This window comes from Brevundimonas sp. (assembly GCF_030704825.1).
Classification (GTDB): Bacteria; Pseudomonadota; Alphaproteobacteria; order Caulobacterales; family Caulobacteraceae; genus Brevundimonas.
The window spans coordinates 105,390-220,732 of the sequence record NZ_JAUYNX010000014.1 but is presented as its reverse complement, the minus strand read 5'-3'; the positions used below and the strand labels follow the sequence as shown (position 1 = coordinate 220,732).

Annotated in this window: 92 protein-coding genes and 1 pseudogene (2 of these 93 cut by a window edge); 37 read left to right on the top strand and 56 right to left on the bottom strand. The window is 69.0% G+C overall.

Annotated elements, in window-relative coordinates:
* The 4 genes in view from Q8Q71_RS06570 to Q8Q71_RS06555 are tightly spaced (each overlapping or abutting the next) and all read left to right on the top strand, a layout consistent with a single transcriptional unit that may run on beyond the window.
* Positions 1 to 998: the 3' portion of an exopolysaccharide biosynthesis polyprenyl glycosylphosphotransferase gene (locus tag Q8Q71_RS06570; protein ID WP_305758828.1), read on the top strand. The gene continues 577 nt to the left of window position 1, outside the view; the window shows 998 of its 1,575 coding nt (coding positions 578-1,575); its start codon lies beyond the left edge, outside the window; it ends in the stop codon at positions 996 to 998.
* A complete protein-coding gene (locus Q8Q71_RS06565) occupies positions 998 to 2,446 on the top strand; it encodes a lipopolysaccharide biosynthesis protein (RefSeq protein ID WP_305758827.1) in 1,449 nt (482 codons plus the stop codon). Before Q8Q71_RS06570 ends, Q8Q71_RS06565 begins: the two co-directional genes overlap by 1 nt.
* Positions 2,443 to 3,381, top strand: a complete 939-nt coding sequence (locus Q8Q71_RS06560; protein ID WP_305758826.1) for a glycosyltransferase family 2 protein — start codon at positions 2,443 to 2,445, stop codon at positions 3,379 to 3,381. The genes Q8Q71_RS06565 and Q8Q71_RS06560 overlap by 4 nt, the downstream gene beginning before the upstream one ends.
* Positions 3,381 to 4,322, top strand: coding sequence for a glycosyltransferase (locus tag Q8Q71_RS06555; RefSeq protein WP_305758825.1), 942 nt, complete (start codon positions 3,381 to 3,383; stop codon positions 4,320 to 4,322). Before Q8Q71_RS06560 ends, Q8Q71_RS06555 begins: the two co-directional genes overlap by 1 nt.
* Here the strand turns inward: Q8Q71_RS06555 and Q8Q71_RS06550 are convergent.
* Together Q8Q71_RS06550 and Q8Q71_RS06545 are read right to left on the bottom strand one after the other, a co-directional pair.
* Positions 4,319 to 4,999 (bottom strand): hfsB, encoded by a 681-nt coding sequence (locus tag Q8Q71_RS06550; RefSeq protein ID WP_305758824.1) that lies wholly within the window; start codon positions 4,997 to 4,999, stop codon positions 4,319 to 4,321. The genes Q8Q71_RS06555 and Q8Q71_RS06550 overlap by 4 nt on opposite strands.
* 85 nt (positions 5,000 to 5,084) lie before the next feature.
* The gene (locus Q8Q71_RS06545) at positions 5,085 to 6,527 is read right to left on the bottom strand and encodes a chain-length determining protein (RefSeq protein ID WP_305758823.1); all 1,443 of its coding nucleotides are present in this window, start codon (positions 6,525 to 6,527) and stop codon (positions 5,085 to 5,087) included.
* A 229-nt stretch (positions 6,528 to 6,756) separates the two neighbouring features.
* On the opposite strand from Q8Q71_RS06545, the gene Q8Q71_RS06540 reads away from it, so the two are divergent.
* The gene (locus Q8Q71_RS06540; protein ID WP_305758822.1) at positions 6,757 to 7,596 is read left to right on the top strand and encodes a hypothetical protein; all 840 of its coding nucleotides are present in this window, start codon (positions 6,757 to 6,759) and stop codon (positions 7,594 to 7,596) included.
* Between the two features lie 16 nt (positions 7,597 to 7,612).
* On the opposite strand, the gene Q8Q71_RS06535 is transcribed toward Q8Q71_RS06540, so the two are convergent.
* The 9 genes from Q8Q71_RS06535 to Q8Q71_RS06495 all read right to left on the bottom strand — a co-directional run bounded on the left by Q8Q71_RS06535 (position 7,613) and on the right by Q8Q71_RS06495 (position 22,086).
* The gene (locus tag Q8Q71_RS06535) at positions 7,613 to 9,085 is read right to left on the bottom strand and encodes a tryptophan halogenase family protein (protein WP_305758821.1); all 1,473 of its coding nucleotides are present in this window, start codon (positions 9,083 to 9,085) and stop codon (positions 7,613 to 7,615) included.
* A 61-nt stretch (positions 9,086 to 9,146) separates the two neighbouring features.
* The gene (locus Q8Q71_RS06530; protein WP_305758820.1) at positions 9,147 to 12,083 is read right to left on the bottom strand and encodes a TonB-dependent receptor; all 2,937 of its coding nucleotides are present in this window, start codon (positions 12,081 to 12,083) and stop codon (positions 9,147 to 9,149) included.
* 369 nt (positions 12,084 to 12,452) lie between these two features.
* Positions 12,453 to 14,972 (bottom strand): exo 1,3/1,4-beta-D-glucan glucohydrolase, encoded by a 2,520-nt coding sequence (locus Q8Q71_RS06525; protein ID WP_305758819.1) that lies wholly within the window; start codon positions 14,970 to 14,972, stop codon positions 12,453 to 12,455.
* A gap of 245 nt (positions 14,973 to 15,217) precedes the next feature.
* Complete coding sequence (locus Q8Q71_RS06520) at positions 15,218 to 16,276, bottom strand: LacI family DNA-binding transcriptional regulator (RefSeq protein ID WP_305758818.1); 1,059 nt, start codon at positions 16,274 to 16,276, stop codon at positions 15,218 to 15,220.
* A 286-nt stretch (positions 16,277 to 16,562) separates the two neighbouring features.
* On the bottom strand, positions 16,563 to 16,820 hold the full coding sequence (locus Q8Q71_RS06515; protein WP_305758817.1) for a hypothetical protein: 258 nt from the start codon (positions 16,818 to 16,820) through the stop codon (positions 16,563 to 16,565).
* A 283-nt stretch (positions 16,821 to 17,103) separates the two neighbouring features.
* Entirely contained in the window at positions 17,104 to 17,487 is a 384-nt protein-coding gene (locus Q8Q71_RS06510) for a DUF302 domain-containing protein (RefSeq protein ID WP_305758816.1), read from the bottom strand.
* A complete protein-coding gene (locus tag Q8Q71_RS06505) occupies positions 17,484 to 17,828 on the bottom strand; it encodes a helix-turn-helix transcriptional regulator (protein ID WP_305758815.1) in 345 nt (114 codons plus the stop codon). The genes Q8Q71_RS06510 and Q8Q71_RS06505 overlap by 4 nt, the downstream gene beginning before the upstream one ends.
* Positions 17,825 to 21,055 (bottom strand): efflux RND transporter permease subunit, encoded by a 3,231-nt coding sequence (locus tag Q8Q71_RS06500; protein WP_305758814.1) that lies wholly within the window; start codon positions 21,053 to 21,055, stop codon positions 17,825 to 17,827. Before Q8Q71_RS06500 ends, Q8Q71_RS06505 begins: the two co-directional genes overlap by 4 nt.
* Positions 21,052 to 22,086: an efflux RND transporter periplasmic adaptor subunit gene (locus Q8Q71_RS06495; RefSeq protein ID WP_305758813.1), complete on the bottom strand. Its 1,035-nt coding sequence runs from the start codon at positions 22,084 to 22,086 to the stop codon at positions 21,052 to 21,054. Before Q8Q71_RS06495 ends, Q8Q71_RS06500 begins: the two co-directional genes overlap by 4 nt.
* A gap of 173 nt (positions 22,087 to 22,259) precedes the next feature.
* Here Q8Q71_RS06495 and Q8Q71_RS06490 point away from each other — a divergent pair, with 173 nt between their 5' ends.
* Complete coding sequence (locus Q8Q71_RS06490; protein WP_305758812.1) at positions 22,260 to 23,573, top strand: NAD(P)/FAD-dependent oxidoreductase; 1,314 nt, start codon at positions 22,260 to 22,262, stop codon at positions 23,571 to 23,573.
* Positions 23,570 to 23,773 carry a DUF2892 domain-containing protein gene (locus Q8Q71_RS06485; RefSeq protein ID WP_305758811.1) on the top strand — a complete coding sequence of 68 codons (204 nt, stop codon included), beginning with the start codon at positions 23,570 to 23,572 and terminating at the stop codon, positions 23,771 to 23,773. Before Q8Q71_RS06490 ends, Q8Q71_RS06485 begins: the two co-directional genes overlap by 4 nt.
* A gap of 590 nt (positions 23,774 to 24,363) precedes the next feature.
* Here the strand turns inward: Q8Q71_RS06485 and Q8Q71_RS06480 are convergent.
* From Q8Q71_RS06480 to Q8Q71_RS06455, 6 genes are all read right to left on the bottom strand, one after another.
* Positions 24,364 to 25,590, bottom strand: coding sequence for an efflux RND transporter periplasmic adaptor subunit (locus tag Q8Q71_RS06480; RefSeq protein WP_305758810.1), 1,227 nt, complete (start codon positions 25,588 to 25,590; stop codon positions 24,364 to 24,366).
* 4 nt (positions 25,591 to 25,594) lie between these two features.
* Complete coding sequence (locus Q8Q71_RS06475) at positions 25,595 to 27,979, bottom strand: FtsX-like permease family protein (protein ID WP_305758809.1); 2,385 nt, start codon at positions 27,977 to 27,979, stop codon at positions 25,595 to 25,597.
* The gene (locus Q8Q71_RS06470; protein WP_371315939.1) at positions 27,976 to 28,695 is read right to left on the bottom strand and encodes an ABC transporter ATP-binding protein; all 720 of its coding nucleotides are present in this window, start codon (positions 28,693 to 28,695) and stop codon (positions 27,976 to 27,978) included. Before Q8Q71_RS06470 ends, Q8Q71_RS06475 begins: the two co-directional genes overlap by 4 nt.
* 166 nt (positions 28,696 to 28,861) lie before the next feature.
* Complete coding sequence (gene ppsA / locus Q8Q71_RS06465) at positions 28,862 to 31,306, bottom strand: phosphoenolpyruvate synthase (protein ID WP_305758807.1); 2,445 nt, start codon at positions 31,304 to 31,306, stop codon at positions 28,862 to 28,864.
* A gap of 3 nt (positions 31,307 to 31,309) precedes the next feature.
* On the bottom strand, positions 31,310 to 31,963 hold the full coding sequence (locus tag Q8Q71_RS06460; RefSeq protein WP_305758806.1) for a phosphoribosyltransferase: 654 nt from the start codon (positions 31,961 to 31,963) through the stop codon (positions 31,310 to 31,312).
* 57 nt (positions 31,964 to 32,020) lie between these two features.
* Positions 32,021 to 32,869 (bottom strand): universal stress protein, encoded by an 849-nt coding sequence (locus Q8Q71_RS06455; protein ID WP_305758805.1) that lies wholly within the window; start codon positions 32,867 to 32,869, stop codon positions 32,021 to 32,023.
* 324 nt (positions 32,870 to 33,193) lie between these two features.
* On the opposite strand from Q8Q71_RS06455, the gene Q8Q71_RS06450 reads away from it, so the two are divergent.
* Positions 33,194 to 34,195, top strand: a complete 1,002-nt coding sequence (locus Q8Q71_RS06450) for a zinc-dependent alcohol dehydrogenase family protein (protein ID WP_305758804.1) — start codon at positions 33,194 to 33,196, stop codon at positions 34,193 to 34,195.
* A 66-nt stretch (positions 34,196 to 34,261) separates the two neighbouring features.
* On the opposite strand, the gene Q8Q71_RS06445 is transcribed toward Q8Q71_RS06450, so the two are convergent.
* Positions 34,262 to 35,530, bottom strand: a complete 1,269-nt coding sequence (locus Q8Q71_RS06445; protein ID WP_305758803.1) for a hypothetical protein — start codon at positions 35,528 to 35,530, stop codon at positions 34,262 to 34,264.
* A gap of 93 nt (positions 35,531 to 35,623) precedes the next feature.
* Here Q8Q71_RS06445 and Q8Q71_RS06440 point away from each other — a divergent pair, with 93 nt between their 5' ends.
* The 3 genes and pseudogenes from Q8Q71_RS06440 (at position 35,624) to Q8Q71_RS06430 (ending at position 37,375) form a co-directional block, all read left to right on the top strand.
* On the top strand, positions 35,624 to 36,808 hold the full coding sequence (locus tag Q8Q71_RS06440) for an acetate/propionate family kinase (RefSeq protein WP_305758802.1): 1,185 nt from the start codon (positions 35,624 to 35,626) through the stop codon (positions 36,806 to 36,808).
* A gap of 209 nt (positions 36,809 to 37,017) precedes the next feature.
* Positions 37,018 to 37,119, top strand: a pseudogene (locus Q8Q71_RS17210) (hypothetical protein); the annotation flags it as partial.
* Positions 37,120 to 37,153: 34 nt separating this feature from the next.
* The gene (locus Q8Q71_RS06430; RefSeq protein WP_305759022.1) at positions 37,154 to 37,375 is read left to right on the top strand and encodes a hypothetical protein; all 222 of its coding nucleotides are present in this window, start codon (positions 37,154 to 37,156) and stop codon (positions 37,373 to 37,375) included.
* Between the two features lie 12 nt (positions 37,376 to 37,387).
* On the opposite strand, the gene Q8Q71_RS06425 is transcribed toward Q8Q71_RS06430, so the two are convergent.
* The 10 genes from Q8Q71_RS06425 to Q8Q71_RS06380 form a co-directional block, all read right to left on the bottom strand.
* The gene (locus Q8Q71_RS06425; protein ID WP_305758801.1) at positions 37,388 to 38,902 is read right to left on the bottom strand and encodes a thymidine phosphorylase family protein; all 1,515 of its coding nucleotides are present in this window, start codon (positions 38,900 to 38,902) and stop codon (positions 37,388 to 37,390) included.
* Positions 38,899 to 40,257 (bottom strand): MBL fold metallo-hydrolase RNA specificity domain-containing protein, encoded by a 1,359-nt coding sequence (locus Q8Q71_RS06420; RefSeq protein WP_305758800.1) that lies wholly within the window; start codon positions 40,255 to 40,257, stop codon positions 38,899 to 38,901. Before Q8Q71_RS06420 ends, Q8Q71_RS06425 begins: the two co-directional genes overlap by 4 nt.
* Positions 40,258 to 40,259: 2 nt before the next feature.
* Positions 40,260 to 42,641: a xylulose 5-phosphate 3-epimerase gene (locus Q8Q71_RS06415; RefSeq protein WP_305758799.1), complete on the bottom strand. Its 2,382-nt coding sequence runs from the start codon at positions 42,639 to 42,641 to the stop codon at positions 40,260 to 40,262.
* Between the two features lie 155 nt (positions 42,642 to 42,796).
* Positions 42,797 to 43,792 carry a ribose-phosphate pyrophosphokinase gene (locus tag Q8Q71_RS06410; RefSeq protein ID WP_305758798.1) on the bottom strand — a complete coding sequence of 332 codons (996 nt, stop codon included), beginning with the start codon at positions 43,790 to 43,792 and terminating at the stop codon, positions 42,797 to 42,799.
* A gap of 44 nt (positions 43,793 to 43,836) precedes the next feature.
* Positions 43,837 to 47,007: an efflux RND transporter permease subunit gene (locus Q8Q71_RS06405; RefSeq protein WP_305758797.1), complete on the bottom strand. Its 3,171-nt coding sequence runs from the start codon at positions 47,005 to 47,007 to the stop codon at positions 43,837 to 43,839.
* Entirely contained in the window at positions 47,007 to 48,002 is a 996-nt protein-coding gene (locus Q8Q71_RS06400) for an efflux RND transporter periplasmic adaptor subunit (protein WP_371315932.1), read from the bottom strand. Before Q8Q71_RS06400 ends, Q8Q71_RS06405 begins: the two co-directional genes overlap by 1 nt.
* Before the next feature lie 360 nt (positions 48,003 to 48,362).
* Positions 48,363 to 49,670, bottom strand: a complete 1,308-nt coding sequence (locus tag Q8Q71_RS06395) for a TolC family protein (RefSeq protein WP_305758796.1) — start codon at positions 49,668 to 49,670, stop codon at positions 48,363 to 48,365.
* Between the two features lie 1,072 nt (positions 49,671 to 50,742).
* Positions 50,743 to 53,823, bottom strand: coding sequence for an efflux RND transporter permease subunit (locus tag Q8Q71_RS06390; RefSeq protein ID WP_305758795.1), 3,081 nt, complete (start codon positions 53,821 to 53,823; stop codon positions 50,743 to 50,745).
* A complete protein-coding gene (locus tag Q8Q71_RS06385; RefSeq protein WP_305758794.1) occupies positions 53,820 to 54,890 on the bottom strand; it encodes an efflux RND transporter periplasmic adaptor subunit in 1,071 nt (356 codons plus the stop codon). Before Q8Q71_RS06385 ends, Q8Q71_RS06390 begins: the two co-directional genes overlap by 4 nt.
* 105 nt (positions 54,891 to 54,995) lie before the next feature.
* Positions 54,996 to 55,625: a TetR/AcrR family transcriptional regulator gene (locus tag Q8Q71_RS06380; RefSeq protein WP_305758793.1), complete on the bottom strand. Its 630-nt coding sequence runs from the start codon at positions 55,623 to 55,625 to the stop codon at positions 54,996 to 54,998.
* 5 nt (positions 55,626 to 55,630) lie between these two features.
* Between Q8Q71_RS06380 and Q8Q71_RS06375 the strand changes: the two genes are divergently transcribed.
* From Q8Q71_RS06375 to Q8Q71_RS06360, 4 genes are all read left to right on the top strand, one after another.
* Positions 55,631 to 57,163 carry an efflux transporter outer membrane subunit gene (locus tag Q8Q71_RS06375; protein WP_371315931.1) on the top strand — a complete coding sequence of 511 codons (1,533 nt, stop codon included), beginning with the start codon at positions 55,631 to 55,633 and terminating at the stop codon, positions 57,161 to 57,163.
* A gap of 120 nt (positions 57,164 to 57,283) precedes the next feature.
* Entirely contained in the window at positions 57,284 to 58,180 is an 897-nt protein-coding gene (locus Q8Q71_RS06370) for an NAD(P)/FAD-dependent oxidoreductase (protein WP_305758791.1), read from the top strand.
* Positions 58,181 to 58,195: 15 nt separating this feature from the next.
* Entirely contained in the window at positions 58,196 to 58,675 is a 480-nt protein-coding gene (locus Q8Q71_RS06365; RefSeq protein WP_305758790.1) for an isoprenylcysteine carboxylmethyltransferase family protein, read from the top strand.
* Positions 58,676 to 58,878: 203 nt separating this feature from the next.
* Positions 58,879 to 59,694 carry an oxidoreductase gene (locus tag Q8Q71_RS06360; protein WP_305758789.1) on the top strand — a complete coding sequence of 272 codons (816 nt, stop codon included), beginning with the start codon at positions 58,879 to 58,881 and terminating at the stop codon, positions 59,692 to 59,694.
* Between the two features lie 706 nt (positions 59,695 to 60,400).
* On the opposite strand, the gene Q8Q71_RS06355 is transcribed toward Q8Q71_RS06360, so the two are convergent.
* Genes Q8Q71_RS06355 through Q8Q71_RS06295 form a run of 13 tightly spaced genes read right to left on the bottom strand, consistent with a single transcriptional unit; the run spans position 60,401 to position 70,644 of the window.
* Positions 60,401 to 60,865, bottom strand: a complete 465-nt coding sequence (locus tag Q8Q71_RS06355; RefSeq protein WP_305758788.1) for a chemotaxis protein CheE — start codon at positions 60,863 to 60,865, stop codon at positions 60,401 to 60,403.
* Complete coding sequence (locus Q8Q71_RS06350) at positions 60,862 to 61,464, bottom strand: response regulator (protein ID WP_305758787.1); 603 nt, start codon at positions 61,462 to 61,464, stop codon at positions 60,862 to 60,864. The genes Q8Q71_RS06355 and Q8Q71_RS06350 overlap by 4 nt, the downstream gene beginning before the upstream one ends.
* Positions 61,465 to 61,468: 4 nt before the next feature.
* On the bottom strand, positions 61,469 to 61,819 hold the full coding sequence (locus Q8Q71_RS06345) for a hypothetical protein (protein WP_305758786.1): 351 nt from the start codon (positions 61,817 to 61,819) through the stop codon (positions 61,469 to 61,471).
* Positions 61,819 to 62,373, bottom strand: a complete 555-nt coding sequence (locus Q8Q71_RS06340; protein ID WP_305758785.1) for a chemotaxis protein CheD — start codon at positions 62,371 to 62,373, stop codon at positions 61,819 to 61,821. Before Q8Q71_RS06340 ends, Q8Q71_RS06345 begins: the two co-directional genes overlap by 1 nt.
* Positions 62,370 to 62,759: a response regulator gene (locus Q8Q71_RS06335; protein ID WP_305758784.1), complete on the bottom strand. Its 390-nt coding sequence runs from the start codon at positions 62,757 to 62,759 to the stop codon at positions 62,370 to 62,372. Before Q8Q71_RS06335 ends, Q8Q71_RS06340 begins: the two co-directional genes overlap by 4 nt.
* A gap of 10 nt (positions 62,760 to 62,769) precedes the next feature.
* Positions 62,770 to 63,810, bottom strand: a complete 1,041-nt coding sequence (locus Q8Q71_RS06330; RefSeq protein ID WP_305758783.1) for a chemotaxis response regulator protein-glutamate methylesterase — start codon at positions 63,808 to 63,810, stop codon at positions 62,770 to 62,772.
* Positions 63,807 to 64,673, bottom strand: a complete 867-nt coding sequence (locus Q8Q71_RS06325) for a protein-glutamate O-methyltransferase CheR (protein ID WP_305758782.1) — start codon at positions 64,671 to 64,673, stop codon at positions 63,807 to 63,809. The genes Q8Q71_RS06330 and Q8Q71_RS06325 overlap by 4 nt, the downstream gene beginning before the upstream one ends.
* Entirely contained in the window at positions 64,670 to 65,134 is a 465-nt protein-coding gene (locus tag Q8Q71_RS06320) for a chemotaxis protein CheW (RefSeq protein ID WP_305758781.1), read from the bottom strand. Before Q8Q71_RS06320 ends, Q8Q71_RS06325 begins: the two co-directional genes overlap by 4 nt.
* Positions 65,135 to 65,136: 2 nt before the next feature.
* The gene (locus Q8Q71_RS06315) at positions 65,137 to 67,323 is read right to left on the bottom strand and encodes a chemotaxis protein CheA (protein WP_305758780.1); all 2,187 of its coding nucleotides are present in this window, start codon (positions 67,321 to 67,323) and stop codon (positions 65,137 to 65,139) included.
* Positions 67,324 to 67,325: 2 nt separating this feature from the next.
* Positions 67,326 to 67,691 (bottom strand): response regulator, encoded by a 366-nt coding sequence (locus Q8Q71_RS06310; protein ID WP_305758779.1) that lies wholly within the window; start codon positions 67,689 to 67,691, stop codon positions 67,326 to 67,328.
* The gene (locus Q8Q71_RS06305; protein WP_305758778.1) at positions 67,688 to 67,969 is read right to left on the bottom strand and encodes an STAS domain-containing protein; all 282 of its coding nucleotides are present in this window, start codon (positions 67,967 to 67,969) and stop codon (positions 67,688 to 67,690) included. The genes Q8Q71_RS06310 and Q8Q71_RS06305 overlap by 4 nt, the downstream gene beginning before the upstream one ends.
* Complete coding sequence (locus Q8Q71_RS06300; protein WP_305758777.1) at positions 67,969 to 69,888, bottom strand: methyl-accepting chemotaxis protein; 1,920 nt, start codon at positions 69,886 to 69,888, stop codon at positions 67,969 to 67,971. Before Q8Q71_RS06300 ends, Q8Q71_RS06305 begins: the two co-directional genes overlap by 1 nt.
* A 48-nt stretch (positions 69,889 to 69,936) precedes the next feature.
* Positions 69,937 to 70,644 (bottom strand): TorF family putative porin, encoded by a 708-nt coding sequence (locus tag Q8Q71_RS06295; RefSeq protein WP_305758776.1) that lies wholly within the window; start codon positions 70,642 to 70,644, stop codon positions 69,937 to 69,939.
* 350 nt (positions 70,645 to 70,994) lie between these two features.
* On the opposite strand from Q8Q71_RS06295, the gene Q8Q71_RS06290 reads away from it, so the two are divergent.
* Both Q8Q71_RS06290 and Q8Q71_RS06285 read left to right on the top strand, forming a co-directional pair.
* Positions 70,995 to 72,365, top strand: coding sequence for a sensor histidine kinase (locus Q8Q71_RS06290; RefSeq protein WP_305758775.1), 1,371 nt, complete (start codon positions 70,995 to 70,997; stop codon positions 72,363 to 72,365).
* Positions 72,362 to 73,147 (top strand): response regulator transcription factor, encoded by a 786-nt coding sequence (locus Q8Q71_RS06285; RefSeq protein WP_305758774.1) that lies wholly within the window; start codon positions 72,362 to 72,364, stop codon positions 73,145 to 73,147. The genes Q8Q71_RS06290 and Q8Q71_RS06285 overlap by 4 nt, the downstream gene beginning before the upstream one ends.
* A 678-nt stretch (positions 73,148 to 73,825) precedes the next feature.
* Here the strand turns inward: Q8Q71_RS06285 and Q8Q71_RS06280 are convergent.
* The 4 genes from Q8Q71_RS06280 to Q8Q71_RS06265 form a co-directional block, all read right to left on the bottom strand.
* Positions 73,826 to 74,812 carry an ABC transporter permease gene (locus tag Q8Q71_RS06280; RefSeq protein ID WP_305758773.1) on the bottom strand — a complete coding sequence of 329 codons (987 nt, stop codon included), beginning with the start codon at positions 74,810 to 74,812 and terminating at the stop codon, positions 73,826 to 73,828.
* On the bottom strand, positions 74,809 to 76,344 hold the full coding sequence (locus tag Q8Q71_RS06275; RefSeq protein ID WP_305758772.1) for a sugar ABC transporter ATP-binding protein: 1,536 nt from the start codon (positions 76,342 to 76,344) through the stop codon (positions 74,809 to 74,811). Before Q8Q71_RS06275 ends, Q8Q71_RS06280 begins: the two co-directional genes overlap by 4 nt.
* The gene (locus tag Q8Q71_RS06270; RefSeq protein WP_305758771.1) at positions 76,341 to 77,297 is read right to left on the bottom strand and encodes a substrate-binding domain-containing protein; all 957 of its coding nucleotides are present in this window, start codon (positions 77,295 to 77,297) and stop codon (positions 76,341 to 76,343) included. The genes Q8Q71_RS06275 and Q8Q71_RS06270 overlap by 4 nt, the downstream gene beginning before the upstream one ends.
* Positions 77,298 to 77,358: 61 nt before the next feature.
* Positions 77,359 to 79,452 carry a phytase gene (locus Q8Q71_RS06265; RefSeq protein ID WP_305758770.1) on the bottom strand — a complete coding sequence of 698 codons (2,094 nt, stop codon included), beginning with the start codon at positions 79,450 to 79,452 and terminating at the stop codon, positions 77,359 to 77,361.
* A 198-nt stretch (positions 79,453 to 79,650) separates the two neighbouring features.
* Here Q8Q71_RS06265 and Q8Q71_RS06260 point away from each other — a divergent pair, with 198 nt between their 5' ends.
* A complete protein-coding gene (locus tag Q8Q71_RS06260) occupies positions 79,651 to 82,047 on the top strand; it encodes a TonB-dependent siderophore receptor (RefSeq protein WP_305758769.1) in 2,397 nt (798 codons plus the stop codon).
* Positions 82,048 to 82,130: 83 nt separating this feature from the next.
* Here Q8Q71_RS06260 and iolG (Q8Q71_RS06255) read toward each other — a convergent pair whose 3' ends face one another.
* Positions 82,131 to 83,108: an inositol 2-dehydrogenase gene (iolG, locus tag Q8Q71_RS06255; protein ID WP_305758768.1), complete on the bottom strand. Its 978-nt coding sequence runs from the start codon at positions 83,106 to 83,108 to the stop codon at positions 82,131 to 82,133.
* A complete protein-coding gene (gene iolG, locus Q8Q71_RS06250) occupies positions 83,101 to 84,105 on the bottom strand; it encodes an inositol 2-dehydrogenase (RefSeq protein ID WP_305758767.1) in 1,005 nt (334 codons plus the stop codon). The genes iolG (Q8Q71_RS06255) and iolG (Q8Q71_RS06250) overlap by 8 nt, the downstream gene beginning before the upstream one ends.
* 146 nt (positions 84,106 to 84,251) lie before the next feature.
* Between iolG (Q8Q71_RS06250) and Q8Q71_RS06245 the strand changes: the two genes are divergently transcribed.
* The 9 genes from Q8Q71_RS06245 (at position 84,252) to Q8Q71_RS06205 (ending at position 95,968) form a co-directional block, all read left to right on the top strand.
* Positions 84,252 to 85,145 carry a MurR/RpiR family transcriptional regulator gene (locus Q8Q71_RS06245; protein ID WP_305758766.1) on the top strand — a complete coding sequence of 298 codons (894 nt, stop codon included), beginning with the start codon at positions 84,252 to 84,254 and terminating at the stop codon, positions 85,143 to 85,145.
* Positions 85,146 to 85,233: 88 nt separating this feature from the next.
* Entirely contained in the window at positions 85,234 to 87,180 is a 1,947-nt protein-coding gene (iolC, locus tag Q8Q71_RS06240; protein WP_305758765.1) for a 5-dehydro-2-deoxygluconokinase, read from the top strand.
* A 1-nt stretch (position 87,181) separates the two neighbouring features.
* Entirely contained in the window at positions 87,182 to 89,014 is a 1,833-nt protein-coding gene (gene iolD / locus Q8Q71_RS06235) for a 3D-(3,5/4)-trihydroxycyclohexane-1,2-dione acylhydrolase (decyclizing) (RefSeq protein ID WP_305758764.1), read from the top strand.
* Entirely contained in the window at positions 89,011 to 89,901 is an 891-nt protein-coding gene (gene iolE, locus Q8Q71_RS06230) for a myo-inosose-2 dehydratase (protein WP_305758763.1), read from the top strand. Before iolD ends, iolE begins: the two co-directional genes overlap by 4 nt.
* Positions 89,901 to 90,713, top strand: a complete 813-nt coding sequence (iolB, locus tag Q8Q71_RS06225; RefSeq protein ID WP_305758762.1) for a 5-deoxy-glucuronate isomerase — start codon at positions 89,901 to 89,903, stop codon at positions 90,711 to 90,713. Before iolE ends, iolB begins: the two co-directional genes overlap by 1 nt.
* Before the next feature lie 23 nt (positions 90,714 to 90,736).
* Positions 90,737 to 92,236, top strand: coding sequence for a CoA-acylating methylmalonate-semialdehyde dehydrogenase (locus tag Q8Q71_RS06220; RefSeq protein WP_305758761.1), 1,500 nt, complete (start codon positions 90,737 to 90,739; stop codon positions 92,234 to 92,236).
* Between the two features lie 66 nt (positions 92,237 to 92,302).
* Positions 92,303 to 93,679 carry an MFS transporter gene (locus tag Q8Q71_RS06215; protein WP_305758760.1) on the top strand — a complete coding sequence of 459 codons (1,377 nt, stop codon included), beginning with the start codon at positions 92,303 to 92,305 and terminating at the stop codon, positions 93,677 to 93,679.
* Positions 93,680 to 93,695: 16 nt separating this feature from the next.
* Complete coding sequence (locus Q8Q71_RS06210; protein WP_305758759.1) at positions 93,696 to 94,508, top strand: inositol monophosphatase family protein; 813 nt, start codon at positions 93,696 to 93,698, stop codon at positions 94,506 to 94,508.
* Entirely contained in the window at positions 94,505 to 95,968 is a 1,464-nt protein-coding gene (locus Q8Q71_RS06205) for an alkaline phosphatase (RefSeq protein WP_305758758.1), read from the top strand. Before Q8Q71_RS06210 ends, Q8Q71_RS06205 begins: the two co-directional genes overlap by 4 nt.
* On the opposite strand, the gene Q8Q71_RS06200 is transcribed toward Q8Q71_RS06205, so the two are convergent.
* Positions 95,934 to 97,952: a TonB-dependent siderophore receptor gene (locus Q8Q71_RS06200; protein WP_305758757.1), complete on the bottom strand. Its 2,019-nt coding sequence runs from the start codon at positions 97,950 to 97,952 to the stop codon at positions 95,934 to 95,936. The two genes, Q8Q71_RS06205 and Q8Q71_RS06200, sit on opposite strands and share 35 nt — an antisense overlap.
* Before the next feature lie 132 nt (positions 97,953 to 98,084).
* Here Q8Q71_RS06200 and Q8Q71_RS06195 point away from each other — a divergent pair, with 132 nt between their 5' ends.
* From Q8Q71_RS06195 to Q8Q71_RS06185, 3 genes are read left to right on the top strand one after another with little or no spacing between them, the layout of a single operon-like run.
* The gene (locus Q8Q71_RS06195) at positions 98,085 to 98,417 is read left to right on the top strand and encodes a PepSY domain-containing protein (protein WP_305758756.1); all 333 of its coding nucleotides are present in this window, start codon (positions 98,085 to 98,087) and stop codon (positions 98,415 to 98,417) included.
* On the top strand, positions 98,418 to 99,080 hold the full coding sequence (locus Q8Q71_RS06190; RefSeq protein ID WP_305758755.1) for a response regulator transcription factor: 663 nt from the start codon (positions 98,418 to 98,420) through the stop codon (positions 99,078 to 99,080).
* Positions 99,077 to 100,426, top strand: a complete 1,350-nt coding sequence (locus tag Q8Q71_RS06185) for a sensor histidine kinase (RefSeq protein WP_305758754.1) — start codon at positions 99,077 to 99,079, stop codon at positions 100,424 to 100,426. Before Q8Q71_RS06190 ends, Q8Q71_RS06185 begins: the two co-directional genes overlap by 4 nt.
* 289 nt (positions 100,427 to 100,715) lie before the next feature.
* Here Q8Q71_RS06185 and guaA read toward each other — a convergent pair whose 3' ends face one another.
* From guaA to guaB, 5 genes are read right to left on the bottom strand one after another with little or no spacing between them, the layout of a single operon-like run.
* Positions 100,716 to 102,278, bottom strand: a complete 1,563-nt coding sequence (gene guaA, locus Q8Q71_RS06180; RefSeq protein WP_305758753.1) for a glutamine-hydrolyzing GMP synthase — start codon at positions 102,276 to 102,278, stop codon at positions 100,716 to 100,718.
* Positions 102,275 to 102,922: a 5'-methylthioadenosine/S-adenosylhomocysteine nucleosidase gene (locus Q8Q71_RS06175; RefSeq protein ID WP_305758752.1), complete on the bottom strand. Its 648-nt coding sequence runs from the start codon at positions 102,920 to 102,922 to the stop codon at positions 102,275 to 102,277. The genes guaA and Q8Q71_RS06175 overlap by 4 nt, the downstream gene beginning before the upstream one ends.
* Positions 102,919 to 104,325: an RsmB/NOP family class I SAM-dependent RNA methyltransferase gene (locus Q8Q71_RS06170; RefSeq protein WP_305758751.1), complete on the bottom strand. Its 1,407-nt coding sequence runs from the start codon at positions 104,323 to 104,325 to the stop codon at positions 102,919 to 102,921. The genes Q8Q71_RS06175 and Q8Q71_RS06170 overlap by 4 nt, the downstream gene beginning before the upstream one ends.
* Before the next feature lie 8 nt (positions 104,326 to 104,333).
* Positions 104,334 to 104,732 carry an MAPEG family protein gene (locus Q8Q71_RS06165; protein ID WP_305758750.1) on the bottom strand — a complete coding sequence of 133 codons (399 nt, stop codon included), beginning with the start codon at positions 104,730 to 104,732 and terminating at the stop codon, positions 104,334 to 104,336.
* Positions 104,733 to 104,749: 17 nt separating this feature from the next.
* Positions 104,750 to 106,210, bottom strand: coding sequence for an IMP dehydrogenase (gene guaB, locus Q8Q71_RS06160; RefSeq protein WP_305758749.1), 1,461 nt, complete (start codon positions 106,208 to 106,210; stop codon positions 104,750 to 104,752).
* A gap of 139 nt (positions 106,211 to 106,349) precedes the next feature.
* On the opposite strand from guaB, the gene Q8Q71_RS06155 reads away from it, so the two are divergent.
* Positions 106,350 to 106,889 carry a DUF2061 domain-containing protein gene (locus Q8Q71_RS06155; protein WP_305758748.1) on the top strand — a complete coding sequence of 180 codons (540 nt, stop codon included), beginning with the start codon at positions 106,350 to 106,352 and terminating at the stop codon, positions 106,887 to 106,889.
* A 3-nt stretch (positions 106,890 to 106,892) separates the two neighbouring features.
* Here Q8Q71_RS06155 and Q8Q71_RS06150 read toward each other — a convergent pair whose 3' ends face one another.
* Positions 106,893 to 107,603, bottom strand: coding sequence for an RlmE family RNA methyltransferase (locus Q8Q71_RS06150; protein WP_305758747.1), 711 nt, complete (start codon positions 107,601 to 107,603; stop codon positions 106,893 to 106,895).
* Between the two features lie 67 nt (positions 107,604 to 107,670).
* Between Q8Q71_RS06150 and Q8Q71_RS06145 the strand changes: the two genes are divergently transcribed.
* Both Q8Q71_RS06145 and Q8Q71_RS06140 read left to right on the top strand, forming a co-directional pair.
* Entirely contained in the window at positions 107,671 to 108,132 is a 462-nt protein-coding gene (locus Q8Q71_RS06145; protein WP_371315930.1) for a peptidylprolyl isomerase, read from the top strand.
* 5 nt (positions 108,133 to 108,137) lie between these two features.
* A complete protein-coding gene (locus Q8Q71_RS06140) occupies positions 108,138 to 108,713 on the top strand; it encodes a phosphohydrolase (protein WP_305758745.1) in 576 nt (191 codons plus the stop codon).
* Here the strand turns inward: Q8Q71_RS06140 and rnd are convergent, their stop codons facing one another.
* Entirely contained in the window at positions 108,714 to 109,862 is a 1,149-nt protein-coding gene (rnd, locus tag Q8Q71_RS06135) for a ribonuclease D (RefSeq protein WP_305758744.1), read from the bottom strand.
* An 80-nt stretch (positions 109,863 to 109,942) separates the two neighbouring features.
* Between rnd and purM the strand changes: the two genes are divergently transcribed.
* The 4 genes from purM to Q8Q71_RS06115 all read left to right on the top strand — a co-directional run bounded on the left by purM (position 109,943) and on the right by Q8Q71_RS06115 (position 115,188).
* Positions 109,943 to 110,980 carry a phosphoribosylformylglycinamidine cyclo-ligase gene (gene purM / locus Q8Q71_RS06130; RefSeq protein ID WP_305758743.1) on the top strand — a complete coding sequence of 346 codons (1,038 nt, stop codon included), beginning with the start codon at positions 109,943 to 109,945 and terminating at the stop codon, positions 110,978 to 110,980.
* Positions 110,981 to 111,048: 68 nt separating this feature from the next.
* Complete coding sequence (locus Q8Q71_RS06125) at positions 111,049 to 112,446, top strand: M20/M25/M40 family metallo-hydrolase (RefSeq protein WP_305758742.1); 1,398 nt, start codon at positions 111,049 to 111,051, stop codon at positions 112,444 to 112,446.
* Entirely contained in the window at positions 112,446 to 113,042 is a 597-nt protein-coding gene (gene purN / locus Q8Q71_RS06120; protein WP_305758741.1) for a phosphoribosylglycinamide formyltransferase, read from the top strand. Before Q8Q71_RS06125 ends, purN begins: the two co-directional genes overlap by 1 nt.
* 82 nt (positions 113,043 to 113,124) lie before the next feature.
* A complete protein-coding gene (locus tag Q8Q71_RS06115; RefSeq protein WP_305758740.1) occupies positions 113,125 to 115,188 on the top strand; it encodes a M13 family metallopeptidase in 2,064 nt (687 codons plus the stop codon).
* A 64-nt stretch (positions 115,189 to 115,252) separates the two neighbouring features.
* Here the strand turns inward: Q8Q71_RS06115 and Q8Q71_RS06110 are convergent, their stop codons facing one another.
* A protein-coding gene (locus Q8Q71_RS06110) for a glycine zipper 2TM domain-containing protein (protein ID WP_305758739.1) crosses the window boundary here: on the bottom strand, positions 115,253 to 115,343 show its final stretch. 125 nt of this gene lie beyond the right edge of the window; 91 of the gene's 216 nt are visible here — the last part of the coding sequence; its start codon lies beyond the right edge, outside the window; the stop codon is at positions 115,253 to 115,255.

Below are 115,343 nucleotides of genomic sequence, written 5' to 3'. Positions count from 1 at the left end.
CCGGGGCGCTGACGCCGAACATAGTGCTGGTCGGCGCCACCCGTCGCGCCGAGACCCTGATTCGCGAGGCGTTGAAGCGGCGGGACCTCAACGTGCTGGGGATTTTCGACGACCGGCTTGCGCGCAGCCCGCGGGCCATCGAGGGGGTGCCCGTGCTGGGCACGGCGGCCGACCTGCTGACCCACAAGATGACCCCCTATGTCGATCGGATCGTGCTGGCCATCGATCCCAGGGCGGAAGCGCGGGTGCGCGAACTCAACGCCACCCTGCGCACCCTGCCTCATGAAGTGACCCTGTTGGTCGAGCCCGATGGAGCGATCGAGACCCGGAAGGCCCTGGACCGGCTGGCGGCCGCACCGCTGGCGGATGTCCAGGGTCCGGTCGATGACGATCGCCGGGCCTTCAACAAACGGCTGCAGGACATGATCCTCGGCCTGATCGCCCTGGTCCTGCTGGCGCCGGTGATGGCCCTGATCGCCCTCGCCATCAGACTGGACAGTCCCGGCCCGATCTTCTTCCGTCAGCGCCGACACGGCTTCAATCACGAAGAGATCGTGGTGTGGAAATTCCGCTCGATGAAGCAGGAGTCCGCCGACGCCACCGCCAGCCGCCAGGTGACCCATGACGACGAACGCGTCACCCGTGTCGGCCGCTTCATCCGCAAGACCAGCCTCGACGAGCTGCCGCAGCTGCTGAACGTCATCGCCGGCGAAATGTCGCTGGTCGGGCCCCGGCCGCACGCCATCGGCATGAAAACCAGCCACGTCGAGAGCGCCCGCCTCGTCGCCGAATACGCCCACCGCCACCGTATCAAGCCCGGCATGACCGGCTGGGCCGCCGTCAACGGCTCCCGCGGCCCGCTGCACACAGCCCAGGACGTGCGTCAGCGGGTGCGGCTGGACATCGACTATGTCGAGCGTCAGTCCCTGTGGATGGACCTGTGGATCATGGCCATCACCGTGCCTGTGCTGCTGGGCGACCGCGCGGCGATCCGCTGATGTTCTGGCGCGGCGTCTGGGGCTATCTGCCGGCCAATATCGTGCAGGGCGTGGTCGGCTTCCTCGCCATCGTCCTGTTCACCCGCCTGCTCAGCCCCGAGGACTTCGGCCGCTACGCCCTGGCCTTCTCGGTCATGACCCTTGCCCATGTGGCCGTGTTCAGCTGGCTCGAGGCGGCGATGGCGCGCTTCTGGGCGGCCCAGGCCCCCGGCGCGGCCCAGGGTCATTTCGCCAGCCTGTACCGCACGGCATTCGTGCTCAGCGCGGGCTTTGTCGTCGTCGCCGGCGTGGCGGTCTGGCTCTGGCCGGCCGACCCCCTGTTCAAGATCGCCCTGGCGGCGGGCCTGGGCGGGGCGCCGGCGCGCTCTCTCGTCAAACTGGCGCAGGAGCGTTACCGCGCCGCCGGAGAAGTGTCCAAGGCGGCCAATCTGGACATCGCTGTCGCTGTCGGAGGGCTGGCCATCGGCGTCGGCTTCGCCCTTGCCGGCCTGGGCGCCGCGGGGCCGCTACTGGGACTGGGACTGGCTCCGCTGGCCGCCCTGCCGCTGGTCCTGCCGGGGGAGCTGAGGCAGGCGCGCGGCGGCGGCTTCGAGGCCGGCCGGGTGCGGGACTACGCCCTGTACGGCTATCCGATCGCGGCCTCGCTGGCTTTGACCGTCGTGCTGTCCTCGACCGACCGCTTCCTGCTCGCCGTCTATATGGATGAGGCGGCCGTGGGAGCGTATCACGCCAGCTATTCCATCGCCAACCGGACCCTGGACGTCCTGTTCCTGTGGCTCGGATCGGCGGGCCAGCCCGCGCTGGTCATGGCTCTCGAGCGCGGCGGGCTGGAGCGTCTGAAGGAGGCCGCCCGCGAACAGTTGTCGACCTTCCTGCTGATCGGCCTGCCGGCGGCGGCGGGGGTGGCCCTGGTGGCGCGACCGCTGGCCGAGGTGCTGATCGGCGAGGACCTGCGCGTCGCGGCGGCCAGCGTCACGCCCTGGATCGCCCTGTCCGCCCTGTTCTTCGGCCTCACCGCCTACTATTTCGGCCAGGCCTTCACCCTCGGCAAGAAGACGAGGCGGCTGCTGATCGCCATGGCCGTTCCCGCGGGCCTGAACGTGATCCTGAACCTTGTCCTCGTGCCCCGCTTCGGCCTCATGGGCGCGGCCTGGGCCACCGCGGCCAGTTTCGCCGTCGGCATGATCACGACGATGCTGATCGGTCGGCGCGTCGTGGCCCTGCCGGTTCCTTGGGAAAGCCTGGCGCGCTGCGGCGTCGCCACCGGCGTGATGGCGTTGGTCGTGTCGCGCCTGCCGGCCATCGGCGGCTTCGGGGAACTGGTGCTGGACGCCTCCGTCGGCGGCGCCGTCTATGCGGCCGCGGCCCTGACCCTGAACGCGGCGGGCGTGCGGGACGTGGCCGGTCGTCTCCTGGAGCAGGTTCGCGCGCGGAGGGCGACGGCATGAGCGCGCGAGCGAAAATCACCGAGAACGCCGCCTGGAAAGCCGCGAAGCCGGCGGTGTCGGTATTGATCCCGTTCCTGCGCGACGACCCGGCCGATCTGCTGACCCTGCTCGACGAAGAGGCCGCCTCGGTCGCGGGCGCGGTCGAGATCGTGATCCTCGACGACGGTACGAAGGATGCGGCCCTGACCGCGCGACTGGCCGGCCAGGTCCGGGGGATGGCCCTGCCGGCGCGCCTCATCACCTTGCCCGCCAACGAGGGTCGCTCGATCGGCCGCAACCGGCTGGCGTCGGCCGCGCGGGGCGGAAGCCTGCTGTTCCTCGACAGCGACATGCGCCCCGATCACCGACGCTTCCTGCGCGACTGGGCCGACCTGGCGGCGCGCGAGGATCCGGCCGTGGCCTTTGGCGGCTTCTCGCTGCTGCAGGCGCCGACCGACGCCCGCTTCGCCGTCCACCGCGCCATGGCCGCCAGGTCCGAGTGCGTGCCCTATGGCGAGCGGGCGAAGCAGCCCGAAAAATACGTCTACACCTCCAACCTGCTTGTCCGTCGCGACGTATTCGAGGCCGAAGCCTTCGATTCCGGCTTCACCGGCTGGGGTTGGGAGGACGTGGAATGGGCGATGCGCGTGTCACGCCGGTTTCGCGTGGTCCACCTCGACAATCCCGCCACCCATATGGGGCTGGACACGGTCGCCGCCCTGGCCGGCAAATACGAGCAGTCGGCGCCCAATTTCGCCCGCATGGTTCGCCGCCATCCCGAGATCGTCGCGACCTACCCCAGCTACCGGGCGGCGAAGCTGCTGAAGCGCCTGCCCGGTCTGCCCCGGCTGCGCCGGATGATGCGCCGCGGGGCCGAGACAGCCTGGCTGCCGGTGGCGACGCGGGCCTTTTCCCTGCGTCTCTATCGAGCGGCTCTCTATGCGGAGGCCGTGTGATGGCCGATGTCGCGATCATCGTGCCGACCCTGAGGCGGCCTGACAGCCTCGCCCGGGCCCTGCGCTCGCTGTTCGGCCAGACGCGCGTCGCCGACCGGGTGGCCGAAATCGTGGTGGTGGACAATGATCCGCTTGGCTCGGCGACGGCGACGGTCGAGGCCCTGCGCGGCCGCTCGCCCTGGTCGCTGATCTATGTTCATGCCCCGCGGCCAGGCGTGGCCACGGCCCGAAACGCCGGCCTGGATGCGACCCGGGCCCCCCTGATCGCGTTTCTGGACGACGACGAGGCGGCCGCGCCCGACTGGCTGGCGGCCCTGCTGGCGGCCCAGGCCGAGACGGGCGCCGACGCGGTCTTCGGGCCGATCACCGGGCGGGCGCCGGAAGCCGAGCCCTGGTTGAAGCCCTATCTCGAACGGTTCTTCGGTCGCGAGGGCCCCGACCGGACGCAGGAGATCGACAAGCCCTACGGCTGCGGCAACTCATTGATGGTGCGCAGCGCCGCCCTGCCCGGTTCGGCGCCGTTCGACACCGGCGCCGACCAGGCCGGTGGCGAGGATGACGCCCTGTTCGCCGCCCTGGCGGCGCGCGGCGGCCGTTTCGGCTGGGCCGCCGACGCGCGGGTCGAGGAATTCGCTCCGGCCCACCGCGCCACCTTGAGGTACGCCCTCGCCCGCGCCTTCGCCTACGGCCAGGGCCCCAGCCAGACCGCCGCCGCGGCGCGCGACTGGCCCGGGGTGGTGCGCTGGATGATCGTCGGCGCGGCGCAGACCGTGATCTGGGGCGCGGCGTCCGCGGGCCTGGCCCTGATCGCCAGTCCCAGGCGCGCCGAAATGTTTGACCGGACGGCGCGCGGCGTCGGCAAGCTGTTCTGGATGAAGGGCTTCGAGCCTCACTTCTACGGCCAGCGCGAACTGGCGCGGCTCGAGGCCGCGAAACCCTAACCGGTCAGGCGTCGCAGGAAGGCCGGCGGATTGTAGGTCGAGCGATTGACCACCACGCCGGCGATCACGCCGCCGACCGCCTCGATCTCGTCGCGCAGCAACAGGGGCTCGTTGGCCGCCGCGCCCTCGGCCGCCACGACCAGGACGGTGGCGTCGACATAGGGGGCCAGGGTGATGGCCAGGCCGTTGCGGTCCGCCGCCGGGGCGTCGATCACCACCGTATCGGCGTGCTTGCGCAACACATCCCAGTAGCGGGCGTCGCTGACCGCCTCGGCCCGTTGGCCCGAGCGCAGATGTTCGGCGGCGAACCGGGTCACCCACAGCCGCCCGCCCAGGCACGGCCGCGCCGTGATCAGGCGGGCCGGATGCACTGGCTTGCCGGCCCGGTCCATGATCCGGGGCGTCACGGCGAAGAAGATGGAGCCGTCGGGGGTGGCGATGGCCGCCTTGCCGAGCCTTCCGAAGCGATCCGGCTCGGCCGCCACCGCCTCCATCTGACCCTGCTGGGCCAGGTCGGCGTCGATCAGCCAGACGGGACGCCGGGCCCGCACCGCGGCCAGCCGGGCGTACTCCCGGGCGACCGTGGAAACCCCCTCGCCCGAGGTCGCGGCGGCGATCTGGATCACACGGCCGCGATGGCCCGGCGCCGGACCCAGCGCCGCCCAGAGAGCCGCCATTTCGGATGTCAGATCGACCATCGAATCGCTACGCGCCCGGCTACAGGCCCCTACGCTACCATGACGCGCGTCCCGGGCGCGCGCATCAACGGGCCTTCATCGGCGCTACGGCCAGCACCGGCATTTCGAGCGTGCGCCCGGTCGAGGCCGGGGTGGCGTAGCCCCGGCGCGCGAAGACCCGCAGCAGGCCGACGCACAGGGCGGTGAAGGCGGCGAACAGGAAGACCACGGCCAGCAGCGGCGCTTTCAGGCTGGTGCCCCGCGTCGGCGCCTCGGCGCGCTCGATGACGCTGACATTGTCGGCCCCGGCGGCGACCAGGGCGCTGTCGGCGCGGGCGGTGCTCTCGCGCTGCTGGAAGTCGCGCACCAGGGTCGTCAGAACCTCGCGGTTGCCGGCCAGGTTGGCGTTGGCCGATTCCAGCCGCGTCAGCTCGGCCTGGCGTGAGCGCAGCTGGTTCAGCTGGCCCTCGGCCACCGCCAGACGGGCCGCCAGCCCGTCGCGGTCGGCGGCGGCCGTGATACGGGCGGTCTCGATCTCGGTGAAGATGGTGCTGGGCCCCGTGCGGACCTCCTTGGGACCGACCGTGGTTCCGGTGGCGACATAGGCCTGCAGATCGGCGATCTGCTGGTCGATGTCCCGGACCGGCTGGGCCTCTGGCGTATAGCGCGACAGCAGGGCCTCGCGCTGGGTGCGCAGTTGCAGGATCTGGTCCTGGGCGGAGATGTTCAGGTCCTGCTGCAGAACCACCTCGGCGGGCTGCCGCGCCAGTTGGGCCTCGAGCGTCGACAGCCGCTGACTGGCCTGGTTCAGCTGGGCGCGCAGCGACAAGGCTTCCGCGTATGTGGTCTGGTAGTTGGCCGCCAGGGTCGCCTTGGCGGTGGCGAAATCTCCCAGGTCGTTGGACGCCAGGAAGGCGTTGTAGGCCTCGTCGGCCCTGGCCAGGTCATCCTCGAAGGCTTCCCGCTGGGCCGCATAGGCGGGCGTGGAGCCGGCGCCGAAGACCTCCCGGCGCTGAACCAGATACTGGTCGACCACGGCGTTCAGAACCTGGGCCGCGCGCACCGGATCGTCGGACTCGAAGGAGATCGAAATGATGGCGCTTCCCGGCGTGACCCCGACGCCGAGCCCGGCGTCCAGCGCCTTCAGCGCCGCTGTCTCCTTCTCGGCCGGGGTCCCCTTGGCGTCCGGCCCCAGGACCGTGTCCGCGCCGACGGCCCGCACGGCTCGCCGCTTCACCTCCAGGCTGCCCAGGATGGCGGCCTCCGCCTGGGCGACGGCGTCCGCCTCCAGAGGCTGGCTGCGTTCGGTCGGCCCCACGCGCGGCTGATAGACGTATTCCGACCCCGCGCCGGCGTAGACGCTGGCGGTCGCCGTATACGACTTTTTCAGCGTCAGCACCGCCGCCGTGCCGAGGGCGAACACCGCGAGAAAGATCACGACCATCAGCAGGCTTTCGCGGAACAGCAGGCCGACGACGTCGAAGAAGCCGTAGCGCGGGCGGACTGTCGTGTAGGCCGACGTGCGCATGAGTAGCGGACTGATTCCATCGTACTGGACTGATGGGGCCAGCCTTGGGCCAGCGGCGTTAACCGCCAGCTAACGACGATTGAATTTCGCCCCGTTGTTTTCCATGACTTTTCAATCCGCTCTCGTCCGGCCTGGGCAGGACCGGGCCGGAAATCCCGGCGCGGCGGATGGCCGGATCCTGCCTTGGCCGGTTGACAGGCCGGCAAGCGTGGGGCGACGTCCCGGAATGGTGATATCAGCAATCCTGGCGCTGGCGCTTCTGGGTGGGCAGGACGCGGCGCCCCGGCCGCCCGATACCTTGCCCGACATCGTGGTTCAGCCCCTGTCGGACGACGCCATCGGCCGCTTCATCGGCGGAATCACCGTGCCGGGCGAGCACGGCCGTTTCGTCGGTCAGGTCGCGCGCTGGGATCACCGGCTCTGCGTCAGCGTCGTCGGCGGCGCTTCCGATGTGAACGCCTATCTGACGGAGCAGATCGCGGCCAATTTCCGGTCTCTCGACATCCCGCACGCGGCTCCCGGCTGCGCCCCCACGGTCGCGGTCGTGATCTCGACGGACGCCGACGCCTTCGCCCGGACATTCGCCCGCCGCAACCGGAACCACATGTTCAGCACCCGGGGAGAGGCGCTCACCCGGTTCCTCGGCCCATCCCGACCGGTCAGATGGCGGCACCTGACACGGACCGATCAGAGAGCCTTGCCCCAGTCGCGGCTGAGGGTCGCCACCACCCGGGCCATCCAGCAGACGATCATCGTCGTGGACGCCGAGCGGGCCGCGGCGGCGCCGCTGGATTCGCTGGCGGCCTACCTGGCCTTCATCGCCCTGGTCGATCTGCCGGCCGAGCCGTCGACGGGGGGGCAGCGGACCATCCTGTCGCTGTTCGACGAGTCCGCCGCCGCCCGGCCCCGCGCCCTGACCCGCTGGGACCGCGCCTTCATCGAGGCCCTGTACAGGGTTACGCCGGACATGATGTTCGGCCTTCAGCAGGCCGAGATTGAAAATTGGATGCGGCACAATCTCACGACGACGCCCCGGGTTCCGGTCTCGACCGGAGGCGACACGCCGTGACGATCGCCTCCCGGCGTCATTGTGCGACGGCCACGCCGTCCTGAACGTCCCGCGCCAGCTGGTCGAACACGTTCCGCACCGCTCGGGGATCCGAGAGCTCGGTCAGGGGGTCCGGGCGGCGTGGACGCAAACCAAGACCATGCAGCACGTAGTACCAGTTCACGTCGACGAAGAGGTCGCCCTGGCGAAAGGGGCAGCGACCGCTGGCGCGATACAGGTCGATCCGCGCCTTGAGACTGTCCGGCAGCGGCTGGCTGGTCACATCGCGCCAGAACGGCGTGTCGCGCCGCTCGCTGAGGCAGTAATGGACCAGGATGAAGTCCCGGATCGTTTCATATTCCTCGATCAGGGCGGCGTTGTAGGCGGCGATGTTGGCCGGTTCGAATGACCGGTCCGGGAAGTGGTCGAGCAGCTTGTAGAGGCCGCTGGTCACGAGGTGGATGCTGGTCGATTCCAGCGGCTCCATGAAACCGGAGGCCAGGCCCAGGGCGACCACATTGCCTTTCCAGAAAGCGCGACGCCGCCCGGTGGTGAACCGAAGCTGGCGCGGTTCCGCCAGGAAGTCGCCGCCGACCGCCCGGGCCAGCTCGTCGAGGGCTGGCTGATCCTCGAGGTGACTGCTGGAATAGACATAGCCGTTGCCGACCCGGTGCTGGAGCGGGATGCGCCATCGCCAGCCGGAGCCGAGCGCCTGCGACAGGGTATAGAGCTGGGTGTCGCCGGCCAGCGCGGTCGGCCCGGCGACGGCACGGTCGCACGGCAGCCAGTGCGTCCAGTCCTCATAGCCGGAGGCCATGACGCCCTCGATCAACAGGCCGCGAAAACCCGAGCAGTCGATGAACAGATCGGCCGCCAGCGGCTCGCCTTCGCTGAAGAGCAACTCGCCGACGTGACCGTCGGCTGTGCGGGTGACATCGACGACGGTGCGTTCCAGCCTTTCGATCCCGCGTCGCTCGGCCACCGTTCTCAGGGTGCGGGCGACCAGGGACGCGTCGAAATGAAGAGCATGGCGCAGTCCCGCGCGGGCCAGACCGGCGCGGGGATCTGGCGGCGCGAACCGGCCGGCCTGGGCCATGGCTGCGCCGAGGCTGAAATCGGTCACGCCACGCGCCTCGCCCCATTCCGCGGCGCGTTGCAGATGATGGTGGAAGGGCCGCCGATCGATGGCGCAGCCAAACGATCCGAACGGGTGCCAGTAGTGCTCTCCGACCGTCTTCCAGTCCTGGAACCGGATGCCCAGCTTGATCGTCGCCTGGGTCTCGCGAACGAACGTCTCGCGGTCGATTCCGACCAGGTCCAGGAAGTCGAGGATGGGAGGAATGGTCGCCTCTCCCACCCCCACGATCCCGATCTCTGCCGACTCGACCACCGTGATCCGGCAATCGGACCCTCTCAGCGCATGGCCCAGCAGAACGGCCGACATCCAGCCGGCCGTGCCGCCGCCGACGATGGCGATCGATCGGATGGCTCCCGGCCGCGTCATGTCCATGTCGTCATCCTGACAGCAAGACGCGGACGATGGGTCGGGCCCCTCGTCCGCGTCAAGGAAGTCAGCGTCCGAGCGTGAACCGCGCGCCCAGCGAAATGCGGCGCTCGCCGGTCGCATAGCGGAAGGGCAGGTTTTCGAACTGCAGGTAACGACCCGTCGATTCCTCGGTCAGGTTTATGCCTTCCAGCACCACCTTGATGTCGTCGGTGACGGCATAGGCGATCTGCCCGTCCAACTGGCCGTAAGCCCGTTCCCAGGTCGACAGGTTGTGCGAGTCCGCCCCGGATCCGAAGGCGAAATTGCCTTGGTAGCTCTTGTCGCGCCATGCGTAGGACAGCCGGGCCTCGAACCCGTGGCCTTCATAGTAGCCCTGAAGGTTGAAGGCGTGCCTGGCCACGCCGGGGATCGGCAGGCTGTCCTCGAAGTCCGAGAAGTTTGAACTCTCGGAGTCCGAGAAGGTGTAGTTGGCGTTGAACCCGAAGCCGTTGTCGAAGGCGTACTGGGCGGCCAGTTCGACGCCCTGGATCGTGCCGCCCTCGCCGTTCACGGGTTGGGTGAAGATCCCCATGGTCGCACCGGCGGTCGATCCGTCCGCCACCAGCCGGGACACGGTGTCGGTCTGAATGAAGCTGTCCACGCTCTTGTAGAAGATCGCCGCCGACAGAAGGCCCTGCGTCCCGAAATAGCGCTCATAGGCGATGTCGAATTGGGATGCGCGATAGGGATCGAGCTCGGTGTTGCCGCCGCTGCCGTTCGTATAGATGAACCTGTCCAGGTCCGGCCCCGGCGTCGTGCTGCGGGTGAAGTTGAAGTTCGACCCCTGGCCCAGCTGGAACAAGTTCTGGCGCGAGACGACGCGGGCGGCCGAGACCCTGAGCTTGTCCGTCTCATTGACCTCCAGCACGGCGGTCGCGCTCGGCAGGACATCGGTGTATTCGCGCCGCGTGGTGACCGCGACGGGGTTGGCCAACACGCCGTTCCAGCTATCGGTGCCGAAATAGTAGGCGCCCGAGATCGGGGTCTGGCTGGAGTCGATGCCGAGTTCGGTCTTGATGACCCGCGCCCCGGCGTTGACATGGAACCGGTCCCCGTCCTCGCCCACGTCGAACATGAGGTAGCCCGAGGTGGTCTTCTCCTCGACCATGAAGGACTCCACCGGGTCCCGGAAGAAGGTGAAGGGCGTCGACGGGTAGAGCGCCGAAATCCAGGCGAGCGGGTTGCGCATCTGGTCGCGGTTCTGCACCAGGGCGGTGATGCCGCCGATCGTCACGGTCTCGAACCGGTCAGGATTCGAAGCGGCGGTCTGGTAGGGCGTGATCAGAGCTGGAGAATCGCCGAACCGGGCGCCGGGCGAGCAAACCGGCCGCCCGGGCGTTCCGACGGGCAGCTCGCAGGACTTGTAGCCGATGGCCCCGTCCTGGAAATAGCCGAAGGGCGTCCAGTCCCCCAGCCCGAGCGCGTGAGCGTCGAGCTCGCCCTTGCCGGAGTAGTCGGCGAGGTAGCGTCCGTATTCGGAGTCGACAGTGCGCTCCGCGTAGCGGGCGCCGAAGCTGATGGTCACTCCCTGGGCGAAGTCCGGGGAATATTCCAGGTCGGCGCGCAGCGAGGCGTTCTCGATCTCGGTGTTCTCGCCGAACACCCAGTGCGACTTGGCGAAGACCGAGGTCGGGGTGATGAACTGGGCGGGGTTGGCCGGGGTGAAGGTCGGATTGTCGCCGTTGGCATAGTTGTAGGTGAAGGTCGCCGGCGCCGTCGGATTCGGCACAAAGCCCGCCGCCGTGCCGTTGCGCACGGTGTACTGGGTGTAGCGGACGTCGCTGTTGCCGCTGGTGCTTTCGTAGTCGCCCGTGGACCAGGCGGCGCGCACGCTGCCGCGCAGGGACCCGCCGTTGTCCCAATCGGCCGCGAGCTGGAAATTGTCGGTGCTGGCCTCGGCGTTCTGGACGAAGGAGATGGCCTCCGCCGAGTTCGCGGTCACCGTGCCGCTTTCCAGCACATTGTTGTCACCCACCGTCAGGCCCGCCGCGGCATAGGTGGCGTTCTCGTTGGCGAAGGGGAATTTGATCGAGGCTTCCTGGGTCACGATCGACAGGTCGGAATGGAACCAGTCGGCGGTCAGCGACAGCGAGTCGCTGACCTGCAGGTCGGCGTTCAGCGAATAGCCGATCCGCTCCCGCTCCTGATCCCGGTTGGTGGCGTACCGGTATTCGGGCGACCAGATGTCGCGCGCGGGTCCGCCGCTGACGGGGCGCCCGAGGAAGGCCCAGCCGCCGCGGTTCTCGCCGCCCAGAGCCTCGGTGAAGATGTCCGTCTGGTCGTACGACACGGTGCCGAGGATTGAGAGGCGATCGCCGAAACGGTGGCCGACCACGAGCGATCCGGTCGGGTTCCAGTCTCCGTTGTCGCCGTTCACGTTCGCGCGCAGATCGCCGGCGATCAGGTTGTCGCTGCGGAGCGTTCGGGCGCGTCGGGTCTGCAGGTCGATGATCCCGCCCAGACCGCCTTCCAGCAGGGAGGCGTCGGGCGACTTGTAGATGTCCACCCCGCCGATCAGCTCCGAAGGGATGCCCTCCAGCGAGCTGTCCTGGCGGATATTGCCTTCGCCCAGCCGGAAGATTTCCAAGCCCGTGACGAAGATGTCCCCGTTCAGCAGGGTGACGTTCTGATCGAGCCCGCGGATGCGGACCTTGGTGCCCTGTCCATTCTCACGGTCGATCTGGATGCCCGCCAGTCTCTGCAGCGACTCGGCGATGTTCTGGTCGGGAAACTTGCCGATGTCCTCGGCGGTGATGGACTCAATGATCAGGTTGGACTCGCGTTTGGCGTTCAGCGCGTCGGCGAGGGAGGCGCGAAATCCGGTGACGATGACCTCGTCGAGGACCGCCGCCTCGTCCTGGGAGTCCGGAGTCTGCGCGAAAGCCGGCGCGGCGGTGGCCAGCACGCTGGCTGATGCCGCGGTCATGAGGATCGCGCGGATGTGGCGACGGTGATTATGCATAGGCCTCTCCCTTTCACGGATACAGGCGCAGGCCGCCCTCGACAGGCTGGACCCCGCTGTGTTCCGTGGAGCGCCATTGGCGCTTCTTCCCAAGTTCAGTCCGGTCTCTAAATCGCCGGTAGCGTCAGAAGGTCTTAAAAAGACAGCGCTGTCAATCATCCTCCGGTAACGCTGTGTTAGCAACGTCGATCGTCACGCCACGCCTGCCGTAAAGCCGATCCTGCAGCCTCCGGGGGGTGCGAAAAGGGCCGCTGCAGCGCCGGTGAAAGGAAGCCGCCGCCCGCCCCGGCCTGAATGATCGCGACGTCCCGGCGGGCGCTGCGGTCCGGAGCAGGACATTGGCGTTGCTGGCAGGCCAGGGTCCCGCCCTCAGGCTCCGGGACAGACCGCGATGTTGTCGTGCGAGGCCAGCCGGATTTCCGACACCGAAACCGTCATCGCCTCATCGGTGGCGAGGGCGAAGGGCGTGTCCACGGCGGCGACATCCGTTCCGGCGGCCCTGAAGCAAGACAGTCGAATCCGGAGCGTGCGCCAGTCGCCGATCGGGGCCTGACGAAGAATTTCCCCGATGTCGACCACCCCCGCTCCCATGGCCAGGGAGACCGGACCCGAGGGCGCCGCATCCACGCGGTAACGGAAGGACAGGGTCAGTTCGCCATTGCTCTGCCGGGACAGATCGACGGGCGGGCCGCTGAGGGCCGCGGTCGCCCGCTGCCCGCCGGCGAAGGCCAGTTGGCGGCCACTCTCCTGGGCCAGGTCATCCACGGGACGGATGCTCACGCCGGCGCGGGGGCTGGCGCCCGTGCGGCCGTCGCTGGATCGCGTTTCACCCCCGGAATCCTCGAGCGACAGGCTCCACGGCGCAGCCACCCGGCCATCGACCAGATAGCGGTCCACCGCCCCCGCCGCGCCGGACACGCCGCTCTCTTCCGACAGCCGGGGCACGCCACCAGGCCGCGCATAGGTCAGGCCATAGCCATAGGCGAACTGCGGATCGTATTCCGGCTCGCCGTGATTGAGCGGAGTCCCGTCGGCGGTGCGAGGCCAGCTGAAGGACAGGGTTCCCTGGAAATCATGTCGCGCCCGCCCCTGAACGTCGCCGACGATCACGTCGGCAACCCCTCCCCCCTCCGTGCCCGGGAGCCAGGCGGCGACGAAGGCGTCGGACGCATTGATTTCCGGATTGGTCCACAGGGGCCGGCCGGACAGGAAGATCGACACGGTCGGCACGCCTTCCGCCTTCAGCCGGCGCAGCATCTCCGCGGGTTCGGTCGGCGTTAGGTCGAGAGTCTCGAGATCGCCCTGGAACTCGGCATAGGGCGTCTCGCCGAAGACCACGATGGCGACGTCGGGCCGGATGTCATAACTCCCGTCCGGACTGAGAAGGGCGGTTCCCCCGGCCGATGTGACCGCCTGTTCGATGCCGCTCCAGATCGACTGGCCGTTCGGGAAGTCGGCGTTGGTGTTCCCGGTGCCCTGCCAGCTCAGGGTCCAGCCGCCGGCTGCCTGGCCGATGTCGTCGGCCGCTCCCGCCACCAGCACCCGCGCGCCCGCACGGATCGGCAGAACGCCGTCCTCGTTCTTCAGCAGGACCAGGGACTTGCGCACGGCTTCCCGCGCCAGGGCGCGGTGCCGCGCGGATCCGAGCACGCTCAGATCCCCTTCGACCGGCCGCGCGTCCTGGAACAGACCAGCCTTGACCTTGACCCGGAGAATGCGCCGGACGGCCTCGTCCAGGCGAGCCTGAGAAATCTCACCGGATCGGACCTGGGCCAGGGTGTTCTCGTACAGCGGCTTCCAGCTGTCCGGGGCCATCAGCATGTCGATGCCTGCGTTGACCGCAAGGGCGCAGCTCTCGTTCGAGCAGCCGGGCAGCTGCCCGTGGGCGTTCCAGTCGGACACCACCAGTCCCTGAAAGCCCAGGGGGCCGCGCAACACATCGGTCAGCAACGTCTCGTTGCCGGAGTGCTTGATCCCGTTCCAGCTGGAGAAGCTGGCCATGACCGACAACACGCCCGCGTCGATCGCGGCGGGATAGCCGCCCAGGTGGATATCGATCAACGCCTGCTCGGATCCGACGAAGTCGCCCTGATCCACGCCTTCGGCCGTCCCGCCGTCGGCCAGGAAATGCTTCGCTGATCCGGCGATGTGGCTGGCCGCGAGCGGACGACCCTCCCGAAGTTCACCCTGCAATCCGAGCGTCATGGGACCGGCGTAGGCGCGCTGCACCTCGGGATCCTCCGAATAGCCCTCGTACGCCCTTCCCCAGCGGTCATCCCTCGGCACGGCGAGGGTCGGGCCAAAGGTCCAGTCGGCGCCGGTCGCCGCGACCTCCAGGGCCGTGGCCTCGCCGATGCGACGGATCAGGTCCGGGTCCCGTGCGGCGCCCAGTCCGATGTTGTGCGGGAAGATGGTGGCGCCAACGACGTTGTTATGCCCGTGCACGGCGTCGATGCCGAAGATCAACGGCACGCGCGCACCGGGCCGCGCGGCGGCCGCCGCCCGAAAGGCCCTGGCGAGATCGACCCAGGCCTGGGCCGGCGCGCGCTCGTCGCCCCCCGGCGAGGAGTTGCCTCCCGCCAGAATGGAACCCAGCGGATAGTCTGCGAGCTGGTCCGGAGTGATCGAGGCGATGTCCGCCTGGATCATCTGACCGACCTTTTCGTCCAGTGTCATGCGAGCAAGCAGGGCGTCGATGAAGGCCTCGGTCTGCCGGTCGCTCAATGTCGCGGGTGAAGCGGCCCGCGGCCACATCTCCGGGTGCGCTCGTTGCGGAGCTGTGACCGCCGGGTCCGCCATCCCGACCGGTCGGGCTTGCGCAGAGGCGGCGCCGTCAAGAATGAGAGAGATCGCTGTCGCCAAGGCCAGGAGAGATACGGCTCTGCCCATGGTCGTCCTCGCGCGGGGTCGTGTGAAAGGATCGCCGCGGCGGGGGGTCGCCGCGGCGAAAAGTCAGTCAGGAGTCGCTTCGGGAGAGCGGGTCGACGGATGAGGCCGGGTTGCGACGACGGAGCCCTTCTGGTGAAGGGGACCGCGAGCGGTCGTTCCGGATGGCGTTTCCCGAGCCTTGTTCGACAGCTCTCCTGGCCAGTACAGCCAGAAATGACAGCGCTGTCAACCATCCTCGCACGAACCTAGTCGGCTGGCGGCGCAATGGTCGATTTCCGGAGGAGGAGCCGATACGGAACTACCAGCGGCCCCCCATCATACCTGGGCTTGAGCCGCGCGCGGAGCGGCGGGGTAAGGCGCTGCACGGCCGCGGCCGCCATCTCGGCGACCGGCTGGCGGATCGTCGTCAGCGTCGGATTGCTGAACATGGCGCTGGGTGAATCGTCGAAGCCGCAGACGGAAAGGTCACGCGGAACCTGGAGACCACGGGCCAGCGCGCCATGTATGGTGCCCAGGGCGGTATCGTCGCACGAGCCGAACACCGCGGTCGGCGACAAGGGGCCGTTTAGAAGCTTTTCGACGCCGGCCACTCCGGCCGCGAACGTGAAGTCCCCCTCGACGACCGCTTCGGCCGGAACAGCCAGACCATGCGCCGTCATGGCCGCCTGAAAACCCTCGAGGCGCAGCCGACTGGCCGAATAGGCCGCAGGACCGCCGATGAAGGCGATCCGCCGGTGCCCCAGGTCGATCAGGTGTTCGGTCATGTCATAGGCGGCCTGACGCTCGTCCATGGAGACCAGAATTCCGCGGCCCAGTTCGCGTTCGGCCCCGATCCGGGCATAGGCCACGCCGGATGAATCCAGCACATCGAGAACGAGGCTGAGATCGCAGTTCGGCGGGGTCAGCAGGACCCCTTCCGGCCGGATCGAGGACAGCAGGGCCGACAGATCGCGCTGAAGAGTGGGCGAAGCGTAGTCGACCATCTCGACCATCAGATGGTAGTCGACCTGGCGCAGTTCCATCAGCACGCCCAGTTCGAGCCGGCTCAGATAGTCGTTTCCGCTGCCGCTTCGCCAATGCTCGATGGTCATCCCTGCGTCAACCAGGGCGACGATCACCGAGGAGGATGATCCGGCCAGGCCTCGCGCGGAAAGGCTGCGCCTGTAGCCCAGGTCCTCGACCGCCTTGCCGACCCTGGTTTTCAGAGCCTCGCTGACATTGGGCTCGCCGTTCAGGACGCGGGACACCGATTTGATGGACACGCCTGCCGCGGCCGCGACGTCATAGATGGTCGACCCTGCCATATGCCTTCCCGACCGCCCGAAATCCGGCTCCTGGCCGAACCGCCCTGTCGCATCCCGTCGGACCGATATCAACATGGCATTGGCCCGAAAGCGACGAACCGGCGCTGTCGGCGAGGGCGCCGCCCGGCGGCGCTTCCGCCGCCGTACGACCCGGCCCCGGGCGTCATCAACGATTCGCCTCCGCTGTCGTCCGCCCGGCCGAACTCCGGACCGACGCTATTGGGCGCGAAGGTTCGTGATCTGCGCCATGCCCTGCGCTGCCCTCGGATGCCGCGCCCGCCGCTGGTCAGCGATCGGTGGTGTGCTCGATATAGCGCGCCAGACAGCGTTGCAGCTCCCCAAGCAGGGTTGCGACGGCGGCGTCCCCGATGTGTCCGGCCCGGGTCAGGGTGATGAGGTTGACCGCGGGCGTCAGCGCGCCGGCGGGCCAGTAGGTCGTGTGCCTCAGGGCGTCGGCGAGAGCGCATAGCATGATGAGCGCCTGCCCCAGCATCGGCAATTTCAGCACCCCGCAAACGGTCAGGGCGGCGTTGGCTTGCGCCATGACTTCAGCAAGGTCCTCGTCGGAGGGCCGCACCGCGGGGTCGCGGTCGAGCAAGGCCATAACGGGGCCGAGGCGGATGTCGAGTTCCGCCTGGCAGATATCCTCGAGAGTCTCGAGGTTCGCATTGGCGGCGGCCAGGGCCCCGCGGCTGTCGATGACCCGGGATCGGAGCGTTCGCTCCCGGCCCCAGCGGCCATGGACGCCTCCATCACGCCATCAAGGCGCTGGCGATCGGCCCCGGCTTCGGATGGTTGATGGCCGCGGAAAGCAAACATGCCCGGGATCAAACTTCGGCGACAGCGGCGCGAAGATGCTCGCCCACCGTTTGGGCGTGACCGAGCAGTTCGGCGTTGTCGATGGCGCGCATGGAAGCGGCCGGGTCAATGGCGAAGACCTCGACGCCGCCCTCGACCTGCTGGATCACGACGTTGCAGGGCAGCATGACGCCCACGTGCGGCTCCATCTTCAGGGCCTCGTGGGCCATGACGGGGTTGCAGGCGCCAAGGATGCGGTAGGGACGGAAATCCTGGCCGATCTTCGCCTTGAGCGTGGCCTGGACGTCGATCTCGGTGAGGACGCCGAAGCCGTGCTTCTGAAGCGCAGCGCGGGTGCGCTCGACGACGGCCTCGAAATCGCCTGCGACGGTGCGGGCGGTGAAATAGCTCATGGGGTCGGGTCCTTCGGCTTGTCGCGGTAGATGTCGCACAGCAGGGCGATGACCCGGGCGGCGGCCGGGTCGGCGATGCCGTAGTAGATGGTCTGGGCTTCGCGCCGTGGGGCGACGACCCCCTCCTCGCGCAGCCGGGCGAGGTGCTGGGAACAGGCGGACTGCGACAGGCCTGCGAACGCCGCCAGTTCGCCGACGGCGCAGTCGCCTTCGCTGAGCCGGCACATCAGCATCAGCCGTTGCTCGTTGGCGAACAGACGCATCAGGCGGGCGGCCGGGGCGGCGCTGGCCTCAAGCTCGGCCAGGGCGGCGGCGTCGGGCGTGGGCAGGGCGTCGGTCATGGCGTCTCTTCCGCGGGTCCGGGCGCGGCCAGGGGGCGGCCGTCGTCCTTCAATGCGATATAGATGGCCGGGATCACCAGCACCGTCAGAATCGTCGACGAGATCAGGCCGAACAGCAGGGAGATCGCCAGACCCTGAAAGATCGGGTCGAACAGGATCACCGCCGCCCCGATCATGGCCGCCAGCGCCGTCAGCAGGATCGGCTTGAACCGGATGGCGCCGGCCTCCAGCAGGACCTCGCGCAGGGGCCGTCCCGGCGTTCGGGCGTGGCGGATGAAGTCGACCAGCAGGATCGAATTTCGCACGATGATCCCCGCCAGTGCGATGAAGCCGATCATCGATGTGGCGGTGAAGGGCGCGCCGAACAGCATGTGGCCGATGACGATGCCGATCAGGGTCAGGGGGATGGGCGTCAGGATCACCAGCGGGATGCGGAAATCCTTGAACTGGGCGACGACCAGAACATAGATCCCCAGCAGGGCCACGCCGAAGGCGGCGCCCATGTCCCGGAAGGTGACCCAGGTGATCTCCCATTCGCCGTCCCACAGCACGGTCGGGACCGTCTCGTCGGTCGGCTGGCCGTTGAGCCGGATCTCGGGGCGCGGCAGACCCTTCCAGTCGTGCGCCTTGATGGCGGCGTCGATGGCCAGGATGCCGTAGATCGGGGCCTCGAACTGGCCGGCCAGTTCGGCGGTGACCATTTCGGCGGCGCGGCCGTCGCGGCGGTAGACGGGCCAGCGGGCCAGTTCGTGACGGGCCTCGACGACCTCGCCCAGTTCGACCAGCCGCCGGCCCCCGTCGATGTTTGTCACGGCCACGGGCATGACGGCCATCTGCTCGTTCCAGGTCCGGGCCGACTGGGGCAGGCGGACGGCGATCTCGACCGGGGTCCGCTCATTGTCGCGCGCGGCGTAGCCCAGAATCTGGCCGCCCATGACGGCGGCGATGGAGTCGTGCACCTCGCGCTCGGACAGGCCGAAGCGCTCTATCTTCTCGCGGTCGGGAATCAGTCGCAGGACCGGACGGCGGACGCCATAGCTGTTGTCGACGTCGACCACCGAGGCCTCGGCGCGGAACAGGGTCTCCAGTTCGGCGGCCACGGCGCGACGCGTGGCGGCGTCGGGGCCGTAGACCTCGGCCAGCAGGGTCGCCAGCACAGGCGGTCCCGGCGGAGCCTCGACCACCTTGAGCGAGGCGCCCGCCGGCAGCGGCAATTCAGCCAGGCGCCGGCGCAGGTCGAGGGCGATGGCGTGGCTGCTGCGGTCGCGCTCGTCCCTGGGCGCCAGCATGACCGCCAGATCGCCCTGCTCCGCTCCGGCGCGCAGGAAGTAGTGGCGCACCAGGCCGTTGAAATTGAACGGCGTCGCCGTCCCGGCATAGCTCTCCAGCGACTCCACCTCGACCAGGGTCCCCGCCACGGCCGCGGCCCCGGCGAGGGTGCGTTCCGTGGTCTCGAGGCTGGTTCCCTCGGGCATGTCCAGCACGACCTGGAGCTCGGACTTGTTGTCGAACGGCAGCAGCTTCACCGGCACCGCGCGGAAGCCGAACATCGACATGGCCAGCAGGGTGGCGAGGCCGACGACGATCAGGAAGGTCCAGGCGCTGCGGCGCGAGCGGATGACCGGCGCGGCCACCTTGCGATAGAGGCGGCCCAGCAGGCCCTCGCCATGCTCGTGCCCGTGGCCGCCGGCCAGGGTCTTGCGCGCCAGTCGGATCATCAGCCACGGCGCGATGACCACTGCGACGAAGAAGGAGAAGACCATGGCCGCCGAGGCGTTGACCGGGATCGGCGCCATATAGGGCCCCATCAGGCCCGAGACGAACAGCATGGGCAGCAGGGCGGCGACCACCGTCAGGGTGGCGACCACGGTCGGATTGCCGACCTCGGCCACGGCCTCGACGGTGGCCTGGGCCCGGCTGCGGTCGTCGTTCATGGCCCAGTGGCGGGCGATGTTCTCGATCATCACGATGGCGTCGTCGACGAGGATGCCGATCGAGAAGATCAGGGCGAACAGGCTGACGCGGTTGATGGTGTAGCCCATCAGATTGGAGGCGAAGAGGGTCAGCAGGATGGTCGTGGGAATGACCACCGCCGTCACGCCGGCCTCGCGCCAGCCGATGGCGAAGCCGATCAGGATGACGATGGAGATCGTGGCCAGACCGAGGTGCATCAGCAGCTCATTGGCCTTCTCGTTGGCCGTCTCGCCATAGTCGCGGGTGACCACGACCTCGAGGCCGTCCGGGATCAGCGTGCCCTTCAGCGCCTCGACCCGCTGCATCACTCCGTGGGAGACGACCACGGCGTTGGCGCCCTGACGTTTGGCCACGGCCAGGCTGACGGCGGGGGTGCGGCTCCAGCCGTCGCCGACGCGGGCGTAGTGGGCGGCGCGGGCCTGATCCTCGCGCGGGGCCTGAATGACGGTGGCCACATCCCGCAGGTAGACGGGCTCGCCGGCCATGGAGCTGACGGTCAGCAGGGAGGCGTCGTCGGGCGTGGCCAGCCGCTCCCCCGAGCGCAGCGCCACAGCCTGGCCCTGGTCGCGGAAGGCGCCGGCGGGGAAGCTGCGGTTGGCCTGGGCGACGGTCTCCAGCACCGAGGACAGGGCCACGCCGCGCGCCGCCATGCGGGCGGGATCCGGTTCGACCCGGATCTCGGACGGGCGGCCGCCGACGATGAAGGTCAGGCCGACGTCCTCGACCTTGCCGATCTCGGTGCGCAGCCGGGCGGCGACGTCGTACAGCGCCTGGTCGCTCCAGCGCCCGGCGGCGTCGGCGCGCGGCGTCAGGGTCAGGACCACGGCGGGGACGTCGTTGATGCCGCGGGTGACGATCTGCGGTTCTGAAACGCCGACGGGAATGGAGCCGTAGTTGGCGCGCACCTTCTCATGCACCCGAACCGCCGCGTCGTCGGGGTCCGAGCCGACCAGGAAGCGGGCGGTGACCATGACCTGGTCGTCCTGGACCTGGGTGTAGACGTGCTCGACGCCGTCGATGCTGCGCACGATGGCTTCCAGCGGTTTGGCCGCCAGTTCGGTGGCGTCGGAGGCGCTCAGTCCCGGGGCGGCGACCATGATGTCGACCATGGGCACGCTGATCTGCGGCTCCTCCTCGCGGGGGATCGACAGCACGGCCATCAGGCCGACGGCGATCGCCGCCAGCAGCATCAGGGGGGTCAGCGGCGAATTCAGCGTGGCTTTCGTCAGCCGTCCGGACACGCCGAGGTTCATCGGGCCGTCTCCGGAGCCAGAACGACATTGCCGGCGGCGAGACCCGACAGCACCTCGACACGGTCACCGCTGACGGGGCCGCCCAGCTGAACCGGCGCCTCGCTGACGCGTCCGGCCCGATCGACGGTGCGGACGAAATCGATGCCGAAGCGGGTGGCGACGAAGCGACGGGGAATGACGAGCGCGCTCCGCTGGCCGACGGGCACCTGGACGGTGACCCGCTGTCCGACCCGATCGCTGTTCAGGCCGCCGACCGAGATGTCCGCGGTGGTCTGACCGGCGTTGGAGGCCGGGTAGACCTGGGCGATGGTCCCGGCGCTGACGCCGGGCAGGTCCTCGGATGAAACCACGACACTCTCGCCGACCCGCAGGTTGCGGCCCTGGGCTTCGGGCAGTTCGAGGCGCAGGACCAGCGGTCCGGCGGTGATCGTGGCGATCGACTGACCGGCGCTGACCACCGAGCCGGCGGGCACGTCGGCGGCGAGCACCCTACCCGAGGTCGGCGCGAGAATCCGGCCTTGGGCGCCGGTCTCGGCGCTGGCCGAGCGAACGGCGCGCGCCGCCCGGACCTGGGCGTCGGCGGCCCGGGAGGCCGCGAGAGCCTGGTCGAGCCGGGCCTGAGCGTAGATGCCGCGATCGAACAGGGTCTGGATTCGCGACAGGTCGGCGCGGGCGCGCGCGGCCTCGGCCTCGGTGGCCGCGACCTGGGCGCCGAACGCCGCCGTCTCGAGACCGACCCGGTTGTCGACGACCACGCCGATAACCTGGCCTTCGCGCACCGTGTCGCCCTCGCGCACGTTCAACTGCGTCAGCGTGCCCGATATGCGCGCCCGGGCCTCGCCGAGATCGCGCGAGGCGACCACGGCGGAGGCCGGCTTGACCGCGTCGATCAGGGCTTCGGTCACCGCCAGGCGCTCGCCCCGCGTCGGCGCGGTCGCGACGACCTGGGGCTCGCCGCCGCAGGCCGAGAGGCCGCCGGCCATAAGGGTCGCGGCGGCGAGGGCGGCGAACAGGGCCGTGGGCTTCGTCATCGAGGGCGTCCTTATATAAGCTTGCACTAATATTAGATATTGCTAATATGATTGCAAGCCTCCGGAACTGTCCGCCCGACGCCGCTCCCCGGCCTTGATACGGATCAAGGCGCGACGGCCAGGGCGGCGCAGGATTGGATTTCGACACGACCGTCCCGGAATGGAGATTGCGCATGGACCGGCCCACCATCGTCATTCTTGGCGCAGGCCTCGGCGGGGCCATCGCCGCCTACGATCTGCGGCATGTTCTCGGCGACCGCGCGCGGATCGTCATGGTGTCGAAGGGCGACACCTTCCATTTCACCCCGTCCAATCCCTGGGTGGCGGTGAACTGGCGCAAGCGCGAGGCCATCGAGGTCAGCCTGCCGGAGGTGATGAAGCGCAAGGGCGTGGAGTTCATCAATGTCGGCGCCAGCCGCATCCGGCCCGCCGAAAAAGGCATCGACCTGACCGACGGCCGGGCCCTGCATTACGACTATCTGGTCATCGCCACCGGCCCCGAGCTGGCCTTCGACGAGATTCCAGGCCTCGGACCCGACGGCCACACCGTCTCGATCTGCCACGTTGACCATGCCGTGAAGGCGGCCGAGTCCTTCGACCGCTTCGTCGAGAACCCCGGCCCGATCGTCGTCGGCGCCGTCCAGGGCGCCTCCTGCTTCGGTCCCGCCTACGAATTCGCCATGATCCTCGACACCGAACTGCGCCGCCGCAAGCTGCGCGACAAGGTGCCGATGACCTTCGTCACCTCCGAGCCCTACATCGGCCACCTGGGTCTCGACGGGGTCGGCGACACCAAGGGACTGCTGGAAAGCGAGATGCGCCAGCGGCACATCAAATGGATCACCAATGCGAAGGTGAAGAGCGTCGACGCCGGCCTGATGCATGTCGAGGAGATCGGCGAGGACGGCGCGGTCAAGGCGAACCACGACCTGCCCTTCGCCTGGTCCATGATGCTGCCCGCCTTCCGCGGGGTCGAGGCCGTGCGCGGCGTGGAGGGCCTGACCAATCCGCGCGGCTTCATTCTGGTGGACAAACACCAGCGCAATCCGATCTGGCCCGACATCTTCGCCCTCGGCGTCTGCATCGCCATCCCGCCCACCGGCCCGACGCCGGTGCCCGTCGGCGTACCCAAGACCGGCTTCATGATCGAGAGCATGGTCTCTGCCATCTCGGCCAATCTGAAGCAGATCCTCGACGGCCAGGCGCCGACCTTCGAGGCCAGCTGGAACGCCATCTGCCTGGCCGATTTCGGCGACGGCGGCGTCGCCTTCATGGCCCAGCCGCAGATTCCGCCGCGCAACATCAACTGGTCCGCCAGCGGCCGGTGGGTGCACACGGCCAAGGTCGCCTTCGAGGGCTACTTCCTGCACAAGGTCCGCAAGGGCCAGGCCGAGCCGCTCTACGAGAAGCTTGCCCTCGACCTGATCGGCGCCCACAAGCTGCGCCGCTCTCCCACCCCCTCCCCCGTTCAGGAAGGCAAGTCATGAACCTTGACCGCGCCGTCATGATGTTCGCCGGCCTCATGGTGCTGGCGAGCCTCGCACTGACCCATTGGGTGCATCCGGCGTGGGCGTGGCTGACGGTCTTCGTCGGCCTGAATCTTCTCCAGGCCTCGATGACGGGCTTCTGCCCTGCGGCGATGGTGTTCAAGCGGCTGGGCGTAAGGCCCGGGGCGGCTTTCCGGTAGAATGCCGGGCTTCAGGGGCCCGGAAACGCCCGGACGCGCAAGCCCCGACATCATCGACGCCGACACTGCCGGCGCCGCGACTCTTCTACTGCAACCCCGCCTGCCCCGTCCCTCACTTCCACTCGATTACACAAACGAGCCCAAGATATTGGGTACAATGAGTTTTGTCGTTCGGACAGCACAGCGCCGATCAGCACACCGAACTATAGCGGCTATTTTGAAAACACTGCGGGATTTCTGATCAGTAAAATTTCCGTGACTTCGATCTTTCGCGATCTATTGTGACTCTTGACAGTACGAACAACGGTGAATACTGCGCGATTAACTTAGACGCGCCTCGCTATTATTGAGCGCCTTTCCTCCGCCCCGCGCAGCCGGTGTCAGTCTCTCCGGATTCGCAGGCATCGGCCAGCGAACGCAACGCTAGTCGGGAGCACCGGGTCACCGACTCCATTGGCGATGGCGCCCGCCCTACCCTCCCAAGGTCGGCAATGCGCCAGGATCGGACATTGGCCCACAGCCCCATAGTTGACGTTCGACCCGCGGCCGCCGGTTGGGGGCGTTTGGGTCTGTGGTGCAGGATAGGCTCCCTAGTCCCGGCTCGACGAGGACGGCCGGAGGCGCACCGATCCGCCGTCGGCGACGGATTGTCCCGGGTGGAGCACGACCCGGTCGCCCGGCTTCAGACCGGAACGGACCTCGGCGAATTGCCCGTCGTTCTGGCCAATCTCGACCCGCCGCAGCCGCGCCCTTCCACCCTCGACCCTGAACACCGCCCATCGCCCACGATCCCGTAACAGGGCCGCGACGGGGACCCGGACCACCGCCTCCGCGGTCCAGACGGTCACCGCCGCCTCTACGCGGTAGCCATGGCCGACCGCCCCCCAGGCCGCGGAAGGGTCGACCGGATCGATGATCACCCGGACCCGCTGCTCCTCGACCCCGAGGGCCGAAACCTTGAGGAAGCCGTACGGCTCGACCAGCCGGACGCGGCCCCGGACCGGCGGTCCGTCGCCCCAGGCATCGATCACCGCAGGCGCGCCCGCAACGATCCGCGCCGCGTCGCTGGACAGCAGTTCAGCGACCACCTCCAGTTCGCCCGGATCGCCGATCTCCATCACCGGCGCGCCCTGAATGATCACGCTCTCGCTCTCCTGCAGGACCCGCAGGACGCGCCCGGTCACGGGCGCGCGGATGGTCACCGTGCGGCCGCCCGAGCCCGCCGCCGCCGGTTCGATCAGGCCGACGCGGGCGGCCTCGAGATTGGCTTGGCGGACGCCAATCCCCGCGCGGGCGTTTTCCACCCCCGCGGCGGCGGTGCGGACATCGAGGCGGGCGCGATCCAGGGCGCTCTGTGACGCTACCGAAGCGGCGAACAGGGTCTCGGTCCGCTCGACCTCGATGCGGGCATGGGCCAGTTGCGCGTCCGCCCGTTCCAACTCGGCCCGGGCCAGATCGAGGGCGGCTTCGGCCGAGCGGACCCCGGCCTGAATTTCCCGACGCGACCGATCGTCGACGAACGTCGGGGGTCCCGGCTGGACGACCGCGATCACCGCCCCCGCTTCCACCCGTTCGCCGGCGCGATTGCCGATCCGGAGCAGCCGGCCCGAGACCGGCGCGGACACCACGTAGATCTCGCGCACCCGGGTGCGGGCCTCGTCGCGAACGGCGACCGTCAGCGGCCCGCGGCTGATCTCGCCGAGGTCCACCAGGACGGGGCGAGGGAGGAAGGCGAAGACCAGCAGCGCCGCCAGCAGCAGGGTGGCGGCGGTCCAGAACAGGGTCCGGAATTTGAGTTTGAACCGGCTGATCTTCATGGCCCTACTCTCCGGTCTTCAAGGCTTCGGCCAGATCGAGCCGGTCGATTTGCCGCCGCACCGTCAGGCTGGAAACGACCGTGACGGCCAGCACCACCGCGCCGGCCACGCCGAAGGTCGCCGGGGAAATGGCGAACGGCAGCCGGAACAGGTCCGAACTCATCGCATGGGCGAGATACCAGGCGAGCAGCGCCCCCGCCGCCGCGCCGACAGGCAGGGCGAGCAGCGTCAGGAAGGCCGCCTCGCCCAACAGGATGTAGGAGACCTCCGCCCGCGAGAAGCCGAGCACCCGCAGCGAAGCCAGCTCGCGCCGCCGTTCGGCGAAGGAGATGCGGACCGTGTTGTAGACGACGCCCGCGACGATCAGCCCGGCGAAGAAGGCATAGGTCAGGATGGCCCGGCCGAGGTTCTCGTCCAGCATGGCGGCCAGACGCGCCACGGCCTCCGCCTGCAGGCCGACGCCGACCACGCCAGGCGTCTCCTTCAGGCGGGCGTAGAGGCTCGCCGTCCGGTCGGCATCGACCGTCAGCCAGGCGCCGGAGACCTGGGCGCCCTCCCCGAGCGCCCGATTCAGGTCCTCCAGCCGCATCCGCGCCCCGGAACCGACATAGCTGGTGGCGACCGCCGAGACCGGAAGCGCGAGCAGCGGACGCCGACCCTCCGTGACCTGGACCTCGAGCGTGTCGCCGGCCCGGACGCCCAGCTTGGCGGCCAGGTCGCCGGACAGGACCAGGCCGCCGGGAGCGGACGAAACCGTCCGGTTGCGGTCATCGACCATCCGCGACAGGGTCGCGTCGAGAGGCCCGCCCGTGATCACGGCGCGTTCCTCGTGGGGGCCGTGACGGAGGCGGACGGCGACGACGCGAAAGGGCTCCGCCGCCAGCACCCCGCGCTCCCGGGCCAGGCTGAACAGGGCGGCCCGCGGCCGCGGCTCGACGAAATTGACCGACACGTCGTGCGGGTTGGACACGTTGAAGCTGGAATCGATCATCACCTCGATGCCGTCCATCATCGACATGGTGCCGATCAGCAGCGCCCCGGAGGCCGCGATCCCGGCCACGGTCAGGGCCGCCCGCCACGGCCAGCGGACGATCTGGCGCAGGATCATGCGCGATTGCTGGTCGAGGATCTTCAGTCGCGTGATCCAGGCGCCGGCGGCCCTGGAATAGTCCGGCGGCGGCGCGGGCGTCATGGCTTCCGCCGGATTGAGGACCGCGGCCCGGCGCACCGCCAGGACCGCGCCGCCCATCACCGTCACAATGGCGACGCCGACTACGACGACGTAGTCGCCCGGATTGGCCTGAAACAGCAGGAAGGGGAAACGGTAGTATTCCATGTAGAGCCCGGCCATCGCCTGCCCGAGCCAGATCCCCGCCGCGCCGCCGATCAGCACCCCGGCCACCGCGATGACGGCGACGAGCTTGAGATAGTGGGCGACGATGTCGCGATCCCGGTAGCCGAAGGCCTTCAGCAGCCCGATGCCCGACCGCTGCACAGCGATCAGCCGCGAGATCACGACATTGACCAGGAAGGCCGCCACCAGCAGGAAGACCGGCGGCAGCACCCGGCCCATGGTCGTCAGCTGGTCGATCTCGCTGGAGACGAAGGCGTCCGAGATCTGGTCGGCCCGGCCGTAGGCTCCCGGCGCGCCATAGGGCGCCAGCAGGCGATCGAGCGCTGCGATCACGGCGGGCTCGGAGGCGCCGCGCGACAGCCGCACCACGGCTTCGTTGAAAGCCTCGTCCTGATTGACAGTCTGCGCCAGGGCGCTGCGCCGCATCCAGAGCACGCCGAACAGGCGGTCGTCGGGAACAAACTGCCCCGGGCCAATGGCGTAGACGTGCTCCGGAGACAGGGCGACCCCCACCACCGTCAACCTGCGTCGCCCCCCATAGATCGTGGCCGGAATCCTGTCGCCGATCTCCAGCCTGTGGGCGTCGGCGAAAGCCTGCAGCACCACCGCCTCGTCCCGCTGTCCGGCGATCGGAAGACGACCGCGAACCAGATGGAGCCGGTTGACCGCCGCCTCTCCCGTGTCCGGCAAGGACAGGACCTCGCCCGTGGCGGGGGCGTTCATTCCCTCCATGTCGAACAGGGCCGGGATCCGGATACGGGCTGTCGCCGCCTGGACGCCATCGATGGCGCGGATGTCGTCGATCAACCGCTGCGGGGCCCGCACCGTTGGCGCCCAGACGTCGGCGAACAGATTGCGCTCGTAATAGGCGCGGCGGGTCTCCTGCAGCGAGCTCAGCATGCCGGCGGCGAGCAGATGGACCGCGACCCCGCCGGCGATCACGAAGGCGATCGCGAAAGCCTGGACCTTCATTCCCCACAGCTCGCGCACCAGCTTGCGGTCCAGGGCGCCTATCCAGGCGGGCAGACGGCTCACCAGGAGATCTCCCGCGGCAGGCGCCTGTCCCGGTTCTCGCGGACCTCGCGCACCCGCCCGTCGGCGAACAGCACGACACGGTCGGCGATGGCGGCGATGGCGACGTTGTGGGTGATCAGCAGGGTCGTCGCCCCGAGGGTGTCGTTGACGGTCTTGAGCGCCTCCAGCACCCGGACCCCGGTCGCCGAATCCAGCGCGCCGGTGGGCTCGTCGCAGAGCAGCACGGACGGCTGCTTGGCCACCGCGCGGGCGATCGCGACCCGTTGCTGCTCCCCGCCGGACAGCTGGGCGGGAAAGTGATCCAGCCGGTTTTCCAGACCGACCATGGCCAGGGCGTCCTCGGGCCTCAGGGGCGCCTCGGCGATCTCGGTGACCAGGGCCACGTTCTCGCGCGCCGTCAGGCTGGGCATCAGATTGTAGAACTGGAAGACGAAGCCGACGTGCCGGCGGCGGTATTCGGTCAGCTGTCGCTGGCCCGCCCGGCTGATGTCCTGCCCCCGGAACAGCACCTGACCGCTGGTCGGCGTGTCCAGCCCGCCGAGAATGTTCAGGAAGGTCGACTTGCCGCTGCCCGAAGCGCCCAGCACGACGACCATCTCGCCGTCGGGCAGATCGAGGTCGACGCCCCGCAACGCCTGCACCGCCGACGGACCTGAGCCGTAGACCTTGGTCACCGCCCGGGCGCTGAAGCAGGACGGCGACGCCGTCGCCGACATGGCGGCGGCGACCGTCACCGGTCCGCCATCCGTCGCGGGCGGGCGGATGCGATTGATTGTTCGATCGACAGGGGCATGGCCGCGATGATCCGGGTCAGGGCGCGAAGGATGACAGCCGGCGACGGTCCACCCCCTGATCTGGATCAAGCCGTCCGCCTCGCGCCGCTCAGGATGCCGTCGTCGCCGCCTCCGCCCTGGCCACGGCCTCGACGGTGCGGGGAAAGCTGCCCGGATTGACGCTGATCGAGTCGATGCCGGCGCGCGCCAGCAGGGCCGCGACCTCCGGGTAGGTCGCCGGGGCCTCGCCGCAGATGCCGATGGGACGGCCGTTCCGCTTCGCGCCGGCGACGGCCTGGCGAAGCATCTCCAGCACGCCCGGATCACGCTCGTCGAAATCAAAGGCGATCTCGGCTGAATCCCGATCCACGCCCAGGACGAGCTGGGTGAGATCGTTGGACCCGACGGAGAAGCCGTCGAACAGTTGGGCGAAGGCGTCGATCTGGATCACGTTGTTGGGGATCTCGCACATCACATAGACCTCGACGCCGCCCGGACCCTGGCGAAGTCCGTGGGCGGCCAGGGCCTCGAGAACCCGCCGCCCTTCCTCCACGCGGCGGCAGAACGGCACCATCAGCCGGACGTTGGTCAGGCCCATGACGTCGCGGACCCGCGCCAGCGCCTCGCACTCGAGGGCGAAACCGTCGGCGTAGAGGGGGTGCGTATAGCGGGCGGCGCCGCGGAACCCGAGCATGGGGTTCTCCTCCACGGGTTCGAAGTCCGTCCCGCCGGCCAGGGAGGCGTATTCGTTGGTCTTGAAATCCGAGAGGCGGACGATCACCGGCCGCGGATAGAAGGCCGCGGCGATCGTGCCCACGCCTTCCGCCAGCTGGCGGACGAAACACGCCCGGGGGGATTGGTCGGCGCTCGCCCAGGTCTGGATAGCGCGGCGCACCCGGGCGGAGCCGATCCGGTCCGGGTGGGCGGCGGCCATCGGGTGGACGCCGATCAGCTCGCTGATGATGAATTCGATCCGCGCCAGGCCGACGCCCGCAGTGGGAAGGGCGGCCGCCTGGAACGCCATGTCGGGCTGGGCCAGGTTGAGCATGATCGCGGTGCGTGTTGGCGGCAGGTCGGCCGTCCGCAGCCGCTCCACGGTGAAAGGCAGCCAGCCGGCGTAGACCGCCCCCTCCTCGCCCCGGGCGCAACTGACGGTGACCGCCTGCCCGGCCCCCAGGCGTCGCGTCGCGTCGCCCGTTCCGACCACGGCGGGGATGCCGAGTTCCCGCGCGACGATGGCGGCATGGCAGGTGCGCCCGCCCTGGTCGGTGACGATGGCGGCGGCGTTTCTCATCGCCGGCAGCCAGTCGGGGCTCGTGGTCGCGGCGACGAGCACCTCGCCGGGGACGAAGGCCGCCAGATCGGCCTGGCTCGCAACCACCCGCACCAATCCCGAGGCGACGCCTTGGCCGACCGCCTTGCCGGACGCGAGGATCGGCGCCGCGCCGGGGTCCAGCTTGCGGATTTCGTAAATGCCTTCCGGACGGCGCGAGGCGACCGTCTCCGGCCTCGCCTGGAGGATGTAGAGGTGGCCGTCGGCGCCGTCCCGCGCCCACTCCAGGTCCATGGGCATGGGGCGCCCCGCCCTTGCGGAATAGTGGTCCTCGATGGCGATGGCCGCGCCGGCGAGTTCGAGCACCTCCCCGTCCGTGAGGCAGAAGCGCTGGCGATCGCGCCGCGGGACCGCCCGTTCGCGCAGGACGCCCGAATCCGAGCCGCGGCGCGGGCGGATGAGACGGGTCTCCTTGCTCCCCAGGGTTCGTGCGAGAACGGCGCGATGGCCGGCGCGCCAGGTCGGCTTGTGGACGTAGAATTCGTCCGGCCCCACCCGGCCCTGGACGATGCCCTCGCCAAGTCCCCACGCGCCGGTGATGAACACCACCTCCGGAAAGGCGGTCTCCGTGTCGATGGTGAAGGCGACCCCGCTGGCCCCGTCGTCGGCGTCCACCATGCGCATGACCGCGACCGACAGCGCGACCTTGAGATGGTCGAACCCGTTCTGGACGCGATAGACGATGGCCCGGTCAGTAAACAGGGAAGCGAAGCATCGTCGGCAGGCCTCGATGACCCCGGCCTCGCCCGTGACATGCAGGAAGCTGTCATGCTGGCCGGCGAAACTGGCCTCCGGCAAGTCCTCCGCGGTGGCGGAACTGCGCACGGCGAGCCTCAGAGCCGGTCCGGGACCCGAGCCCATCTCGCGCCAGGCGTCTGCGATCGCTGTCTTGAGCCGGGGCTCGTCCGTCGCCTGATAGACTATGGCCCGGGCTTCGACGCCCAGGGCTGCGACCTGACCGACGTCGTTGATGTCGAGACCCGCGAACAACGACGCCAGTTTCGGCCAGGCGCCGGCGGCGGTCAGAACGTCCCGATAGGCCGCCGCCGTCACGGCGAAACCGTCCGGGGTCGTGACCGCCCCGCCGCGCAGCAACCGCCTCAGCTCCCCGAGCGAGGCGGTCTTGCCGCCCACCATGGCGATGTCGTCCAGGCCGACATCGTCGAGAGCGAGAACATAATCCCCCGGAGCGCCGCTGGCTGGCGAAGCTGTTTTCGGCATGACTCAGAGCGACTCCCTCAGACAGGCGATCACCTCGGCGTCGTCGACCTGGTGGAAGTCTCCGTAGGCCTCCCCGACCGACCTGAACGGCTCAGGTTCGAGAAGGCAGACGAAATCATCGATCTCCTTGCGAAAGGACGCCGCGAGGCCGGGAGGGGCCACAGGGGTCGCCAGGACGACGCGGCGGGCGCCCTGGGCGCGCAGGCCGGCGACGGCGGCCCGCGCCGTCGCTCCGGTGGCCAGGCCGTCGTCCACGACCACCACGACATGACCTTTGGGGTCGATCCGCCGTCGGCCTTCGAAATACAGCCGGCGCCGTCGTTCAAGCTCGGCGAGCGCTGAAAGGCGCTCCCGATCCAGCCAGGCCGGCGACACGCCGGTCAGCCTGACGATGTCCTCGTTGATGACCGTCCGGGGATGGCTGCCGTCGATCACCGCCGCGAGCGCCACCTCCGGGTTGTCGGGCGCGCCGATCTTGCGCGCCAGTGCGAGGTCGAGCGGCGCCTCCAGCGCGCGCGCCACCTCGAGGGCGACCGGCACGCCGCCCCGGGGAATGGCGTAGACGATCACATCGCCGTCGACCCGGTCGACCAAGGCCTCGCCGAGATGGCGACCCGCGTCAGCGCGGTCTGAAAAAGCGGGAAGTCTGGCGGACACGATACGCCTCCATGGGCTCGGGGCGCCGCCGCTCGCAGCGGACGCCGGTTCACGGGTTCAATGAGACACGAGCATCGCGACCGGCGGATCACCGAGCAGATTCCGGCTGACGCCGCCCAGGACCGTCTCGCGCAGCCGCGAATGTCCATAGAGCCCCATGACGATCAGGTCGGCGCCGAAAGACTCGATCTGGCGACGCAGGACATCCGCGGCGGCCGCATCGGCCTCCCGGACCACGACGACCTCGACCGTGCAGCCATGCTCCTCGAACCAGCGCTGCAGCCGGCTGTCCGGCCCGTCGGTGTCCGAGGGGGCGATCACGACCACCTGAACGGCCTCCGCCGCGGACAGGAACGGCCAGGCGTCCCGCACGGCGCGCGCCGCTTCCCGGCTTCCGTTCCACGCCACGACGACCCGGCGGCCGGGAGCGGGGTCGGCGACCCGGTCGGGCAGGATCAGCGCCGGGCCGCCGCTCGCCAGCGCGAGATCGGCGGCGGCAGCGCCGGCGTGGCCGACCGTCGGGAGGCGGCCGGGCGGCAGCACCGTCAGGTCTGTTCGCCGCATCAACTCCACCACGCCCTCGCCCATGTCGGAGGCAAGCACCAGCCAGTCCGAGCGGCACCCGGCTGCGGCCGCCGCCGCTTCGAAAGCCAGCCGCGCCTCTTCGCCCTGGGCCTCCGTCCGGCGCGTGTGAGCGGCGAGGATTTCGGGCGGCACGGCCGGCGGAATGACCGGAGGCATGCCCCAGTAGACCGGCTCGTCCCAGGCCGACAAAGGCAGCGGGGGTTGAGGAAAGGCGCCGGTGAGCCGCGCGTCGAACCGGGCCGCCAGGGTCGCGGCGATGCGGGCCCTCTGCACGGCGGCCTGGCTTCCGTCCATCAAGGTCAGAATGCTGCTGTAGGTCACGGCTGGATATCCTTTTCTCTGGATCGGGATTGAGAGCGACCGTCGGGCCGACCCGCGGGGGCCGCGGGATGGAGCCGGGGCCGTTCGGCGGCCGGCTCGAGGACGGCGATTGGATCGCTGGCGGGGAAGGACGCGGCCAGCGCTGCGTCCAGCGCCGCCTCTTCGCGGGGGTCGACCGGGCGAATGACTTTCGGGGGCCGGCGGGGCATGGCGTCCTCCAGTCTGGTATTCATGGCCCCGGCCGGAGCTCACCCGCCTTGATCCGGATCAAGGCCGGCGGCCACGCCGGTCGGCAGGGTCATCCGGCATCGGCGGAGGCTGAACATGCTGACCATGGTCCATCGGGAGGCCGGCGGGCCGCTGGTGGCCGAATGGCGGCCGGATCCTGTTCCCGGGGCGGGTCAGGTGCGCCTGAAGGTCTCGGCATGCGGCGTCTGCCGCACGGACCTGCACGTGGTGGACGGCGAACTACCGCCCCGCCGACCGGCCGTCGTGCCCGGCCATGAGATCGTCGGCGTCGTCGACGCTATCGGCCCCGGCGTCGTCGGTCGGCGGATCGGGGAGCGGCTCGGCGCCGCCTGGCTCGCCTGGACCTGCGGCGACTGCCGCTATTGTCGGGAGGGTCGTGAAAATCTCTGTGACCGGGCCGAGTTTCATGGCTGGACCCGGGACGGCGGCTACGCCGACATGATCGTGGCGGATGAGCGGTACTGCTTCTCCCTGCCGGCGACCCTGTCGGATGCGGAATGCGCGCCACTGCTTTGCGCCGGCCTGATCGGCTTCCGGGCCTGGCGCATGGCCTGCGCCGATCGGTCAGTAAAGGCGCTGGGGCTCTACGGATTCGGCGCGGCCGCCCACCTGCTGGCCCAACTGGCGCTCTGGCGGGGTCAGCAGGTCTACGCCTTCGTCCGTCCGGGGGACGAGGCGGCCGCCGCCCTGGCTCGCGAACTGGGTTGCGCCTGGGCCGGAGCCTCGGGACAGGCGCCGCCGGTCGCTCTGGACGCCGCCATCATATTCGCCGCGGTGGGCGCGCTCGCGCCCGAGGCGCTCGGCGCTGTCCGCAAGGGCGGGGCGGTGATCTGCGCCGGTATCCACATGAGCGACATCCCCGCCATGCCGTACGAGCGGTTGTGGGGCGAACGGATCCTGGCGTCCGTGGCGAACCTCACCCGGCAGGACGCCCTGGACTACTTCCCCATGGCCGAGCAGGCGGGCGTGAGGCCGCACGTGACCCTCTACCCGCTGGCGCGCGCCAACGACGCGCTGGACGATTTGCGGAGCGGCAGGTTCACCGGCGCCGCGGTCCTCGTGACCGGGTCGGGTTGAGCCGCGGGCCCACGCAAATCGGTGCGCCGTTCGGCATCCTGCGCCGGCCCCTGGACGCGTCACGGGTCAGACCGCATACACCGGAGCGAAGCCGCCTCCGGGGGTCCTGAAATTGGTGGTCTGGCCCTGGTAGACCCGGGCGGCCGCGAGAAGCGGCTTGGCCCCGTAGGTGTAGAGGCGAACGTCCAGTTTCAGCGATACGACCTCCCCATCCAACCTGACCCTGCGCTCGCTGGGCGGGGCGATCGCCTGGGCGATGTAGCCTCCGCCGGTCACGTGCGCCCAGGCGCCGCGGGTGATCTTGTCGCCGCGGTAGACCGCCTTTCCGCCGTGTCCGCCCGACGGTTTGAAGAAGAGCCGCTTGCGTTCAGCCCAGAGCGCCTCGGCGTTGTCCGCGCTCACGAGCACCGTGCGCGGGATCGCGGCAAGGGCATGCTGGTGTCGGTCCGCAAGTCCGAAGCTGCCCACGGCGTTCGCATCGGAAAGCAGCGCCAAGTTCCGCTTGTCGGCCAGGAGAGCGTGGTTGTGCGGGCTTGGCGTCACCACCGCGGCCCCGGCAAGGTAGGCGTTCCGAAGCGCTCTGTGAGCTTCCGCCTCGAACGCGAAGTCCACGAGCCGGTTGTAGACGAGATCGACCGGCCGACCGCGATGCGACAGTACGCCGTGGGCGTATTCGAGCTCCGTCGGATCGGCGATGACGGCATCGACGCCGCACCGCTCGAACAGCGATTTCACCAGCAGGAACTCCGGGTAGAGGTATTGCTCACCCGGATTGTCGTCCACGATGGCGATCAGGCGCGGCCGGCCCGAACGGCCCTGTAGCGCCCATTCGGCAAGGAACATCTCCCAGACCGCTGACTCGAAGCCGCCGACCCCGGCGGGAAGCGCCTCCCTCGCCTCGCGGCAGCAATCGCTCTGGGCCCGCGCCAGCAGGGCGTTGAGGAAGGCTCCCCCGGCGTTGGTGTTCACCTCGATGAGGCGTGGCCCATCGTCGCCGACATGGAAGTCGTATCCCATGAACACGCCGCGAGGCCCGAAGTCCGGCCTGGCGATGTCAGGCGACCCGCGCAGAACGCGTGCCCGGTACGCCGGCGTCCCGGCCGCCGCTTCGACGGCCTCGACGACCGACGCCATCGCCGCGAGGTCCCCTCTGGAGACGAAGACAGGCGAGTTGGAGAACAGGTGCGGGCGCTCGGCGAGCAGAGCGTCGACCAGTCGCGCGTCCGGTGCTTCGCGACGGAGAGAAGCCTCGAGGATCGGCCGTTCCAGGGTGATGCAGAAGCACCCCTGGTTCAGCGCGGTATCCCGCTCCGACCGCCCGGCCTCGTCCTGCATCGTTCGGCGCCTTCCTGGTGGCTTCACAAATCCTGGCGCAGGGACGAACCTGAAGCCCCGGTTCACGCGACGAGCCGCGATCTCGGAGCGAGAGTGGCCCGTCTGATCCTCGCCATCAATGCCGGTTCGTCCAGCCTCAAGTGCGCCCTCCACGAAGCGCGTCGGGGCGAACGCCGGGTATGGAGCGCCTCGATCACCGGGCTCGCCGGCCAACCGCGCCTGACTCTCCGGCATCAGGATTGCCCGGACGAAATCGACGAGGGGTTCGCCGGCGGGCCCATATCCGCGCCGCGCGCCTTGAGCCTGCTGCTTGACCGTCTGCGCGCCGGGAACCTGCTCCCGGAGATCACCGCGGCCGGCCATCGGATCGTGCACGGCGGCCAGGACTATTTTGAACCTGTCGGTCTCGATGAGGCGGTGTTGGAGAACCTGCGCCGGCTCGCGCCGCTCGCCCCTGAACACCAGGAGATCAACCTGGCTTGCGTGGAAGCGGCCATGGCGGCGCTCCCCGGCGTGCCGCATGTCGGCTGCTTCGACACCGCCTTCCACCACCGGCAGCCCCGGCTTGCGCGCCTCTACGCCCTGCCCCGCGCCCTCAGTGACGAAGGGGTGATGAGCTACGGCTTTCACGGCCTTTCCTTCGCCTTGATCGCCCAGTCGCTTGAAGGGGTCCTTGGCGAGCGGGCGAAGGGGCGGATCATTGTCGCTCACCTGGGTTCGGGGGCCAGCCTGTGCGCGATCCGCGATGGTCGCAGCATCGCCACCACCATGGGCATGACGCCGCTCGACGGCTTGCCGATGAGCACGCGCAGCGGAGCCCTGGACCCCGGCGTGGTCCTGCATCTGATCATGGATCGCCACATGCCGCCGCCGGCGGTGGCCGACCTGCTCGCCCATCGCTCCGGTCTGTTTGGCGTCTCGGGCCTTTCCGGCGATATGACGGTTCTGCTGGGCAGCGCAGCCCCGGAGGCGCGTGAGGCCGTCGACCTCTTCGTCTACCGCGCAGGTCGGGCCATCGGGTCGCTCGCCGCCGCGCTCGGGGGCCTCGACAGCCTGGTGTTCACCGCGGGGATCGGCGAAAACTCTCCCGAGATCCGGTCGCGGGTCTGCGCGGCCGCCGGCTGGCTGGGCGTGCGGCTTGACGAGGCCCGCAACGCCGCCGGCGAACAGGTCATCAACGCCCCGGACTCGGCTGTCGACGTTCTCGTTCTTCCCACGGACGAGCAGTCGATGATCGCCCGCCTCACCCGGGCGTGCCTACGCCACCGTCGAACCTGAGATCGGCCGCAGGGCCGAAGTCATCATCTTGCAGGGCCGCCGAGGGATCGTCGGCAGCTGCGGCAGATCAAGACTGACGACGGCGTCCGGGTTCAACCTGCGCCCCGCCTGCGTTCCTGCCTCGACCGGGCGAGCCCGCGGCCGCCTCCATCCCCCTGTCCGGAGGAGTCTCCGTGCGCACCACGACCGTCGACGTCACGAGTTTCCAAATGCCGCTCGATTCCCTGGTCGTGGAAAAGAAGCTCCGCGCCCTGCCCGGCGTCATGAAGGCGGCGGCGAACTTCGGGTCGGCCTCGGCGACCGTCACCCACGACGAGACGAAGACCAACGTCGGCGCCCTGCGCCATGCGATTCGCGACTGCGGCTTCCATTGCCGGGGCGAGGTCATCCCCCGCCACGTCTGCCCTCCTGATCGTCGGCCTCGCCGCCCACCTGGGCGGCATGATGGGGAGGCGCCGGCTGGACGCCGGCTGTCCGGCGGCGTGGTGGAAGATCAGTCTCAACTGGGGCTGCTGGGGGCTGATCGGCGCCCTGGCCGCCTACCTGGTGTGGCGCTGGCCCGCCTGAGGCCGTCGGAGCTCAGACCTCCGTCTCGATGAAATCGCCGTTCCTGGAAGCGTAGTCCAGCGCGTAGTCGAGTTCGCCACGGGTCTGTGCATGCAGGATGACGAGCGGCTGCCCCTCGGCCACTTCGTCCCCCAGGCGCACCTCCATCGTCAGCCCGGCCGCCTTGGAATCGGGCGCGCCGGCGAGCTTGGCCAGCCGCGCCACCTTCCGGTTGTTGATATGGACGATCCGCCCGGCGCGCGTCGCCGGCAGGGCCTGCCGCAACGGCGCTTCGGGCGGAGTTCTGAGGCCGCCCTGCGCTTCGCAGATGCGACGGAACTTCTCCCATGCCCGACCGTCGTCCAGGGTGGCCGCCGCGGCGGCGGCCCCCTGACCCTGCGCGACGGCGCCGCCCATCTCGAGCGCCGTCCCCGCCATGGCGCAGGCGCGCCGGCGAAGGTCCTCAGGCGCGCCCTCCGCCTTGCGCAGAACCGCGAGGACATCCCGGGCCTCCAGCGCCGGCCCGACGCCACGGCCCACCGGCTGGTCGCCGTTGCTCTGACGGCAGACGACGACGAGGCCGAACCTGGCGGCGGTCTCGGTGAGCCGCTCCGCCAGCGCCGTGGCCGCCTCCTCGGTCCGCACCTTCGCCGTCGCGCCGACGGGAATATCGATGACGACATGGGTCGAGCCGGCCGCGATCTTCTTCGACAGCACCGAGGCGATCAGCTGACCCTCGGTGTCGATGTCGAGGACGCGCTCGATGCGGATGAAGATGTCGTCCGCGGGGCTCAGACGGACGGCGCCGCCCCAGGCCAGACAGGCCCCCTCGGCCTCGACGACGCGTCGCATCGTGGCCAGGTCGAGATCGACGTTGGTGAGCGTCTCCATGGTGTCGGCGGTGCCGGCCGGAGAGGTGATGGCCCGGGAAGAGGTCTTCGGCATGATCAAGCCATGGGCGGCCGCGATCGCCACGACGATGGGCGTCGTCCGGTTCCCGGGCAGGCCGCCGACCGAATGCTTGTCGACCACCACCGGCGCGTTCCAGCTGATCCGATCTCCGGCCTCGACCATGGCCTTGGTGAGATGCGCCGTCTCGTCCGCGTCCAGCGGCAGGGCCGCGCCGGCGGTGAGGAAGGCGGCGAGGTGGACGTCCGTATAGCGGCCTGCGACCACGTCCTGGACGATCCCCGCCATCGCCTGTGCGTCCAGACGGTTGCCGTGGATACGGCGGCGAACGCTGGAGAGCGAGTCGAGCGACGGGGGATGGCTGACGTGGACCGGGTCCCCCTCCTCCACACCGAGCAGCATCCAGGCCGCTTCGGAGAGCGCCGCCTCCTCCAGGCCGAGGAGGTCGCCGTCGATCTGGAACAGGGTGGCCTGGACCTGTCTGGCGCCGGCGGTGAGCAGGACCTGCGACCGGGCCGCCAACCCCTCGGCGCGGCAGACATGGCAGTCCGTGCGCATCACGACCACCGCCTCGTGCTGGGTGTGTAGACCCAGCCGGCGCGCCTTCAGAACCGGCGGCTGTGATCCGTCGGCGGTCAAAGCTCGAACACCTGGCCCTGCAGGGGAACCACCGCCTCCCAGCCGAGATCACGCCCGATCCTCACCCGGAGCGCCTCGGAGGCCGTGGGTTCGCCGTGCACGATGAAGCTCGCTTTGGGCGGCCTCTGGAAGCCGCCGAGCCAGCGCAGGATCTCGTCGGCGTCCGCGTGCGCAGAGAGCATGGGCAGATCCGCGACCTCTGCCTGGATCGGAACCCACTGCCCGTGGATCTTCAACTCCCGGGCGCCGTCCGCCAAGGCCCGGCCGCGGGTGCCGGCGGCCTGGAAGCCGGAGATGATGATGGTGTTGCGCCGGTCGGGACCCAGCGCCTTGAGGTGGTGAAGCACCCGGCCGCCGGTGGCCATGCCGCTGGCCGAAATGATCACCTTGGGCATGGTGTTGGTCATGATCGCCTTGGAGGCCTCGGTGTCGCGCGTGTAGGTGGCGACGGCGCAGACCGCCTCGCAGACCTCGGGCGGCAGGCGGTGATCCTCGCGATAGGCGTGGAGCAAGGCCGTGGCGTCGATCGCCATGGGGCTGTCGAGATAGATCGGGATCAGCCCGATGCGCCCGGCCTGCTTGAGCCGCCACACATGGTAGAGCAGCGACTGCGCCCGGCCGATCGCGAAGGCCGGAATGACCACGCTGCCCCCGCGACCGGTCGTGCGCTCGATCACCTGGCCGAGCATCTCGGTCGGATCGCTGCGGTCGTGCAGGCGGTTGCCATAGGTCGATTCCACCACGACGCAGTCGGCCGCGGCGACGGTCTCGGGATCGACCATCACCGGGTCGTCGTAGCGCCCGAGATCACCGGAAAACACGATCCGGCGGCCGACCCACTCGATCTCGACGGTCGAGGCCCCGAGGATGTGGCCGGCGCGGCGCAGCGTCAGCCTGGCGCCGCCCGGCAGATCGGTCGGCATATGCGTCGCGACCGGCGAAAAGAACTCCATGGCGCGCCCGGCGTCGCGCAGACCGTAGAGCGGCAGGGCCGGCTTGTGCTTCGAGAAGCCCTTCCGGTTGGCGTATTCGGCGTCCTTCTCCTGCAGGTGGCCGCTGTCCTTGAGGATCAATTCGGCCACGTCCCGCGTGGCGCGGGTGGAGATGATCGGCCCCCGGAAGCCGTCGCGGACCAGCCTGGGCAGATAGCCCGAGTGGTCGAGGTGGGCGTGGGTCAATACGACGGCGTCGATCGACGCCGGATCGACGGGAAATTTCGCCCAGCTCAGCTCGCGCAGATTCTTGAGGCCCTGGAAGAGGCCGCAATCGACGAGAATGCGGCGCCCGTCGTGCTCGAGAAGGTGCTTCGAACCGGTGACGGTTCCGGCCCCGCCCAACGAAGTGAAGGTCAGCATCCTCAGGTCTCCGGTGTCCAGAGCGCTGCCGGATCGCCGTGGCCGTCGAGCGTTGCCCGCTCGGGGCCGGTCAGCAGATCGTCGCGGGCCCAGCCGCAAAGGCCGGCGGCCGCGTCGACGACATGCGCCCAGCTGCAACGATTGGCGAACAGCAGGCCGGCGACGTCCAGCGTGCCGCCCCGGCTGATATAGCCCAGCGCCGTCGTTGACCGTGGCCCGCCGTCCAGGCGGCGCAGGAGACCCAGCATCGGTTCGGGCCGGGTGTGGCTGAGGATCACCCGCGGAAGCGAGTTCGGGAAGAGCTCGCCCAGGGTTTTGTCGTCGACCGTGTGCCCGGCCTCGAGCGAGTCCCGCGACGAACGAAAACGCGCCGGCTCGAGCAGGACGGTCACGCAGCTGCGATGACCGCGCGCCTTCAGTCGGCGGCCCGCCCTGAGCGCCTCCTCAGCCTGGTAGCCTCCAATGGCGACGAACTGGACCTCGGCGTCCTCCGGATCACCGCCGAGGTGCGCCGCGCCCGCCCGGACCAGGGCTTCCGCTTCGGGGCCGGCGAACCGGTGCGCCACCGGCCGTTTGGGCGCGACCAGGCAGGCGATCTGGCCCCGTCGGCCGTAGACATCGCGCAGGGCGGCGACGGCGCTGTTGGCGTCGATCGGGAAGAGCACCCGGGCGGTGTCGGACATTTCGCCCAGAAGCGCCTCGCCGATGGTCGGGTCCTGGTGCGACTGCTCGTTCTTGGCGTTCTCCCAGGTGTGGGAGGTCACGATCAGCGGAACGGAAATCCAGCCCGGCTCCTGGCCCAGTTCGCGCTGGTGGCGGGCGAAGATGATGTCCTGGCGAAGCCCGCCAAGCATCTTCATCGCGAACGCCTCGTAGCTCACGATCAGGTTCAGCCCGCCCTTGTTTCCGAGGGCCGCGCCGGCCACCGCCTCCTCATTGAGGGCGGTGATCACGCCGCCGGCGACGGACTCCGGCGTTCCGCCCTCCGGTTCGTTGACCCGATGACGAAGGCGATCGAGCGTCCGCCCCATGTGGTTGCTGCGCAGCTCGTCGGGATTGCCGACGCGCACGCGAAGAGACGGGTTCGCCGCGACGAGGCTCACGAACCACGCGTCGAGCGCCTCCATCGCACATTCGGCGTCCCCCCGCGACTCGGCCCAGATCGGCTGTGGCAGGACGGGCGCCGGCGGATGGCGCATCGCGGCCGGGTGCCGGCTCTCCGGGGGACGCCCCTGTGCCTCGTGGGTGGCGAGCGCCCTGACCGCGTCATCGAGGGTCTTCGGTTCGACGAACAGAATCCTGGCCGCGCTGTGGAAGGCGCGGCGCGCCGCGGCATCCCGCCGGGGCGTCGTCTCCAGGGGGAGATTGTGCGCCAGGTTCGTGCCCTCGCCCGGAAAGCCGAAGCCCTTGACCGTTTCGGCGATGACGTACGGCAAGGCCGCCGGATACCGATGGGACGGGTCGGCGGCGAAACGCGACAGCCGGTCCTCGGCTTCGAGGATCGCCCAGGCGAAGGCGGCCGGATCACGCCCATCGACGAGCAGCGGATCGAAGCCGCTCAGGCGAAGATGCGCCGTCAGCCACGCGGCGCCCCCTTCCTGGGCGATCTGGGTGCGCTCCTCGATGCGGCGGCCGTTGAGGATCATGACCGGTATGGCGAGGCCGCAGTCCTCGGCGCGCCACCAGCGCGGCGACCAGTCCGAGCCCCTCTGCTCCTCGAAGGCGCCATCGCTCAGAAAGGCGACCAGGCTCTCGCCCGGCAGGGGCATGTGGACGTACTGGACCTCGGCGAATCCGAGGTATCCGCCTTCCGAAACCGCCCCGGCGGTGTTGGCGCCGGCATGGCTGCCGATCGGAACCGCCGGCCGCCCGTCCGGTCCGATGGCGTAGGAATAGAAGTCGGCCGCCAGCCGGGAGAGTCCGGCCTCGCTGCGGTCGTACCGGCCCCGCTGCGACGGCGAGACGTCGCCGGTCAGGGCGTTGACCGCCTCGATCCCCGCCACGCAATGGCCCTGGCCCATCACCCAGGAACGGGTGAGGCCGGAAAGGGCGTTCGCGGCGAGGTAGCCGACGAAGGCTGGGACCATGTTGAGGGACCCGCCGGTGTGGCCCTCCGGGGTAGGCTTGAACGCGTCCGGCGGCAGGTCGGCGCCCGAGAGGTCGACGCGCTGCGCATAGGTCATGTGGGCGACGGTCCACATGCCGGCGCTGGCCAGGCGGTCGGCGGCGGCGAGCCGGCCATACAGCTCGTCCGCCGGGCCCTTGCCGCTCGCCTGCAGGCGGGCCACGAGCGCCTCGATCCGCGCGACCGTCTCCGGCGCATGCCGGATGACGCCGTAACCCGCGGCCCAGACATCCCGGCCTTCGAGGGGCGCGGAGATCACGACATGCCTCCTTGATCAAGTCGGCGCGCGGGCGCTTTCGCCTGGCCGCGGTGATCGGACTCCCGCCGCATGCGCTTCTGGCTCATCTCCATTTGCACGCCTCCCCATAGGCCACCGCCCGGCCTCCGGCCTTGCGCTGCGTCAACGGGTGGCGTTCACGCATCGTCCGACGCCCCGCCCGGCGGATCGCTGGCCGGAAACGATTGCAGACCGGCCAATTCGACCGGATCGATCGCCTCCGGGGGTCGGCGGCGGCGTACCGGACCGGCCGTGTCCAGGTTCTGTGCGATCGCGTCGGCCACCAGGGGCGCCAGGGTGATGGCGTTGCTCCGATGGGGGACGGAGTCGGTCGACACGATGCGCTCGGCCACCGCCGAAAGCCGGTCGTACGCATCGCCCGCGAAGACGCCGTGCACGACGGCGCAGACGGGTCTGGCGAGACCTCGGCCGGGCAGCTGACGGGCCGCTTCGGTCATCGTACGTCCGGACGAGGCGATGTCGTCGATCAGGACCGGCCGCCGGCCGCCGAAGCCGGAGAGGTCGGGAACGGCGATCTCCACGTCGCGGTCACCATGCCGGATCTTGCGCAGGACGAGGTGGGGCGCTCCCACCCGCCCGGCGACGGCGGAGACCCACTGCTCGCTTTCTTCGTCCGGCCCGATGATCAGCGGGTCGTGAACCTCCGCCGCGATCCAGTCGGCGAGCGGCGCGGCGGCATGCAGCACCTGGCTGTCGATGTCGTAGAGATCGGAGAGCGCCTTGTAGCGGTGCAGATGGGGATCGACCGTGGTCAGCCGGTCGAACGTCGCGCTGATCAGCCGGGCGAAGCTTCGGGAGGTGATCGCCTCGCCGGGCCTGAAGCGGCGGTCCTGCCGCATGTAGGCCAGGTAGGGGGCCACGAGATTCACCGCGCTTGCGCCGAGATCGCGGGCGGCGTCCGCGGCGAAGACCAGCGGCAGGATGGCGTCGTCCGACGGGGCCAGGGTGCAGACGATCTCCACGATCGAGCCGCGCACGTCCGAAAGAAGCCGGACATAGCTTTCGCCGTCCGGAAAGCGGCGGGTCTCCAGTTCCCCCAGTCGCCAGCTGCCTTGCGCAGCCAGGGCCGCGGCGAAGGTCTCGTTGCCGGGCATCGGCAGGATCACACGCATTTACGTCCTTTACGCTGATCAGGGCCTCCGCCTCTTGTTGCAGATCAAACAGCCGGGCGATCACCGCCAGCCGCGGGAAGCCGGGTGCCGGACGCCGGACGCGGCCGCCTGCGCCGCAACAGCAGGTAACCGGCCGGGATGACCAGCATGGACAGCAGGGGCGCGGTCAGCATGCCCCCGACCATGGGCGCGGCGATGCGGCTCATCACCTCCGAGCCGGCTCCGTGGCCGACGAGGATCGGCAACAGGCCGGCGAGGATAACCGCCACGGTCATCGCCTTGGGCCGCACGCGCAGCAGGGCGCCCTCGCGCACCGCTGTCTCCACCTGATCGGGCGACGGCGCCGGGCCCCGGTCGGCGAGGGCGTGCCGCAGGTAGATCAGCATGACCACCCCGAATTCGGCGGAGACGCCGGCCAGGGCGATGAAGCCTACCCCCGTCGCCACCGACTGGTGGTAGCCGAGCAGGTAGAGCAGCCAGACCCCGCCGACGAGCGCGAACGGCAGCGTGCCCATGATCAGCAGCGCCTCGTCGAGCCGACGGAATGTCAGGTAGAGCAGGCCGAAGATGATCAGCAGGGTCGCCGGAACGACCAGCACCAGCCGCTGGGAGGCGCGTTCGAGGTATTCGAACTGACCCGCGTAGGCGACGCTCACCCCCGGCGACAGCCGAACCTGCCCGGCGACGGCCTGCCTCAGGTCCGCGACCACCGATGTGAGGTCCCGCCCCCGCACGTCGACATAGACCCAGGTGGAGGGCCGTCCGTTCTCGCTCTTGAGCATCGGCGGCCCGTCGGCGACACGCAGCGACGCGACGGTTCCCAGGGTGATCTGCTGGCCCGACGGCGTCAGGACCGGCAGGGCGCGAAGGTCCTCAACGCTGTCACGCAACTCGCGCGGATAGCGCACGCTGATCGGATAGCGCGCCAGCCCCTCGACGGTCTGGCCGATGGTCTCCCCGCCGATCGCTCCGGCGACGATCGACTGGACGTCGGCGATGTTGAGCCCGTAGCGGCCGGCCAGGGCGCGATCGATGTCGACATCGATATAGCGTCCGCCCGTCAGCCGCTCTGCGAGGGCCGAGCTGACCCCCGGCACGGCCCTGGCCACACCCTCGATCTCGGCGGCGATGCGGTCCAGCTCCGCCAGGTCGGCCCCCGAGACCTTGACCCCGATCGGGCTCTTGATGCCGGTGGCGAGCATGTCGATCCGGTTGCGGATCGGCGGCACCCAGACGTTGGAGAGCCCGGGAACCTGGACAGCGCGGTCGAGCTCCTCCACCAGCTTCTCCGGCGTCATGCCCGGACGCCACTGGTCGCGCGGCTTGAACTGGATGGTGGTCTCGAACATCTCGAGAGGAGCCGGATCGGTGGCGCTCTCGGCCCGACCCGCCTTGCCGAACACCGTCTTCACTTCCGGCACGGCGGCGATCATGCGGTCTGTCCGCTGCAGCAGGCGGGAAGCCTGCGCGGCCGACAGGCCCGGCAGGGCGGACGGCATATAGAGCAGATCGCCCTCGTCCATGGTCGGCAGGAACTCGCCGCCGAGGCGCGAAAGCGGCCAGGCCGCCGAGAGCAGGACCAGCAGGGCGACCGCGAGCGTCAGCCTGGGCCGCCGCAGGGTGAGGTCGAGCGCCGGGCGATAGGCCCGGGTCAGGAGGCGATTGATCGGATTGTCCTGTTCGGCCGGGATCCGGCCGCGGATCAGATAGCCCATCAGCACCGGCACGAGGGTGACCGACAGGATCGCCGCGGCCGCCATGGCGTAGGTCTTCGTGAAGGCGAGAGGGGCGAACAGCCGCCCCTCCTGGGCCTGCAGGCTGAACACCGGCACGAAGGACAGGGTGATGATAACCAGGCTCAGGAACAGCGCGGGGCCGACCTCGGCGGCGGCCTCGGTCACCACACGCCAGCGGGCGTCGCCCTGCAGGGTCCCGTCCGGATGGTCGTGTTCCCATCGCTCGATATGCTTGTGGGCGTTCTCGATCATGACCACGGCGGCGTCGACCATGGCGCCGACGGCGATGGCGATCCCGCCCAGCGACATGATGTTGGCGTTCACCCCCTGCAGGTTCATCACCAACAGGGCGGCCATGACCCCCAGGGGCAGGGTCAGGATGGCGACCAGGGCCGAGCGGGCGTGCCAGAGGAAGAGCCCGCAGACGAGCGCCACGACGAGGAATTCCTCGAGCAGCTTGCCGCTGAGGTTCTCGATGGCGCGATCGATCAGGCCGGATCGGTCGTAGACCGGGACGATCTCGACGCCGGCGGGAAGGCCGGGCTTGAGCGCCTCCAGCCGCGTCCGAACCTCGCCGATGACGGCCCGGGCGTTCTCGCCCGACCGGAGCACGACGACGCCGCCGACAACCTCGCCTTGCCCGTTCAACTCGGCGACGCCCCGGCGCATTTCGGGTCCAACCTGGACGGTGGCGACATCGCCCAGGCGCACGGGCACGCCGCCCGCGGCGGTGCGGATCGGAACAGCGCGGAAGTCGTCCAGGTCGGCCAGATAGCCGCCGGCGCGGACCATGTATTCGGCCTCGGCCAACTCCAGCACCGAGCCACCCGTCTCCTGGTTGGCCCGCTGCAGCGCCTCTGTCACCGCCTGGTGAGTGACGCCGTAGGCGACCAGTTTCACCGGATCGAGCACGACCTGGTACTGGCGCACCATCCCGCCGACCGTCGCCACCTCGGCCACGCCGGGCACGGTCTTGAGTTCGTAGCGCAGGAACCAGTCCTGCAGGCTGCGGAGCTGGGCGAGGTCGTGCCGCCCGGTTCGGTCGACCAGGGCGTATTCGTAAATCCATCCGACGCCGGTGGCGTCGGGCCCCAGGGCGGGGCGCGCGGTCTCGGGCAACCGCGCCTGGACCTGGTTGAGGTACTCCAGCACCCGCGAGCGGGCCCAATAGAGATCCGTCCCGTCCTCGAACAGGACGTAGACGAAACTGTCGCCGAAGAAGGAATAGCCGCGCACGGTCCGGGCCCCCGGCACCGACATCATGGTGGTCGCCAGCGGATAGGTGACCTGGTTCTCGACGATCTGCGGGGCCTGACCGGGGTATGGGGTGCGGATCACGACCTGGACGTCGGAGAGGTCCGGCAGCGCGTCGACCGGGGTGCTGCGCACGGCCAGCAGTCCAGCAGCGAACAGGGCCGCGGCGAGGATCAACACCAGCACGCGCGCACGCACCGACAGCCGAATGAGAGCGGCGATCATCAGTGCGCTCCCCCGTGTCCGGTGTGATCCGGGACCGGCGGCGGCTCGGCCGGCGCCGCCGGCCGGGCGGCCCGGCGAGCTGCAGCGGGGCTTCGCCGAGCGGCGACCCGTTCGGCCGGGCCCGGAGCGGACTCAGCGAGGGGCCGGGCGGCGACGCCGGCCAGGCTGGCTTCGGAATCGATCAGGAACTGGCCGGAAGCGACGACCCGCTCGCCCTCGGCCAAGCCCTGGAGGACCTGGGTCCGGCCGCCGGTTTCGCGGCCGACCCGGACCTCGGCGGCGCGATAGCGCCCGTCGGCCTCGGCCAGCATGACCAGCGTCCGGGTTCCGGTGCGGATGACCGCTTCGGACGGGACCAGCAGGGTTTCTTCAGTTCCGCCCCCGAAGACGACCTGGCCGAACATGCCGGGCCGCAAGCGACCGCCGCGGTTGGCAAGCTCCACACGGCCGACGAGGGTGCGACTGTCGCCGGACACCTCCGGCAGAAGTGCGGAAAGCCGCCCACTGAAGCGTTCGTCCGGGAATCCGGTGAAGACGACCTCCACTCCCTGCCCCACCCGCAGCCGCGAGGCCTGGACCTCCGGGACGGCCGCGTTCAGCCAAACCGTGGAGAGGCCGTTCACCTCCGCCAGGGTCTGGCCTTGCGCGACCGTCATGCCGGCCCGCACTCCCAATGTGCGGATCACCCCGCCCGAGGGGCTGGTCACCGTCACCGTCGTCCGCTGTCGCCCGGTGCGTTCCACCGCGGCGACAAGGGCCTCGGGCATACCCAGCAGCAGCAGGCGCTGCCGGGCCGCCTGGGCCAGGCGCGGGTCGCCGGTCGCCCTGACGGCGAGGTATTCCGCCTGGGCCCCGCCCCACTCCGGGATCAGCAGGTCGGCGAGCGGCGCGCCGGCGGCGATCACGTCTCCCGGCGCCCGGCCATAGACCCGCTGCACGAAGCCGCCGGCGCGGGCCTGAACGACAGACAGATCGCGCTGATTGAAGTCGACCACGGCGGGAACCGTCAGCCCCCCCCCCGAGCACGCCTCGCTGGACGGTCGCGTAGCGGGCCCCCAAGGCCTGGGTCAGGGCCGGGTCGATGCGTACGCCCGCCTGCCCTCCGGCTCCGGCCTCGTCGGCGTAGCGAGGGACCAGCGGCATATCCATGAACGGCGACTTGCCCGGGGCGTCGAAATGCCGGTCGGGGGCCATCGGATCGTACCAATAGAGCACCCGCCGCTCGGACGCGGTGGTCGGCGGGGGCGGGTCGCCCACGGGCAGGTAGCGGACGACCGCGGCGCCCGCGACGGCGCCGGCGACCAGCAGGCCGGCGGCGGCGGCGGCGAGCCGGAGGCGGTTTGCGGGAATGCGGATCATAGGGCGTCCTCCCCGTAGGTGAGCGCGATGCGAACGGTCTCGCGGACGACCATGGCCTCGCGGTCAAGGGTCTCGAGGCGGGCCTCGGCCACCGCGGTGAAGGCGTCGATGACCTCCGGCAGGCTGGCCCGCCCGGCGCCATAGCTGGCCGTCTCGAGCGACGAGCGGTCGAGCGCGGCGGGCAGCAGCACGTCGCGGGCGCGCAGCCCTTGTTCATGGTGCATCCGGTGCTCGGCGAGATCCGCCTCAAGGGCCGCGCGCAGGGCGCGCGCCGCCGCCTCGCGCTCGACGCGGACCCGGCGGGCGTCCGCGCCACGGGCCGCGATCACCGGGTCCTGCCGCCGATTGGCGAACAGCGGCAGGCTGACGCGCGCGCCGACCGAGAGCATGTCCCCGTACAGCGGGTCGCGGCGGCCGTAGCCGAGTTCGAAACTCCAGTCCGGGTGACGTCCAGCCCGCGCCAGAGCGGTGTCGGCGTCGGCCCGGTCCGCGGCCGCCGCCCAGGCGCGAAGCGCCGGCGCCCGGTCCAGGCCGGCCCGAAGAGCTTCCTCGTCAAGCGTCGGTTGAGGCGGCGGCCCCGCCACCTGCGGCTCCGGTTCGCCCGTCCAGCGGGCGAGTTCGGCCCGGGCGCGCCCCTCGGCCGCCACCAGGGCGCTGCGCCGATCCTCCAGGGCTACCTTGAGCCGGACCGGCGACAGAGCCCCCGCGGGCCGGTCCTGGCCCGAAGCGACGGCGGCGGGGGCGGCGTCCCAAAGCGGTTCCAGAGCCGCCAGCGCCTCGTCGAGCGCCTCCCGGCGTCGCTTGGCGTAGTACAGGTCCAGCCAGGCCAGGGCGGTCGCGACCCGCACCTCGCGTGAGGTGACCCGGGCCTGCATCTCGGCGACGCCAACTTCGGCGGCGGCGCCCTGGCGCTCGGCCTGCCGGCGCGCGGCGCTCGGGACGGCCTGCATGACGCCAACCCGGACCATGGTCATCTCGTCCGCGCCTGGCGACCCGGCCATCGGACCCGAGATCGGAAAGTTCTCCAGCGCCACGAAAAGTTCGGGATCGGGCAACTGCCCGGCGGCGGGCGCCGCCGCCCGTGCGGCTTCGACCGCCAGGTCGCGGGCGCGGATCTCGGGTGCGTCGGCCGCGGCGCGTTCCAGCGCCTGATGGTAGGTCAGCGGTCCGGCCAGGGCCGGCGGCGCGAGCGCGAGGCTGAGGACGGCGGCGGCGGCGGCCTGACACCTGGCGAGCGGGCGGCGCGCGAGTCGCGGATGACCGCAGCCGTCGGCGCGCGCCCTCCAACAAGAGGGAGCAAACATGGGAATATCCGGATTATGGGCGCGATCGCGCCGTTGACGTGGCCCGGATCAGCGCCGGGCAGGCTCGACGGGGCTTAGCCGCGGCCTCTGGGAGGTCTCAGAATCCGGGCGGCCCGGGCCTCGTCGGGGCTCTCCTGCGGATCGCCCCGCAACCGCATCCTCGTGACGACAGGGACAGGCGCCCTGACGGCGGCGGGCAGCAACGCGAGCGGCGCGGCGCAACCCGGCTTGGCCATGCAGGCCGACGACGAATCCGGACACGGTTGGTCCGGCTCGGGAACGTCTTGATCGGCCATGCCGCCGCTATCGGGACAATCGGCCATCGCCGCGGCGACCTGGGCGGACGAGTGTGGCGGCATCGCCTGGGCGCCGGACTGACCGACGAGCCCGGCCAGGGCGAGGGCGACGACAAGGGCTCGCAGGAGCGTCCACATGCTTCGAGTTGGCGCGCGCTTCCGGCCCAAGTCAAAGAAATACAACAGCACTACGGACAATTACGGAGGCGCATCGACCGTTTGCCGGCTCGCGCCTGCCGACCTGGCTGGCCCGCTCTGTCAGTCAGGGGCGCATGCCTGAGATCTTCCCGCAGCCGTCGTGCAAGAACCGCTCAGCCGCGCGGGCGACCGCCTGAGGCTGGTCGCCGGAAACCAGACCACGGCCACCTGCTCTCGCCGGCGGCGTCCCGCAGAACGGCGACATCACCAAGCTCTCATAAGCCGGAAGCGGACGCCGGGACCGAAAGCCTACCACCGTAGAACTCCGGGTCGAGCAGATCAGCTCAGTCAGCCAGGCGCCTTGCCATCAACAAAGCCCCTCGCCAGAGGCCGCACCCGCATGCCCGCCGCCCCTCACTCCCACTCGATTGCTCAACCATCCATAAGTTACTGTTTTTGAGCGTTTTTGTTGGCGATCTTGCGGCCAGCGCCAATCCGCATACCGAATACATTTTTAGCTATTGAAAGTATTGGAGAAATTCAAAGCAATAACGACATCTTTCGACATGTATTGACAACGCCCCGCCGCCACTACGCTACCGACTCAGATGAGCGAAGCGGAGGCTTCCAGCATATCATCATCCAGCTCCTTGATGGGTCGGCGTCCTCACGTTCCGACCCACCAACCAGAGGACGTAGAGCGCAGGCAGGAAGAAGAGGGTGAGCGCCGTCCCCACCAGGGTTCCGCCAATCAGAACGATCGCCAACGCCCCCCAGAAGGTCGACAGCGTCAGCGGCAGGAAGGCGAGCACGGCGGCCAAGGCGGTCAGCAGCACCGGGCGGGCGCGGCGAACAGTCGCCTCGACCACGGCGTCGATCTCGTCCAGGCCCCGGGCGCGCTCCGCCTCGATCTGATCGACCAGGATCAGAGTGTTGCGCATCAGGATTCCGGCCAGACCGATCAGGCCGAGGATGGCGTTGAACCCGAACGGCGTGCCGGTGATGAGCAGGGCCGGCACGGCGCCGATGATGCCGAGTGGCGCCGTCGCGAACACAAGGCCCGTCATCTTGAACGACCGCGTCTGGAGCATGATGACGGTCAGCATCAGGATGATCATCAAGGGGAAGAGTGGGGCCAGGGCGGCGTTGGCCTTGGCCGATTCCTCGACCGAGCCCGCCGTCGTGATCGCGTAGCCGGTCGGCAGGCCGGCCTTGAGATCCTCCAGCTTGGGCAGGATGGCGGCGGTCACGACCGGCGGCTGGACCCCGTGGACAATGTCGGCGCGGGCCGTGATCGTGGGCTGGCGGTCGCGCCGCATCAGGATGGGATCCTCGAAGGTCGGAACCAGTCGCGCGACGCCGCTGAGAGGGACGGGGCGACCCTCGGCCGTGCTGATGACCAGGTTGTCCAGCCCATCCAGATCACGGCGATCCTGCTGGTCGGCGCGGACGACGACGTTCGCTGTGCGATCCCCGGTCCGCATCTGGGACACGGTGACGCCGGACATCAGGGCGCCGACCTGCTGCGAGACGCTGGCGGGATCCAGGCCCAGAAGCCTCAGACGCGCCTCGTCGAACTCCAGCCGGACGCTCGGCGCGCGCTCACCCCAGTCCAGATTGATGTCCACCGTGCGCGGATCGGCGCGCATGATCTCGGCGGTCCGGGCCGCGATCTGACGCAGCTTGTCGGGATCGGGACCGGAGATCCGGAAGGCGACCGGATACGGCACGGGGGGACCGAACAGCAGGGTCGAGACGCGAACCCGGGCCTCGGGATAGGCGCCGGACGCGATGCGGTCGCTGATGATCTTGCGCAGCTCATCGCGGTGCTCGTGACCCGTGGTCAGGATGACGATCTTGGCGAAGGAGGGATCGGGGAGTTCCGGGTTGGCGGACAGGAAGAAGCGGGGCGCGCCGGCGCCGACGTAGCTGTCGGTGTAGATCGCCTCCTCGTGACGGCGGACATCGGTTTCGATACGGGCGACCAGAGCCTCGGTGGCGCGGATGCTCGTGCCCTTCGGCATCGCCACCTCGACCAGCAGTTCGGGCCGGTCGGAGGTGGGGAAGAACTGCTTGGGCACGAACACCGCCAGCAGTCCGCCGGCGACGAACAGGGCGGCCAGGACGGCCAGGGAGACCTTGCCCCGGTTGGCGACTGCGCTCCGGACCCAGCCCCGGAAACGCTCATAGCGTTTGGTGGCGTAGAGGGCGTCGTGCCCGCCCTCCTCCACCTTGATCTTCGGCAACAGCTTCACGCCCAGATACGGGGTGAAGTAGACGGCCACGACCCACGACACGAGCAGGGCGAAGGCGACGATCCAGAAGATGTTTCCCGCGTACTCGCCCGCCGTGGACTGGGCGAAGCCGACGGGCAGGAAGCCGATCACGGTGACGAGCGTACCCGTCAGCATCGGGGCCGCGGTCGCGCCCCAGGCGAAGGTCGCCGCGGCCGTCCGCTCCATCCCCTCCTGCATCTTCACCACCATCATCTCGATGGCGATGATGGCGTCGTCGACCAGCAGGCCGAGCGACAGGATCAACGCGCCCAGCGTGATGCGATCGAAGTCCCGGCCCGTCATCAGCATGATGACGAAGACGGCCGACAGCGTCAGGGGCACGGCGGCCGCGACGACCAGGCCGACCCGGAAGCCGAGCGCGACCAGGCTGACGACCATGACGACGCCCAGGGCCACGACGAACTTCAGCATGAACTCGTTGTAGGCGTAGGCGATGTTCTTCGATTGGTCGGCCGTCTGCGTCAGGGTCATGCCGGCCGGCAGCTCGGCGCGGATTTCGGCGACCTCATGGGCCAGCGCCTCGCCCAGAACCGAGCCATTCCAGCGTTCGCGCATGACCACCCCCAGCATGATCGCGGGGGCGCCATCGTGCCGGACCACATAGGTCGCCGGATCGGCATAGCCCCGGCGAATCTCGGCGATATCGCCGAGCCTGAAGCTGCGGCCGTCGATGGCGACGGGCGTGTTGCGCACCGACTCGGCACCGTCGAAGGCGCCGCCGACGCGGATGTTGACCGACTGGGCTCCGGTCTGAACCGTCGCGTCGCCTGTCAGCAGGTTCTGCTGGGCCAGGGCCCCGATGATGCGGTCGGGCGCGATGCCGAGCGTGGCGAGCCGGCGGTTCGACAGGTCGACGAAGATGCGCTGGGGCTGTTCGCCGATGATGGTGACCTTCTTGACCCCATCGACCTGCAGCAGCCGCTCGCGCATGACCTCGGCCTCGCTGACCAGTTCACGATGCGGCATGCCGACGGCCTGGAGCGCGAAGAGGCCGAAATAGACATCCGAATACTCGTCATTGACGATCGGGCCGATCACGCCCCGCGGCAGGTTGACGGCCTCGTCCTGCAGCTTCTTGCGGGCCTGATAGAACTCGTCCTGCACGGTCCCGGGAGGGGTGGCGTCCTGCAGCGTCAACGTCATGGTGACGACTCCGGGCCGCGCCTGGGTCTCGACGCGGTCGTAGTAGCGCAGTTCCTGCAGCCGCTTCTCAAGCCGGTCGGCGACCTGGTCCTGCATCTCTTCCGCCGTCGCGCCCGGCCAGACGGCCGTGACCGTCAGCACCTTGATGGTGAAGGTCGGATCCTCCGCGCGTCCCAGGTTCAGGAAGGCGAAGGCCCCCGCCGCAAGCACGGCCAGAATCAGGAACAGGGTGACCGACGGGTGGCGAACACCTGCCGCCGAAAGATTGGGAATCTTCACGGGCGCACCGCCGAGGTCTGAGCGGCCAGCCGCACCGCCTGGCCTTCGCGAAGCCGGTTGGCGCCCAAGGTCACGATTCTGTCGCCTGCGGCGAACGAACCGGCGATGATCGACGCCGCCTCCTCGCCGAGACGCGCGATGCGGACGGGCCGGAAGGTCACCTTGTTGTTGCGGACAACCCAGACGCCGGGCCCTGAGCCTGGATCGTGAAGCGCCGTGAGGGGCACCTGGATCTCGGCGGCGGTCGCACGGGGCAGCTCCACCGTCACGGTCGATCCGAGCGGGATTTCGGACTGGCTGAGCACGAACCGGGCGTCGAACGTGCGTGTCAGGGGATCGGCGACGCCGGCTACCTCGCGCAGCTGGGCGGGGATCGGCGTTGTCGAGCCGTACAGATAGGCCTGACCGGTTCTTGGCAGGGTGGCGAGCTGGGTTTCCGGCACGGCGATCGCCGCCTCGCGATTCCCGGCGCGCGCCAGCCTCACGACCACCGCGCCGGGCGCAACCACCTGCCCCGGCTGGGCCAGAACCTCGGTGACGACGCCGTCGGCATCCGCGACCAGGGTGCCGTAGCTGGCCTGGTTGCCGGCTTGGCGCGCCCCCGACCGGGCGGCGGCGACGGCGGCTTGGGCCGACTCCGATGCCGCGAGCGCGGCGTCATAGGCGGAGCGAGACACCGCGCCAGCGTCGAGCAGCCGGCGCTGGCGGGCTTCTTCCGCTGTGGCCTGCGCCGCCTGGGCCTCGGCGGAGCGGACCTGATCTCGTGATGCACTGGCTTGAAGCTGCAGGTCGGTCGCGTCGATGCGCATCAAAACCTGTCCGCGCCGAACCCGCTGGCCGGGATCGACGAGCCGTTGCACGACCTTGCCGCCGACGCGGAAGCCCAGGTCGCTCTCGGTGCGGGATCGAACCACCCCGGTGTAACGGAGGGGCGCTGCTTCGGCGCCGCCAACGACGGTCGTGCGGACCAGCGGGCCCCCCGCCGTTTCGTTGGGTGCGCCCGATCCACAGGCGGCAAGGGCAAGGACAAGGAGGATCGCAAGAGGACGCGGGGACGGGACGAGCATCGGAAAGCCTCGAAAGAGTTCGCTTTCCCACACACCTAGCGCCGTCATCAAAGGAATGAAAGATGAAAAATTACCTCATCAATCATTTTATGAATTTGACCTATGCTAACTGGTGCGCAGCCCTTGGACGAGCAGACGGCAGATGCGGTCGCTCGTGGCCGCCAGATCCTCCGCGCCGAAAACCTCGATCATGTGCGGGTGCCAAATCCGGGTCAGGGCGGCGCAAACGGTGTCAGCCAGGATTTCAGGGTCGCCCTTCGCGAAGACGCCCCTGCGTTGCCCTTCCATGAGGACGTGGCGAACCGCGCCCCGCAAGCCGTCCAGGTAGGCATCGACGACCGGCCATTTTTCCCGCGCCGCCACGGCGCAAAGCTGATTCACGCGCTGTTCGCTGAACGACAGGCGAAGCGTTTCCTCCAGCACGGCCCGGCTCAGCGCCTCCAGAGCCTCGCCGGGATCGCGGGTCGCCCGAGCCTCGGCCCAGGCCCGATCCTCGATGACGGCCAGTGCGCGCGCGGCGATGGCCTCATTGATCGCCTGGCGGTTCGGGAAACTGCGGTAGAGGTTGGCGGGCGACATTCCCAACTCGCGAGCGACGTCGCCGATCGTCGTCTTGTCGAACCCGATGGATTCGTAGAGCCGCTCGGCGGCCGCCAGAATTTCCTCCCGGCGATCGACGCTGGGCCGGCCGGGACGCTTCGCTCCAACCGAGGGAATATGCGACTTGCTTTTCATGAAATATGATATATCTCGTCATTCTACATCAAGCAAGGGACTTCCCCATGAGGGCGCCTCTACCTGCCATCCTGCTGGCCACGATATCGCTGTCCGCCTGCGCGAGCCAGCCGTCACCGACGCCGCCTGTGGCTCTGCCGGCAGCCTTCGCCGCCTCGACGCTCGAAGCCGAAGGATTGCCGACGGCTCGCCTCGAGCCGAACTGGTGGCGTGCTTTCGGCGACCCGGTGCTCGATCGCGTGGTCGAGGACGCCCTGCTCGGCAACCTGGACATCGAAGCGGCCGCCGCCCGGCTGCAGCAGGCTGCCGGGGCGTCGCGGGTCGTAACCTCCAACCGCCTGCCCTCCGCGACGTTCGGCGCATCCGGATCGACACAGCGGCAGTCCCTCGAGGATCCCCTGGCACGGATGGCGTCGGCGTCTCCTGACTACGACAGGACCGGCGATCTCTACGGCCTGAGCGCCGCGGCGTCCTGGGAGCTGGATCTCTTCGGCCGACTGTCAGCCGCGCGCCGGGCCGCTGCCTCGGACCAGAGGGCGGCGGCGATCGATGTCGAAGGCGCCCGGCTGAGCGTCGCCGCCGAGATCGCCAACGCCTACATCACCGCCCGGGAACTCCAGACCCGGGTTACAATCGCCCGGGCGCGGGTGCGCACCACGGATGAAGTGCTCGATCTCGTCGCCCTTCGCCACGCGGAAGGCGCAGCGTCGCGCTTCGAGATGGACCAGGCCCGCGCCGACGCCTCGGCGTCCAGGGCCATGCTTCCCTTGGTGGAGGCGGGACGCGACGAGGCGTTCAATCGCATCGATCTGTTGTCGGGGCGGGCCCCGGGCCATGCCGCCGCCATTCTCGGCGAGGGCGTCATCCCCGCCGCCCTGGCGGTCACGACCGACGACGGTCCCGCCGCCCTCCTGGTGCGCAGGCCCGACATCGTCGCTGCCGAAAGCCGGCTGGCGGCTGCGGACGCCCGGGTCACCGAAGCCGTGACGGCCTACTATCCCCGCCTCACCATCCAGGGCCTGGTCAGCTTCCTGTCCTCGGGCCTGTCAGGGCTTTTGTCCGACGAAACCCTGCAGGCCGCGGGCTCGGCCGGCCTGTCCGGCCGGCTATTCGACTTCGGCGCTGCACGGGGCGGCGTCGAGGCTGCGCGAGGCCGGACGCGCGAGGCCGCGGCGGCCTATCGCCTGACCATCTTGCGAGCCGCGTCGGAGGCCGAGGACGGCTTCTCCCGTCTGGCGCGCGGCAATCGACATGCGCTCGAACTGGCGGAGAGTCGGGCCGCGCTGACGCGGGCCAGCGCGACAGCGCGGACGGCCTACGATCTTGGCGGTTTGAGTCTGAAGGATGCGCTGGACGTTCAACGACGCCTGCTCGACGTCGAGGACGCCGCCGCCACGGCACGCGCCGACGCCTCGCGGGCCTCAGTCGGCCTGTTCCGGGTTCTGGGCGGTGGATGGTCGTCCGAAGCGGCAACCCGCGCCTCGACCCAAGCTTGTCCGCAATCCGTCAGCGAGGGAGCGACGTCATGCGACGCGTAGTCGTCACCGGGCGACTTTGCCGAAGCCCTGCTCGCTGCCCGTCCCAGCGCGTATCGCTGGACGATATTGCGCACCAGGCCCAGCCGGACCCCCTCCATCCGCGACACGGAGCCCATCACCATGGATGACGTCATCATCATCGGCGGCAGCTTTGCCGGTCTCGCCGCCGCCCTGCAGCTCGGCCGCGCCCGCCGCGAGGTCACCGTTCTTGATACCGGCCTGCCGCGCAACCGCTTCGCCGGCCACTCGCACGGGGTGCTGGGCCACGATCACAAGCCGCCATCGGACATCCTGGCCGAGGCGCGGCGGCAGCTGGCGCGCTATCCCGCGGTCAGGCTGGTCAACGCCCGCGCCGACAGCATTTCCGGCGCCATCGACAATTTCTCGGTCCTCACTGGCGATGGCGAAAGCCTTGGCGCGCGCCGCTTGATCCTGAGCTATGGCGTCGTCGACCAGATGCCTGATGTTCCGGGTTTTGCCGAAGGCTGGGGCACGTCCATCGTGCCCTGCCCCTATTGCGACGGCTTTGAAGTCGCCGGCCAGCATTGGGGCCTCGTCTGGTCCGGCCCACAGTCGATGAATCAGGTCCGGCTGTTCCACGATTGGACCGACAGGTTGACGGTCTTCGCCGATGGCCACGACATTCCGCCCGATGTCCGGGCCGATCTGGCGCGCCGCAATACGCCTTTCATCGATGGCCGGATCATCGAGATCGTCCGTCATGGGGACCATAACGCCACCCTCAATCTCGACACCGGCGCCAATGTCGCGGTCGACATCCTGTTCGCCCATCCGCGCAACAAGCCGTCCGCGAGCCTGCATGAAGCACTGGGCCTCGCCACGGTCGATACGCCCCTAGGCATCATCCTCAAGGTCGACGAGCGCCGCGAAACCAGCATGCCCGGCATCTACGCCGCCGGCGACCTCGCCAACCCCATCACGCCGCCATCGGTCACCCTGGCATCATCGCACGGCGCGATGGCGGGCATCTTCGCCCAGCAGTCGATGCTGGTTTGAGAGGACAGATTGGAGATGAGCATAGCCGTCGAACCGGACAGCGCGGGCGTGCGCTTCCCTCCGCCCTTCGTCTATCTGGGAGCGCTGCTGTTGGGGCTGGCGGCGGAGCAGTTCGTCACCCTGCGCTCTTTCGGCATTGACTGGCTGTTGCTGGCCGCGACGGGCGCGCTGCTGTTCGTTGCCGGCGCGGCGATGATGCTTGCGGCGGCGGGGCTGTTCCGGCGGCTGGGCACAAATGTTCCGCCGTCGCAGCCAACGACCCTCATCGCAACGACCGGTCCCTATCGGTGGACCCGCAATCCCATGTATCTCGGAATGGCCCTTGTCTATGCCGGCCTTGCGATCGGCTTCGACGGGCCGATCGCCTTCGCCTTACTCCCGTTGGTGCTGATCGCGATCCAGACGCAGGCTATCGCCCGCGAGGAGCGCTATCTCGAAGCAAAATTTGGCGACGAATACCGCCGCTACAAGGCCGAGGTTCGCCGATGGCTTTGACTATCCCGCCGCCGCCGCTCGCGGCGCCGCGAAACCAGCATGCCCGGCATGGCCGCGGGCCATCCTGAAGGTTGCGGGCCGGTGTCACGGAATATCGAGTGGCCGGCTGACCCCTCAGTACACCTGGCGCCACCGGGCTGATGCACGGCGGCCCGAAAGGAACGTCCATGCCTCTGAAGAGTAAAGAAAAGGAAGTAGTCCTCATGAATACGACCAATCCTAGCGTCGCCCTGGTGACCGGCGCATCCTCCGGCATCGGTCTCGCCACCGCCAAGGCCTTGCGGAATGAGGGCTTTCGGGTGTTCGGAACCAGCCGCCGCGTCGCGGCGGAGAGATCCGACGGCACTACTATGCTGGCCTGTGACGTTACCGACGATGAGTCCGTGGCGAAACTGGTCGAGCGGGTCCTGGCCGAGGCCGGCCGCATCGATCTACTCGTCAACAATGCCGGCATGGGTCTGCTCGGCGCCGCGGAGGAGTCCTCGACGGTCCAGGCGCAAGCGCTGTTCGACGTGAATGTCTTCGGCGTTCTACGCATGACCAGGGCGGTGCTACCGGCCATGCGCCACCAGGGGAAAGGCAGAATCGTCAATGTGAGTTCGGTGCTGGGCTTGATCCCGGCTCCCTATTCCGCCGTTTATGCGTCGACCAAGCATGCCATCGAAGGCTATTCCGAGTCGCTTGACCACGAGCTTCGCACCTTTGGCATTCGCGTTGTGTTGGTCGAGCCCGCCTATACCAGGACGGCATTTGAAGAAAACCAAGCCAGGCCAGACCTATTGATTGACATCTATGACTCCGCGCGCGCCGGCATGAATGTGATCATGAGGAAAGCAATAGAAACCGGCGACGCCCCGGAAGTCGTCGCCAGGACGATTGTCGAAGCGGCGACCACGTTCGTCCCGAAGAGGCGCTACGCGGCGGGAAAAATGGCGCGCCAGGTCAGCTTCCTGCGCCGTTTCGTCCCCGAATCCGCCTTCGACAAAAGCCTGCGAAAGCAGAACGGATTGCCGGCCTGACGCCAGGTTTCGTTGAGCCACCAGGGCAGGTCAGAATGTCGAGCGACTGATCCGAGCCAGTCGTCGCTGGCGATAACTGACGCCGTCAAAAATGCCGTCAGACCTCAGAGCCTGCCTAGGCTAGATCCTGGACCGAGCCGTTGTATTTCAACGGCTTAGAGTCAAGAGGAGTCCAATTGATCATCTGGGTTGTGATACGAAAAATTTCGATAACATATTGATTAATATTGATTATTTTCGAACGCCTCACTCCCGCTCGATTGCGCATTTCTATACAAGTATCTGTTTATATTACGATTTTTCCTACCCTAACGTCATGGGACCGATCAGTACACCGAACCAGGAATGAGATTTTGAAAACATTGAAGAAATTCAAATCAATAAACTGTTGGTGATTTCGGCGTCTTTTGCGATCTATTGCAGCTTACACCGGCGCCAACCGTGACTCGCTCGGCACCTAAGCTACCTGGCGCCGCTCGATTATTGCGTAAACTTGGCCCGCGCTCGCAAGCCGTGAAGTCCTCGGCTACCGGCGCCTCGACCAACCCTCCCCACGCCGAGGCCCGCATAGCGCCAGAGGCGGACATTCGCCGAACGCCACAAAGCAGACGGGGTGTCGCACCCGAATCCGGTTCGGCCCGTTGCGGAGCCACCAACCGGCGGGAGGACCCCAAGGGGGCGTCAATGGGAGCCGTCAGTCAGACTGTTAACCCGACTGCCTGGGAAGTCGCGCTACAATCGACGCAAGGCCTTCCTGGAGTATGCGTGTCGCTTCGGTGGACTCACAGCCGGCGGCGAGGATCAGCCGCATCGCGCGGACGTGGACCTCCACTGGTGGCCATCGCCAACACCCCCCCGCCATCATCCGATCGCTGGTTTCGCATAGGCTGAAGGCGGCGGCGTAGAGGGGGCCAGTGTCGAAAAAGCCGGCCGCGTCGGCAAAGGCCGAGGCGAGTTCATAGACCTGGGCTTCGGCTCCTTCGCCGCGAGCGGCGCAAGCGGCTTCAAGGCGGGCGAGGGTCACCGCCAGCGACCGCATGCCCTCCTCGCGATGGCTTTCCAGCCCGGCTTCCGCCGCCCGTATCGCCTCACTCACGGTGCGGCCTCCAGGCCTGGCCATCTGGACGGCCAGGCTGCTCTTCTGGGTGTTGAAGTTGCGGACCACGGTCACAGGGCCACCCGGCGCGGCTTGAATAATGTGTCGATGTCGGACTGGTCCATGTTCTCCTCCACGGCCTGGCCGACGTGGGTCGACAGGTCTCCCTTGCGGCGTCCGGCGACGTTCAGGGGCGGGCCGAGGTGCCGTACTCTTCGGTCGGGCCCTCTGTAGTCTTCGGATTCGACAAACTCGCGCTCGTCGGTGGCCAGCCAGACGATGCGCTCGAGCAGGATGGTGGGGGTCAAGGGCTTGGTGACCACGAAGCTGGCGCCGCAGTCGAGGCTCTTTTTCACCTTCGAGGCGGCGGCATGGCCGGTCAGCATGATGACCGGCGTCAGGCAGGTGGGGCGAGGTGTCTCATGGCGAAGCCAGCGGACGAAGTCATAGCCGTCCATGTCGGGCATGGCGCAGTCGACGAGGATCAGATCCACCGTCCGGCGCTTGACGATCTCGGTCGCCTCGAGCGCGGAGTCGCAGCGAATCTGCTCCCGAACCCCGAACCCCTGGATCACCGAGCTGAGGATATCGAGAGCCTGGGAATTGTCGTCGATAAGCAGCAGGGTGGCGTGGTCGAGGTTGACGCGATCGGATCCTCTGGAACGACGGGCCATAATCTCACCCGAACAGCAGGAGGTCGCCAGGGCGGGATGCGGGCTCCACCTCGGGTGGGGCGGAGAGGGCGGCGGCCTGGAGCCGGACCGCCAGCGCGGCCAGGGGAATGGACGCGAGGGCGTCCTCCACCGGGGCGCCGGTCGACAGGGCGCCTGCCAGGGCCCGGAGGGAATCCAGCTTTTGGCTCAGGTCATCGACCGCCTGCGCCTGGACCAGAACGCCATGTCGACGCTCGGGGAGGGCCTGCCAGGCATGCTCAGTGACGAGACCCGACAGGCCTTCCACCGTCTCCATCATGGCGCGGAGCTCGACGGACAGGCCGGCGAACAGGGCCCGGGATTGCGACGGCGTCATCAGAACAGCTCCACGGCGCCGGCGTCGGGGGCGACGACCGGCCGCGCCGCCAGCACGGCCGCGAGCGGCGGGCTGTGGTCGGCCACCGGCCTTTGCAGGGCTCGTCCGGTCACCGGCCAGTACTGGACCCGGCGGCCGCCAGCGCCTCTCAGGCTGCCGCCCGCCACGGCGATCCCCTCGTCGCGCAGAAAACGTTCGGCGAAATCGGCGTTGGCGCGGCCCACGTCCTGCAGGGAGTCGAACATGCGGCCGCCGCCGAACAGCTTGGCTTCGAACCGGTCCCGCCGGCCGCCCATCTTCAGGCAGTCGTTGATCAGGATCTCCATGGCATAGGCGCCGTAGCGACGACCGGCGTCCTTCCCGCAGGCGACTCCGTCCGGCAGAAGGAAATGGTTCATGCCCCCGATTCCGGCCACCGGATCGCGCAGGCACATGGCGACGCAGCTGCCCAGGATGGTGGTGAGCATCACCCCGGGGTCGGCCGTCACATAGTGCTCGCCCTGGCCTACGTGAACGCGGTGCGAGGCGGCCGGGTCCAGCAGCGCCGTCGTCATGTCAGCCCACCAAAAACGGTTTCGATCTTCTCCTTCAGCTGGGCCACGGTGAAGGGCTTGACGAGGTAGTTGTTGACCCCGAACTGGACCGCGCGGGCGACCAGGTCGCGGTCGGCCCGGCCGGTCAGCATGATGAAGGCGGCGCCGGCCGTGGGCGGGTGGGCCCGGACCGCCCGAAGCAGGCCCAGACCGTCCAGCACCGGCATGTTGAAATCCGAGATGATCAGATGGGCCGGCTGGGCCAGCATGTGGCGCAGTCCGGCCTCGCCGTCGCCAGCCTCGCGAAATTCACGGAATCCGAGCTGCTGCATGCTGGTGCGGATCAGGGCGCGCATCGAGGCCTGATCGTCGACGATGAGGGTGTGGATGGCGGCGGCGGCGGGCATGGGTCGGTCCTCAAGCAACAGGTGCGGCGTCGCGCGGGCGGGCCGCGCAGAGTTCGAGAATGGCGGAGGGTATGCGGCTCAGGGGCAGTTGACGTTCGACAGCGCCGAGCTCGAAGGCGGCCTTGGGCATGCCGTAGACCACGCTGCTGGCCTCGTCCTGACCCAGGGTGCGGGCTCCGGCCTGGCGCATCTCCAGCAGGCCCTCGGCTCCGTCGCGGCCCATGCCGGTCAGGATAAGGCCGGCCATGGGGCGGCGCAGCCGGGCGACGGACCGGAACAGGACGTCGACGGACGGCCGGTGGCCGCTGACCGTGCCGGAGCGCACCAGACGGCATCGCGGCGTGATCCCGGAAACCTCCAGATGGGTGTCCCCGCCCGGGGCGATGTAGACGGTTCCGGGCGCCAGGGGCATGCCGTCCTCGGCCTCCATCACGGTCGCCGCCGAAGCCTTGTCGAGGCGCGCGGCGAAGCTGCGGGTGAAGGTCGCCGGCATGTGCTGGGTGACAACGGTGGCGGGGCCGTCGGCGGGGAAGGCCGAGATCACGGCCAGCAGGGCTTCGACGCCGCCGGTGGAGGCGCCGATGGCCAGCACCAGATCCAGATTGACCCGGTAGTCGGCGGACGGGCGGGCGGGCGGGATGGCGCCGCCGGCGCGGACCCGCGAACGCGCCGCGACCTTGACCCGGCTGGCCAGGTCGGCGAAGGCCTCGACGGCCGTAATCCCCGCGGACGGCTTGCCGACGGCGTCCACCGCGCCCAGTTCCAGCGCCGCGAGGGTGATCTCGGCGCCGGCCTGGGTCAGGGTCGAGACCATCACCACCGGCATCGGCCGCAGGCGCATGATCTTCTCGAGGAACTCCAGCCCGTTCATGTTGGGCATCTCGATATCGAGGGTGATGACGTCGGGGTTCAGTCGCTTGATCGCCTCGCGCGCCTCCAGCGGGTCGGCGGCCGAGCCGACGACCTCGATCTCCGGGTCTCGGCGCAGCGCCGCCGTGATCAGGCCGCGCATGGTCGGGGAGTCGTCGACGACGAGGACGCGCACGGTCATGACGCCAGCCTGTAGGCGGTCAGGCCGCTGGTCTGCAGCCGCTTGGCGGCCGGGCCGCTGACCCGTTCCGAATGGCCGATGTAGAGGGTGGCGCCCGGCGCCATCAGCGGCGTGAACCGGCTCCAGACCCGCTCCTGGGTGGCGTCGTCGAAATAGATGACGACGTTGCGGCAGAAGATGACGTCGAACTTGCCCCGCATCGGCCAGTCGCCGATCAGGTTCAGCTCCTTGAACGACACCAGTCGGCGAAGCAACGGGCCGGCGCTCAGCCGGTCGGCGCCCTGGGCCGGGACCTTGTCGAAGAAGCGATGGCGCAGCAAGGCCGGTGCGGCCTCCAGAGCCTCCTTGGAATAGACGCCGGCGACGCCCTCGGCGACCATGTTGGGATCGATGTCGGTGGCCAGGATTCGCACGTCCAGATCGGCTGCCTCGGGCAGGACCGACAGAACCGTCATGGCCATGGAATAGGGTTCCTGCCCGTTCGAGCAGGCGGCCGACCATAGGCGCACCCGGCCGCCGGCGCGGGCGCGCTCGACGAGGGCCGGCATCACCTCGTCGCGCAGATGGTCGAAATGGTGCGGCTCGCGATAGAAGCGGGTCACATTGGTGGTCAGGGCGGCGGTCATGATCTGCCGTTCATCGACGCCGTCGACACCCTGGATCAGGGCGCAATAGTCCCTGAAGCTGCGCAGGCCGAGCACGCGCAGCCGCTTGGCCAGCCGTGAATAGACCAGGGCGGCCTTGCCCTCGTTCAGGGCGATGCCCGCATAGCTGTGCAGGATTTCGGCGATGTGGCGGAAATCCTCCGCAGTGAAGACGAACTCGCCTTCGACCAGCGTATTGCGCCCGGCGACGGTGGTCATGCGGCCTCGGCTTCGGTTTCGGGCACGATGCGGTCGAGTTCGATCAGGCTGATCATGCGGCCGTCGATGGCGAAGATGCCCTTGACGAAGGTCTTCACGTGGTCGCTGGCGATGTCGGGCGTCGGCTGCACCTGCTCGTCGGTCAGCTGGATGATGTCGGAGACAGCGTCGACGAGCAGACCCACGGTACGGTCGCCGATCCGCGCCACCATGATGACGTGCCGGGCCGTCGGCTCGGATGTGCGGAGCCCGAAGCGGGCGCCGAGGTCGACGATCGGCAGCACGGCGCCGCGGAGGTTGATCACCCCCTTCATGAAGCCGGGGGCCCGCGGCAAGGGGGTGGCCGGGGTCCAGCCCCGGATCTCGCGCACTGACATGATATCGACGCAGAACTCCTGCTCGCCGATGCGGAAGGCGATCAGTTCGCGCGAGGCCGAGGCGGCGGAAAAGGTGTCGGTCATGATCAGCTCGCGAGTTTGAGTTCAGGACGCGCCGAGCGCCGGCGGGCGTTGGCCACGATGGCGTCGACATCGAGGATCAGGGCGACCCGGCCATCGCCCAGGATGGTGGCGGCGGCGACGCCCTCGACCTGCTGGTAGTTGGTTTCCAGGCTCTTGATGACGACCTGGCGCTGTCCCTGAATGGCGTCCACCAGCAGGGCGGCGCGGAAGCCGGCCTCGGTCTCGATGACCACGGCCACGCCGGTTGCGGCGACCACGGGTTCGGTCCGGAAGCCCATCACCATGGCCACGTCGATGAGAGGGACGAACTCCTCACGGAAGCGGATCACGGCGTCGTGCCCGCCCACATGGTGGATGTCCTGGGGGCGGGGGGTCAGGCTTTCCACTATCGCTGTCAGCGGCGCGACCAGGGTCTGCCCGGCGGCGCTGACCACCATTCCGTCCAGCACGGCCAGGGTCAGCGGCAGGCTGAGGGTGAAGGTCGAGCCCTTGCCGGGCGTCGAGGCGATCGTGATCCGGCCGCCCAGGGCCTGGATCGACCGGCGCACCACGTCCATGCCCACGCCGCGCCCCGAGACGTCCGAAACGGTCTCGGCGGTCGAGAAGCCGGGCAGGAAGATCAGGTTGTCGATCTCCTCGTCGGTCAGGGCCGCCTCGTCGGTGATCAGGCCGCGCGACACAGCGATGCCGCGCACGCGTTCGCGGTTGATGCCACGGCCATCGTCGCTGATCTCGATGACGATGCGGCCGGACCGATGCAGCGCCACCATCCTGACCGTGCCCTCCACCGGCTTGCCGGCGGCGAGGCGGTCGTCCGGGCCTTCGAGCCCGTGATCGATGGCGTTGCGCAGCATGTGGGTGATCGGCTCGGCCAGGCGTTCGACGACGGTCTTGTCGACCTCCGTCGCCTCGCCCTCGGTCACCAGCCGTACGCGCTTGCCGGTCATCTCGGCGACCTCGCGAACGAGGCGCGGCATCCGCTGGAAGACGGACTTCACCGGCTGGGCGCGGATGGCCATGACGCTGTCCTGGATCTCACGCGTCAGCAGCTCGAGATCCTCGAGGCCGACGGAGACGCCTGAAGACCTCGCCAGACCACTCTCGACCACCCGTTGCGCCAGCATGGCCTGCTGGATGACCAGTTCGCCCACCACATTGATGAGCCGGTCGACACGGTCCAGATCGACCCGGATGGTGATCGCGGGGGCCGACTGGTTAGCGGCGGCTGGCGCTGCGGGTGCGGGAGCCGGGGACGGCGCGGGGGCGGCCGGCGCGGCGGGCGTGGGGACCGGGTCGGAGGCTTCCGGGGTCTGCACCCGGGCCAGCAGGGCGGCGAGGTCGAAGTCGTCCGCAGGGGGCGGAGCAGGATCGCTGACCGCAACGTTCGCGGTCGGCGTGACGGCGAGGTCGCAATCGCTTTCGACGAAATCGAACACCTCGCGGATCGCCGCTTCTCCGGCCTCTGCTTCGATGTCGACGGTCCAGGTCAGATAGCCTTCTTCAGCGACGAGGTCGGCCAGATCGGGGAGGCCTGAGGCGTCGAGGGCGACGCTGACGGACCCCAGCCGCGCCAGTTCGCGCAGCAACAGGCCGGTCTCGTTGGCGTGGGCGTACATCCGTCCCTGGGGGCGGAAGACCACGCGCCAGACCGTTTCGGCGGGTGCGGCCGCCGGGGCGGGTCCGTCCAGCGCGGAGAGGTCGAAGGCGACCGGGCGGAAGCCGAAGGCGTCCGGCTCTGCGGTCCCGACGGCGTGCGCGGAATCAGCGGCAGGGGCGGCCCCGGCGGCCCCGCTCTCGCCGTGGGTGAGCAGTTCAAGCTCGGCGACGAGGCCGGCGGACCGGGCTTCGTCGACGGCGGGGGCCTGGCCGCGGGCGGCGGCGATATGGTCCGCCAGCAGGTCGGCGGCGCGCAGCAGTGTCTTGACGGTCGGGTCGTCGCACGGCCTGCGGCCTGAGCGGATCTCGTCGAGCAGGGTCTCGAACACATGGGCGAAGCGCACCAGGTCGTCGAGACCGAAGGCCCCTGCCCCGCCCTTGACCGAGTGAACGGCGCGGAACACGGCGTTGACGGTCTCGTCGTCGGCGGAGCCTGCCTCGATGGCCAGCAGGCCGGTTTCGAGATCGCCCAGCAGTTCGTCGCACTCCTGGAAGAAGGTGACCTTGATCGCTTCGAACGGATCGACGGTCATGGTCAGGCCGCCACGCGTCGGACGGCTTCGACCAGTTTGACCGGATCGAACGGCTTGACGATCCAGCCGGTCGCGCCGGCGTCGCGGGCGCGCTGCTTCTTGGCCGCGTCGCTCTCGGTCGTCAGGACGAGCACCGGGGTGGCCCGGTGATTGGGGTCGGCGCGCATGCCCTCGATGAAGCCGAAGCCATCCATGCGCGGCATGTTGATATCAGTGATGACGACATCAGCGCCCTCGGCCGAGAGAGTTTCCAGTCCGTCGATGCCGTCGACGGCCTGGATCACCCGGTAGCCGGCCTCCACCAGGGCCAGCATCAGCATGTCCCGCATGGTCCGGGAGTCGTCGATGGTCAGGACTGTCTTGATCACGCAGGATCTCCCGGTTGTCCGGCGGCCCAGGCGGGCGCCCCGAACGCATTCCATTGATCGGTGAAGGCCCCGGAGACCGGACTCACCACAAGGCTGTGGCCGTCCGCCGCCCAGGTCTGCCGGGCCGACAGGAGGACCTGAAGGCACAGTCCCCCCAGTCGCTCGACGGACGAGCCGTCGAGGGCCAGCGAACCGCCGCGGGCGTCCAGAAGCTGGACCCGCAGCGCCTCGGCCGCCTGGATGTCCAGGACGGCCGGCAGGGCGAGAACGGGCCCCATCAGAACTCTTCCCAGCCGTCTTCGGCGGCGACCGGGGAGGGCTTGCGGGCCGCGCCGCCGCGACCAACCGTCTTCATGGCGGTGACGGTGCGATGGACCGGGCGCGGGGCTGGACGTACCGGAGCGACAGCGGCGACGGCGCCGAGCTGGAAGCGTGACACCGATCCGGCCAAGGTCTCGGCCTCCTGCGACAGCGAATGGCTGGCCGCGGTGGACTGTTCGACCATGGCAGCATTTTGCTGGGTGACCTGGTCCATCTGGTTGACGGCGGTGTTGACTTGCTGGAGGCCGGTGGCCTGTTCCTGGGCCGACGCGGCGATCTCGGACACCAGGCCGTCGATCTCGGCGACCCGGCTGACGATGCGCTGCAGGGCCTCGCCCGTCTGGCCTACCAGGCTAACGCCGGTATTGACCTGGCTGCTCGAGGCCGAGATCAGCACCTTGATCTCCTTGGCCGCCTCGGCCGAGCGCTGGGCCAGGGCCCGCACCTCGGAGGCGACCACGGCGAAGCCGCGACCGGCGTCCCCGGCCCGGGCCGCCTCGACCCCGGCGTTGAGGGCCAGCAGATTGGTCTGGAAGGCGATCTCGTCGATGACGCCGATGATCTGGCTGATCTCCTGCGAGGATTTCTCGATCGCGCCCATGGCTCCGACCGCGTCGCGGACGACGTTGCCGCTTGTCTCGGCGTCGCCCTTGGCGGCCTGGACTGTCTCGGATGCCTGGCGGGCGCCGGCGGCGGTGCGGTTCACTGTGGCGGTGATCTCGTCCAGGGCGGCGGCGGTTTCCTCCAGGCTGGCGGCCTGCTGTTCGGTGCGGCGCGACAGGTCGTCGGAGGCCTGGGCGATCTCGCCGGCGCCGGAGCGGATGGCCGAGACGTTGCCGGCCACCACCGACATGGCGTCTTTCAGCTGGCTGATGGCGGCGTTGAAGTCGGCGCGCAGCTTGGCGTAGTCGGCTGGGAATTCCTGGTGGAGGCTGAAGGTCAGGTCGCCACGCATCAGGTGATCCAGACCTTCGCCGAGCGCCTCGACCACGACGGCCTGTTGCCGGGCGGCGACGTCTGCGGCTTCCTGGTTGCGGGCTCGCTCTGTCTCGGCCGCCCCGCGATGGGCGACGGCCTCGGCTTCCACGCGCAGCTTGTCGAGCGCGGCGTCGCGGAAGGCGAGAATGGCGATGCCGACCTTGCCGAACTCGTCCTTGCGCAGGGCGCAGGGAACCACGATCGAAGTGTCGCCCTGGATCAGACGCTGCATGTAGCCGATCAGATTGTGAATGGGCTGCACAATGGCCCCGGTCAGCACCCAGCCCGCGGCGAGCGCGATCATGGCGGCGGCGATCAGACCGACGACCAGGGCGATCAGGGCCGTCCGGGCGGCGTCCGCCTGGGCCTTCGTGGCGGCGTCGAGGTGTTCGGCGTTGACCGCGTTGGCCTTTTCCATCGCCTCTTCGACCTTGCCGATATACTCATCCGCCACGCCCCGGCGACCGACCATGGCGAGCGCCTGCGAGCGGGTGGCCGGATTGGCGGCGAGGCCGCTGCCGACGACGACGATCTTCTCGAACCATTCGTCGGCGGCGGATTCCATCGCCTCGACCTCGGCGTCCATGTCCATGTGAGGGACGTTTCTCAGGTCGGTCAGCGCTTTCTTGAAGTCGGCCCGGTGGCTGTCGAGGCGCTCCAGGTAGTAACGGTCCCCGGAGATGAGATAGCCGCGGAAGCTGTTCTCCTGCCGTCCCAGCTTCAGTTCGGCGAGGGCGGTGTCGCGCACCGCCTCGTTGGCTTCGGTGCGGATGACGCCTGCGCGCTCCATAGCCTGAAGGTTGAAGAAAATGACCGCGCCCATGGCGACGATCGCGAGCAGCACCGCCGAGAAGGCGATGGCGAGCTTGCGGCTGACAGGGAGATTGGTGAGAGACACGGGGGGGGTTCCTTCGGTTGCCAGGTGGCGAACGCAGCGAAATCGGGATCAGAACGAAAGGGCGAGCGAACCGACGAGGCGGCCCTCGTAGGCTTCACCGAAGCTGTGGCTGTCGGTGTCGTACCAGCGCACGTCGAGGGCGATCCGGTCCGTCAGCTTGCGCTTCACACCGGCGTTCCAGGCGACGTATTCGGCGCCGCCGTCCGCCGAGCGGTCGGCCACGGCGACCGTCGCCTTTGTCTTGCCGTCGATGGCGACGCCACCCTGCAGCTCGACCCACCAGGCTTCCTGCGTGCCGCCGGCGCCGTCCGGCGTATAGTTGACCCGCAGACGGGTGCTGACGGGCCCCAGCTGACGTGAGGCGTCCGCCTGATACTCCCAGTAGTTGCCGTCGTAGCCGGGGTAGGCGCCTGGCAGGTCCCGGTTCATCACCGAGACGTCGAATTTGAACCCGGCGAACTCCGGCCGGTAGCCGGCGGCGACGATGACCTCGGCATGGGCCCCGGAGCTGAGGTCCGCACTGGACGCGAAGGCGCTGGCGTAGAAGTCGCCGCCCTCCACCTCGACCGATCCGAAGATGCTGGGGCTTCCGTCGCTCTTGCCGAGGCCCTTGCCGACATATTCCGTGGCGACCCCGACCTGGCCCTCGAACGACTGGGCGTTGGCCATCGTGGGAACGAAGCAGGCCGCGAACAGGCCGAGGGCGATCGGGGTTCGGCGGAGGCGACGGTCGGAGCGGGTGGCGGGAACAGTCATGGAACTCATCGGCCTTTCTGGCTGTGTTCCCCCAGATTTGACCGCCCGCGGAATATATTTCCTGAACCGGTGAATAGGTATGAGTACCTAGATCGGACGGCGCGAGGGCCGTCCCCGGCCGGCGGTCGCGGTGCGTCCTGGGCGCGCAGATCGCCGCTGCGGTTCAAGGGAGCGCCGGTTAACCATGATTGGTTAAGCAATTTCCGATCCCCTGCTCCAGTCGCACGCGGTCGCGTGCCTTTAGCAGCGCCAGTTCAGTGTTTTTCCCTTCCGTGCGGCTCGCCGGTGTATCGGCATTCCAGGCAATTCAGGCCCGGCCGTGGGCGGGATATGCGGTCGCCGTCCTCGCCGTGTCGGTCGCCGTGCTGCTTCGGGCCGGGCTGGAGACCGTCGGTCAGTTCTACTACCTGCCCATGGTGCCCGCCGTAGTCGCCACCGCGGCCGTGGCCGGACGCAAGGCGACGGCCTTGGCCATCGCCCTGTCCATCGGGGCCAATTCGCTCCTGGTGGCGCGGGAAAGCCATCTCGACGCGGTCGTCAACGCGGGGCTCTTCGCCCTGGTCACCTGGCTGACGGCCGAACTGTGCTGGAGCCTCCGGGCCTATCGCCAGCGGACGGGCGAGTTGTCCCAAAACCTCGCCCATCGCGAGGAAATGCTGGAGACCATCCTCGCGTCGGCGCCGGTCGTGGTGCTGGATCGCGCCGGCCATATCCGGTTCATCTCCCCGTTCGCCTGCGCCCTCCTCGACGTCGCTGAGGACGACGCGATCGGCCGGGCTATCAGCTCCTTCGTGGACGAGTTCGACATCGGCGACTTCCACACCGGCGAAGAGGCCCTGGCGGGCGAGACGGACCGGGTCTGGACCTGCCGCCGCGGGAGCGAGACCTTTCCTCTCGGCATCCAGCTGGGCTTCATGCCGACAAGCTACCCCCACAGCCATGCCGTGCTCTGCCTGGCGGACCTGACCCAGGCCCATCTGGCGGACGAGCGCGCCCGGACGCTGCATCTACAGCTCAGCCGGGTCTGGCGTCTCAACTCCCTCGGAGAGATGGCTGCCTCGCTGGCCCACGAGCTCAACCAGCCCCTGACGGCAGCCGCCACCTATCTCGAGGCCGGTCAGATCGATTTGAGAGGGGCCGGGCCCATGGGAGAGAACGCCAGCCGCACCATCGGCCTGGCCAAGAGTCAGCTGCTGCGGGCCGGCGGGATCATCCGCCATATGCGCGAGCTGCTGGCGCACGAGAGCCGCGGTCTGGCCGGCGAGCGAGTCTCCTCCATGGTCGTCGACCTCAAAGGGGTGTTCGCCATGATCGAGCGGAGCGAGGATGTGCGGATCGATGTCCGGGTGGACGACCGGGCCGACCGGGTCAGGGCCGAGCGGATCCAGTTCCAGCAGGCGATGGTCAATCTGGTGCGGAACGCCGCGGACGCCCTGGTCGGGCGGCCGAACCCGCGGATCATGATCGTGGGGCGGCCCCTCTCCGACGATCAGTACGAGGTTCGGGTCGAAGACAACGGATCGGGCATTCCGCCCGAGGAGCTGGAAACGATCTTCCGGCCCATGATGACAACCAAGACCGGCGGGATGGGGCTGGGACTGTCGGTCACACGCACGATCGTCGAAAGCCATGGCGGCGCGCTCGGGGTGGAGCGCAGCGACCTGGGCGGAGCCGCCTTTTCATTCAGCCTGATGCGCGAACAGGCGCTGGAGGACGCATGACCGACCATTCCGTATTCGTGATCGACGACGACGACGCCGTTCGCGACTCCCTGCTCTGCCTTCTCCGGGCCGACGGCATCCGGACCCGAGCGTTCGCGAGCGGGCCCCAGTTCTTCGATAACTTTCCCGACGTGCCCTCGGCCTGCGTCGTCACCGATGTGCGGATGCCGGGGATGGACGGCGCCGAGGTGGTCCGACGGCTGAAAGCGCTGAAGGGCCACTCTTGGCCGGTAGTGGTCATCACCGGCCACGCCGAGGTGCCGCTGGCGGTGCAGATGATGAAGGCCGGCGTGGTTGACTATATCGAAAAGCCGTTCGAGCCGAACCGTCTGATCGAGGTCGTGCGCGGGAGCCTCGCCCATCTCGACGACGAGTTGCTGCATCGCAAGGCGACCGAGGTCACGGCGCAACGGCTGGCACGCCTGACGCCGCGGGAGTCCGAGGTGTTCCAGGCGCTGATCGAGGGGTGTTCTAACAAGCACATCGCCAACGACCTCAGGATCAGTCCCCGGACGGTGGAGATTTTCCGGTCGAAGGTGATGGAGAAGATGGAGGCCGCCAACCTGTCCGCCCTGATCCGGATGGGCCTGCAGGCCGGGCAGCCCCGAAACCCGCCTCTTTCTCTTGCCGGCCGACCCATGCGGGATTGCCTCCAGGACCGCCCGCGTCCGGGTGCAGCCGGCGACCGGCTGGTCGCCGACGGGCGGGCGTACTCGAGGCCCGCTACGCCCGCGACTCCGGGCCGGACGAGCCGCGGGTCTGGTACGAGGGCGCGCCCCTGACCGACCGCCGCCGTCGTAGAGGATCTGCGCCGTGGTCGCGCCCGCCGTCGTCTGCCTCAGACGGCCCCGCGGATCGGAGGCCAACCTCCCGCTGCCCGTTGTCATCAAGAATGGCCAAGGTAGTCGGGTAGCTGGGCTTGGTGCCGCCGTACTTCGCGATCAACCGCAGGCCGTGAAGCGGGCGCTTTCATAGTCCGCGTGGAGTCAGAACGCGACTTCTCGAACGGGTCGCACCGCAACACCCGCGACTGCCTGCACCCGTAGATTTACTCCCGTAAGGCTACAGGATCGCACTGTCCGAACCCGGCAGCTAAAGTCTCTCAGTCATTCACGAAATCCCCTCGCCAGAGGCCGCACCCGCATGCCCGAGCCCTACTCCCACTCGATTGGATCAATCAGCATAAGATATTGTCACCAAATGACTTTTCTTGCCTTCCAGCATTAACACCGACCCGCCTACCGACGGAATCGGGACGATATTGAAAACTCAGGACAAATAGACCGAAGTAAATTCCGAGTGATGACGGTGCCTCTTGCGACCTATTGACGACCGAATAACCGCGGGAGCAGTCCGAATTTCGCGACCACTCTTTTGGATATTCGATGATGCCGAGCAACGGAAATACCGTCACAAGAAGGCCGCTCGCTCCGGATTCTCCGATCATGTCCAAGGTTCTGTCATGATCCCACTACGCCACGGCGAGACTTGGCGTAGGTGTCGAAGGCGACGGCGGCGACGATGATGACGCCGATCACCACCTGCTGCAGATAGGCTGACACGTTCATCACCACGAGACCGTTGGTCAGCACTCCGATGAGCAGGGCCCCGACGACCGTGCCGCCTATGCCGCCCAGTCCGCCGAACAGGCTGGCGCCGCCGATGACCACCGAGGCGATGACGCGCAGTTCGTAGCCCGAACCCGCCACTGCCTCGGCCGAACCGAGGCGGGCCGAGAGCAGGAAGCCGGCCAGGCCCGAGAGCAGGCCGACGAGCACATAGACGCTCGACAGGATCGCCTTCACGTCCAGCCCGGCGAGGCGCGCGGCCTCGGGATTACCGCCGACGGCGTAGACGTGGCGGCCGTACCGCGTGTGGCGCAGCACCACATAGCCGGCCAGGGCGACCGCCGCGAACACCAGCACCGGAACCGGCACGCCCAGAACCTGGCCCGATCCCCACCAACGGAACGACGCGTCCAGGCCGCTGACCGGGGCGCCGTCGTTGACCATCAGGGTCGCCCCGCGCCAGACGGTCAGTCCGCCCAAGGTGACGATGAACGGCGGCACGGCCAGCCAGGTGACCGCCTTGCCGTGGACCAGGCCGACAGCCGCGCCGGTGGCCAGGGCGACGACCAGCGCGATCAGCCAGCCCGCCGAATCCGGCGCGGCGAAGGAGGTCGAGGCGACGGCGGCCACGATGCCGCTGAACCCGACCAGCGATCCGACGGCCAGATCGACCCCCCGGGTCAGGATCACGAAAGTCATGCCGACGGCTATGACCCCGTAGATCGAGACCTCCGTGAGGATGTTCGAGATGTTTCTCGCCGACAGGAACCGCTCGTTCTGGGCCGCGAAGAACAGAGCGAGAGCGACCAGGACGATGGCCGAGCCGTAGCGCTCGAGGAATCGCAGCCAGTCGAAACGGGGGGTCCGGGCGTCGGTCATGTCATCCGCATTCCATCGGGGGTGGCGGCCGGCCCCATCATCATCGCCATCAGCCGGCCCTCGTCCGCCCCGGATCGGTCCAGTTCGCCCGCTAGCGCGCCCTCGTGCAGCACGACGATGCGGTCGCTGAGTTCGAGCAGTTCCGGCATGTCGGACGAGATGACCACCACGCCGATGCCGCTTTCGGCGAGGTCGAACAGGATCTGGTGAACCTCGGCCTTGGCGCCCACGTCCACGCCGCGGGTCGGCTCGTCGACGATCAGCACCCGGGGCCTCAGGGCCATGCAGCGGGCCAGCAGGACCTTCTGCTGGTTGCCGCCGGACAGGGCGCCGATCGTGGTCGCGTCCGTGGGAGTCCGGATGCGCAGCCGGCGGACGTAGTCGTCGACCAGCGACGCCTCGGCCCGTTCGTCGATGAAGACGCCCAGGCGGGACAGCTTGCCCAGGCCGGGAAGGGACAGGTTCCAGCGAACCGAATGATCCATGAAGCAACCGTCGGCCTTCCGGTCCTCGGGGGCGAGCGTCAGTCCGGACGACATGGCCTCGGCCGGCGAGCGAAACAGGCCGCGGCGCGGACCGTCGCCCATCCACAGCACGCCCGCGCAACGGCCGTCGGCGCCGAAGATCGCCCGGGCCAGTTCGGTCCGGCCGGATCCGACAAGGCCCGCAAGGCCGAGCACCTCCCCTTCCCTCACCTGCAGGGCCAGGTCGGACAGGGCCGTGCTCCGTCCGCGCGGCCGGGACACGTCCGCGACCCGAAGAGCCACGGGACCCGGGGCGCTTCGGGTCCGCGTCGCCGGCCGGACATCCCGTCCGACCATGGCCGCGACGAGGTCAGGCGCGGCGACCTCCCGAACCGCGCCCTCGCAGACAAAGCGGCCGTCGCGGAAGACAGTGTACCGGTCGCAGACCGACAGGACCTCCGCCAGCCGGTGGGTGACATAGATGATGCTGACGCCGTCAGCCTTGAGGGCCCGGACCGTCCGGTGAAGCTGTTCGACCTCCCGGCCGCTGAGCGCCGCCGTCGGCTCATCCATAATGATCAGCCGCGCCTCGAGGGTCAGGGCCCGCGCGATCTCTACCATCTGCTGAAGCGCGACGCTGAGGCCGCCGGTGATCGCTGTCGGCGGCAGATCAAGCCCCAGCCGCCCCAGCACCGCTGCGGCGTCGGCGTTCAGCCGCTTCCAGTCGACGAACGGGCCCCGCCTCGGTTCGCGGCCGAGGTACAGGTTCTCGGCCACCGTCAGGCCGGGGATCAGGTTGAACTCCTGGTAGACGGTGACGACGCCCGCCGCCTGCCGTCGAGCGGGGGTGTCGGCCGGGTCCAGTTCCACGCCACCCAGCACGATCCGGCCGGCGTCCGGCCGAAGCGCGCCCGACAGGATGCGCAGCAGGGTGGACTTGCCGGCGCCGTTCTCGCCCAGCAGGGCGTGCACCTCGCCGTGCGCGACATCGAGACGGACGTCGCCGAGCGCCAGCACGCCCGGAAACCGTTTCGAAACCCCGCGGACCTGGAGGAAGCCGGGAGTCATGCCACCTCGTCGAGGCGCTCGGCTTTGGCGAGGGTGGCGCGCGTGATGACGACCGGCGCGATGCTGACCGACGTGAGGGGTGACCCGCTCCGGATCGCGCCGACGACCTGTTGCAACGCGGTCCTTATCTGCCGGCTGGGGCTCTGTTCTATGGTCACCGCCATCGAGCCGGAACGGATCAGCCGAAGCGCCTCCGGCGTGGCGTCGAAGCCGAGGACGGACACCCCGTCGAGCCCCGCCGTCCGCAACGCCTCGATGGCCCCGAACGCCATGTCGTCGTTCTCGGCCAGGATCACGTCGGGGCGACCCGAGCTGAGGGAGGTCAGGATGTTCTGGGTCACCGTCAGGCCCTGGTCCCGCGACCAGTTGGCCGACTGTTCGGCGACGAGGTTGTAGCGCCGTCCGGCCGCCGCCAGCGCCGCCTTGACCCCCCGGGTGCGGTCGATAGCCGAACTGCTGCCGGGTTGCCCGGTCAGCAGAACGATGCGGGCGCCCCCGGGGAAGGTCCGGGTGATCCACTCGACCATCATCCGCCCGCCGGCCACATTGTCGGCTCCCACGTGAGCCACCGGCGCGGTTGCGCCCTCGATGCGCCGGTCGACAGTGATGACCGGCAGTCCCTCCTCGAGGATGGAATTCACCGCCGGCGCCAGGGCGTTGACGTCCGTGGGCGCCAGGATGACGCCCTTCACCCCCTGCACCAGGGCCGCCTCGATGTCCGCCGACTGTTTGGCGGAGTTGGCCTGACCGTCCAGCACCGTGACCTCGACGTCCAGCCGCGTCGCCTCGGCCATCAGTTCACGTCGCATGACCACGAAGAACGGCTCGGCCATGTTGTGAAAGCTGACGGCGATCCGGTCGCGGCCGCCCCCGCCGCCGCAGCCGGCCAATCCTCCGGCCGAGGCGATCGCGACGCCTCCCGCCAGCGCACTCCTGCGTGTCATCCCGGTCATGCCCGCCTCCTCCACCCTGCTACAGGTCTAGGGCGCCGGGCCGGTTGGCGCGAGGGACTGCTCACCGCATCTCCAGGTCGAGGGCTTCGGCGATCCGGCTCCATGGGATGTATTTGTAGTTCTGGAACTCGCCGGGCAGCACGTTGCGGCCGTCCTGCGCGATCAGGGCGCCGTGTTCGAAACCGGGGCCGAGGTTGGCGCTGCTGACGTCCAGGCCATCGGTCTCGGACACGCCGTCGACGCCGGCGCGGCCGTCGGCCGCCACCGCGAACGAGCCCAGATAGGCCTGGTCGCCTTCGCGCCGGTACACGGCGTAGGTGTTGTTGCCCTGGCTTGAGACGACCAGGTATCCACGGCCGCCCCCGAGGTCGTACAGGCCGACGCCTTCGAGATCGTCCTTGATGGCCGGATTGGCCTCGACGCGGTCGACCGCCTGCATGGCCGCGCCGCCGTCGGGCTCGGCGCTCATCCGCCACAGGGCGACATCCTCCTCGTTGACGAAGAGAAGTCCGGTTTCGTCGTCGGCGACGCAACCCTCGGCTTGCGACGAGAAGGCGAAATCACGCACCCGCTGGATGCGGACGCGGCCATTGCCGGAGTCGATCAGCTCCCACTGACGCATCTCGCCATTGCTGTCGTTGATGAAGACGTAGGTCTTGCCGGTGGCGGCGCTACGATACATGCACTGGCCGTAGGGATCGCCCTGCTCGGCCGCCTGTACGCCGTCACTGATGTCGATCAGGCGCCGTCCGGCGGTGTCGAGACGGTAGATGGCGACGGCCTTGCGGGTCCGGTCGCTGGCGGTGACCAGCACGATCGGCTCGCCGCCCAGCATGAAACCGGAGCGGAGGTCGACATTGTTCATCTTGCCGTCGGGCAGGTGCTGCAGCACCCGGCCTTGCATGTCGTAGAGGTACAGTCCCGACTTCTTGTCCGTCGCCACGATCAGGCTGGCCGCAGGATCAGAGGGGTTGGCCCAGATCGCGGGGTCGTCCGCGGCGTCGCCGGCGCTGATGACGGGAACCGTCTCATACAGGGCCTTGACCGTGGGGACCGGCGGCGCGGGCGCCGCAGCGGGATCCTGCGCGACGCCGAGCGGCAGGTTCAGGGCGCCGAGCAGGCTGGCCACGGGAACGATCTTGTAGTTTGCGCCGCCCTCGGCGTCCTCGTCGGCGGCGATCAGGGCACCCGCCGCCAACCCGCCGCCGAGCGCAACGCTGGCCGCGTGCAGGCCGCCGGGTTCGCCCACGGCCACGCCGTCTTCGCCCACCAGCGAAATGGCGCCGACCCAGGCGTCGTCCTGGTCGCGGTCATAGACGTAGAGCCGACCGCTGGAGGCGTCGGAGGCGATCAGATAGCGCGCGCCCTCTCCGCCATCATACAGGGCGACGCCTCCGACTTCCTCGGTGATACGGCCCAGACGGGGCGCGTCGATCAGCACGGGGGTGGCGTCGGTCTCGGGATCGCCGTTGAAGCGCCACAGGCCCACGGCCTGTTCGGACACATAGATCTGGCCGCTCGCGTCATCGGCGACGCAGTGCTCGGCGGGCGACGGCAGGTTCAGGCGGCGCGCCTGGCGGCTGTCGACCCGTCCTTCGTCATCAACCACGACCAGATGCTGGTCTATCTCGCCCCCGTCTCCGACGGCGACGAGATAGAGGAGGCCGTCCGAGGCGTTCTGGAACAGGCACACGCCCTCGACCGCGAAGCCGAGCGGAACCGCCCGCGCGCCGACTTCGCTCAACACATCGCCGGCCATTGAAAAGAAGCGCAGCGAGTTGGTCGTCGTGTCGGTCGAGACCAGCAGGTTCGCGGGACGCCCCGCCAGCATAACACCGTGCCGCACATCGACGCTGCCGGCTTCGCCAGCCGGCGTCGCGCCACGGCGCTGGCCGTCAAGGCCATACACTTCCAGGCCGCCGAGGCCCGCGGTGGCCACGATACGGCTGTTCGCCGGTTCAATCTGGTCGAACACCAGCACGGCCCGGTTCGCCTGTCCGCCGTTCGTCGGCGCGGTGTTCGCCCGGGCGGCGACCGCGCGGGCGGCCGCGGCGGGCGGGCCCACTTCGTCCTGGGCCGTCGCGCACGAGGCAAGGCCGACCGAGCCGGCGAACGCCACGGCCGCCAGCAGTGGCCCGGTTATGTTGCGTCCCATCATGCTCACTCCCTGTTCGCGGCGCCCGGTACGTGCCAGCCACCTGCTTTCGTCCCTGAACGATAGCCATACCCGCCGGTTCTGCAAGATATATTCCATTACTATTGCCAAATAGAATGTTTGTTCGTAACCTCCTCGACAACAAGCCGCCCCTCGCTCCAATACCGGAGGAGAGGACGGAGTCGGGGAGAGACAGAGATGCGCGCCTATCGTCGGATGGCCCTCAAGGCCGCACTGTTGGGCACCTGCCTGATGACGCCCATGGCGGCGTTCGCGCAGGATGGATCCGATCCTGCGCCGCAGGAAGCTTCGGACTTGGACGACGTCATCGTCACGGGCACGATCCAGTACCGCGACCGGACCAACACGACGGCCCCTGAACTGGTCTACGACCAGGAGTTCTTCGCCAAGTTCGAGCCCACCTCGGTCGGCGACCAGCTGCGGCGGGTGCCGGGCGTGGCCTTCACCAGCGACGTGGGCGAGGCGGATGCGCCCCAGCTGCGCGGCCTCGGCCAGGGCTTCACCCAGGTGCTGGTCAATGGCCGCCCCATTCCGGGGGCGGGCAACGACCGCTCGGTCTTCGTCGACCGCATCCCCGCCGAGATCATTGACCGGATCGAGATCGTCCGCTCGCCCAGCGCCGACATTGACAGTCAGGGCGTGGGCGGCACGATCAACATCATCCTCAAGGACGGCGAAAGCCTGCCGCCCGGCGTGATCGCCCGCGTCGGCGCGACCTACGATGTCGACGCCAGCCGGACGCGGCCGAACGCATCGGTGTCCTGGTCGGGGCGCAACGCCAGCGACACCCTGCTGTACTCCATCACCCTCGACGCCCAGCAGCGCTTCAACAACAAGGATGTGGTCGAGGAGGTCTTCGAGGAGGACTCGGTCGGCTTCGACGCCGAAGTCGCCGCTGGCGGCATGGGCCGCAGTCTCGTGCAGTTCGACGACCCCAGCCAGTCCGTCGCGGTCGAGCGCGTCGAGGAGCAGGACAGCCGGGACTCGACCGACCTGTCGTTCAACGGCGACCTGACCTGGCGGATGTCCGAGAACACCAGCCTGCGAATCGACGCTTTCGCCCTGAGCACCAGCCGGAAGGAACACCAGGACACGGTGATCTATGAAGGCGACGGCTCCGTCGGCGGGCTGGATCTGGCCAATCCGGAGTTCGAGTATCAGGACGCCGACTTCAACCAAGACAGCATCGGCGCCTCGGCCCTGTTCGAGACTGTGCTCGGCGAGAACACCGATTTCGAAGCCCAGGTCCGCTTCAACAACTTCCGCGACGACAGCGTCGAGGAAACCTTCGAGGACACGCCGACCGACCTCGTCGAGCGTGAATCCATCGACGCCGACGACACCGAATGGACCGCCGACGCGTCTATCACCCACCAGTTGGTCGGGCTGGCCTCCGCGATGGGCATCGACGGGGTCGAACTGAAGGTCGGCGTTTCCGGCAAGCTGAAGGACCGGGAGTACGGCCTGACCCTCGAGGAAGACCTGGCCGATCCGGACTACGCCACCAACGACGGGCAGTTCACCTACGAGGAAACCCGCCTCGACGCCTTCGCCCGCATCGAATGGGAGCTCACCCCGTCCCTGACCCTGCAGACCGGTGTGCGCGCCGAAAGCACCAAGACCGAGATCACCTTCCAGAACGATTTTCTGGAAGGCGGCGTGCTCGACGACAGCATTTCCGGCAGCTCGGAGAGTGACGAGTTCATGCTGAACCCGTCCGCCCACCTGGTCTGGAAGGTGACGAACAACGACCAGCTCCGCTTCAGCGCCGCCCGTACGGTGCGCCGCCCGAGCATCGATCAGCTGATCCCCGCCTTCTCGGTGGAATCGCCGGGTGACGAGGACGTCACCATCGGCAATCCTGACCTCGGCTTCGAGACTTCGGTCGGCTTCGATATCGGCTACGAGCGTCGTTTCGCGGGCCGCGGCATCTTCGGCGTCAATCTGTTCTCGCGTCAGATCACGGACCTTATCGGCCTCGTGAACACCGGAGACTCGGTGGCCACCATCGGGCTGGATCCGGCCGACTACCCGGGCGGCCTGTACAGCTACCGGAACATCGGTGACGCAGAAGTTCACGGCATCGAACTGGACCTGTCCACGCCGCTGACCTTCCTGGGGCTGGACGAGACTGGCGTGTTCGCCAACTACACCCGCCTGTGGTCCACCCGAGACGATCCCGACGGCGTGGGCGAGATCGCGATCGATTACCAGCCGGACTATATCTACAACTTCGGCGTCACCCAGAACCTGCCCAGCATCGAGGCGAGCTTCGGCTTCAGCTACCAGAAGCAGGGCGAGTCGCGCTTCGTGACCTTCGGCGAGATCGAGAGCCAGATCTACGACGGCAACCTGGAAATCTTCCTCGAGAAGCGGCTGGGCGAGAACATCGTCCTGCGCCTGACCGGCACCAATCTGCTGGACGCCGAAAGCCAGCAGGCCGAAGCGGGCTTCGACGGCGACAACGGCGAGCAGATCCTGGCGAACCAGGCCGCCTATAACGTCGATGCGTTCGAGGTCGAGCGCGAGGGCTCGTCGCCCAAGATCACCCTCACCCTGCGCGCCGTCTTCTAGAACAAACGCCCTTCTGAACGACTGAGGCGGCTTCCACCGGAAGCCGCCTCTCTTTTTGCGCGGGATGTGACGTGGGCCGGCGGCTAGAGCCTGACCACCGCGCCCGTCTTCACGGACGCGGCCGCGGCTTCCGCGAGCGCAAGCGCCGCCACGCCGTCGGCGTAGCCCACCGACGGAACCGCGCCGTCGAGAATGTCCGCGAAATGCGCCATCTCCCGCCGATAGGCCTCGGCGTAGCGGTCGAGGAAGAAATTCTGGAACCGGTCCGCGGACGCCCCGGCTTCGTTCCACACCTGCACGGTGCTCTCGAGCACATTGTCGGCGCGGACCATCCCGCCCGAGGCGTAGGCCTCGATACGCTGGTCGTAGCCGAACCCGGACCGCCGGCTGTTGGAGATGACGCACAGCTTGCCGGAAGGCGTCTTCAGCACCGTCCTTGCGGTGTCGACGTCGCCGAGGCGGCCGATCTCGGGGTCGACCAGGCAACTGCCGGCCGCATAGACCTCGGACGGCTCCTCGCCGAGCAGCCATCGCGCCATGTCGAAGTCGTGGATGGCCATGTCCTTGAACAGGCCGCCCGACACCGCGACGTAGGCCGGCGGCGGGGGCGACGGATCGTTGGACGTGATCTGCACGCTTTCGAGCGAGCCGACGGCGCCGCTGTCCAGCCGCGCCTTGAGGGCCTGGAAGTTGGGATCGAAGCGCCGGTTGAAGGCCAGCAGCATGCGCGCGCCGGAGAGGTCGCCCGAGACGGATCGCGCCCGTTCGAGGTCCTGGTCGATCGGCTTTTCGCAGAAGATCGCCTTGCCGGCCCGTGCCGCGCGGACGCTGTAATCCAGATGGGTGTCCGTCGAACTGGCGATGATCACACCGGCGATCGAGGGATCGTCCATGACCTCGTCGAGGTTCAGGACGGGCGCGCGCCATTCCCCGGCCAGCGCGGAAGCGGCCTCGGCCATCGGATCCACAACGCCCGCGAGGATGAGCCGATCGCTCAGAGCTGTGTTGCGGGCGTGAATACGGCCGATCCGGCCAGCGCCGATCAGGGCGACCTTATGCATGGGCAGACTCCTCGAGTTTGACGACGGTCCCGCTACGCGCCGACCGGTCGCAGGCTTCGGCCAGGACGAGGGCCGCGACGCCGTCGGCGTATCCGACCAGCGACCTGGCCCGACCGTGTAGCACCTCGGCAAAATGGTCGACCTCGGCGCGATAGGACCCGGCGTAGCGTTGCATGAAGCCCGGCTGGATCGGCGCGGCCAGGGCGCCCGTCTCCGTCAGCGTGTGCACGTCGTCCAGCGCGACGTTGCCTGCGGAGAGCATGCCACGCGAGCCGAACGCCTCGAGGCGCTGGTCGTAACCGTAGCCGCTGCGGCGGGTGTTGGAGATCACGCAGAGCCGTCCAGCGGTCGTCTTCAACACGGTGCGCGCCGTATCGAAGTCGCCGAGGCGGCCGATCTCCGGATCGACCAGGCAACTGGCCGCCGCAAACACCTCACGGATCGGCTCGCCGAGCAACCAGCGCGCCAGATCGAGGTCGTGGATGGTGAAGTCCTTGAACAGCCCGCCGCTGGTCGGGATGAATCCCGGCGGCGGCGCGGCCGGGTCATGGTTGATCAGGTGCAGGCTTTCGAGGCGGCCGATCTCGCCCGCATCGAGCCTGGCCTTGAGCGCCCGGAAATGCGGATCGAACCGGCGGTTGAAGGCGAGGATGAGCCGGGCCTCAGAAAGCTTCGCGGCGGCGGCCGTGACCTTCGGCAGATCGAGGTCCAGCGGCTTCTCGCAGAACACCGCCTTGCCGGCGGCGACCGCGGCGAGGACATGGTCCAGGTGCTGGTCGGTCGAACTGCAGACCAGAACGCCGCCGATCTCCGGGTCCGCGAGGGCGACGTCGAGCTCGACGTGCGCCGCACCGAACGGCCCGCCGACGGCGGCGGCGGCCTCCGGTCGGGGATCTATGACGTAACGCAGGCGCAGGCCGGGATGCCGGGCGGCGTTGGGGCCGTGGATCGAGCCCATCCGGCCGGCGCCGATCAGCGCGACATCGATTCTTTCCAACGCCCGGCTCCCCTGTTGTCGACCGCACTCACCATGGAACTGATTTTCTGTCCATCCGTGAAATAGAATTTCTATCTGTCGCAGCTGCATTCCATTGAGCGGGACCTTCGGGACCGCTAGGCTGTGGAAAATCCCGGACCTCAAGCATGACCGAACTGACCACTCCCCCCGCGTCGGCCGAGGAACTCCGGGCCGCCATTCTGGAACGCTACGACTCGCTCAGCAAACGCCTGCAGCAGATCGCCCGCTATGTGCTGGACGAGCCCAACGCGGTCGCGCTCGAGACCTTGGCGGTGCTGGCGGATCGCAGCGGCGTGCAGCCGTCAGCCATCGTGCGGTTCGCCAAATCGTTCGGCTTCGACGGCGCCACCCAGATGCAGAGGCTGTTCCGCGACGGCCTGCTGTCCGGCAACACCTCCCTCGCCTATGGCGAACGGGTCCGTCAGTTCAGTGAAACGGTCGGCGGCAAGGTCGTGGGCGACCCCGGTCAGGTGCTCGCGGAGTTCATCGAGGGCAACAGCCTGGCCCTGCGCAATCTCGGCGAGATCGTCGGCGCGGAAGAGATGTCCGCCGCCGTGAAAATGATGGCCGAGGCCGACACTATCTATGTCGCCGGCTTCCGGCGCTCGTTCCCGGTCGCCGCCTACATCGCCTACTCGCTGCATCAGGTCGACAAGAAGACGGTGTTCATCGACAGCGTCGGCGGCATGACCCGCCAACAGATCCACGGCATCACGCCGTCGGACCTGCTGATCGCCGTAAGCTACCATCCCTATGCCGAGGAGGCGGTCCAGCTGGTCGAGGCGGCCGTGGAGCGGGGATGCAAGGTTCTGTCGATCACCGACAGCCTGGTCAGCCCGGTCGCCAAGCCCGCCAGCCTGGTGTTGCAGGTCCGCGAGGCGGAAATCCGCAAATTCCGGTCCCTGTCCGCCTCGATGTGCCTGGCGCAGGCGCTGGTCATCTCCTTCGCCTTCTCGACGGCCCAGACCGCCCGCAACCCGTCCGCCCTTAGGGAAACCGGGGATCGGAACGCGATATGAAACACACGTTGCGAATGTTCTACGGTTAGAATATACGTTACATTCATGGGGCGGCGGGCCCTGCATCCGGTGTGGAAGACGCGACTTGATGGCGAGATCCCAAGGTCCCCTTGATCTGATCACCGTCGGGCGTTCGTGCATCGACCTCTACGGCCAGCAGATCGGCGGCCGGCTCGAGGACATGGCGTCCTTCGCCAAATACGTCGGCGGCAGCCCCACCAACACCGCGATCGGCGCGGCCCGGCTGGGCCTCAGGACCGGCGTTCTGACGCGGGTCGGCGCCGACCATTTCGGCCGCTTCATCCGGGAACAGCTGGAGCGGGAAGAGGTCGCCGTCGACGGGGTCCTGACCGACGCCGAACGCCTGACCGCGCTGGTCTTCCTCGGCATCCGGGACCCGGACACCTTCCCGCTGATTTTCTACCGCGAGAACTGCGCCGACATGGCGCTGACCGTCGATGATGTCGACCCAACCTTCATCCAGTCCGCCTCGGCCGTCCTGATCAACGGAACCCACCTGTCCCGGGAGGCGGTGTTCGCCGCTTCCGTGAAGGCGTGCGAACTGGCCCGCGCCGCCGGCGGCAGGATCGTCTTCGACATCGACTACCGGCCCGTCCTGTGGGGGCTGACCGGCAAGGACATGGGCGAGAACCGCTTCGTCGCCGATGACGCGGTCACCGCCCGCCTGCAAAGCGTGCTTGGCCTGTGCGACCTCGTCGTCGGCACCGAGGAGGAGATTCACATCCTCGGCGGGACCACCGACACCATCGCCGCCCTGCGCGCGATCCGCGAGCGCACCGACGCCCTGCTGGTCTGCAAGCGCGGCCCCGACGGATGCTCCGCCTTTCCCGGCGCGATCCCGGATCACCTCGATCAGGGCGTGGTCGGCCGGGGGTTCAAGGTCGAGGTGTTCAACGTCCTGGGCGCCGGCGACGCCTTCATGGCGGGGTTTCTGCGCGGCTGGCTCAGGCACGAGCCGCTGGCGACCTGCTGCGACTACGCCAACGCCTGCGGCGCCATCGTGGTCTCCCGGCACGGCTGCGCTCCGGCGATGGCCACGTGGGAAGAGCTGCAGGCTTTCCTGACTGGCGGCGAGCGCCCCTTCCGCCTGCGCGAGGACGCCGGGCTGGAGCATCTCCACCGGGCGACGACGCGCGCCAGGAGGTATGACGACCTCACCGTTCTGGCCATGGACCACCGCACCCAGTTTGAGGACCTGTGCGCCAGGATCGGGGCCGATCCCGCCCGTATCCCGATCTTCAAGGCCCTGACCCTGAAGGCGGTCGACCGGCTCGCCCGCGGCGACTCGCGCTTCGGGGTCCTGCTGGACGGGCGGTTTGGAATGCGCGGTCTCGAGGCCGCGGCCGACTACCCCTACTGGATCGGCCGGCCGATCGAACTGCCGGGCTCCTGCCCGCTCGAATTCGAGAGCCCGGCGGACGTCGGCGCCGAACTGGCGACATGGCCGTCGAACCACGTCGTCAAATGCCTGGCCCTGTACCATCCGGACGATCCGCGGGAGCTGCGGGACCGCCAGGAACGGCAGCTGCTGCGCCTGCAGGACGCCTGCCTGAAGACCGGTCACGAACTGCTGCTCGAGATCATCGCCTCGAAGAGCGGGCCCGTGGATTCGCGCACGGTATCGCGCGCCATCCAGCGGCTCTACGATCTGGGCATGAAGCCCGACTGGTGGAAGCTGGAGCCCATCGACGATCCCGCCGCCTGGACTGAGCTGGAACGGACGATCACGGCCAATGACCCGCACTGCCGCGGCGTGCTGCTGCTGGGCCTGTCCGCGCCGCAGGATGAACTGATCGCCTCCTTCTCGGCCGCAGCGCCTGCTCCGATCGTCAAGGGTTTCGCGGTCGGCCGGACCATCTTCACCGACGTCGCCGAGCAATGGCTGTCAGGCCGGATCGACGACGAGGCCGCCATCGCCGACCTGTCGTCCCGGTTCGCCGTGCTGGTCGACGCCTGGCGGGTCGCCCGGGCGAGCGCGGCCGGATCGGCGCCGACCATGGTCGCGGCGGTCTGAGATGGGGGTCGTGCGCCTTACCGCCGCCCAGGCCGCCGTGCGCTGGCTCGCGGCCCAGCACGTCGTCGTCGATGGCGTTGAGGTTCCCTATTTCGCGGGCTGCTGGGCCATCTTCGGCCACGGCAATGTCGCCGGCCTCGGCGAGGCGCTGGAGGGAGCCCGGGACGTCCTGCCGACCTGGCGGGCCCACAACGAACAAGGCATGGCCCACGCCGCCATCGCCTACGCCAAACAGATGCGCCGCCGGCGCGCCATGATCTGCACCACCTCGATCGGCCCCGGGGCCACCAACATGGTCACGGCCGCGGCCCTCGCCCATGTGAACCGCCTGCCGGTGCTGTTCCTGTCCGGCGACGTCTACGCCAGCCGCCGGCCCGATCCGGTGCTGCAGCAGGTCGAGGACTTCGCGGACGGGACGGTGTCCGCCAACGACTGTTTCCGGCCAGTGTCCCGGTATTTCGACCGCATCACCCGCCCGGAGCAGCTGCTCGACGCCCTGCCCCGCGCCTTGGCGACCATGCTCGATCCGGCCGGCTGCGGCCCGGTCACCCTCGCCTTCTGCCAGGACGTCCAGGCCGAGGCCTTCGACTGGCCGGAGGTTTTCTTCGACCACCGGGTATGGCGCGAACGCCGCCAACCCGCCGATCCAGGCGAGATGGCGGCCCTCGTGAGCGCCCTCAAGTCGGCCCGCCGTCCGCTGCTGATCTGCGGCGGCGGCGTACTCTACAGCCAGGCCGAGCAGGCGCTGGCCGAACTGGCGGTCGCCGCCGGCCTCCCCGTGGCCGAGACCCAGGCCGGCAAGGGCGCGCTGGCGTGGGACCATCCCAACCTGCTCGGATCGATCGGCGTCACCGGATCCAGCGCCGCCAATGCGGCGGCGGCCGAGGCGGATGTGATCGTCGGCCTGGGCACGCGTCTGCAGGACTTCACCACCGGCTCGCGCAGCCTGTTCGCGGGCCGCCTCTTCCAGGTCAACGTCACGCCGTTCGACGCGCACAAGCACGGGGCGGCGCCGGTCGTCGGCGACGCCCGGGCGGTGCTGGAAGCCCTCGCCGGCGCGCTTGGGGGCTGGCGGGCGCCGGAGGTCGGGTCTGGTCCGGCGATGGCGGACTGGAACGCCGCCGTGGAGCGGGCGACCGCCGGCGCTCCCGACACCACCCTGCCCAGTGACGCCCAGGTCATCGGCGCGGTGCAGCGCGCGGTCGGGGAGGACGCCGTGGTCGTCTGCGCCGCCGGCGGCCTGCCCGGCGAACTGCACAAGCTGTGGCGCACAGCGCGGCCAGGCGGCTACCACCTCGAATACGGCTTCTCCTGCATGGGCTACGAGATCGCCGGCGGCCTCGGCGTCAAGATGGCCGAACCCGACCGCGAGGTCGTGGTCATGGTCGGCGACGGCAGCTACCTGATGCTGAACTCCGAACTGGCCACCTCGGTGATGATGGGCCGCAAGCTGATCGTCGCCCTGCTCGACAATCGCGGCTTTGGCTGCATCAACCGGCTGCAGCAGGCGACGGGCAGCCCGGGCTTCAACAACCTGCTCGCCGACAGCGCGCACCAAACCCTGCCGGAGATCGACTTCGCCGCCCATGCGCGAAGCCTCGGCGCGCATGGCGAGCATGTCGCCACCCTCGGCCAGTTCGAGGCCGCCCTGCAACGGGCCCGCGCCGCCGACCGCTCCTCTGTGGTGGTCATCGACACCGACCCGCTGAAGACCACCGAAGCCGGCGGGTGGTGGTGGGATGTCGCCGTGCCCGAAGTGTCCGACCGCCCGCAAGTGAACGCCGCCCGCCGCGACTACGAAGACCGCATCCGTATGAAGAGAGACCTGTCATGACGATCCGCTGGGGCGTCAGCCCGATCGCTTGGGCCAATGACGACATGCCCGAGCTGGGCGGCGACACGCCGCTGGAGTCGATCCTGGCCGATGTCCGCGACGTCGGCTTCGAGGGCGTTGAACTGGGCGGCAAGTTTCCGCGCGATCCCGCCGCGCTGAAGCCGCTGCTGGCGCGCTACGGCATCGACCTGATCGGCGGCTGGTATTCCGGTTCGCTGCTGGTCCGGGACGCCGAGGCCGAGATCCGGGCGCTGCAGCCACACCTGAGTTTGCTGAAGGCCATGGGATCGACGGTGTTCGTCTTCGCCGAGACCTCAAACGCGGTGCACGGCGACCGGGCCGTGCCGTTGACCGGCGCGCCGCGGCTGGACGCCGGGGACTGGCCGACCTTCGGCGCGCGCCTGACCGCGGTCGCCGACTACATCCAGTCCCAGGGACTGAAGTTCGCCTACCATCACCACCTTGGCACCGTGGTGGAGACGGCCGCGGACCTCGACGCCTTCATCGCCAACACCGGCCCCTCGGTCGGCCTCACGCTCGACACCGGCCACGCGGCTCTCGGCGGCGTCAACGCGCCGGCCGTCATCCGCGACCACCCCGAACGCGTCGTCCATGTGCACTGCAAGGATGTGCGTTGGGAGACCTTCACCAAGGTCCGGAAGACGGGCGCCAGCTTCCTCGACGGCGTCCTGGCCGGGATGTTCACCGTCCCGGGCGACGGCGGCATCGACTTCGCCGAGGTGATGACGGCCCTGAAGGCGGTGAACTACGCCGGCTGGATCGTCATCGAGGCCGAACAGGATCCCGCGATGGCCAACCCGAAAGCCTACGCGGAGATCGGCCTGGGCGCCCTCATGTCTCGCGCGGCGGCGGCGGGACTGGTCTGATGCCCGACCTCCGCGTCCGCCCCCATGCCCCTGACGCCGACGGCGCGGTGCTGGAGGTCACGCCGGAAAGCGCCGGCTGGGGCCACGTCGGCTTCAAGGTCGTGCGCCTCAAGCCCGGTCAAACCTTCTCCGGCGTCCAACCAGGCCGCGAGGCCTGCCTCGTGGTCGTCGCCGGCACGGCGAACATCATCGCCGGCGGCGCGATGTTTTCGGAGGTCGGCGGGCGGACCGGGCCGTTCGAGGAGCGGGCGCCGGGCGCGGTCTACGTCCCCGCGAGCATGACCTATGCGGTGACTGCGGCGGATACTGTCGAACTGGCCGTCTGCACGGCCCCTGGCCGGGGCGGCGTCGGCGGGCCACGTCTGATCGCCGAGGCGGACATGCCGCGCGAGGTGCGCGGATCCGGAACCAACACCCGCTATGTCCGCAACATCCTCCCCGAAACCCAGCCCGCGGAGGGCCTGTTGGTCGTCGAGGTGATCACCCCCGGCGGCCACTGGTCCAGCTATCCGCCGCACAAGCACGACACCGCCGCCCCGGCGGAGGAAACCGCGCTGGAGGAGACCTACTACCACCGCCTCGACCCGCCGCAGGGATTCGCGATCCAGCGGGTCTACACCGACGACCGCAGCCTGGACGAGACGATCTGCGTCGAGGACGGCGACGTGGTCATGGTGCCGCGCGGCTACCACCCCGTCGGCGCCGCGCACGGCTACGACCTCTACTATCTCAACGTCATGGCCGGCCCGAAGCGGAACTGGATCTTCCGCAACGACCCCGCCCACGACTGGATCGTCAAACCGAAGACCTGACCTCCCTCCCCAGGAGCCCCGCCATGCGGACCATAGAACATTTCATCGGCGGCCGGTCGGTCGCCGGCGCCTCCGGCCGTTTCAGCGAGGTCTTCGACCCGAACACCGGGCAGGTTCAGGCGCGGGTTCCCCTCGCCTCGGCCGCGGAACTCGACGCCGCCGTCGACAACGCCGCCGCGGCCCAGAAGGGCTGGGGCGCGACCAATCCCCAGCGCCGCGCCCGGGTGATGTTCGAGTTCAAGCGCCTTCTCGAGGCGCACATGGACGAATTGGCTCATCTGCTCTCGTCCGAGCACGGCAAGGTCGTCGCCGACTCGCGGGGCGACATCCAGAGGGGTCTGGAGGTGATCGAGTTCGCCTGCGGCATCCCGCACCTGCTGAAGGGCGAGTACACCCAGGGCGCCGGGCCGGGCATCGACGTCTTCTCGGCGCGCCAGGCCCTGGGCGTCGTGGCCGGCGTCACCCCGTTCAACTTCCCCGCCATGATCCCGATGTGGATGTTCGGCCCCGCCATCGCCTGCGGTAACGCCTTCATCCTCAAGCCATCGGAGCGTGATCCGTCGGTGCCCATGCGGCTGGCCGAACTGATGCTGGAGGCCGGCCTGCCCGCAGGCGTGCTGAACGTCGTTCATGGCGACAAGGACGTTGTCGAGGCGATCCTCAAACACCCCATGATCAAGGCCATCAGCTTCGTCGGCTCGTCCGACATCGCCCAGTCGGTGTTCGCCATGGGCGCGGCCCACGGCAAGCGCGTTCAGGCCATGGGCGGCGCCAAAAACCACGGCGTCGTCCTGCCGGACGCCGATATGGACCAGACCGTCGCCGACCTCATGGGGGCCGCCTACGGCTCGGCCGGCGAACGTTGCATGGCCCTGCCGGTCGTGGTGCCGGTCGGAGAGGACACGGCCGAGCGCCTGCGCGCCAAACTGCTGCCCGCCATCGCCGGCCTGCGGGTCGGGGTGTCGACCGACGCGGACGCCCACTACGGCCCCGTCGTCTCGGCGGCGCACAAGGCGAGGATCGAGGGCTACATCCAGACGGGCGTCGACGAGGGCGCGGAACTGGTGGTCGACGGCCGCGGCTTCCGTCTTCAGGGACATGAGGAGGGCTTCTTCCTCGCCCCCACCCTGTTCGACCATGTCACCCCGACGATGAGGACCTATCAGGAGGAGATCTTCGGACCGGTGCTGCAGATCGTAAGGGCGGCGACCTTCGAGGAGGCCCTCGCCCTGCCGTCGCGGCATCAGTACGGCAACGGCGTCACCATTTTCACCCGCGACGGTGATGCAGCGCGCGAGTTCGCAGACCGCGTCGAGGTGGGCATGGTCGGGATCAACGTCCCCATACCTGTGCCGGTGGCCTACCACTCCTTCGGCGGCTGGAAGCGCTCGGGCTTCGGCGACCTGAATCAGTACGGCCTCGACGGCGTGCGCTTCTTCACCCGGACCAAGACGGTGACCCAGCGGTGGCCCCGCGGCGGCGGCGTGACCGACCAGAGTTTCGTTATTCCAACGATGGCATAGAATGGAATTCTTCTTCCATTCTTGATCGGCGTGACCTAAGCTCACCTCAACGAGGCCGCGACGTCAGTGACGGCCCACAAGGATCGGGAGGCGGCCTTGGCGCGTGGATTGTTGGGATTTTTCGCCACCGGGGCGGACCAGCCGCAGATCACCGATCAAGGGGTGATCGATCGGCTGTTTCGCCAGAACCGCGTAAAGGTGATGCTGGCCATCACCCTCGGCTACGGGTTGATCTACACCTGCCGCCTGGCCCTGGGCGTGGTGAAGAAGCCGCTGATCGACGCCAACATCTTCACGCCGAGCGAGCTGGGGCTGATCGGCTCGGCCCTGTTCTACACCTATGCGCTCGGCAAGCTGACCAACGGCTTCCTCGCCGACCACGCCAACATGAAGCGGTTCCTGGCCTTCGCCTTCCTGATGACGGCCATCTGCAACGTCCTCATGGGCTTCACCACGGCGTTGTGGGCGGCGGTGATCCTGTGGGGTCTGAACGGCTGGTTCCAGAGTTTCGGGGCGCCGGGCGGGGTCGTCGCGATGACCGCCTGGTTCTCCAACAAGGAACGGGGCCGCGCCTACGGCGTGTGGAGCACGGCCCATTCGATCGGCGAGGGCCTGACCTTCTTCGTGGTCGGTTCGGCCGTGGCCGTGTTCGGCTGGCGCTGGGGATTCTGGGGACCGGGAGCCATCGGGATCATGACCGCCGTCGGCGCCTGGCTGCTGCTCAAGGACCGCCCCCGCACGATGGGCCTTCCGACCGTCAACGAGTGGAAGAACGACCTCTACAACGAGGCGCCGAAGCCCGGCGTCAAGTCGGTGCTCGGGCTGCAGCTGACGATCCTCAAGCTGCCGGCGATCTGGATTCTGTGCCTCGCCAGCGCCACCACCTATGTTACCCGCTACGCCATCAACTCCTGGGGCATCCTCTACCTGCAGGAAGACCGCGGCTATTCGCTGCCCCTGGCCGGCACCCTGCTGATGGTCAGCACGCTGGCCGGCATCGCGGGCGCGATCCTGTTCGGCTTCCTGTCCGACAAGGCCTTCAACGGCCGCCGCCCGCCAGCCAACCTGCTGTTCGCCATCGTCGAGATCATCGGCTTGCTGATCATCTTCTTCGGACCCAACACCTTGCCAGTGCTGATCGTCGGCATGCTGTGCTTCGGCATGGGCCTGACCGGTCTGGTGACCTCGCTGGGCGGCCTGTTCGCCGTCGACATCGCGCCCAAGCGGGTCGCCGGCGCCGCCATGGGGGTCATCGGCATCTTCAGCTACATCGGCGCGGCCGTTCAGGAGCAGATTTCCGGCGTCCTGATAGAGGGGCGGATGGTCGAGGTCGCCGGAGACAAGATCTACGACTTCGGCCCGGTCATCCTGTTCTGGATCGGCTCGTCCGTGCTCTCGATGCTGCTGGCCGCGAGCCTGTGGCGCACACGTCTCCGCGACTAGGTCAGGACATTCCGCCTTGCTCTCACCCTCGGACGACCTGAAGGCCATGATCGAGGCCGCGAAAGCGGCGGGCGACGGTCTGGAGCGACATTTCGGCCGGCTCGCCGACCTCGCCATCCGCTCCAAGGCCGGGCCCTCGGACATGGTATCGATCGCGGACGAGGAGGCGGAACAGACCACGCGTTCCATCCTCGCCCGCGCCCGTCCATCCTACGCCTTCCTCGGCGAGGAAGGGGGCGCCGTCGGCGGAACCGATGACGCGCAGTGCTGGATCGTCGATCCCCTGGATGGCACCACCAACTTCCTGTTCGCCTGCCCTCTCTGGGGCGTGAACGTGGCCCTGGCGAGGGAAGGCAAGGTGGTCGCCGGCGTCACCTACATTCCGGTCCTGAACGAGTTGTACGTGGCCGAGGAGGGCAAGGGCGCCTGGCTGAACGGCCAGCGCATCCACGTCTCCCGGCGCGATCGCCTCGACGAATGCCTGCTCGGCTGCGGCATCCCCTTCGCCGGCAAGCCCGACCATCCGGTGTTCGCCCGCGAGATGGCGCTGCTGACGTCGCATGTGGCCGGCATCCGCCGCACCGGCTCCGCCGCCGTCGATCTGGCCTGGACCGCCGCCGGACGCTGGGACGCCTACTGGGAGCGCTGCACCAGCGCCTGGGACATGGCTCCCGGGGCCATGCTGGTCACCGAGGCAGGCGGGCGCGTCTCTCAGGTCACCGGCGCGTCATTCGATGTGCACAAGGGCAACGTCTGCGTGACCAATGGCCTCATCCACGACCGGCTGATCGGCCACCTCAACCAGGCCCTTGCGGAGACGCCGGCATGAAACTCGGTCGGCGCGCCTTCCTCGGCGGTGTTTCACTGGCGGCGATCGTTGCCTCAAGCCAGCGCGCCCTGGCCCAGGTGCTCGGCTATCCTCGCGCCATCCAGGGTCCGATGATCGGCGCCCCCGGACCGGACTACTTCACGGTCTGGGTCCGCGCCAGCGGGGCCTTCGAGGTGGTCCTCGAATACGCCCTCGACCAGGATTTCCGCACCGTCCTGACCGGCGGTCGCGCCATCGCCTCGACTGACGACGACTGCTGCGTGGTGCTGAAGGCCGAGGGCCTGCAGCCCGACACCGACTACTGGTACCGTCTGCGGTTCGCGGGCGAGCCGGACCGGCACCAACCCCTTCCCTACCGCACGCGAACCGCCCCGGCCGGACCCGCCGATTTCCGTGTCGCCTTCGGCTCGTGCTGCCGCATCCAGTTCGACCCGGACCAGCGCATCTGGAACGCCGTGCGCGCCATCGAGCCGGACCTGTTCATCTGGCTCGGCGACAACATCTACGGCGACAGCGACGAACCCGCGATCCTGGCCGACCTTTACGGCCGTCAGCGGGTCGTGGAGCGTCTTGAGCCGCTGCTGCGATCGACGCCGCAGATCGCCACATGGGACGACCATGACTTCGGCTACAACGACTCCGACGGCCACAGCCCCTACAAGGCCAGCGCCCTGAAGGTGTTCCGGAACTTCTGGGCCAACCCATCCTATGGCGAGCCGGACAATCCCGGGGTCTACTTCAAGCAGTCGTACGGCGGCGTCGACTTCTTCGTTCTCGACGGCCGCTATCATCGGGACGAAACCACCAAGACCGACGACGCCTCCAAGACCATGCTGGGCGCGGCGCAAAAGGCGTGGCTGAAGCGCGAGCTGAAAGCCAGCCGGGCGCCGTTCAAGATTCTGGCCGCGGGCGGCGGCTGGTCCTCAGCCGAGAACGAGGACGGCGGCGACAGCTGGGGCGTCTTCCTAACCGAGCGGAACGAGATCTTCGACTTCATCCGCGACGAGGGCATCGGCGGCGTGGTCTGCATCTCCGGCGACAGCCACATGGGCGAGCTGAACTGCATCCCGTGGTCAGAGCGCGGCGGTTACGACATCTACGACTTCTGCTCCTCGCCGCTGGCCCAGATGCCGGCAGTGAGAAACCTCCGGCAGACGCCCGAGGTGCGCATCCGCGACTCCTGGACCCGCAGCGTCAATGTGGGGGTGATTCGGTTCGACATGACCGGGCCCACGCCGACCCTGACCTACACCCTGCATGACGTGCTCGGCGAACCGGTCTGGGACCCGCTGGTCCTGACCCCGGCCGATCTGGTCAACGGCGTCCGGACCTGGGACGCCAAGGCCGATCCGAAGGAACTGCAGCGGCTTGAGCGATTCAGGCGCGGCGGCGGCTATTACGGCTACGATCCCACCCCCGGATGGCCTAACCGCCCATACTATGACGGAGCGTCAGACTGACGTAGCCCGGGCTGCGCCGGCTCCGCTGCTCGATCTCCTCCAGCGCCGAGGCGGAGCGGGGGCCGTCATAGCTTTCGCGGGTTTGTTCGAAGTCGCGGCCGAACAGGTCGGTCGCCTCGGCGCGCAGCCGCCAGCGGTCGCCGATGCGCCGTTCAACATGAAGCGTCCACCCGGCCGCCTCGGATTCCCGCGTCACCTCGTCGAACCGGTATTCGACCGAGCGCTCGCCGATGTGCTCCACGGCGAGGCCCCAGTTGAGGCGCCACGCCGGGACGTCTTGGGTGAAGGCGATCGACGCCTCGACGGGATTTTCATCGGAGATGCGCCGGCGTTCACCGGTGACCGGGTCGGTCACCTCGCTGGTCCGCCACAGCACCGCCCCCCGCAACAGACCGCCGGCGACGCCGAAGCGGTCGAGCGGCGCGTCCAGCTCGGCCGCGAACGTGTCCCTCCGCCCATCGCCGATATTCCCCGGCGCGTCGAAGACCTCGTCCGGCGTCACGACCAGCAGCCGATCGACGACGTCCTCGATCTCATCGTGGGTCCAGGTCAGGGTCATCACCGCGTCCAAAGCGAAGCGATGCTCCCAGCCAACGGCCAGCCGCCAGATCTGGTCGGGCTCGAGTTCGGCGTTCCCGGCGGTGACCTGCCCCTGCTCGAGTGAGGCCGAGGCGACGAAGTCGCCGAAATCCAGCTGTCCCACCTCGCGCGACATCGAGATGCGCAGCTGATCATGCTCGCCGATGTCGCGGGTGATGGCGGCCCGAGGCTTGGCGTAGGTGAAGCGCCGTTCCAGGGCCGAGTCTCCCGTCTGGCTGATAGCCGAGGTCTCGACTCGCAGGCCGCCCTCGACCCGCCAGCCGGGTGCGACCTTCCAGACGGCCGCGAGCGAGCTTTCGGCGCGCCGTTCCTCGATGCGTACGTCGGACCCCGGCAGATCGACGGCGGTCCCGTTCTCCTCCAGCCGCGCCGCGCTTTCGAGAAAGTTGAACGCCCCCTCCAGCGCCGCCGTGACCGAGAACGTCCCGGTCCGCTCGTGGACGAGCTCGATCCGGCCCAGGCTCTCGCCGGTTTCGGTCCGTTCGACGAAGGTCTCGAGATCGCCCGAGCCCTCCTCCGACCGTTCGAAGGCGTCCAGCCGGCCCAGTTGCTGGCTGGCCAAGACCTCAAGCCGCGTGCGCTGCCCCAGCGCTCGCGCATACCTCGCACTGAGCTCGTTCTCGTCGAACGTCTCTCGCTCCGAGACCATCCCCGCATCGGCGCCGCGAACAGCGACGTCCGCCTCGATATCCTGGCGGCGCAGCGCGAGCGTAGCCGTCAACTCGCCGCCCGCGAGTGGTCCACGGAACACCGACCCTGCCTCTATCGCCCGTTCCAGGGCCCGCGTGTCGAACGCCGCCGCTGCCGCAAGCGACCCGTCGGGAGCGAAGGTCCGGATGCGGCCGGCTCCGCTGTCGTCGTCAAGCTCGGGCTCGACCTTCAGCGACAGTTCCAGCGCGGCGTCGCCCCACCCGCGGGCGTACACGGCCTGCCCCGCCGCCGCCGCCCAGCCGTTCGCCGCAACCAGCCCGCCCTCCACCGACCATTGCGCCGCCGCCGACGGGCGGCGCACCACATTGGCCAGCACCGGATAGCCGACCATGTCGACGCCCGGCGCGCCGCCCCGGATCAGTTCGATCCGCTCCACCGATCGGGCCGGAATGCGCGCCAGCAGATCATCGATGTCTTCCCGCTTGCTGGGGGGCCGGACGCCGTCGATCAGCACATTGCCCAAGGCCCCGGCGTAGCCGCGTAGGTCCGTGTCGGCCTCGATGACGGTGAAGCCCGGGACGCGCCGCAACATGTCGGCGGCGGTCGCCGGCGCGCTGTCGGCGAACGCTTCGGGATCGTAGGCCGTCACGCCGGGCGTGGCTGTCTGCGCCGACGCGACGCCCGGCCCGGCGACGCCGCCCAGCAGGCCCAGCGTCGCGCCCAGGACCAGCATGCCCCCTCGCATTGTTTCGCCTGTCGCCATGCTCGCCCCCGGTTTGTGCGACAGCCTTAGCGGGGGCGTCCTGACACCTGGCCCGAACCCGATGTCAGGGAAATGTCAGCGAAGCCCGGGCATGGTCGGCGCATGACCCATTCGTCCTCACGCCCGCTGATGGCGCTCGCCGCCATCGCCGCCCTGCTGTCGTTCGTCCCGACCGCCCCGGCCTACGCTGACTCTCCCGACGAGGACGATCACGTCGCGGCGCGCGAAGCCCTTCGGCGTGGCGAGATCCTGCCTCTGGCGCGCATCCTGTCGATCGTGGCGGCGCGGGTGCCGGGCGACGTCATCGATGTGGAGCTGGAGCGCAAGGACAACCGCTGGCGCTACGAGGTCAAGGTTCTGACCTCGACGGGCCGGGTCCGGGAGGTCAAGCTCAATGCCCGCGACGGCGCGATTCTGGAGATCGAGGACGACTGAATGCGCTGTCTCGTCGTCGAGGACGACCCCGATATCCAGGCCGACCTGAAGCGGGCGCTCGAGGCGGCCGGCTTTGTGGTCGACGTGGCGGCCGACGGCGACGCCGCCTGGTACGCCGGAGACGTCGAGGATTATTCGGCGGCGGTCCTGGACCTTGGCCTGCCCCGTCTCGACGGGATTTCAGTGTTGCGCCGCTGGCGGGCCGCCGGAAGGTCGTTTCCGGTGCTGATCGTGTCCGCCCGCGCCGACTGGACCGAGAAGGTCGAAGGCATCGAGGCCGGCGCCGACGACTATCTGGCCAAGCCGTTCGAAATGGGCGAACTGGTGGCCCGCCTGCGGGGTCTCGTCCGCCGGCAGGCCGGGCGGCTTTCCAGCGTGGTCGTGGTCGGCCAGTTGCGCCTCGACACCAGCCGGATGACCGCCTCCTTCGCCGGATCCCCGACCCGCCTGTCGCCGCTGGAGTTCCGCCTCCTCGACTGCCTCGCCCACCAGCCCGGCCGGGTGGTCTCGGCCGGAGAGCTGGCGGAGCACCTCTATGGCGCGTCCGAGACGGGGGACGCCAACGCCATCGAGGCGATCGTCGCCCGCCTGCGCCGCAAGTTCGGCGCCGACCTGATCACCACGCGGCGGGGCTTTGGGTATCTGCTGGAAGCCAGCGCATGATCCGCCGGTCGCTCCGCCTGCGGCTGCTGCTCGGCGCGGGCCTCGCCACCCTCGTCGCCTTGGTGGTCGCCTGGCTGCTGATGAGCCTGTTGTTCGAGCGCCACCTGGACCGCCGGCTGGTCGTCGAGCTGACCGGTGACGCCTCGCGTCTCGCCGCCGCGCTCGAGACCGCCGCCGACGGGACGATGACCATGACCGACCCCCTCACCGATCCCCGGCTGGCCATTCCGGCGAGCGGCTTCTACTGGCAGGTCACCAATAGGGGCGCGACATGGCGCTCACGCTCGCTCTGGGACGAAAGCCTGCCGCCTCCGATAGCGACGCCGGTCGACGAATGGAGACTCCGGCGCGACGCCGGCCCGTTCGACCAGGACATCGTCCTCCTGGAGCGGCTGGTCAGGCCCGATCCGTCCGGCCCGGGAGCGGTCATCCAGCTGGCCCAGGACGCCGCCGGCATCGCCTCGGCCCAGGCCGAGTTCGGCCGCGAACTGGCGGTCTTCCTCGCCGCCCTCTGGCTCTTCCTGATCGCCGCCGCTTGGCTGCAGGTGCAACTCGGACTCCAACCGCTCGCGAGCATCCGCGCGCAAGTCGCCGGGCTCAGGTCCAGTTCGTCGGCCCGGGTGGCCGATGTCGAACTGGACGAACTGCGCCCGCTGGCCGAGGCGATCAACCAGCTGGCCGAGGCGCGCGAGGTCGAGCTGACGCGCGCCCGCGCGCGCGGCTCGGATCTGGCGCACGGCCTCAAGACTCCGCTCGCCGCCCTGAAGGCCCTGGCCCGGCGCGTCCGGGAAGCCGGGCAGCCGGAGGTGGCCGACGGCCTCGACCGGGCTATCGCCGCCCTGACCACGACCACCGAAGCCGAGTTGGCGCGAAGCCGCATCGCCGCCACCGCCCCGGGAATGGACGCCGACGTCCGGGACATCGTCGAGGCGCTGATCGGGGTCCTGGAGCAAACCGACCGCGGGGAAGTGGTCGCCTTCACCAATCAGGTTCCCGCCGGTTTCCGGCTTCCGATGGCGCGCGAAGATCTCGTCGAACTGCTCGGCCCCCTGATCGAAAACGCCGTCCGGTTTGCACGGCGGCAGGTCATGATCCGCGGCCTGCCCGGGCACGATGCCCTGACACTTTTCGTCGATGACGACGGGCCGGGTATTCCGAGCGACAGTGGTTATAACCCGCTGGCCCGCGGCGTGCGCCTGGATCAACAGGATGGGGGCCACGGACTCGGCATGGCCATCGCGCACTCGCTGGTGGAGGCATCCGGTGGCGTCCTCACGCTCACCCGCTCGGCGCTTGGCGGTCTCTCGGTCGTCGTCGCCTGGACGAAACCGGCCAGGCGCGCGTGACCAGCCATCATCACCTGGCTGCGGTCGGGGTCAATGCGTCCGCTCGACTATTGCTGTGGCCAGGCAGCGTTCTTCGGCCCCGCACCGATCGCGGAACCAAACAGTCGTCGGGCGGCGTCGAGCATGCGGAAGCGGACTTCGCCAACCGCTGAATCGAGTCAGAAGCGGCGTCAGACCGCCAACCTACTACCGTAAAGTTGCGGGATCGTATGGCTCGGCCCCGACCGCTAATGTCGCCCTGTCATCAACGAAAGCCCCTCGCCAGAGGGCGCACCCGCATGCCCGAGCCCTACTCCCACTCGATCGTTCCCGGTGGCTTGGACGTCACGTCGTAGACGACGCGGTTGACCCCCCGCACCTCGTTGACGATGCGGGTCGCCGTCCGGCCGAGGACGTCCCACGGGAATTCGAAAAAGTCGGCGGTCATGCCGTCGGTGGAGGTCACCGCCCGCAGGGCCAGCACCTTCTCATAGGTGCGGGCGTCGCCCATGACCCCGACGGTCTTCACCGGCAGCAGGACGGCGAAGGCCTGCCAGATCTGGTCGTAGAGGCCGGCCTTGCGGATCTCATCGAGATAGATGGCGTCGGCCTCCTGCAGGGTCGCCACGGCCTCCGGGGTGATCTCGCCGGGGATGCGGATGGCCAGGCCCGGCCCCGGGAAGGGGTGGCGGCCCACGAAGGCGTCGGTCAGGCCCAGCTCGCGGCCGAGGGCGCGGACCTCGTCCTTGAACAGCTCGCGCAGCGGTTCGACCAGCTTCAGCTTCATGAAGTCCGGAAGGCCGCCGACGTTGTGATGGCTCTTGATGACGTGGGCCTTGCCGCTCGAGGCCGAGACGCTCTCGATCACGTCGGGATAAAGGGTGCCTTGGGCGAGGAATTCGGCGCCCTCGATCCTGTGGGCCTCACGGTCGAACACCTCGATGAAGACCCGGCCGATGATCTTGCGCTTGGTCTCGGGATCCGAGACGCCGGCCAATTCTCCGAGAAATTCCTTCGACGCATCAACGTGCACCAGCGGGATGTTGTAGTGCTCCCGGAACAGGGTGGTGACCTGTTCGGCCTCGTCCTTGCGCAGCAGGCCGGTGTCGACGAAGACGCAGGTCAGCTGGTCGCCGATGGCCTCGTGGATCAGCACCGCCGCCACCGAGGAATCCACCCCGCCGGACAGGCCGCAGATGACCTTCGCATCGCCGACCTGTTCGCGGATCCTGGCGATCTGCTCGTCGCGATAGGCGGCCATGGTCCAGTCGCCGCTCAGACCGGCGATCCCATGCGTGAAATTCCTCAGCATCGTTGCGCCGCGAGGCGTGTGCATCACCTCCGGGTGGAACTGGACGCCGTAGAAGCGGCGGGTCTCGTCGGCGATCACGGCGTAGGGCGAGCCGGGTGAGGAGGCGACGACGTCGAACCCGGCGGGGATGGCGACGATCTTGTCCCCGTGGCTCATCCAGACCGTCTCGTCCCCGCCGACGGGCGCCAGGTCGGCCAGCAGGGGCGAGGTCTTCTCGACGGTGATCTCCGCGCGGCCGAACTCGCGGTGATGGCCGCCCTCGACCTTGCCGCCCAGCTGTTCGCACATGGTCATCTCGCCGTAGCAGATGCCCAGCACCGGCACGCCGGCCTCGAACACCGCCTGCGGGGCGCGCGGACTGCCCTCCTCGTGGACGCTTTCGGGCCCGCCCGACAGGATGATCGCCTGCGGCTTCATGGCGGCCATGGCGGCCTCGGCCCTGGCGTAGGGATGGATCTCGCAATAGACGTTGGCCTCGCGCAGGCGCCGCGCGATCAGCTGCGTCACCTGGCTGCCGAAGTCGATGATCAGGACCTTCTGGTGATCAGCGGGGGCGGTCATGCGGGCTCCGTGAGAACAGGCGTGAAATGGTCATGCAACAGGTCAAGGGCCTCGGCCAGCCGGAGGTCGATCTCGGCGAGGGCGTCGGTCCAGTGGGACAGTTCGGTCAGGTCGCTGCGGCCGTCCGAGACCCCGCGCAGGCCGATCACAGGCACGCCGAAGCGGGCGGCGGCGCGGACCACGGCGAAGGTCTCCATATCGACCATATCGGCGTCGACGGCGTCATAGCCGGCGCCCGAGACGACACTGGCCCCGCTGGCCAGCCGGGCCGTCGGCAGGGCGGCGGGTCCGTCGGTCAGGGGCAGGATGGCGGGCAGGCGCGGGAACGGCGTCTCGCCCTTCGGAAAGCCCAGGGCGCTGGCGTCCATGTCGCGGTAGCTGACCCCGGTCACCCGGTAGACGCGGGCGTGTTCAAGGGTGCGCGAGCCGGCCGAGCCGAGCGAGACAACCACGTCCGGCAGGGCGTCTTCGGCCCTCAGACTCTCGAGCGCATGGGCCACGCCGACGGCGGCCTCGACCGGGCCGACCCCGGTGATCAGGGGGCGGATGCGCGACCGCAGCGCCGGGCCGTATTCGGGCGCGGCGGCCATGACGCAAAGGGCGGTCTTCGGACCGAAGCGGGAAAGGGTCCAGTCCCGGCTCACGCCCGCCGCTCGTAGAGGGCCACGAAGAAGCCGTCCGTGCCGGTCGAAGCCGGCGACAGGCGCAGGCGTCCGCCCGAGGCGGCCTCGGCCAGACGGGTCCGCGCGGCGTCGGTCAGCGTATCGGCGGCCAGCACGTCGGCGACCGGCAGCGGGCGGAAGCCGCTGTTCGCGGCCTCGAAGGCGTCGGCCACGGCCTCATTCTCCCGGCTCAGGATCGAGCAGGTGACGTAGACCAGTCGCCCGCCCGGCTTCACCAGCGCCGCGGCCTGGACCAGGATGCGCAGTTGCAGGGCGTGCAGCCGCTCAATCTCGTCGGCCTTGAGCCGCCAGGCGTCCTCGGGCCGGCGACGCCAGGCGCCCGAGCCGCTGCAGGGGGCGTCGACGAAGACCAGGTCGGCCTTGCCGTTGAACTCCTCCACCCCGCCGCCGTTCTGGCCGATCAGCCGCAGGTCGGCGGCGACGCCGGCGCGGGCGAGACGCGGCCGGATGTTGTCGAGCCGCTTCTGCACCACGTCGCAGGCGATCAGCCGCATCGGCTCGGTCCGCGGCGCGGCCTTCGCGGCCGCCAGTTCGTCCGCTCCGGTCGGCGACCAGCCGGCGGGGCTGGGCGCGGCCACCCGCGACGGATCGGCGGCGGGCAGGCCCTGCACCGCCAGCGCCAGCGTCTTGCCGCCGCCGCCGGCGCAATAGTCGACGACGATGGTCTCGGGCGTGAACGACAGGCCCGCCCCGGCCAGCCAGGCAGTCAGCTGGCTGCCCTCGTCCTGGATCTCGATCCGGCCGGCGTTGAAGGCGTCCAGCGCCTGGACGTTCGGCGCGGGCTCGGACGGCAGACGCAGGCCCGCGGCGGACCAGGGCGTGGGCTCCGGGGTCAGGCCGGTCGCCTTCAGCTCGGCGCGAGCGGCCTCAATCGTGGTCTTCGCGGTGTTGACCCGCAGATCGACCGGCGCCCGCGCCATCAGCCCGGCGGCCTCCTCGCTCCAACGGTCGCCGAAGGTCGCCTTCAGGTCCTTGACCACGAAGGCCGGCAGATCGGTGGCGGTTCCGGGCAGATCGCCCTCCCCCGCCGCGATCCGGGCCCGCTCCTGTTTCGACAGCGGACGCGGGCCGTAGCCTTCGCCGGAGTGCAGCGCCTCGATTTCTTCCAGCGACAGTCTGTCGAGGAAGGCCAGAGCCCCGACCACCAGCGCCCGCCCGTCCTCGCGTCCGCCCATGGCGGCGACCAGCCGGCCGCGCGCGCGCAGCACCTGATAGACCCGCTCGGCGACGGCGCGACGGTCCTTGGACCCGGCATAGCGGTTGGCGGCGCCCCAGGCCTTGATCACGACCTCGGCCGGGGCGCGGCCCTGGGCGATGCTGTCCAGGACGGAGGCGGCGGCGGCGAGACGGGCGGCTGGGGTCACTTGGGCTTTCAGATGAACAGGGCGGCGATGACGAGGACGAGGCCGAAAGCGGCGACCGTCCAGACCAGCGAGCGGATATAGGGGACGCCAAAGGCGTAGAGCGGCAGGTAGATCAGGCGGCCGAAGAAATAGAGGTGCGTTCCGATCAGGGTCAGCTGGCCGTCCTTACCGGCGATATGCGCCATGATCACGGCGGCGGCGAAGATCGGCAGGGTCTCGAACAGATTGGCCTGGGCGCGGATCAGCCGGCCGGCCAGCCGGCCCGGCGGCGGCGCCTCGCCGTCGCGCGGCCCCGCGTTCCACTTCAGCCCCAGTTCGGCCGTCCGCGCCGAGGCGGCCCAGCCGATCTGGACGATCGCCAGCATCAGGGTGAAGGCCAGGACGATGAATTCAGGCGTCATATCCATGGCTTGAACCTCCCCGCTCATCCCTGCCGATAGTTCGGCGCCTCGCGCGTGATCATCACGTCGTGGACGTGGCTCTCGCGCAGGCCGGCGCCGGTGATGCGCACGAAACGCGCCCGCTGCTGGAAGTCGGCGATGCTGGCCGCCCCGACATAGCCCATGGCGGCGCGCAGGCCGCCGACCATCTGGTGCAACACCGGGGCGATCGGCCCCTTGTACGGCGTCTGGCCCTCGATGCCCTCGGGCACCAGCTTCCGGGTGTCCTCGACTTCCTTCTGGAAATAGCGGTCGGCCGAGCCCGCGCCCATGGCCCCGACCGAGCCCATGCCCCGGTACGACTTGTAGGACCGGCCCTGGTACAGGAAGACCTCGCCGGGGCTTTCGTCCGTCCCCGCAAACATCGAGCCCATCATGGCGACCGAGGCGCCGGCCGCGATGGCCTTGGCTAGATCGCCCGAATATTTGATGCCGCCGTCGGCGATGACCGGCGCGCCAGAATCCTTCGCGGCGCGGACGGCTTCCATGATGGCCGTCAGCTGGGGCACGCCGACGCCGGCGACGATGCGGGTGGTGCAGATGCTGCCCGGGCCGATGCCGACCTTCACGGCGTCGGCGCCCGCGTCGATCAGGGCGCGCGCGGCCTCATAGGTGGCGACATTGCCGGCGATGATCTGGATGCGGTTGGATTCGCGCTTGATCCGCTCGACCACGCGCGACACCTGGATCGAATGGCCGTGGGCGGTGTCGATGACCACCACGTCCACGCCCGCCTCGGCCAGCGCCATGGCCCGCTCGTAGCCCGCGTCGCCGACGGTCGAGGCGGCCCCGACCAGCAGCCGGCCCTGATCGTCCTTGGCGGCGTGGGGATGGGCCTGGGCCTTCTCGATGTCCTTCATCGTGATCAGGCCGGTGGCGCGATAGTCCTCGTCGACGACGATGACGCGTTCGATCTTGCGGTCGCGCAGCAGGGCCCGAGCCTCGTCGCGTCCCGCGCCCTCGCGCACGGTGACCAGGTCGCCCGTGGTCATCAGCTCGACGGCCTTGCGGTTCGGGTCGGTGTCGAATCGCATGTCGCGGTTGGTCAGGATGCCGACCAGCTTGCCGCTGACGGGATCGACCACCGGAAAGCCCGAGATCTTCTTCTTGGCCACGATGGCGCGGATTTCGCCGAGCGTGGTCTGCGGGGTGATGGTCACCGGATTGATGACCATGCCGCTTTCGTAGCGCTTCACCTCCCGGACCTGATCGGCCTGTTCCTCGACCGTCATGTTGCGGTGAAGGACGCCCAGACCGCCGGCCTGGGCCATGGCGATGGCCAGCCGGCTTTCGGTGACCGTGTCCATGGCGGACGAGGTCAGCGGGATGTTCAGCCTGATGTCGCGGGTGAGCTTCGTCGAGACATCCGCGTCGGCGGGCATGATCTCTGACGGGCCGGGTTCCAGCAAAACATCGTCGAAGGTGAGCCCTTCGCGTATCTCCATGAGGAGTCTCCGTTTTGCGGGCCGCGTATAGCGGTGACGGGCATGGAACCGCAAGGGCCGGTCGCGCTTATCGCGACGATAGGAACAATTGGCTTGCCGTTGCGGCGCCGGCCCCACATCTGGGAGACGCATGGTTCAGATGCTCATCAGCACCGCCCGCCGCCTCGCGCTCAAGATCGCGAGCTATGGCGTGATGCACCTGGTGGTCGCCATCCTGGTGGCCTTCGCCATCACCCGCGACTGGCGGCTGGCGCTGGCGGTCGGGGTGGTCGAGCCCTTCTTCCAGACCATCGCCTATTCGATCCACGACCGCGTCTGGCACCGGATCGAGCGGCGGCGGACCCTGTCCGGGCTCGAGGAGGCTTCGGAGGCCTTCACCGCCCGCCTGCAGATCATGGTCCCCGAGGAGCAGACCCGCGCCCACGGCCATCACGGCCACAGCCACGCCCTGCCCCGCTCGCTCAGCCAGATCGCGCTCAAGTCCGTCACCTACGGGGTGATGCATTTCGTGGTGGCGGTGACCGTCGCCTTCGCCCTGACCCGCGACTGGCGCGTCTCCCTGGCCATCGGCATCATCGAGCCGCTGGTGCAGACGGTCTTCTTCACCCTGCACGACCGCATCTGGACGCGGATCGAGGCGCGCAAGGCGAAGCGGGCGGCGGAGATGGCGTCAGCCTGACCGCTACCGCTTGTTCATCGCCACGAGAAAGACCTCGGCGCTGTCCTTCCGGCTCGACTCCGGCTTGACGTATTTCACCGTCTCGAACCCGGCGCGCAACCGCGCCAGCACGCCGCCGGCGTCGCCGCCCTGGAAATTCTTCGACACGAAATGCCCGCCCGGCTTCAGGGTGCGCAGGGCGAAGTCGGCGGCGATCTCGATCAGGGCGATGATCTTCAGGTGGTCGGTCTGGCGATGGCCGACGGTGTTGTGGGCCATGTCGGACAGGACCAGATCGGGCGGGCCGCCCAGCAGGTCGATCATCTGCTGATCGACGCCCGGATGGGTGAAGTCCGCCTGGATCATGATCGCGCCGGGCACGGGCTCCACCGGCAGCAGGTCGACGCCGACCACCGCCGCCGCGCCGCGCTTGACCGCCACCTGGGCCCAGCCGCCGGGCGCCGCGCCCAGGTCGATGACCCGGCTGCCGTGTCTGATCAGGTGGAAGCGATCGTCGATCCCCAGCAACTTGAACGCCGCGCGGCTGCGCCAGCCTTCGGCGCGGGCGCGCTCGGACCATTTGTCGGACAGCTGGCGTTTGATCCATTGCTGGCTGGACATCGACTTGGTGTCCGCCGTCTTCATCTTGGTGCCCATGCCGCGGCCGGCGGCGGTCCCGCCCGAGGGCGGCCGCACCATCCGTCGGCGTTCGACAGGCTTTTCTTCGTCGCTCATCGCATCCACATAGCCCCCGGCGGGTTTGCGGGCTATGCACCCGCGACAATTCACAAGGAGCGCGCCGATGGCCGACCAGACCCTGACCTTCACCCTCGACAGCGGCGCCGACCAGGGCGACGTGGTCATCAAGCTGCGCCCCGACCTGGCCCCCGGCCACGTGGCCCGCATCACCGAACTGGCCAGCGAGGGCTTCTACGACGGCGTGGTCTTCCACCGCGTCATCCCCGGCTTCATGGCCCAGGGCGGCGATCCGACCGGCACCGGCACCTCGGGCTCGAGCAAGCCGAACCTGAAGGCCGAGTTCTCGAAGGAGCGCCATGCCCGCGGCGTCTGCTCCATGGCCCGCACCTCGGACCCCAACAGCGCCAACAGCCAGTTCTTCATCTGCCTGGACGACGCCTCCTTCCTCGACGGCCAGTACACCGTCTGGGGCGAGGTCATCGAAGGCATGGACCACGTCGACGCCCTGCCCAAGGGCGAGCCCCCCCGCAACCCGGGCAAGATCGTCAAGGCGACTGTGGCCTGACGACCGTGATCACCGGTGCGGTTCGCGATGAGCTGATCGCGCGCTACGGCGAACCGCACCGGCGCTATCACACCATGACCCACATCGAGGACTGTCTGGCGCAGGTCGCGGCCTCGACGGACTTTTCGGATGAGCAGCGAAGCCTGATGGACGCCGCCATCTGGTTCCACGATGCGATCTACGATGCGACGCGCCATGACAACGAGGCCGAGAGCGCCAGGCTCGCGGTCGAACGACTGTCGGCCATCGGCGCCGAACGGGCCCTCATCGACGAAGTCAGCCGGCTGATCCTTTTGACGGCGGGCCATTCCGTGGAAGCTGGCGACGCCATCGGCGCGCGGCTTGTCTCGATCGACCTGTCGATCCTCGGCGCCTCGCCCGAGCGGTACGACGCCTACGCCGACGCCATCCGGTTCGAGTACGGCCATGTCCCCGAGCCGTTGTATCGGGCCGGACGCGCCGCGATCCTCAAGCGCTTTCTCGAAAGCGGGCGGCTGTTCGCCGATCCGGTCTGGGCCGAACGGTTCGAAGAACAGGCGCGGGCGAACCTCGCGCGCGAGATCGGCGCCCTGACCGCCTGACTATTCGATCTCGACCACCTCGACCCGGGCGCCGTTCAGCACCAGGGCGATCTCGCCGCGCTTCAGCTTCAGCGCGTCCTCGCCGAACAGCTGGCGGCGCCAGCCCTTCAGGGCGTCGACGTCGGCCTCGTCGTCCAGGGCGATCTTCTCGAGGTCGGCGACATTGGCCAGCAGCTTGGTCGCCACCCCGGCGTTGTCGCTCTTGGCCTTCAGCAGCACCTTCAGCAGCTCGACCACCGAGGGCGGGGCCGGCTGGTTGTGGGCCGGGCGTTCCAGCTTGGGCGCATGGGCCTCGGGGTCAGCCAGCACGCGCTTCAGCTCGGCCGACAGCTCGACGCCCAGGCGCGAGGCGCCAAACCCCTTGGGCACGGAACGCAGGCGGTTGAAGGCGTCGGGGTCGGTCGGGCCCTGGGCCGCGATCTCGTCGATGGCCTCGTCCTTGAGGATGCGGCCCCGCGGCTGGTCGCGGTCCTGGGCCGTCCGCTCCCGCCAGACGGCGGTGGCGACGAAGGCGGACAGGTATTTGGCCGAGAATTTCTTGGGCTTCAGACGCTTCCACGCCTTTTCCGGATCGGTGTCGTACAGGGCCGGATCGGTCAGATCCTCCATCTCGGCCATGACCCAGTCGAGGCGGCGTTCCTTCTGCAGCCGGTCGCGCAGCTTGGGATAGAGGGCGGCCAGATGGGTCACGTCCCCCAGCGCATAGACCAGCTGGGCGTCGGACAGCGGCCGGCGGGCCCAGTCGGTGAAGCGGCTGCCCTTGTCGACCTCCTGGCGCAGCATCTGGCGCACCAGCGCCTCATACGAGACCTGATCGCCGAAGCCGGCGGCCATGGCGGCCACCTGGGTGTCGAACATCGGCCTGGGCATGGCGCCCAGTTTGACGAAGATTTCCGTGTCCTGACGCGCGGCGTGGAAGACCTTGATGATCTTCGGATCGCGCAGCAGGTCGAGGAAGGGCTCCAGGTCCAGCCCCTCGGCCATCGGGTCGATGATGGCGGCGTCGGTGGCCGACGCGGCCTGGATCAGGCACAGGCGCGGCCAGTAGGTCGTCTCCCGCATGAACTCGGTGTCGACGGTGATGAAGGGCTGGTCGGCCAGGCGTTCGCAGAATGCGCGAAGCGCCTCGGTGGTGGTGATCGGCGTCATTCGGATGCTATAGCCCCGCGCGATGCGGTTGTGGCAAGACCCGCCGCGGAATTCCGCCCACTGATTCAGGCCCGTGACCGATGAGCGACACCCCCGATCCGCTGCGCAACGGGCTCACCTACGCCGACGCCGGGGTGGATATCGACGCCGGTGAAATGCTGGTGGACGCCATCAAGCCGCTGGCGAAATCGACCCGCCGTCCCGGCGCGGAGGCCTCGCTGGGCGGATTCGGAGCCCTGTTCGACCTCAAGGCGGCCGGATTCGAGGACCCGCTGATCGTCGCCACCACCGACGGCGTCGGCACCAAGCTGAAGATCGCCATCGAGACCGGGCGGCATGACGGCGTCGGAATCGATCTGGTGGCCATGTGCGTCAACGATCTGCTGGCCCAGGGCGCCGAGCCCCTGCTGTTCCTCGACTACTACGCCACCGGCAAGCTCGAGATCGACGCCGCCAGGCGCGTCGTCGCCGGGATCGCCGAGGGTTGCCGTCAGGCCGGCTGCGCCCTGGTCGGCGGCGAGACGGCCGAAATGCCCGGCATGTACCAGGGCGGCGACTACGATCTGGCCGGCTTCTCCCTGGGCGCGGTCGAGCGCGGCCACGCCCTGCCGTATCTGGACCGCCAGGCGGCGGGCGACATCGTCATCGGCCTCGCCTCTTCAGGTCCGCACTCGAACGGCTATTCGCTGATCCGCAAGGTGGTCGAGAAGTCCGGCCTGTCGTGGGGCGACGACGCCCCCTTCGCCAGGGACCGCACCCTGGCCCAGGCGCTGATGGAGCCGACCCGCATCTATGTGAAACCGGTCCTGCCGCTGATGAAGGCCGGACTGATCAAGGGCGCGGCCCACATCACGGGCGGCGGCCTGATCGAAAACCCGCCCCGCTGCATCGCCGAGGGCCTGCGGGCCAGCTTCGACTGGGACGCCTGGCCCGTGCCGCACGTCTTCCAGTGGCTGGGCGAGGTCGGCGGCGTTTCGGATCACGAACTGCGCCGCACCTTCAACTGCGGCGTCGGCTTCATCCTGATCGTCGCGCCGGAGAACGCGGAGCCCGTCCTCGAGGCCCTGCTCAACGTCGGCGAAGTGGCCTTCGTCTGCGGACAGCTCGAAGCGGCCTGACCCTGCGCCGTTGACCCGGAAGGGGCCGCCCGGCAAGGTCCGCGCCTTTCCCGCAAGCGAGGTCGCCGATGCGCCTGATTTCCGTCGCCCTGGCCGGACTGCTGCTGGTTTCCACATCGGCTGTGGCGGCCCAGACCCCGGTCCAGGAGCAGGCGCTGCTGCACCGGCTGGCCGGCGACGTCCAGCCGGACCGGATGCGCGCCGACATCCAGGCCCTGGTCGGCTTCGGCACCCGTCACACCCTGTCGGAGACCCGATCGGACACGCGCGGCATCGGCGCCGCGCGGCGCTGGGCCCAGGGACAGTTCGAGGCCATCAGCCGCGACTGCGGCGGCTGCCTGACCGTCGTCACGCCCTCGGACACCGTCACCGGTCCGCGCGTGCCCACACCGACCGAGGTGGTCGACATCGTCGCCATCCAGCGCGGCCGATCTGTTGAAGAGGGGGGCGATCCGAACCGGGTCATCATCATCTCCGGCCACATCGATTCGCGCGTCACCGATGTGATGAACTTCACCGCCGACGCGCCAGGGGCCAATGACGACGCCTCGGGCGTCGCCGCGGTTCTCGAAGCCGCGCGGGTTCTCTCAAAGCACAAATTCGACGCCACGCTCGTATTCGCCGCCCTGTCCGGCGAGGAACAGGGGCTGCTTGGCGGCAAGATCCTGGCCGACTACGCCCAGGCCCAGGGCTGGCGGGTCGAGGCCAATCTGAACAACGACATCGTCGGCAATTCCGAGGGCCAGTCGGGGGTTCGCGACACCACCCGCGTCCGCGTCTTCTCGGAAGGCACCAAGACGGTCGAGACCGAAGCCCAGGAAGAACGCCGGCGCTACAACGGCGGCGATGTCGATTCCTCGTCGCGCAACCTCGCCCGCTTCATCGACAATGTCGCCGATCAGTATCTGGCCAATTTCGACGTCGAGATGATCTATCGCACCGACCGCTACGGCCGGGGGGGCGACCAGGTCGAGATGTTGCGCCACGGCTTCCCGGCCGTCCGCATCTCGGAAGGGGCGGAGAATTACGACCGCCAGCACCAGGACCTGCGCACCGAGAACGGCGTTGAGTACGGCGACACCCTCGAGGGCGTGGACTTCGACTATCTGGCCCAGGTCGCGCGGCTCAACATCGTCGCCATGGCCGCCCTGGCCAACGCTCCCGCCAGCCCCCTGGGCGTGACCATCGAAGGCGCGGTCAAGCCGGACACCACGATCAAATGGCAGGCCGTCCCCGCCGCGGCCGGCTATCGCGTCTGGTGGCGTTCGACCACCGCGCCGCAGTGGACCCGCAGCCGCTGGGCCGGATCGGCCACGGAGCTGGTCCTGCCGGGCATCGTCATCGACGACTTCTTCTTCGGCGTCTCGGCGGTCTCCGAAGACGGCTATGAGAGCCCGGTCGTCTTCCCGGGACCGGCCGGTTCGTTCGTATCGGTCGGCGACCCGGCCCCTCGCACGGCGAACTGATGCCGGACTCGCGCACCGGCCGCACCCGCGTGGCCGTCCTGATCTCCGGGGCCGGATCGAACATGGCGGCGCTGATCGACGCCGGCCTCCAGGACGGGGCGCCGTTCGAGGTGGTCCTGGCGCTGTCGAACAAGGCGGACGCCGGCGGTCTGGCCGTCGCCCGGGCCAAGGGCGTCGCCACGGCCGTCGTCGCGCACGCCCCCTTCGGCGCCGACCGGACGGCGCACGAACAGGCCATCCAGAAGGTGCTGGAAACCCATGGCGTCCAGGTCGTGGCCCTCGCCGGCTATATGCGGCTGCTGACGCCCTTTCTGGTCGGCCGTTGGGCGGGACGGATGCTGAACATCCATCCCAGCCTGCTGCCGAAATATCCGGGGCTGGACACCCACGCCCGCGCCATCGCCGCCGGCGACGCCGAGGCGGGCTGTTCGGTGCATCTGGTTGCGGAGGGTCTGGACGACGGACCGCTTCTGGGCCAGGGCGCCGTTCCGGTACTGGCCGACGACACCCCGGCCTCGCTGGCGCAACGGGTGCTGGCGAGCGAGCACGCCCTCTACCCGCGGGTTCTGGCCGACTTCTGCCGGACGCTGGATTAGAAGTTCGTAATCTCCCGCCTTTTCCGGCGACAGCCGCGAACGCCTGAGGCAGCTTGCCGCCGAAATTCAAACGGGGGCTCCAATGCTCAGACTCAATCTCATGGCCTGCGCCGCCGGCGCGGTCCTTCTGCTCGCGGCCGGCGCGGTCCAGGCCCAGACCGCCCCTCCGATCGTCGAGATCCCGGCGACCGACCAGGCCGAAATCGGCGCCTTCGGTTTCGACACCGGAGGCATGGATACGTCGATCCGTCCGGGCGCCGACTTCAACCGTTTCGCCAGCGGGACTTATCTGGCCAACACCCCGATTCCGGCGGACAAATCGTCCTTCGGCGTGTTCGACATGCTCTACGACCGCTCGCAGGACAATCTGAAGGCCCTGATCGAGGAGAGCGCTGAAAATCCGTCCGCCAGCCCCGACGCGGCCCGGATCGGGACCTTCTACGGCAGCTTCATGGACGAGGCGACGGTCGAGCGGCTGGGCGCCACGCCGCTCGAGGCCGATCTGGCTGAGGTCCGCGCGGCCGACACGCGCGAGGAGATCGCCGCCCTGATGGGGCGCACCCAGGGCGGTTTCGGCTCCAGCCTGTTCGGAATCTATATCGCCGAAGACCTGAAACAGCCCGACCTGCACAGCGCCTACATCGTCCAGGGCGGCCTCGGCATGCCGGACCGCGACTACTATCTGGAAGAGAGTTTCGCGCCGCAGCGCGAGGCCTACCGGGTCTATGTGGTCAAGGCGCTGCAGCTGGCTGGCTGGCCGGCGCCCGAACAGGCCGCGGCCGACATCATCGCCTTCGAGACCCGGATCGCCGAGCAGCACTGGACCCAGGTCCAGAACCGCGACATCGAGGCCGGCTACAAGCCCACCACCGTCGCCGACCTGACCGCCCAGGCTCCCGGCTTCGACTGGACGGCGTGGGCCGGCGCCGCCGGCGTCGCGGACGCGAACCGCCTCATCAACGCCAACGACACCGCCTTCCCGGGCATGGCGCGGGTGTTCGCCGAAACCCCGGTCGGGACGCTCCAGTCCTGGCAGGCCTTCCACATCGTCGACCAGGCCTCGCCCTATCTGTCCCAGGCCTTCGTCGACGCCCGCTTCGACTTCTACGGCAAGGCGCTCAACGGCCAGCCCGAGAACCGGCCCCGGTGGAAACGCGGCGTGACCTTGGTCGACGGCTCGCTCGGCGAGGTGCTGGGCCGCGAATATGTCGCGCGGCATTTCCCGGCGGAGTCCAAGGCCCGGATGGAGGCCCTGGTCGCCAATCTACGCCGCGCCATGACCGCGCGGATCGAGGCGCTCGACTGGATGGGCCCCGAAACCCGTCAGCAGGCGCTCTACAAGATGAGCCGCTTCGGCGTGAAGATCGGCTACCCCGAGAAGTGGCGCGACTACGACGGCCTGCGGCTGGTCGAGGGCGACCTGTACGGCAACGTCGAGCGTTCGGCGGCATTCGAATGGGCTTACAGCCTGGGCAAGGTCAACAAGCCGGTCGATCCGCTGGAGTGGGGCATGACGCCCCAGACGGTGAACGCCTACTACAACCCGCCGCGCAACGAGATCGTCTTCCCGGCCGCCATCCTGCAGGCGCCCTTCTTCGATCCGAACGCCGATCCTGCCGTCAACTACGGCGGCATCGGCGCGGTGATCGGCCACGAGATCACCCACGGGTTCGACGACCAGGGCCGCAAGGTCGACGGCGACGGCGTGCTGCGCGACTGGTGGACGGCCGAGGACGCCGCCAGGTTCGAGGAGCGCGCCCGGGCGCTGGGGGCGCAGTATTCGGCCCTGAGCCCGTTCGAGGGAACCCACGTCAACGGCGACCTGACCATGGGCGAGAACATCGCCGACCTGGGCGGCCTGCTGCTGGCGCTCGACGCCTACCACCTGTCGCTGAACGGGGCCGAGGCGCCGGTGCTCAACGGCCTGACCGGCGACCAGCGGGTCTTCCTGGGCTGGGCCCAGGTGTGGCGCGAGAATTCGCGCGACGAGGCGTTGCGCCAGCAGGTGACGGTCGATCCGCATTCGCCGGCCCAGTACCGGGCCGCCGTACCGCCGCGCAATATCGACGCCTGGTACGCGGCGTTCGGAGTCCAGCCGGGCGACGAACAGTATCTGGCTCCGGAGGCCCGCGCCCGGATCTGGTAGGCTGCGGCCAGATGACGACGGCCCCGGCGATCGCTCGCCGGGGCCGTTTTCGTTCGGGGCTTCGTCAGTTCGGACGGCGGCGGGGCGGCGTGGTGACGGCGCCCGCGACCGCGCCGGCGGCGGCGCCCGCGACGGTCGAACCGGTGTCGCCGCCG

What these genes read in the sequence shown, in the direction of transcription:
- Q8Q71_RS06275 (WP_305758772.1), bottom strand. Translation starts at nt 76,344, where the DNA reads ATGACTCCCGGCTTCCTCCAGGTCCGCGGGGTTTCGAAACGGTTTCCG.
- Q8Q71_RS06520 (WP_305758818.1), bottom strand. Translation starts at nt 16,276, where the DNA reads ATGGCAGGGTCGACCATCTATGACGTCGCGGCCGCGGCAGGCGTGTCC.
- Q8Q71_RS06320 (WP_305758781.1), bottom strand. Translation starts at nt 65,134, where the DNA reads ATGACCGACACCTTTTCCGCCGCCTCGGCCTCGCGCGAACTGATCGCC.
- Q8Q71_RS06490 (WP_305758812.1), top strand. Translation starts at nt 22,260, where the DNA reads ATGGACCGGCCCACCATCGTCATTCTTGGCGCAGGCCTCGGCGGGGCC.
- guaB (WP_305758749.1), bottom strand. Translation starts at nt 106,210, where the DNA reads ATGGAGATACGCGAAGGGCTCACCTTCGACGATGTTTTGCTGGAACCC.
- Q8Q71_RS06430 (WP_305759022.1), top strand. Translation starts at nt 37,154, where the DNA reads ATGCGATTCGCGACTGCGGCTTCCATTGCCGGGGCGAGGTCATCCCCC.
- Q8Q71_RS06510 (WP_305758816.1), bottom strand. Translation starts at nt 17,487, where the DNA reads ATGAGCTATTTCACCGCCCGCACCGTCGCAGGCGATTTCGAGGCCGTC.
- Q8Q71_RS06515 (WP_305758817.1), bottom strand. Translation starts at nt 16,820, where the DNA reads ATGGCGCAAGCCAACGCCGCCCTGACCGTTTGCGGGGTGCTGAAATTG.
- Q8Q71_RS06500 (WP_305758814.1), bottom strand. Translation starts at nt 21,055, where the DNA reads ATGAACCTCGGCGTGTCCGGACGGCTGACGAAAGCCACGCTGAATTCG.
- Q8Q71_RS06285 (WP_305758774.1), top strand. Translation starts at nt 72,362, where the DNA reads ATGACCGACCATTCCGTATTCGTGATCGACGACGACGACGCCGTTCGC.
- Q8Q71_RS06450 (WP_305758804.1), top strand. Translation starts at nt 33,194, where the DNA reads ATGCTGACCATGGTCCATCGGGAGGCCGGCGGGCCGCTGGTGGCCGAA.
- Q8Q71_RS06265 (WP_305758770.1), bottom strand. Translation starts at nt 79,452, where the DNA reads ATGGGACGCAACATAACCGGGCCACTGCTGGCGGCCGTGGCGTTCGCC.
- Q8Q71_RS06525 (WP_305758819.1), bottom strand. Translation starts at nt 14,972, where the DNA reads ATGGGCAGAGCCGTATCTCTCCTGGCCTTGGCGACAGCGATCTCTCTC.
- purN (WP_305758741.1), top strand. Translation starts at nt 112,446, where the DNA reads ATGCCGGACTCGCGCACCGGCCGCACCCGCGTGGCCGTCCTGATCTCC.
- Q8Q71_RS06565 (WP_305758827.1), top strand. Translation starts at nt 998, where the DNA reads ATGTTCTGGCGCGGCGTCTGGGGCTATCTGCCGGCCAATATCGTGCAG.
- Q8Q71_RS06365 (WP_305758790.1), top strand. Translation starts at nt 58,196, where the DNA reads ATGAGCATAGCCGTCGAACCGGACAGCGCGGGCGTGCGCTTCCCTCCG.
- Q8Q71_RS06185 (WP_305758754.1), top strand. Translation starts at nt 99,077, where the DNA reads ATGATCCGCCGGTCGCTCCGCCTGCGGCTGCTGCTCGGCGCGGGCCTC.
- Q8Q71_RS06550 (WP_305758824.1), bottom strand. Translation starts at nt 4,999, where the DNA reads ATGGCGGCTCTCTGGGCGGCGCTGGGTCCGGCGCCGGGCCATCGCGGC.
- Q8Q71_RS06385 (WP_305758794.1), bottom strand. Translation starts at nt 54,890, where the DNA reads ATGCTCGTCCCGTCCCCGCGTCCTCTTGCGATCCTCCTTGTCCTTGCC.
- Q8Q71_RS06200 (WP_305758757.1), bottom strand. Translation starts at nt 97,952, where the DNA reads ATGCTGGTCCTGGGCGCGACGCTGGGCCTGCTGGGCGGCGTCGCCGGG.
- Q8Q71_RS06335 (WP_305758784.1), bottom strand. Translation starts at nt 62,759, where the DNA reads ATGCCCGCCGCCGCCGCCATCCACACCCTCATCGTCGACGATCAGGCC.
- Q8Q71_RS06270 (WP_305758771.1), bottom strand. Translation starts at nt 77,297, where the DNA reads ATGACCGGGATGACACGCAGGAGTGCGCTGGCGGGAGGCGTCGCGATC.
- Q8Q71_RS06420 (WP_305758800.1), bottom strand. Translation starts at nt 40,257, where the DNA reads ATGCTGACCTTCACTTCGTTGGGCGGGGCCGGAACCGTCACCGGTTCG.
- Q8Q71_RS06505 (WP_305758815.1), bottom strand. Translation starts at nt 17,828, where the DNA reads ATGACCGACGCCCTGCCCACGCCCGACGCCGCCGCCCTGGCCGAGCTT.
- Q8Q71_RS06125 (WP_305758742.1), top strand. Translation starts at nt 111,049, where the DNA reads ATGCGCCTGATTTCCGTCGCCCTGGCCGGACTGCTGCTGGTTTCCACA.
- iolE (WP_305758763.1), top strand. Translation starts at nt 89,011, where the DNA reads ATGACGATCCGCTGGGGCGTCAGCCCGATCGCTTGGGCCAATGACGAC.
- ppsA (WP_305758807.1), bottom strand. Translation starts at nt 31,306, where the DNA reads ATGCCGAAAACAGCTTCGCCAGCCAGCGGCGCTCCGGGGGATTATGTT.
- Q8Q71_RS06530 (WP_305758820.1), bottom strand. Translation starts at nt 12,083, where the DNA reads ATGCATAATCACCGTCGCCACATCCGCGCGATCCTCATGACCGCGGCA.
- Q8Q71_RS06360 (WP_305758789.1), top strand. Translation starts at nt 58,879, where the DNA reads ATGAATACGACCAATCCTAGCGTCGCCCTGGTGACCGGCGCATCCTCC.
- Q8Q71_RS06330 (WP_305758783.1), bottom strand. Translation starts at nt 63,810, where the DNA reads ATGACCGTGCGCGTCCTCGTCGTCGACGACTCCCCGACCATGCGCGGC.
- Q8Q71_RS06380 (WP_305758793.1), bottom strand. Translation starts at nt 55,625, where the DNA reads ATGAAAAGCAAGTCGCATATTCCCTCGGTTGGAGCGAAGCGTCCCGGC.
- Q8Q71_RS06195 (WP_305758756.1), top strand. Translation starts at nt 98,085, where the DNA reads ATGACCCATTCGTCCTCACGCCCGCTGATGGCGCTCGCCGCCATCGCC.
- Q8Q71_RS06345 (WP_305758786.1), bottom strand. Translation starts at nt 61,819, where the DNA reads ATGACGCCGTCGCAATCCCGGGCCCTGTTCGCCGGCCTGTCCGTCGAG.
- Q8Q71_RS06535 (WP_305758821.1), bottom strand. Translation starts at nt 9,085, where the DNA reads ATGGACATGACGCGGCCGGGAGCCATCCGATCGATCGCCATCGTCGGC.
- Q8Q71_RS06555 (WP_305758825.1), top strand. Translation starts at nt 3,381, where the DNA reads ATGGCCGATGTCGCGATCATCGTGCCGACCCTGAGGCGGCCTGACAGC.
- Q8Q71_RS06375 (WP_371315931.1), top strand. Translation starts at nt 55,631, where the DNA reads ATGATATATCTCGTCATTCTACATCAAGCAAGGGACTTCCCCATGAGG.
- Q8Q71_RS06470 (WP_371315939.1), bottom strand. Translation starts at nt 28,695, where the DNA reads ATGTCGGCGACGGCGTCGCCGTCCTGCTTCAGCGCCCGGGCGGTGACC.
- rnd (WP_305758744.1), bottom strand. Translation starts at nt 109,862, where the DNA reads ATGACGCCGATCACCACCACCGAGGCGCTTCGCGCATTCTGCGAACGC.
- Q8Q71_RS06145 (WP_371315930.1), top strand. Translation starts at nt 107,671, where the DNA reads ATGGCCGACCAGACCCTGACCTTCACCCTCGACAGCGGCGCCGACCAG.
- Q8Q71_RS06495 (WP_305758813.1), bottom strand. Translation starts at nt 22,086, where the DNA reads ATGACGAAGCCCACGGCCCTGTTCGCCGCCCTCGCCGCCGCGACCCTT.
- Q8Q71_RS06405 (WP_305758797.1), bottom strand. Translation starts at nt 47,007, where the DNA reads ATGATCGCCGCTCTCATTCGGCTGTCGGTGCGTGCGCGCGTGCTGGTG.
- purM (WP_305758743.1), top strand. Translation starts at nt 109,943, where the DNA reads ATGAGCGACACCCCCGATCCGCTGCGCAACGGGCTCACCTACGCCGAC.
- Q8Q71_RS06350 (WP_305758787.1), bottom strand. Translation starts at nt 61,464, where the DNA reads ATGGCCCGTCGTTCCAGAGGATCCGATCGCGTCAACCTCGACCACGCC.
- Q8Q71_RS06115 (WP_305758740.1), top strand. Translation starts at nt 113,125, where the DNA reads ATGCTCAGACTCAATCTCATGGCCTGCGCCGCCGGCGCGGTCCTTCTG.
- Q8Q71_RS06150 (WP_305758747.1), bottom strand. Translation starts at nt 107,603, where the DNA reads ATGAGCGACGAAGAAAAGCCTGTCGAACGCCGACGGATGGTGCGGCCG.
- Q8Q71_RS06485 (WP_305758811.1), top strand. Translation starts at nt 23,570, where the DNA reads ATGAACCTTGACCGCGCCGTCATGATGTTCGCCGGCCTCATGGTGCTG.
- iolB (WP_305758762.1), top strand. Translation starts at nt 89,901, where the DNA reads ATGCCCGACCTCCGCGTCCGCCCCCATGCCCCTGACGCCGACGGCGCG.
- Q8Q71_RS06340 (WP_305758785.1), bottom strand. Translation starts at nt 62,373, where the DNA reads ATGACGACGGCGCTGCTGGACCCGGCCGCCTCGCACCGCGTTCACGTA.
- iolG (WP_305758768.1), bottom strand. Translation starts at nt 83,108, where the DNA reads ATGCATAAGGTCGCCCTGATCGGCGCTGGCCGGATCGGCCGTATTCAC.
- Q8Q71_RS06545 (WP_305758823.1), bottom strand. Translation starts at nt 6,527, where the DNA reads ATGCGCACGTCGGCCTACACGACAGTCCGCCCGCGCTACGGCTTCTTC.
- Q8Q71_RS06220 (WP_305758761.1), top strand. Translation starts at nt 90,737, where the DNA reads ATGCGGACCATAGAACATTTCATCGGCGGCCGGTCGGTCGCCGGCGCC.
- Q8Q71_RS06205 (WP_305758758.1), top strand. Translation starts at nt 94,505, where the DNA reads ATGAAACTCGGTCGGCGCGCCTTCCTCGGCGGTGTTTCACTGGCGGCG.
- guaA (WP_305758753.1), bottom strand. Translation starts at nt 102,278, where the DNA reads ATGACCGCCCCCGCTGATCACCAGAAGGTCCTGATCATCGACTTCGGC.
- Q8Q71_RS06325 (WP_305758782.1), bottom strand. Translation starts at nt 64,673, where the DNA reads ATGACCACCGTCGCCGGGCGCAATACGCTGGTCGAAGGCGAGTTCGTC.
- Q8Q71_RS06445 (WP_305758803.1), bottom strand. Translation starts at nt 35,530, where the DNA reads ATGCAGGACGAGGCCGGGCGGTCGGAGCGGGATACCGCGCTGAACCAG.
- Q8Q71_RS06395 (WP_305758796.1), bottom strand. Translation starts at nt 49,670, where the DNA reads ATGTTTGCTCCCTCTTGTTGGAGGGCGCGCGCCGACGGCTGCGGTCAT.
- Q8Q71_RS06315 (WP_305758780.1), bottom strand. Translation starts at nt 67,323, where the DNA reads ATGACCGTCGATCCGTTCGAAGCGATCAAGGTCACCTTCTTCCAGGAG.
- iolC (WP_305758765.1), top strand. Translation starts at nt 85,234, where the DNA reads ATGGCGAGATCCCAAGGTCCCCTTGATCTGATCACCGTCGGGCGTTCG.
- Q8Q71_RS06295 (WP_305758776.1), bottom strand. Translation starts at nt 70,644, where the DNA reads ATGACTGTTCCCGCCACCCGCTCCGACCGTCGCCTCCGCCGAACCCCG.
- Q8Q71_RS06370 (WP_305758791.1), top strand. Translation starts at nt 57,284, where the DNA reads ATGGATGACGTCATCATCATCGGCGGCAGCTTTGCCGGTCTCGCCGCC.
- Q8Q71_RS06190 (WP_305758755.1), top strand. Translation starts at nt 98,418, where the DNA reads ATGCGCTGTCTCGTCGTCGAGGACGACCCCGATATCCAGGCCGACCTG.
- Q8Q71_RS06410 (WP_305758798.1), bottom strand. Translation starts at nt 43,792, where the DNA reads ATGCGTGTGATCCTGCCGATGCCCGGCAACGAGACCTTCGCCGCGGCC.
- Q8Q71_RS06280 (WP_305758773.1), bottom strand. Translation starts at nt 74,812, where the DNA reads ATGACCGACGCCCGGACCCCCCGTTTCGACTGGCTGCGATTCCTCGAG.
- Q8Q71_RS06245 (WP_305758766.1), top strand. Translation starts at nt 84,252, where the DNA reads ATGACCGAACTGACCACTCCCCCCGCGTCGGCCGAGGAACTCCGGGCC.
- Q8Q71_RS06480 (WP_305758810.1), bottom strand. Translation starts at nt 25,590, where the DNA reads ATGAAGATCAGCCGGTTCAAACTCAAATTCCGGACCCTGTTCTGGACC.
- Q8Q71_RS06305 (WP_305758778.1), bottom strand. Translation starts at nt 67,969, where the DNA reads ATGGGGCCCGTTCTCGCCCTGCCGGCCGTCCTGGACATCCAGGCGGCC.
- Q8Q71_RS06155 (WP_305758748.1), top strand. Translation starts at nt 106,350, where the DNA reads ATGCTCATCAGCACCGCCCGCCGCCTCGCGCTCAAGATCGCGAGCTAT.
- Q8Q71_RS06560 (WP_305758826.1), top strand. Translation starts at nt 2,443, where the DNA reads ATGAGCGCGCGAGCGAAAATCACCGAGAACGCCGCCTGGAAAGCCGCG.
- Q8Q71_RS06165 (WP_305758750.1), bottom strand. Translation starts at nt 104,732, where the DNA reads ATGGATATGACGCCTGAATTCATCGTCCTGGCCTTCACCCTGATGCTG.
- Q8Q71_RS06260 (WP_305758769.1), top strand. Translation starts at nt 79,651, where the DNA reads ATGCGCGCCTATCGTCGGATGGCCCTCAAGGCCGCACTGTTGGGCACC.
- iolD (WP_305758764.1), top strand. Translation starts at nt 87,182, where the DNA reads ATGGGGGTCGTGCGCCTTACCGCCGCCCAGGCCGCCGTGCGCTGGCTC.